Source organism: Saccharomonospora glauca K62 (assembly GCF_000243395.2).
In the GTDB taxonomy this organism is placed as follows: domain Bacteria; phylum Actinomycetota; class Actinomycetes; order Mycobacteriales; family Pseudonocardiaceae; genus Saccharomonospora; species Saccharomonospora glauca.
Window position 1 is genome coordinate 2855217 of sequence record NZ_CM001484.1, and the last position, 112737, is coordinate 2967953.

Here is a 112737-nt window from a genome sequence, read left to right on the forward strand (position 1 = left end):
TTCCTCGGCGACTGGTTCGGCGAGCACATCGTCCGCCAGGTGCACGACAAGATCATCGCCTTCTCGGACACGATCTTCAGCGACAGCGTCGTCGAGCAGATCATCGAGCCGACCGTCGACGACATCCTCACCACGGGGAAGGGCGAGATCGTCTCCGTGGGCTTCCTCATATCCCTGTGGGCGGGTTCCTCGGCCATGTCGTCGTTCGTCGACGCCATCACCGTGGCCCACGACCAGTACGGCGTCCGCAACGAGGTGTGGCAGCGGATCTTCTCGCTGTTGCTCTACATGGCCAGCCTCGTCCTGCTCGTCATCGGGCTGCCGATCATCGCGATCGGCCCCGACCTGCTGCCGGAGTTCTTCCCCGAGGACTGGCAACCCACCATCGCGTCGTGGCTGAGCATGCTCTACTACCCCACCGTGGGGGTGCTGCTCGTGCTCGCGCTCGCCACCCTGTACAAGCTCGCGTTGCCCCGGAAACTGCCCTGGCACCGCGGCCTGCCCGGCGCGGTGCTCGCGATGGCGATCTTCCTGCTGTCCAGCGTGGGGCTGCGCTTCTACATCAGCTGGATCACCACCACCGGCTACACCTACGGCGCGTTGGCGACCCCCATCGCGTTCCTGCTGTTCACGTTCTTCATCGGCCTGGCCATCGTGGGAGGCGCGTACTTCAACAGCGCGATCCAGGAACTGTGGCCCGCGAAAATGACCCGCAGGCAACGCCGCAAGTGGCGCCGGCTGGAGATGGAACGACTCAAGGAGCGCATGCGCGCCGAGGAGGAGGAACGCGGCAGCCTGTGGCAGCGCACCACCCAACCGCTGCGCAGGCCACGGCGTGGGGACACCGAGACCGGTGCCGACTCGACGGCCCCGCTCGACCGGGACGAGGACGAGGAGGAGCGGGACGCGACGTCACCGACCGCCGCGGACCCCGGCACGGCCGAGAGCCCGCGGCGAGACGGACGGGACTGACCCCGGCGTCACTCGTCACCGCCGGGAGGCAGGCTGTCGAAGATGCGCTTGCACTCCGGGCAGACCGGCGAGCCGGGCTTCGGTGACCTCGTCACCGGGAACACCTCTCCACACAACGCCACCACGTGCGTGCCCATGACCGCGCTCTCGGCGATCTTGTTCTTGCGCACGTAGTGGAACATCTTCGGAGAGTCGTCGTCGGTGGTGTCGGTGCTCTCCGGCCGGGTGTCGACTTCAGGCAGCGTCATCGTACTCACGTGTTCCATGATGCCCCACGCATCGCCGTTGGACGGATAGACGAGGATGCGTAGCCGTGATCGAGAAGCCCCACTCCCCTCTGGTGATGTCTCCCGAGGTCGCCGACGCCGTGGCACACCACGCTCCGGTCGTCGCCCTCGAAAGCACCCTGTTGTCCCACGGCCTTCCCCCCAGCCGCAATCTCGACGTGGCACGACGCCTCGAACGGACGGTGCGCGACGCGGGCGCGGTCCCCGCCACGATCGCGGTACTCGACGGCGTTCCCCGCGTGGGCCTGAGCGACGCCGAACTGGAACGGGTCTGCGCGCCCGACTCCGGGCTGGCCAAGCTGTCGCTGCGGGACCTCGGACCCACCGTGGCGCTGCGCGGCTCGGGAGCCACCACGGTGGCCAGCACCGCCGCGCTCGCGCACGCGGCCGGGATCGCGGTGTTCGCCACCGGTGGTCTCGGCGGCGTGCACCACCCCCTGCCCGGCACGAACGTGACCTGGGACGTCTCCGCCGACCTCGGCACGCTCGCGCGCACAGCGATCGTGGTGGTGTGCTCCGGCATGAAGTCGGTCCTCGACATCCCCGCCACCCTGGAGGTGCTGGAAACGCACTCGGTGCCCGTGCTCGGCTACCGCACCGACGACTTCCCCGCCTTCTACCTCCGCTCCTCCGGACACCCCGTGCCGCACCGGGTGGAGGACCCCGCCCAGGCCGCCGCCGTGTTCACCGCCCACCGCGCCTTCTCCGACTCGGGACTGCTGCTGGCCAACCCCGTGCCCGTCGAGCACGAGCTCGACCGCGCCACGCACGACCGGCTGCTGGCCGAAGGGCTGGAGCTGCTGCGGGATCGCGAGGTCAGCGGTGCGGACGTGACGCCGGTGCTGCTGGAGCACTTCCACACCGCCAGCGGCGGGGCGAGCCTGGACGCCAACGAGGCGCTGGTGCTCTCCAACGCCGACCTCGCCGCCCGCGTCGCCGTGGAGCTGGCGCGATGAGGGTCGTGGTCGTCGGGGACGTCGGACTCGACATCGTCGCGCGGCACGACGAGCCCATCGTCTACGGCGGTGACGCCCGCGCCGCGGTGAGCGTCACCGGCGGCGGCGCGGGGGCCAACACCGCGCTGTGGTTGCGTGACCGGGGAGCCGAGACCACCCTCGTGGCCCGCGTCGGCGACGACGCGGGCGGTCGAATGCTGCGCGACGAGCTGGAGGCCGCCGGGGTGCGGTGCGCGTTCGCCGTCGACGCCGACACGGCCACCTGCTGCGTCGTCGTGCTCGTCGACGCGGAAGGACAGCGCACGATGTTGCCGGACCGGGGAGCGAACAAGAGGTTCCGCCCCTCCGACGTCACCGCCGAGTCGCTGACCGGCGCCGACCACCTGCACCTGTCCGGCTACGTGCTCCTGGACCCCTCGTCCCGGCCCGGCGGCCTGGAGGCGCTGGCGCTGGCCCGGAAGGCGGGGCTTACCACGTCGGTGGACCCGCAGGCGGCGGCGCTGCTCACCGACCCGCGAGCCTTCCTCGACGACGTGCGGGGCGTCGATCTGCTGCTGCCGAACGCGGACGAGTTGCGCGCGCTCACGGGGTCGCGGGAGGCCGAGGCGGCACGGGAGTTGCTGGACACGGTCGGCGCGGTCGCGGTCACGTTCGGCCTGGAGGGCGCGGCCTGGGTGGACGGCAACGGCATCGTGACCGCTCCCGCGGAGGACGTGCCGTGCGTGGACAGCACCGGAGCGGGCGACGCGTTCGACGCGGGCGTCATCACCGCGTGGCTTCGAGGCGAGGCCCCGGCCACGATCCTCGCGGAGGGCGCGTCCCTCGGTGCCAGGGCCGTCAGCCGGGTGGGAGCGCAGCCCCCGAGTTCCTGACCTCCTCCGGCGGAAGAGGCGCCCGCGTGCCGGGGGTACGCGGGCGCCTCGGTCGCACCGGACCGAACGAGGTCAGGACTGCCGGGGTCCCGACGTGTCCTCCGACGAATCGATGACGCGATGCGTCCGACTCTCGATCGCTCGTGCTCGCCGCTGGAACTTGTTGACTCGCTCAGCCTTCCGGGGCGGGCGGTCGTTGGCGATCAGCACCGCCACCCACGGCAGCGGGACCGACAACAGGACGAGCGCCAGTGCCAGCCACCAGACGTGGTAGAAGACTCCCGCGAGGACCAGGCAGGGCACGCGCAGGCTCATCATGATGACGTACTTGCGCCTGCGCTCGGCGATCTCGTCGTCGTAGGAGGGCGCTGCCTCGGTGATCAGCACCGGAGCGGCGTGCTTGTCGTGCTCCTTCACCGCCTCACCTCCGGTGTCCATGCTCCCACCCCCCCTCCGCGCGCGATACCCCGGCCGGACGCGTTTTCGGACCACCACGTTCGGTGTCCAGTCGAGTGCCGTCGCCCGGCGGGTGGCCGGGCGACGGCGGTGGCGTGCGACGATGACACACCGTGAACGATGCTCTTCCCGAGTTCTCCCCCGAGACCTGCGCCCGGCTGCGGGACGCGTTCCGCGCCGCCCGCTACGACGCCGACGGAGTGGTCGACCTGCTGGGCGCGCAGGCCCATGCCGCGCTCGGCCGCGGTGAACCCGAACCCGCCCGGCGGGCGAGCCGGGACGCCGACGCCCTCGGCGTGTTGATCCGGCTGTTCCTGTTGGGCGACACCGAGCCCGTCGACGCGGTCCGCTCGGCCCTGTCACCGCTGCCGCTGGAGGACGCGCTGGCCACGGGCATCGTGCGCCGAGTCGAGGGCGAGGAGACGGAGGGCCTGCGCGCCGGGTTCGACATCCGCCCCCACGGCGACGAGCACGGCAGTTGGTGGGTCGTGTCGGACCTCGATCCCGAACAGGCGGGAAGGCCGGCCTCCCCGGACCACGTGCTCGGTGTCGGACACGCGTCGCTCAGCCTCGTGCGGGCCACCAGCAGGCGTCCCGCGGAGAGCGTGCTCGACCTCGGCACCGGCAACGGCGTGCAGGCTCTGCACGCGAGCCGGTACGCGCGCCGGATCACCGCCACCGACACGTCCCCGAGAGCGTTACGGCTGGCGGCGGCGACGTTCGCGCTCAACGAGCTCGACGTCGAACTGCTGCGGGGCGAGTGGTTCGCGCCCGTGGCCCGACGCCGCTTCGATCGGATCGTGTGCAACCCGCCGTTCGTGGTGGGACCGCCCCGCGTGGACTACGTGTACCGCGACTCGGGCCTGGCCGGGGACGATGCGAGCGCGCTGCTCGTGCGGCAGTTGCCCGCGTTCCTCACCGAGGGCGGCACCGGCCACCTGCTGGCCTCCTGGCTGCACCTGCGCGGCGAGGACTGGGAGGACCGGGTGCACCGGTGGCTGCCGCCGGGTACGGACGCGTGGTTCGTGCAACGGGACGTCGCCGATCCCTCACTGTACGTGGGCACGTGGCTGCGCGACACGGGCATCGACCCTCGCTCCGCCGAGGGGAGGGCGAAGGCTGCGGCCTGGCTGGACTGGTTCGCCGAGAACGACGTGGAGGGCATCGGCTTCGGGTTCGTGACCCTGCGTCGCACGGAGACCACGGCCCCCACGGTGGTGTGCGAGGATTTGCGTCACGCCTTCGACGACCCGCTCGGGGAGGAGGCCGCGGCCTGGCTCGACCGGGTCGACTGGCTGCGTGCCCACGAGTCCGACCTGCTGGACGTCGTCTATCGCGTGCCGGACAACGTCGTGCTGGAACGCATCGAGGAGCCCGGCGAGGAAGGCTGGGCCACCACCGTGCGCCGGTTGCATCGCACTGACGGCCCCGGCTGGCAGCACGAGCTCGACGAGCTCACCACGGCGCTGCTGGCGGGCTGCCGCGGCGTGCTGCCGATGTCCGACCTGCTGGAGCTGCTGGCCGCCTCCCGTGAGGAGGCCCCGGAGTCGCTGCGCACGGCGGCCCGGCCGCTGATCGCCGAACTGGTACGTCACGGAATGTTGGAGGAGAGCCGGTGAGGGCCGTAGTCGCGCGGGTTACCGAGGCGTCGGTGACGGTGGACGGCGAGATCGTCGGGGCCATCGACGAACCCGGACTGCTCGTGTTGCTCGGCGTGCACACGTCCGACACCCCCGAGCAGGCGGAGACGATGGCCCGCAAGTTGCACGAACTGCGCATCCTTCGCGACGAACAGTCATGCGCGACCACGGGGGCCCCACTGCTCGTGGTCAGTCAGTTCACGCTCTACGGCGACACGCGCAAGGGCCGGCGTCCATCCTGGACCGCCGCGGCCCGGCCCGAGCACGCCGAACCACTCGTCGACGACGTGGTGCGGAGGCTGCGGGAGCGGGGCGCGCGAGTGGCCACCGGACGCTTCGGCGCGATGATGTCGGTGCACAGCGTGAACGACGGCCCCTTCACGGTGCTCGTCGAGGTCTGACGGCGGCCTCTCCGGGTCCATAAAGGTCTGAACCAAACGGTTCGCTGGGCGAAGCACCCGATCACTCGTACACGCCGTTTCCCGGCCGGGGGATGCCTCGACGTGAGGGACTCAACAGGCCAGCACGCTCGGGAACGATTCGGAACCCCACGACGTTGACTGAGATGTCCAGCCGGGGAGCTGGTACGCGAGGCGGGTTCCACAGGCTCGCCGCGCGACGCGAGAAGCAGACGTGAGCGAACCCGACACGTCAGCCCGTTGACCGGGGAGGCAAGATGTCCGTCCAGACACTCGAACGTGAGGCTCGCGGGATTCGCCAGCGCAGCATTCCCGTACCCGCCACCGACGACGTTGTGTCCGTGCCCGCCGAGGAACAGCCCGACCTCGACGCGCAGGGGCCTGCCGCCGACCTGGTGCGCGTGTACCTCAACGGCATCGGCAAGACCGCGCTGTTGACCGCGGAGGAGGAGGTCGACCTCGCCAAGCGCATCGAGGCGGGGGTGTTCGCCCAGCACATGCTCGACACGTCCGACGACCTCTCTCCCGAGCGTCGCGAGGAGCTGACGGCCATCGTGCGCGACGGCGAGAACGCCAAGAACCACCTTCTGCAGGCGAACCTGCGCCTGGTGGTGTCGCTGGCCAAGCGGTACACCGGACGCGGAATGCCGTTGCTCGACCTCATCCAGGAGGGCAACCTGGGCCTGATCCGCGCGGTCGAGAAGTTCGACTACGCCAAGGGCTTCAAGTTCTCCACCTACGCGACGTGGTGGATCCGCCAGGCCATCACGCGTGGCATGGCCGACCAGGGCCGTACCATCCGCCTCCCCGTGCACCTCGTGGAGCAGGTGAACAAGCTCGCGCGTATCAAGCGCGACCTGCACCAGCGACTCGGCCGGGAGGCCACCAACGAGGAGCTGGCCGCGGAGTCCGGCATCGCGGAGGCGAAGGTGGCCAGCCTGCTCGACCACGCGCGCGACCCGGTAAGCCTCGACATGCCCGTCGGCACGGAGGAAGACGCCCCGCTGGGCGACTTCATCGAAGACTCCGAAGCCACCGACGCCGAAAGCACGGTCATCTCGACCCTGCTGCAGGACGACCTCCGCCGGGTGTTGGCAACCCTCGACGACCGCGAACAGCAGGTGATTCGCCTGCGTTACGGCCTCGACGACGGCCAGCCGCGCACCCTCGACCAGATCGGCAAGCACTTCAGCCTCTCCCGTGAGCGCGTGCGGCAGATCGAGCGGGAGGTCATGACCAAACTGCGCCACGGCGAGCGGGCGGATCGGCTGCGCGCGTACGCGAGCTGACTACACCACCACGGCACGTAATCACAACGAAATCCATATCACCCGGTCGTCGCGTTGACTCGCGGCCGGGGTTCACGAGACGGTCGAGGACGCGCTCGCGACAGCGAGTTCTCGACCGTCGTCGCATTCGACTCGGATGCGAGCGTGTCGTGGTGTCGTCGCGAGGTATCGTCCTCGCGGCCGGCTTCGCCGGTCGCCTGCCACGGAAGGTCGGGTCCGTCGGGGTGGGCCCGGCCTTCCGACCCTCGCGCTCGCACCACCCTTCGTGACTCCGACGGGTATTCCGTCTTTCGACGCCTCCCCGTCCGTGGGCGCAGGTGATCTGCGTCGCGCGGCGGCGTGGGCTCGCACTCCCGGCTTCGTTCGCGCGATACGGTCTAAACCTCCCGACCACGCGCAACGGAGCCCGACTGTGACTGTGACCACTTCCGGGCCGGGGTCCTCCCCCGCCCGCACCACACGCGAGTTCATCCACACCGAAGTTCTGCCGCTGGGCAAGGACACCAGCACCGAGTACCGGCTCGTGACGGCCGACGGGGTGCGTGTCGTGGAGGCGGCCGGCAGGCGCTTCCTCGAAATCGAGCCGGAGACGCTGACGCTGCTGGCGCGGACGGCGATCACCGACATCCAGCACCTGCTGCGTTCCTCGCACCTCGCGCAGCTTCGCGCGATCGTGGACGACCCCGAGGCGAGTGGCAACGACCGGTTCGTGGCCATGGACCTGCTGCGCAACGCCGCCATCTCGGCGGGCGGGGTGCTGCCGATGTGCCAGGACACGGGCACCGCCATCGTCATCGGCAAGCGCTCGGAGGGCGTGCTCACCGGGGGCGACGACGAGCGGGCGCTGTCGAAGGGCATCTTCGAGGCGTACCGGGAGCTGAACCTGCGGTACTCGCAGATGGCGCCGCTGACCTTCTGGGAGGAACGCAACACCGGCACGAACCTGCCCGCGCAGATCGAGCTGTACCACAAGGACGGCGAATCCGAGCCGTCATACGAGTTCCTGTTCATGGCCAAGGGCGGCGGCAGCGCCAACAAGACGTTCCTGTACCAGGAGACGAAGGCCGTGCTGAACCCCAAGCGGCTCGCGCGGTTCCTCGACGAGAAGCTGCGGAGCCTGGGGACGGCCGCCTGTCCGCCGTACCACCTCGCGATCGTCGTCGGGGGCATGTCCGCCGAGTACAACCTCAAGGTCGCGAAGCTGGCCTCGGCACGGTACCTCGACGAGCTGCCCCGCGAAGGTTCCGAACTCGGTCACGGGTTCCGGGACGTGGAGCTGGAGCAGCAGGTCCTGGAGATGACCCGCCAGTTCGGCATCGGCGCGCAGTTCGGCGGCAAGTACTTCTGCCACGACGTGCGTGTGATCCGGCTGCCGCGCCACGGCGCGTCGTGCCCCGTGGGGATCGCCGTGTCGTGCTCGGCCGACCGCCAGGCCAAGGCGAAGATCACTCCGGAGGGCGTGTTCATCGAGCAGCTCGAACGCGACCCGGCGCGGTTCCTCCCCGACGTGACCGACGACGAACTGTCGGACGAGGTCGTCGAGGTGGACCTGAACCGGCCGATGTCGGAGATCCGGAAGCAGTTGTCGAGCCTTCCGGTGAAGACACGTCTGAGCCTGACCGGCCCGCTCGTGGTGGCGCGTGACATCGCCCACGCCAAGATCGCGGAGCGGCTGGAGGCGGGCGAGGAGATGCCGCAGTACCTGCGCGACCACCCCGTCTACTACGCCGGTCCCGCGAAGACGCCCGAGGGCTACGCCTCGGGTTCGTTCGGTCCCACCACGGCGGGCCGGATGGACTCCTACGTGGAGCAGTTCCAGGCCGCCGGCGGATCGCTGGTCATGCTGGCCAAGGGCAACCGCTCGAAGCAGGTCACCGAGTCGTGCCGCAAGCACGGTGGCTTCTACCTGGGCTCCATCGGTGGCCCCGCGGCGCGGCTCGCCCAGGACTGCATCAAGAAGGTCGAGGTCCTGGAGTACCCGGAGCTGGGCATGGAAGCGGTGTGGCGCATCGAGGTCGAGGACTTCCCCGCGTTCATCGTCATCGACGACAAGGGCAACGACTTCTTCGCCGACACCTCGGAGCCGGTGCTCCAGATCTCGTTCCGGTCGTAGTTCCCCCATCGTGCGGGCCGACGCCACGGGACCGCGTCCTTCGGCGTCAGCCCGCACGGTGTCAGTGCGTGGCGCGCTCGTAGTCGAGGACGACCACGCGCCTTTCCAACGGCTCGTCGAGTTCCACGGTGAGTGGCGGATAACGCATGTCCATGGTGCACATGACGTTCTTATCGGCCGGTTTGGACTCGACCAGCTTCACCTCGATCCGCTCGTCGTTCTGCTCGGCCACCGTCGCGCTGACCTTCGTGCAGCCGCCCTCCTGCGCGACGACGGTCAACGTCCGACCTTCGTCGGACACGGCGACGTCGACGGGGTAGCCATCCGGAAGCGCGCTCGCGTCGATCTGTCCCATCGGGACGGGCCCGTCCCGGGGCACCTCCTCGGGGGCGCGGGACAACTCCTTCGACGCGGGAGGCGCCTTCTCGGCCTCCCCCGCTCCGCTTTCCGTTGTGGCCGCCTGCTCTCCGCACGCCGTCACGGTCAGCAACGCTGCCGCGGCGATGATCCCTCGAATCCACCTCATGTCCCCACTGACGGAAGGAAGGCGGAGCGAGGTTGCATCCGCTTTCCTTTCCGTTCTCGCGGACCGGGACGGACGAGGTCAGTCGTACTCGTGCTGCGGCCACCGCGGTTCGGCCGGCGTGGCGTCGGCCATCCCCGGCAGGCCGGAGATGTCGAGGTTCGGCGGGCTGAGTCGGTCAGCGTGCAGCGGGGGCGCCGGGGCGAGCCGGATGTGCCCGTCACTCCTGACGCTCGTGGGCGGCGGTGGCGGGAACGCCCCGGAACTCTCCGGCTTCGGGGGCGCGGACAGCCGCTCGTGGGTTCCGCGGTTCTGCTCGGGAACGGGCGAGGGCAGGTAGACGGTGGGGTTCGCGGCCTTCCCGGTGCTCGCGGCGGCGCCGTCCGCCCGTGACACCGCACGGGGTCGCGGCGTCGGTCGTGGGCGAGCGGGCGCCTCTTGTGTCGGGGGACGAGGATCGGTGGACGCCACCGTGCCCGGCTTCCACATCGCCGGGTACGAGGCGAACGGATCGGCCACCACGACCCGGCGCCGCTTTCTGGCCAGTCCCGCGAGCCCGAGCAACCCGGTGAGACCCACGAGCCCCCAGGGTGGTTCGGTGGTCTCCTCGGCATCCGGCGAGATCTGGGCCGGCGCCACGACGGGCTCGGCGGCCATCGCGGGTGCCGCGGGTGCTCCGGCGAACGACAGGAGCGCCCATGCCACCGCCGCCACCATCCCGCCACTGGTCACTGTGCGCAATGCTTCCCTCCACGTACGGTCACGACACGTGCTACCCACCCCGCCTCCCCGCCCACCTCGCTCCCACCCGACCGAGTGGCGAGAGTGACCGCATCCGGTGACGGTCCGCGGGTCAGTACGGGGCCGCGGCCTCGGCGAACTTCGGGTTCAGGGTGTCGTCGCCGCGGGGGTAGGAGATGCGGGTGGGATCGCCGTCGGAGGTGTAGAGCAGCCGGGGCTCGGACGCGAGCCTGTCCAGCCAGGCCGTCGAACCGAACTCCGCCTCCTCGCCGTCCGGGCCCTGCGAGCGAATCCGGGGCACTGCCGCCGCGTCGAACTCCACCGCGAACGGCGACGGGGCGGGGTTGGCCCCCACCAGGAGCACCGCCCGATAGTCGTAACCGTCGCCGCTTCGAGCGAGCTCCTCCGGGTCGGGGCGCGCGCCGAACGGCAGGGCGAGGCTGGTGGGCGCATAACCCGGCACCGCCTCGCGGATCAACTCGTCACCCTCGACGATGGCCCGCCCCGCCGTGCGCGGTGACACGGCCCCGAGGTTGGTGTGGCCCACGGTGTGGTTGCCCACTTCGAATCCGTTGTCCACCAACCAGCGCAACGCCCGCCGCCCGGCCTCGCCCCCGCCGAAGGGTTCCTCGTTCACGTACACGCTCGCGGTGGGGCGGAATCCCGGATTCTCCCGAGCGACGTCCAGCAGTATCCCGATCGCCGTGTCGGGAGCGACCCGCGAGCCCTCCAGGCGGATCGTGCTCGGGTCCCCGTCGTCGAACGTCAGCACGACCGGGTGGGTGCCCGCGGGCAGATCGAGCCGCCCCGTGGCCAGCTCGGTCGTCGTGACGGGCACGTAGTCCTCGTCGGCGAGCCGCTGCAGCTCCGCCCGGAAGTCCTCGGGAGTCCGGTCGTACACCGACGCGGGTTCGGACACGATCCGGTGATACATGAGCACGGGCACCACCCCGAGTTCGTTGGCGCCGATCTCCTCCGGGTCCGGCGGCGGAGGGGTGGTCTCCACGGAGCTCGTCGTCTCGGTGGGCTCGTGAGGACTCGCCTCGGGCGCGACGCCGTGGGTGCACGCCGCGGTGACCGTGGCCATCGCGGCCAGGATCAGGATGTGTCGGAAGACCATGCTCGGCAACGTAGGTCAGCCGGCACCCGACCGCGTGTCACGCTCACCCGACCGAGTCTTCCTTTCCCACCAAGTGTCCGTATCGGACACACCGTGGGTATTCCCGTGACGACCGGCCACGAAGGCGGAAGGAAGTCGACGATGTCGAGATTTCACTTGAGTCCTCAGTGGATAATCGCCATCGTGTCGGCGACAGCGGTTGCCGCGGCCGTGGCCATTCCGCTGGCTCTCCCGGACCGGCCCGACGCGATCGTCACGGGGGTGCCCGACCACCCCGTACGGCCGGACATCCTGGACCAGGTGCGGATCTCCTCGCCCCACGGGCTCGACGGCATCGTGGCCATGTTGGACGGTGAACGACTGCCGCTGCACCCGGACGGTGACGCACTACGCCCCGAGGCCGGCCTCCTCGACGAGGGCGTGCACGTGCTCGCCGTCTCCCCGCCGCCGGGAATGTTCGGCGACTCCGAACCCACCCGGATCGTCCTCCGGGTCGACGCCACCCCGCCCGAACTGGACGTCGAGCCACCCGAACCGGTGAAACCGGGCTCGGCCGGCGAGATTCGGGGCAGCGCTCCGGGGGCGGCGCTGGTGTCGGCCGCGGGCGAGTGGACCCGCCCCGCCCCGGACGGTTCCTTCGTCCTTCCCGTACGAGCCGGGACGAACACCGTCACGGTCGTCGCTCACGACGAGGCGGGCAACGCCACCTCCGAGGAAGTCCCGATCGCGCTGCGCCACCCCGGTATGAGGGCCGTGCACCTCTCGGCGAGTGCCTGGGCGAGCCCCGAGCTCCGCGAACCCGTGTTGGAGCTGGTACGCGAGGGTCGGATCGACACCGTGCAGCTCGACATCAAGGACGAGAGCGGGCAGATCGGTTACGCCTCCCAGGTCCCCCTGGCCCAGGAGATCGGCGCGAACACCGGACTCTACGACGCGAGGGAGACCCTCGACCTGCTCCACGAGGAGGGGGTCCGCGTCGTCGGCAGGCTCGTGGCGTTCCGCGATCCCGTCCTCGGCAGGGCCTCCTGGGAAGAGGGGTACTACGACCGGGTCGTCCAGACCACCGACGGCCGCGCGTGGTCCGGCGGGTACGGCGACTACTCCTTCACCAACTTCGCCGACCCGGACGTGCGGGCCTACAACATCGCGCTGGCCGAGGAAGCCGCCGAACTCGGGTTCGACGACATCCTCTACGACTACATCCGCAGGCCGGACGGTGACCTCTCGGCGATGGTGTTTCCGGGACTTGTGAGCACCCCCGAGGAGGCGATCGCGAGCTTCCTCGCCGAGTCACGGACCGTCGTGCGACGCCACGGCGCCTTCCAGGGCGCGTCGGTGTTCGGCATCGCCGCCACCCGGCCCGAGCAGATCGCCCAGGACATCCCGGCGATGGCGGAGCACGTGGACTACGTGGCTCCGATGGTGTACCCGTCGCACTGGGGCCCCGGTGAGTACGGCGTGGAGGACCCGGAGAGCCAACCGTACGACATCACGGTCCGCTCGCTGGCGGACTTCCGGGACCTGGCACGCGAGAACGGGCACACGGAAGTCATCCCGTGGCTGCAGGCGTTCAGCCTCACCGTCGAGTACGGCCCCGACGAGATTCGCGCGCAGATCGAGGCCGCCGAGGACCTCGGGATCGACTCGTTCCTGTTGTGGAACGCCGCCTGCCGGTACGACCCCCGAGCGTTGCCGCGCACCTGACCGGGGTGCCGGTCGGTGCGCTCAGCCGCGTCCCACGAACGGCATCCCGGTGGCGGTGACCGTCAGCGAGAACACGTTGGCCTCCGGGGGAAGCGCGGCCATGTACCGCACGGCGTCGGCGACGTGGGCGACGTCGAAACTGGGTTCCGGGCGGATACTGCCGTCGGCCTGCTTGGCTCCTTCGGCGAACCCCGCCGTCATCTCGGTGGCCGCGTTGCCGATGTCGATCTGCCCACAGCCGATGTCGAACCTGCGGCAGTCGAGCAGGATCGACTTGGTCAACCCGGTGACGGCGTGTTTGGTGGCGGAGTAGGCGACGCTTTCCGGACGCGGTGTCGTCGCGGCGATCGACCCGTTGTTGATGATCTTTCCGCCGCGCGGGTCCTGCTTCTTCATCACCCGCACCGCCTCCCGCGCGCACAGGAACATCCCGGTGAGGTTCACGTCGACGGTGTGGCGCCACTCCTCCACCGACACCGTGTCGATGGCGCCGGTGGGGCCGAAGGTCCCGGCGTTGTTGAACAGCACGTCCACGCGTCCCCATTCCGCGACGACGGCCTCGAACAACGCGCTCACGGCCTCAGGGTCGGTGACGTCGGTGGGGACCACGAGCGTCGTCCCCTCCGCGCCGCCGGCGGCGGTCTCCCGTAACGCCTCCTCGCGTCGGCCCGCGAGGGCGACGCGGTAGCCGTCGCTCGCCAACGCCCGTGCCACCGCCCTGCCGATACCGGAGCCCGCTCCGGTCACCACCGCGACCCGCCCGTCGTGCATACACTCGCCCCTTCCGTTCACATCGGATACTCCCGACACCATCGCGGCCGAGGACGCCCCGACGCAACCATGAGTTCCTCACGAGCGCGGTGGCGGCTCTCACCCCACCAGTCCGACGGCGAACAACCCGGCCATCCCGGCGCTCATGACGGTCCGGCACACCGACCTCGACACCGCGCCCTCGGGTGGGGAAGCAGCACCGCGGCGCGTCCGGGCGACGTGCCGCACACTCACCGCCGTGTCCACCGCGAAGTAGAGCACGCACGCGAAGGCCACGGCGGGCAGCGCGAACGTGCCCGTGACGTCCTCACCCACCATGACGGGCCACACGCTGTGCCCGGCATCGCCGTGCGGCATCGCCGCGAACATGTACACCATCGCGGCGGCGCTCACCGCGTGGTGGAAGTCGCAGCGCCGACACACGCCCCGCGTGGACCGCTCCCGTAGTCCGGCGGCGAAGAACCAGCACGCCGAGAGCACGAACAGGGCCTGCCAACCCGCCACGGGCACGGGGAAGCCGACCGGTGACACCATCGCCACCATCGCCAGGGCCATGAGCAGCCCCGCGACATCCGCCTGCCGGACCCCCGGCCCGAGTCCGGTGTAGTCGAGCCGCACCAGCCTCGACACGCACGGCTGCACCAGCAACGCGAATACGGCGGTCACCGCCCAGGCAGCAGCCGTCGGAACGCCCATCGACGCCTCCCGTGCGACAGGGGACCGGGCCCGCGCCCGGCGAACGACCACACCGTGTCACCCGGAGGCGTGATCCAAAAGCGGTCAGCCAGGTGAAAGAACGGCGAGATTCTCGTACGCACAGTGCGCGCGAGCGGTTCGCGCGGCGCTCGGGCTCGTAGTCTTGAGCTCCATGCGCCTGTCGTTTCGGGCTCGTCGCGTCGTTCAGCTCGCGCTCACGGTCAACGCCCTCCGTCCCCTGCGCGGGCCCCACTGGGGCTTCCCGGCGTTCGTCACGGGGTGGCTCACCTCGGAGTTGGCTCCGCACCTGCTGGCCCTCACCCTCACCGACACGGCCGCGCACCTGGCACGGCGCGGGATGCGCGACGCCGATCGCGCGGGGCTGGCGGCCGCCGCACTGTCCACCGTCGGTCTCGGCTCGCTGATCGCCTCGGCGAGACGGGCCGAGGGCGTGGTGGAGCGGGCGCTCGTCGACACGCTCGGCCCCGGCTACACCGACGGGCTGCGTCCTCCGCTGGCGCCCTCCGACCTGGCCACGCCGTGGGGGCAGTTGGTGTTGCCGTTCCGGCTGAGGCACCCGGACGTCCGCACCGACCGCGACATCGCCTACTTCCAGGGCGGCAAGAGGTTCCTGCTCGACGTCTACCGGCCGCGGGAACCGGGATCGGGGCGGCCGGTCCTGCTCCAGGTGCACGGTGGGGCGTGGATCTCCGGGAACAAGGAGCAGCAGGGGGTCCCGCTCATGCTGCACATGGCGGCGCGGGGCTGGGTGTGCGTGGCGATCAACTACCCGCTTTCCCCCTCCGCCCGCTGGCCGCAGCACATCGTGGCGGCCAAACGCGCGCTGGCGTGGGTGCGTACCTCCATCGCCGACTACGGCGGGGACCCGTCGTTCGTGGCCGCCACGGGCGGTTCGGCGGGCGGCCACCTCGCCGCGCTCCTGGCGCTCAGCCCGAACGACCCGGCGTTCCAACCGGGGTTCGAGGAGATCGACACGCGCGTGCAGGCGTGCGTGCCGCACTACGGGGTGTACGACTTCGCGGCCACCACCGGCTCGCCCGCGAGCCGGGCGCGACTGCGGTACCTGCTCGCGCGCTACGTCGTCGGCACGGACCCGAGGCTGTCGTCGAAGGATTATCTCGCGGCCTCACCCCTGGAGCGGATCGGGCCCTCGGCTCCTCCGTTCTTTGTGATCCACGGCGAGAACGACACGCTCGTGCCCGTCCGGGAGGCCAGGGAATTCGTGCGACGGCTGCGCGAGGTGTCGTCCCGTCCGGTGGTCTACGCGGAGATTCCCGGCGCCCAGCACGCGTTCGACCTCTTCCCGTCGATCCGCAGCGCGCACGTGGTGCGGGGCGTCCAGCGATTTCTCGACTGGGTGTACGCGCACCGGGACACCGTCACGATCTGACATCGGGCGACGCCGGCCGATGTCAGATCCCACAGTGGACGGTCAGGCCTTCAGCTTGGGAAGGACCTCCCGGCCGAAGACCTCCAGCCACTCCTTCTGGTTACGCCCGACGTTGTGCACGTAGATGCGGGTGAACCCGGCGTCGATGAAACGCTGCAGCGACGCGCGGTGCACATCGGGATCGGAGGAGATCACCATGCGGCCCTCGAAGTCCTCGCGACGCACGAGCTTGGCCATCTGCTCGAAGTCGAACGGCGAGCGGATGTCGGCCTTGGGGAACTTCATCCCACCGTTGGGCCACTGCTCCAGCGCGTTACGCCACGCCTCCTCGTCGGTGGCGGCCCACGACAGGTGCACCTGCAGCAGCTTCGGCATGCTGTCGGGGTCCTTGCCCGCCTTGCGCGCTCCCTTGGAGAAGTTGTCGAGGATGCCGGCGAGCTTCTCCAGCGACGCACCCGGCGTGATCAGCCCGTCGGCGAGTTCGCCGGTCTTGCGGGAGGTGTACGGGCCCGCCGACGCGATGTAGATCGGCGGCGGGGTGTCCGGCATCGTCCACAAGCGAGTCCGGTGCAGCTTGAAGAACTCCCCGTTGTGCTTGACGTCCTCGCCGGTGAACAGCTTCCGGATGATCTCGAGTGCTTCGAACATGCGACGCACTCGTTCGGGCGCCTCGGGCCAGTAGCCGCCGATGACGTGTTCGTTCAGCGCCTCACCGGAGCCGAGACCGAGCCAGGTACGGCCCGGATACGTCGCCTCGAGCGTGGCCGCCGCCTGGGCCACCAGCGCCGGGTGCTGCCGGAACGACGGGCACGTCACACCCGGCCCCAGGTCACCGGTGGTGTTCTCGGCCAGGGAGGCGAGCACGCTCCACACGAACGACGCCTGTCCCTGCGCGGGCACCCAGGGCTGGAAGTGATCGGCGGCCATCTGCCCCGAGAACCCGTGTTGTTCGGCCAACGCGGCCAGTTCGATGGCTTCGCGCGGCGAGAACTGCTCCAGTGCCGCCGCGATCCCGATCTGCACGTCACCCACGTGATCTCCCCTCGTCACGAACTTGAAGCCTCACCGTTTCGAACCTACCCGCCGTATCGCTGGGCCAAAGCCGCCAACTCGTCGAGCAGGGACAGCGTCTCCGACTCGGGCAGGGTCGGCAGATCGAACGTCACCCGTTCCACCCCCAGCTCGGCCCAGGCCTCGACCTGGGAGGAGTCCCGACCGGCGGCGAAGACACTCACGGGAACGTCGGGGCGTCCTCGCTCCGCCAGCCACGCGAGCCCGCGGCGGACCTCCTCGGGATCGACGTTCCCCCTCGGCATCCAGCCGTCCCCGTGGTCGGCCAACCGCGCGAGCGCGGCGGGGCTCTCACCGCCGATGTAGATCGGGGGATGCGGGTCGCTCACCGGCTTGGGCCAGGCGTAGATCGGGTCGAAGTCGATGTACTGGCCGTGGAACTCCGCCCGCTCGGCGGTCCAGATGGCCTTCAGCGCTTGGAGTTGTTCGTTGAGCAACGCTCCTCGGGTCCGAGGGTCGGTGCCGTGGTTGCGCATCTCCTCGCGGTTCCAGCCCACGCCGACACCCAACACGAACCGCCCGCCCGAGATCAAGTCGAGGCTCGCCGCCTCCTTGGCGGTGTGGATTACGTCGCGCTGGATCAACAGCGCGACCCCGGTCCCCAGCAGCAGCGTGTCGGTGACGGCCGCCGCGGCGCTCAACGCCACGAACGGGTCGAGCGTGCGGTAGTACTTGCGCGGCAGCTCCCCGCCGGAGAACGGCGTCTGGCGACTCACGGGGATGTGCGAGTGCTCCGCGAGAAACAGGGAGTCGAAGCCGCGTTCCTCTAAGGCTTTGGCGAGCGTGGTCGGCCGGATGCCTTCGTCCGTCACGAACGTCGCGATTCCGAACTTCATGTCACCGGCCAACCACGCCCGGCCCCCGTTTGTTCCCGACGCTACACGTTCCGGCGATACTGCCCGCCGACCTCGAAGAAGGCTTGGGTGATCTGCCCGAGCGAGCACACGCGCGCGGCGTCCATCAACACGGCGAAGACGTTCTCCCCGTTCGCCGCCGCCTCGCGCAACCGGGCCAACGCCCGCGGGGCTTCCTCCCGGTGCCGCTCGTGGAACTCGGCGAGCCGCCGCAGTTGCGACTGCTTCTCCTCCTCAGTGGCCCTGGCGAGCTCGACCTCCACCTCGTCGTCCTCGGGGTGGGGGTTGCGGAACATGTTGACCCCGACGATCGGCAGCGAGCCGTCGTGCTTGAGCCGCTCGTAGAGCATCGACTCGTCCTGGATCTTGCCCCGCTGGTACCCGGTCTCCATCGCGCCGAGCACGCCACCGCGTTCGGTGATGCGCTCGAACTCGGTCAGCACGGCCTCCTCGACCAGGTCGGTGAGTTCGTCGATGATGAACGAGCCCTGCAACGGGTTCTCGTTCTTCGACAGTCCCCACTCCTTGTTGATGATCATCTGGATGGCCAGCGCGCGCCGCACCGAGTTCTCCGTGGGCGTGGTGATGGCCTCGTCGTAGGCGTTGGTGTGCAACGAGTTCGCGTTGTCGTACAGCGCGCACAGCGCCTGCAACGTGGTGCGGATGTCGTTGAAGCTCATCTCCTGCGCGTGCAGCGACCGACCGGAGGTCTGCACGTGGTATTTGAGCTTCTGCGACCGTTCGTTGGCGCCGTAGCGGTCGCGCATGGCGATGGCCCAGATCCGACGGGCCACCCGGCCCAGCACCGAGTACTCCGCGTCCATGCCGTTGGAGAAGAAGAACGACAGGTTGGGCGCGAAGTCGTCGATGTGCATGCCGCGCGCCAGGTACGACTCCACGTAGGTGAAGCCGTTGGCGAGCGTGAAGGCGAGCTGCGTGATCGGGTTCGCCCCGGCCTCGGCGATGTGGTAGCCCGAGATCGACACCGAGTAGAAGTTGCGGACCCCGTTGGCGATGAACCACTCCTGGATGTCCGCCATCATCCTCAGTGAGAACTCGGTGGAGAAGATGCAGGTGTTCTGCCCCTGGTCCTCCTTGAGGATGTCGGCCTGCACGGTGCCGCGGACCTGTCGCAGCGTCCACGCCCGGATCTCGGCGGCCTCGTCCTCGGTGGGTTCGCGGCCGTGTTCGGCGCGGAAGGCGTCCATCCGCTGGTCGATGGCCGTGTTGAGGAAGAACGCCAGGATGGTGGGCGCCGGCCCGTTGATGGTCATCGACACCGAGGTGGTGGGCGCGGTGAGGTCGAAGCCGTCGTAGAGCGCCTTCATGTCGTCCAGCGTCGCGATGGATACACCGGAGGTGCCGACCTTGCCGTAGATGTCCGGACGCGTGTCGGGGTCCCACCCGTAGAGCGTCACCGAGTCGAACGCCGTGGACAGACGCTTGGCCTCGGAGTCGGCCGACAGGTACTTGAACCGGCGGTTGGTGCGGAAGGCGTCGCCCTCTCCTGCGAACATCCGCGCCGGGTCCTCACCCTCCCGTTTGAACGGGAACACCCCCGCCGTGAACGGGAAGTAGCCGGGCAGGTTCTCCCGGCGGAGGAACGACAGCAGCTCACCGGGGTCGGTGTAGCGCGGCAGGGCGACCCTGGGGATGCGGTTGCCCGACAGCGTCTCCCGCCACAGCGAGGTGCGGATCTCCTTGTCCCGCACGGTGAAGGAGAGTTCCTCGCCGCGGTAGCGCTCGGCCAGCTCGTTCCAGTTGTCCAACAGCGCGGTGGTCTCCGCGTCGACCTCCGCCTCGGCCTTGGCCAGCAGCCGGTCGAGGTCGTCGGTGGAGGCGTTCTCGGCGGCCAACGCGTCCCGTGCGGCCGCGAGCTGGGCCCGCTTCCGCACGGCCTCCACCTGGTCGCGGGTGCGCTTGTGGTACCGGCGCACCGTGTCGGCGATCTCGGCGAGGTAGCGGGTGCGGTTGCCGGGGATGACGACGCTGGTGTCGGTGGACACCTTGCCCTCGACCTTCGGCAGGATCCCGGCCGAGACCGACAGGCCGCTGTCGGCGAGGAGGTCGCGCAGGTGCTGGTACAGCGCCGTCACGCCGTCGTCGTTGAACTTCGCGGCGCTCGTCCCGAAGACCGGCATGTCCTCGGGCGGGGTTTTGAACTGCTCGCGGTTGCGCACCATCTGGCGCGCCACGTCCCGGCGGGCGTCCTCCGCGCCCCGGCGCTCGAACTTGTTGATGGCCACCACGTCGGCGAAGTCGAGCATGTCGATCTTCTCCAGCTGCGACGCGGCGCCGAACTCGGGCGTCATGACGTACAGCGTGTGGTCGACGTGGTCCACGATGCCCGCGTCGCCCTGCCCGATGCCGGGGGTCTCGACGATCACCAGGTCGTAGCCCGCGGCCTTGCACGCCGCCACCGCGTCGTCGAGCCCCGTCGGGATCTCCGAGCCCGCGCCGCGAGTGGCCAGCGAGCGGAAGTACACCCGGTCCCCGGTGAGGCTGTTCATGCGGATGCGGTCGCCCAGCAGGGCCCCTCCGCCCCGGCGCCGGGTGGGGTCGACGGCCAGGACGGCGATCCGCAGCTTGTCCTCCTGGTCGAGCCGGAAGCGCCGGATCAGCTCGTCGGTCAGCGAGGACTTCCCCGAACCACCCGTACCCGTGATGCCGAGCACCGGGACGGTCCGTGCCGAGGCCGCCTCGGCGATGGCCGTCCGCCAGCTCTCGAGCAGGACGCCGCTCTGCAATCGCGTGATGGTCCGCGCGAGCGTGGGGACGTCGCCGGACAGCAGGGCGTCCACCGAGCCGGTCTGCTCGGCGGCCAGGTCCACGTCGCACTCCCGGACCATCAGGTTGACCATGCCCGGAAGACCGAGTTCGAGGCCGTCGTCGGGTGAGAAGATCCGCGCGACCCCTCGGGAGTGCAGCAACTCGATCTCGTCGCGCACGATGACACCGCCGCCACCGCCGTAGACGCGGATGTGGCCCGCACCGCGTTCCCGCAGCAGGTCCACAAGGTAGGTGAAGTACTCGACGTGCCCGCCCTGGTAGGCACTGATGGCAACACCTTGGACGTCCTCCGAGATGGCGGCCGTCACCACCTCGTCGACCGACCGGTTGTGCCCGAGATGCACCACCTCGACACCCTGTGACTGCAGGATGCGCCGCATGATGTTGATCGACGCGTCGTGACCGTCGAACAGGCTCGCGGCGGTCACGAACCGGACTGGGTGCACGGGGCGATGAAGTTCGGAGGTCATGCCTCCAAAATACTTGGACTTCCTACTTTCTTGAACCCAAGTGAGACAGTGACGCGGACCTCACGACACCGAATCGGTTCAGGAAGCGGAGTTCGCCGCCCGCAACGCGATCCACTGCCGCATGGCGTACTCCACCAACGTGATGAGCGTTTGCTTCGTGGATTCCCGGTCGCGGGCGTCGCAACGCACGATCGGGATGCTCTGGTCGATGGACAGCGCCTCGCGGACGTCGTCCAGGTCGTGGTGCAGGATCCCGTCGAAGGTGTTCACGCCGACGATGTAGGGCAGGCCGCGGTCCTCGAAGAAGTCCACGGGCGCGAACGAGTCGGCGAGTCGCCGGGTATCCGTGAGCACCACCGCACCGATGGCGCCCCGTACGAGGTCGTCCCACATGAACCAGAACCTCTGCTGCCCCGGCGTACCGAACAGGTACAGGATGAGGTCCTCGTCCAGGGAGACCCGACCGAAGTCCATGGCGACGGTCGTGGTCGCCTTGTTCGGCGTCGCCTCCAGATCGTCGATGCCGGTGCTCGCATCGGTCATCATCGCCTCGGTGGTCAGCGGGACGATTTCGGACACCGAACCGACGAACGTCGTCTTGCCGGCGCCAAACCCACCCGCCACGACGATCTTCGCAGACGTCATCGTCTTCGGCGCGGCTTCGCGCGGTGCCTTAAAGCCGGCGGAGTCCACTCAACACCCTTTCCATCAACTTCAGGTGCGCCTCGGCGCCTTCGTCACCGGAGACGGTCCTGTGCACGGTGACCAGTCCCGCATCCGCCGCATCGCTGATCAGCACCCGAGCCACGCCCAGTGGAACCCGGAGCCGAGAAGCGATCTCCGCGACCGACTGCGGGGTACGACATTCTTCCATGATCACCTGGAGCTCGATCTGGTCGGGCACCGCGAGGAGCGCCGCGGTCCGGGTCGAGACCAATGTCTCCAGCTCCAGGTGGTAGTTCGCCTTGGTCCGGCCGCCGGTAAGGGCGTAGGGACGGACGAACCCGGTCTCCTCCGTCGTCGGCTCCAACGGGAAAGCTTCGACTGCCACAGGCTGCTCCTTGGTGCTCGTTCCGTTCTCGCCGTGTCCGTACTCCGACCACTCACACTCGGAACCTCGAAAGCCCCGGCCCGTTCCTCCGGGCGCCGTCGCGGCGTCCGGCTCGTCGCGGGGGGTCGGAGGCCCCGGGGTCATCGCGCGGTCATCCCACCGGCTCGCCGATCCGTGGTCCGCCCGATCCCTGGAGCTGGGCTCGAAGCTCCGGCGTCAGGAGCTGCCCGACTCGCTCGACCAGCAGCGTCATCTCGTACGCGACCTGGCCGATGTCACAGTTCGGAGCGGCCAGCACCGCCAGGCACGACCCTCCGCTGATCGACATGAGCACCATGGTCCCGAGTTCCATCTCGACGACGGTCTCGGTCACCGCTCCCGCCTCGAAGCACCGCGCCGCTCCCTGAGTGAGACTGACCAAGCCGGACGCCACCGCTGCGAGCTGGTCGGCGCGGTCGAGCGGCAGCCGGTTCGACGACGTCAACAGCAGACCGTCGGCCGACACCACCACAGCGTGCGCGACACCCGGCACCCGTTCGGCGAAGTCGTTCACCAACCATCCGAACTGGTTCTGCTGAGGCGCAGAGCGATCCGACACGGTCATTCACCCTCCAGTCTTTCGTCTGCGTTGTCGGCCTCACTCGCGGTGTGATGCCGACCTCTGCGGACTCCCTGTTGAAAGCTCGCCAGCCTCCCTCGCACGTCGGCAGGGTCTCTCGGCAGCCTGCGACGCGGTTCGGCCTGCCCCTCGGGGGCCGCGCTGCCGGGAAGCAGCCTCTCCCCACGCTGCCGTCGAGGCAAACCGGCCGCCGTGTAGCTCGTCGGCTCCGCACGGGAGACCTCTTCGACCGTTTTCCACCGTTCGTCGACCGCGAAAGCCCAGCTCGTGCCGCTTTTCTCGGAGGACCGCGAGTCCGCCGAATCCCCTTTCTGCCCCTTCTCGACAGTGCCGGACGAATCGGTGGAAGGTCGTGATGCGTCGGTGAACAGCCCCCCGGAGCTCCCCACGACATCGGTGGTCTCGGTGGCACCGGGCTCCTCCGGCGTGGCCCCCGGCCGGGAGTCCTTCGAGTGCTGCGCCGACTCCGAGCCGGTGCCGGAGGTCGCCTCGCCGTCCGACATCTCGCCCCTGCGGTGTCGACGACCACGCGTCACGCCCTGTTGGAAACTGCTGAGCCTGCCGAGCACGTCGGCCGGGTCGCGCGGGCGACGCGGCAGCTCGCGCGAGGATTCGGCCTCGCTGCCCGCCGGGGCGGCGCTGCCGGGCAACAGTCGTTCCCCACGCCGCCGTCGAGGCAGCCCCGCGTCGGTGTACTCGGAGGGAGCCTGCCGCTGCGAGACCTCCTGCACGGTCTTGAAGGTCTGGTCGGCGGCGAACTTCCAGTCGTGACTCTCCTCCGGCGGTGCACTACCCACCGCGTCGGTGACCTTGCGGAACCACGCCGACACCATCTCGTCGAAGATCGGCGTCGTCTCGGCGTTCTCCACGGCCGCCTTCCGCGCCCTGCGCTGCTCCTCCGTGGAGTTACCCGCGCTGTTCTCGGTGACGGCGGCACTCCACCAGTCGCTCACCGCCGTGCTGTTGGCCTCGAACAGCTTGCTGCCCGACAGCGACTCGCCCGAGTCCGCGCCTCGCCGCCGGTCGGCTTCCCTCCGGAGCTGTTCGGCCGCCTGAGCCTCGGAGGGCCACGCCGGGCCGGCCTCGGTGGATTCGGTCCCGGAGGCGGCTCCGTCCGCGGCGGAAGCCTCCTGAGAGGCACGGGAGGACTGCGAGGTCTGAGAAGACTGCGAGGGTGTCCGGCCGGAGGTGGCGCCGTCCCAGCCCGGAGGCGTGAACAACGCGGTTCCGGTCAGCTCCTTGTCGCTCCGCGTGGGCGTGGCCGCGCCGTCGCCGCCCGGCGTGGTCGTGCGCGCCGCCGCGCTGCCGCCCGGCTTCCTCCGCGGCAGCGGACCTCCCGGCGTGTCCAGCATGCCCGCCGGAGCCGGGTTTCGCGGCGCCGCGTCCGTGGCACTTTCCTCGGACTGCCGCGAGGTGGTCGGCTCGGCGAGATCCCTGGCCGCGGGCTCCGGCATCGGGTACGGGGCGTGCTCGTCCGTCACCAACTCGGCCGGAACGGTCACGGTGGCTCTGACGCCCACGATGTCCTTGCCACCGTGCAGTTCCACGCCGAAGCCGTGCCGCTTGGCGAGCCGACCCACCACGAACAGCCCCATGCGCCGCGAGGTGGTGAGGTCGATCGAGCTCGCCTCGGACAACCTCTCGTTGGCCTCGGCGATCTCGTGCTCGTTCATGCCGATGCCCTTGTCGAGGATGTCGATGGACAACGACGCGTCGTCGAGCTGCCGCACGGCCACGGTCACCTGGGTCTCGGGCGCGGAGAACGCGGTGGCGTTGTCGAGCAGCTCCGCGACGAGCCGGATCAAATCGCCCGCCGCGTAACCGACCACGCTCACCGATGGCGGCGTGCGGACCACCACGCGCTGGTACTGCTCGATCTCGGACACCGCGGCCCGCAGCACGTCGGTGGCGCTCACCGGCTGTCCCGACCGGCGTGCGGGCTCGGCACCGGAGAGCACCATGAGGTTCTCGTTGTTGCGGCGCATCCGCGTGGCCAGGTGATCGAGTTGGAACAGCGTGGCGAGCTGGTCGGCGTCCTCCTCATCCCGCTCCAGTCGTTCGATGAGCTGGAGCTGGCGTTGCACGAGGCTCTGGCTGCGGCGGGAGAGGTTGACGAACACGGACGCGTATCCGGCGCGCATACTCGCCTGTTCGGCGGCCAGGCGCAACGCCTCGCTGTGCACGACGTCGAACGCCCTGGCCACCTCACCAATCTCGTCGCGGGTGTCGATCGGGACGGGGTTGATCTCCGTGTCGTCGGTGTGGCCTTCCTGGATCGCCTGCACGGCCTCGGGCAGTTCGTGCTGGGCGACTTCGAGCGCGGTGGTCCGCAGCACCTTGAGTGAACGCAAAAGCTGCCGCGCGATGAGGAACACGACCAACGCGGCGAGCACGAACGCGACGAACAACGCCACGGCCAGCATCGCGACGCCGGTGCTCGCGTCGTCGGCCAGCGTGCCGGTGCCCCCGGTCAGCTCCTCGCCCAGCCGGTCGGCGAGCTCGCCCATCGCCGTGAACACGGCCGTGCCGGTCTCGGCCCACTCGTCGGCGTTCGTGGACGACAGCAGCTCACTGCCCGCGTCCTGGCTCGACAGCAAGGCGCTGACGACCCGGTTGTACTCGTCGAACGCCGGTCCCCGCACCGTCTCGTCGTAGAGGGCGCGCTGCGCCTCCGTGGCGGCGGCGGAGAACTCCGCGAGCCGGTCGGCTCGCCGGACGTCGGAGGTGCGGACGTCGTTGAACTCGCTGGGCGTCAGCCCGAAGGCGATGCCGTGGGTGACGAGGGCCTGGTGGACCGAGACCTCCTCGCGGGCCACGAGCAGGTTGTGCACCGCGTCGGCGGTGGCGGCGAGACCGTCCGCCCTGATGCCGCTGGCCACCGCGGTGTCGACCTCCAGCAGCGCCGCCGTGACGGCCCGGTACTCCTCGACGGCCTTGACGGCGTTCACCTGCCCGCTGGAGATCCGTTCACGGATCCCCTCCAGTGCCCCGAGTTGCTCGTCGAGCCCACCGCGGACGGCCGAGAGCCGGTCGCCCGCCGCGGCCACGGCCTCGGTCAGCGGGGCCCGCGCGCGGTCCACGGCGCCGCGGGCCCGGCTCAGCTCGTCGGAGTCGAGACCGCTGCCCTCGGTCAGCGCGGCGGCGGTGAGGGTGCGCTCCCGCTGGATCGCGTCGAGCAGGGTGCGGGTCGCGGCCCCGACGTCGGCGAGCTGCCGCTGGGCGTCGTACTGGTTCGCACGGGAGATCTGGCCGACGAGTGTGGCCGCGCCCAGCACCACCGCGATGACGATCGGGATGAGGGTGACCGCCCCGAGCTTGAGCGGGAGGTTCCAGTCACGCCAACGCAGGGCCGCACGCCAGCGGGAACGAGGGCGGTCCTCCTCGCCGAGGAGCTCGCCCACCGCGACCTGGCCATCCGACGCAACCTTCACGAAGGTGACTCCTCCTCCGGCTCGCCCACTGTCATCACGGTGTGCGCGGCCGTCCCACCTGACGCGCGCCCAGCGCTCGTCGTACGGATGGGCGCCGCTGCTTCGTCGTTCGTCGTTCCGCGCCTTGTGCCGTCCGCTCGTACCGATCCACCGGCCACGGCAGCACGTCACGTACCAACAGACGTACCCTCCGTGACGCCCGTCGGCCGCGCCGGGGCGGGAGTCGGTCGGGTGGACCGAGCCTAACACCACGCACCGGCCCCTTGATCTTGGTCGCGATCATGCCTTTGACCTGCGAAAACATCCAATAAAACGGATCATGAGGCGATTCGGGGTCACAAACGGCGCCGCGGCGGTCGCAGTCCGATTACGGGTTTCACCGGTTCGAGGCGGTAAAGCCTCACCCACACAGCCGATGCGAAATCCTCGTTGTCACTCTTTCGGCTCAGCCGAGCAGGATTCTCAGTGGAACGCGTGGTGGCAAGTTTGCACGATCTTGTGGCCCGCACCGGAACACGAAAGAACAAAACACCCGCCGAGATCCGGGCCTCCCGCGGCCTCGGCGGCGGTCCGGCCCCGCCCCGGAGCCTCCTACCCTCGGTAACCGTGAACGACACGGTCACCCGCATCCGCGCCTTCCTCGACACGCACCGACCTCCGACCCCGTGCCTCGTGGTGGACGTCGACACCGTGGTCGACCGCTACCGACGACTCCGGGAAACGTTTTCGGGGGCCCGCGTGCAGTACGCGGTGAAGGCGAACCCGCACCCCGCGGTGCTCCGAGCACTCGTGGCCGAGGGCGCCGCGTTCGACGTGGCCAGCCCCGGCGAGATCGACCTCTGCCTGGCCGTCGGGGCCGAGCCCGGCGCGCTGTCCTACGGCAACACGATCAAGAAACCGTCCGACATCGCCCACGCCCACGCGGCGGGCGTCCGGGAGTACACCTTCGACGCCGAGAGCGACGTGGACAACCTCGCCCGGCACGCGCCGGGAGCCCAGGTGTCGGCACGAGTGCTCGTGCAGGACGGCCCCGACTCGGTCACCCCGTTCGGCCACAAGTTCGGCTGCCACGCCGACGAGGCCGTCCGACTGCTGCTGCGCGCGGCGGAACGGGGCCTGGACCCCGTCGGCGTCAGCTTCCACGTGGGCTCGCAACAGCTCACCCCCGACGCCTGGGACGTGGCGGTCTCCTCGGCCGCGAAGGTGTTCACGGCCGTCGCCGAACACGGCGTGGCCCTGCGCCGCCTCAACGTCGGCGGGGGCTTCGGCATCTCGTACCGCGACCCCGCACCCGCCATGAGCGCGTACGCCGAGGCCGTCACCTCCGCCGTGCGCACCCACTTCGCGCACCCGCCCGAGCTGGTGTGCGAGCCGGGACGCGCCGTGGTCGCCGAGGCGGGCCTCATCCGCAGCGAGGTCGTCGTCGTGTCGCGCAAGCTCCCCACGGACCCGCACCGGTGGGTGTACCTCGACGTCGGCCGCTACAACGGTCTGGCCGAGACCGAGAACGAGGCGATCGCCTATCGGCTCGATGTCGTGGGCTCGCACTCACAAGAAGACGGCCCTGTGATCATCGCCGGACCGACGTGCGATGGTGACGACGTGCTCTACCGAAGGACGCCGTACCGGCTGCCGCTGTCGCTACGAGCCGGCGACGTGATCGACATCCTCGCGGCCGGCGCGTACACGGCGAGCTACTCGTCGGTGGCGTTCAACGGGATCGAGCCCTTGCGTACGTACTGCATTTCCGAAGGGAGGCTGATCAGTGCCGAGTGAGTTCGTGCCGGTTGGCGTGTTCTCCGGCAAGCACGTCCTCGCGGAGCTGGACGGGATCGACCCGCGGCTGCTCGACGACGAGGAGTTCCTGCGTACCACTTTGGAGAGCACACTGACCGACGCCGGCGCGACGGTGTGCGACGTCATCACCCACCGCTTCGAACCCCAGGGCGTGACCGTGCTGGCGATGCTGGCGGAGTCACACGCGTCCCTTCACACCTATCCGGAGATCGGGGCCATGTTCGTCGACGTCTTCACCTGCGGCGAGCGGGCCGATCCGGAACTCGCCGTGCGCCTGCTGGCGGCCGCGCTCGGCACCGAGCCCGAGTCCATGTCCACGATCAGCCGAGGTCGACGGCCCGCGAAAGTGGGGAAGTAGATGAGCACACGAATCGTCGAGCCGATGAGCGAGGGACTCACCCGCGTCTGGGAGGTCCCCGAGGTGATTCTCGACACTCACACCGCCTACCAACACGTGGTGATCGGCCGCACGGCCCAGGGCGTCTCGCTGTTCTGCGACAACGAACGCCAGAGCACCGAGGCCAGCCAGCTGGTCTATCACGAGGCGCTCATGGTGCCGCCGATGCTGCTCGCCGACTCGGTCGAGCGGGTACTGATCATCGGGTCCAGCGAGGGGGTCGCCAGCCAGCTCGCCGTCGCGTACGGCGCGCGAGAGGTCGACCACGTCGACATCGACGCCGAGACCGTCCGGGCGTGCGCCCGGCACTTGCCCTACGGCTACACCCCCGAGGAGCTGGTCGCGGCCGAGCGAGGTGACGGTCCCGTCCGCGTCCACTACCGCGACGGTTGGGACTTCTTGTCCACCGCGACGGGCGGGTACGACGTCGTGGTGATCGACCTTCCCGACGAGAACACCGATCCGCAGGCTCAGCACAACCGGCTCTACGGCAAGGACTTCCTGCGCCGCTGCGCGAACGTCCTGGCGCCGGGCGGGGTGGTCTGCTGCCAGGCGGGGTGTCCCACGCTGTGGCGCAACGACACACTGATCACCGCGTGGGAACGCTTCAACGAGATCTTCGACACGGTCGTCTACTTCGGCTCCGACGAGCACGAGTGGGCGTTCCTGTCGGGACGCCCAAACGCGCGAAGCGCCCCGGTCGAAGCGATGACCGAGGCGCTCGCGAGGTCGGCCTACCGGCCGGAGTCCATCGACGCCGACACGCTGCGGGGCTGCACCGTGCCGCCGCGTTCGGTCCGTCTCAAAGCTTCCGGCCCTCGCTGACCCTGCGGGTCACGGCCCGCTCGGCGACGAAGGAGAAGAAGGGCACGCATCCGGCGAGCAGCACGCCGATCGTGCCCTTCACCGACCAGCGGGCCTTCAACGCCAGGTCCACCGCCAGCACCAGGTACACCATGTAGATCACGCCGTGGATGGGCGAGTACACGGCCGAGGGCGTCGGGTTGTCGAATCCGTAACGGATCACCATGACCACGACCAGCCCGAGCAGACCGAGACCCGTGACGAAGGCCGCGATCCGGAATCGCCGCAGCGGCTTGCTCAGATCGGCTTTCGTGGTCGTCTCGTCCCGCGCGGTCGTCACCATGTCAGTTCCTCTCCTGCTCACGGGCATTCAGTTGCGCCAGGTAGGCGTTGTACTCCGCCAACGCCGCGTCCTCCTCGTCCATCAGCTCGTCCGGGACCGGGGGCTTCGCGGGCGTGGGGGCGACTCGTCGAGGGGTCGGCACCGACGTGGTGCGCGCCCGCTCCCGCGAGCCGACGGGGGGCTCGGTCGCCTCGTCCCTCGCCGCGGCCTGCCTGCGCAGCCTGGTCATCCGCCAGACCATGAAGGCGGGGAACAGCCCGAACAGCGGCCACTGGAGCACGTAACCGAGGTTCTGGAAACTGCCGCCCGCGGACGTGAATCGCTCCCACTGCCACCACGCCAAGCCGCAGCAGACGACGAGACTCAGCAGACACCCGCAGACGATGAGCAGCTTGCGCTGGACCGTGGAGCGACGATCGGACACGTCTTCGACGCTAGCATTCCCCCGGACACGGGCGACGGCTTGCCCGTTTTCGTCCGGATTGTCCGTCCGGGTTCGTCACCGCTCGTCGGTGCCGCCGAGTTCGGCCAACACCGGCCGAGCGAGATCGGCGTAGTGCTCGGCGAGCGCGAACACCTTGCGCCCGTACTCCACGGAGTGGTTGTACGACAACACACCGTCCCACCAGCCCTCGCCGGTGGTCAGGTCCCGGCCGTGCGAACACAGGTAGAAGGCGGCGGACAACGCGGCGTCATCGATCTGCTGCGGGTCCGCCCTGCCGTCGCCGGAGGCGTCCACCCCGACCCGCGCCCAGGTGCTCGGGATGAACTGCATGGGCCCCACGGCCCGGTCGTAGTCGGGGTCACCGTCGAGCGCGCCACCGTCGGTGTCGGCGACCACCTTCACCCCCGGTGCGCCGTCGAGCGCAATCCCGACGATCGGCGGTGACGGCCGCCCGTCCTCGCCGAGCACCGCCCCGCCGTAGCGTCCGTGGTCCGACTCCACCCGGCCGATCCCGGCCAGGGTGGTCCACGTCAACCCACACCCCGGCAACTCCTCATCGACGATCAGCTCGGCGTTGCCGTAGGCCCGCAGGGCGCGGGCGGGGACACCGACGGCGGGAGCGAGGTGAGCGGCCCACTCGTCGAGTGTCGTGATCCGGGGACCGCCGTCCTCGCGCCGCGGTCCCGTGTCGCTGTCGCGGTCCGGCGCCTCGCTTCCCGGCTCGACGTCGGCGGGCTCGATGCCCAACGCGGGAATGCCGGTGCTCGTCGGTCCCGCCGGGGGCCGCATGGTCGTGGCCACGGCCCAGACTCCGCCGACGCCGACCGCGAACACCGCCGCGAGGACGAGGAGACGGGTGAACACGGGGCGCCGGAGACCGGCGGGAGACGGCGAGGTGGGCGCATCGGGGGTCACATCGGGTTCAGCCACCGACGCACCTTTCCTCCGAGCGCGTGCGCCTCGCGCACGTGAGGGAGGGAACCGGCATGAAGCCGCACTGTATCCGGTTGCTGGCAGACAGACAACGACATGCCGGGATCACGGCACGTCGGGAAAACTCAGCCGGCGGCGTCCCGCCGCTGCCGGGAGAGCCGGGCGACGCACCACGCCGGTGCGCTGCCACGACGCAGGTGTTCGAGTACGGTCAGTGGTCCGAGTCTGCGAGAGAGGTCGGAGGGGGTCAGTCCGGCGGCGCGGTAGTCGAGGGCCCGTTGGTCGAGCGGGCTGACACCCGCGTCCCACCAGGCCTCGGCCTCTTCGACGTCGCCCACCATCTGCCACCAGCCCGCCGCGGCGGCCAGCAGGTCGAGCGGCGCGTCCGGAAGCCGCTTGCGCATGGCCTCCACGAAGCTGGGGTCCGCCAGGTCCACGGGTGCCCACCTGGTCGTACCCGATCCTCTGCGCTGCCCCGGAATGCCGGGCGTGCGCACTTCGCTCCGGGGAATCTCCGCCAACCAAGCCGAGGCGATGCGATGGACTTCCTTGTCCTCCTCGCTCTCCTCGCGTTCCGCCGCCCACTGCCGAATCACCGCGTCAACTCCGGGATCTCGCATCCCTGCCTCCTTCGCAACGCACTGCCGTGGTGCCTCAAGGACTGGTCGAACCACCGTCTGCGGATTTCGAAGCGTGATTTTGTGGGTACTGCGTGTCACGCAATGTGAGCACCGTAGGAGAGCCCACCGACAGTCGGGAAGAGGTCAGCGGTGGCGGATTTCGGTGACCTGTGACTTCAGTGCCGTAATCCACCCGTTTGCCGCAGCGAAACGGCCGGAATCCACTTGATGATCACAATCCGTGATCACGTTGGGAGCGCAGCACGACATCCGGCACCGGGCGTGTGCCGAGTGCCGGACATCGTGGCGAAATGGGGTCAGGTGAACAGGCTCTGGAAGAAGGTGATGATGGCTTCCGCACCGTCCTGCAACCAGGCCAACGCCGAACGCACGGCGTCCGCCGACTCCGTGGGGCGCGAGATCAGTAGGAACAGCACGAGCGCTACGACGCCAAAGATGAGGATTTTCTTCAGTCCCGGCGACATGAATCCCACCCGTTCCGTCTCGTCACGGTCTCACCGCGTTCCACGCGAACGCATCCTTTGGCACCGCGCCTCCGGCTTCCTCATCATGCCTGATCACCTGACGACACGAGGGTCAATCACGCGATGGAGGCACGACAAACGCTCGCACCGGACACCCGACTGTAGGAGATCACCGGCATCGACCGGGAGAACAACACGCCGCCGAGCGAAGATTCAGACAATGGCCCCGGCATCGCGCAACGATCGGATGCCGTCGCCGTCGTATCCCAGCTCCCGCAACACCTCGACGGTGTCCGAACCACGTTCGTGCGGTGGCTGCGGCACGTCCGGTGGAGTCCGGTCGAACTTCGGGCCCGGCGCCGGTTGCGTCACCCCGTCGATGTCGACGAACGTGCCTCTCGCGACGTTGTGCGGATGGTGCGGTGCCTCCCACGGCGAGAGGACGGGCGTCAGACACGCGTCCGTGCCCTCGGCCCTCGCCACGAGTTCGTCGCGAGTGTGCTTGCCGATGGCCTCGGCCAGGAGCTCCCGCAGGCGAGGCCACTGGGTGCGGTCCAGGCGGGGCGGCACCGTCTCCGGGTCGAGTTCCAAAACCTCGACCAACGCGGCGAAGAACTTCTCCTCGATCGCGCCCACCGCGACGTAACGACCGTCGGCGGTCTCGTACGTGTCGTAGAACGGCGCACCGCCGTCGAGGAGGTTCTCCCCGCGCTCCCCGTCCCACAGGCCACTGGCCCTCAGACCGAACAGGTGCGTGGTGAGCAACGCGGAACCGTCCACCATCGACGCGTCGACGACCTGGCCCTTGCCCGACGTCTGGCGTTCGAACAGCGCCGCCAGCACCCCCATCGCCAGGTACATACCACCGCCGCCGAAATCGGCGAGGAAGTTCACCGGCGGCACGGGGCGCTCCCCCCGCCTGCCGATCGGGTGCAGCGCCCCGGACAGGCCGATGTAGTTGATGTCGTGTCCGGCCGTGCGCGCCAGCGGCCCGTCCTGTCCCCACCCGGTGATCCGGCCGTAGACGACGCGGGGATTACGCGCGTGGACCTGCTCGGGGCCGAGTCCCATGCGTTCGGTCACCCCCGGTCGGAAGCCCTCCACGAACACGTCGGCGCGCTCGACGAGCCTCAGCACGATCTCCACGCCCTCGGGCGTTTTGGTGTTGACCCCGATCGTCCTGCGACCACGCAGCAGCGGGTCCCGTGGCATGGCGAGCACGTCCTCGCCGCCCACCCGCTCCACCCGCACGACCTCGGCGCCGAGGTCGGCCAGCACCGTGCAGGCGAACGGGGCCGGCGCGAGGCCGGCCAGTTCGACCACCTTCAGCCCGCTCAGTGGTCCGGACTTCTTCGCGTTCACGAATCCTGCCTTCCTGATCGCCGCTTCGACGGACTCACAGCGTCCGGGAGATGATGTCCTTCATGATCTCGTTCGTGCCGCCGAAGATGCGGGAGACACGAACGTCGGCCCACGCGCGGGCGATCGGGTACTCGGTCATGTAGCCGTAGCCGCCGAAGAGCTGCACGCAGTCGTCGACGACCTTGTTGACCCGCTCGGTGCTCCACAACTTGACCATGGCCGCGTCCCGCACGTCGAGCTCTCCTCGCAGGTGCCGTTCGATGCACTGGTCGAGGAACGCCCTGGCGACGGCCACCTCGGTGGCGGCCTCGGCGAGCGTGTACTTGGTGTTCTGGAACCCGAACAGCGGACGACCGAACGCGGTGCGTTCCTTGGTGTAGGCGAGGGTCTGCTCGACGGCGCTCTCCATGCCCGCGACCGCGGTGATCGCGATGATCAGCCGCTCCTGCGGCAGTTGTTGCATGAGCTGGACGAAGCCCTGCCCCTCCTCGCCGCCGAGCAGGTTCTCCACGGGCACCCGCACGTCGTCGAAGAACAACTCGGCGGTGTCCTGGCCGTGCATTCCCACCTTGTCGAGCACGCGACCGCGCCGGAAACCGGGCGTGGAGGTCTCCACCACGAGCAGGGACACTCCCTTGGCCCCGGCCTCGGGGTCGGTTTTGACCGCCACCACGACGAGGTCGGCGAGTCCGCCGTTGGTGATGAACGTCTTGGCGCCGTTGACGACGTAGTGGTCGCCGTCCCTCACCGCCCTGGTGGAGATGGCCTGCAGGTCCGACCCGGTGCCCGGTTCGGTCATCGCGATCGCGCCGACATACTCGCCACTGGCGAGCTTGGGCAGCCACTCGCGCTTCTTCTCCTCGGAGGCGTAGGCGAGCAGGTAGTGCGCCACGATGCCGTTGTGCACGGTGACGCCCCAGGCGCTGTCGCCGGCCCGCGCCTGTTCCTCGTACAGCACGGCCTCGTGGGCGAACGTGCCGCCGCCACCGCCGTAGGCCTCGGGTATGGACAACGCGAGCAGGCCCACCTCGCCCGCCTTCGTCCACACCTCCCTGTCGACGTGCTTCTGCCGGGCCCACCGCTGCTGGTGCGGTACGAGTTCGTTCCGACAGAAGGTCCGGGCGAGGTCGCGAACCTCGTCCAGTTCCTCGGTCATCCACGACGATCGTGGGATCTGCAGCGGCACCGGTGCACCTCCCGGTAAAAAAAACATTACGACCGTAAGGTAAGTTCCGTACGGAATGTACGGCACCACCGTCGTCCGGTAAAGGAGTCGCGCGACCATGCCGGAACGCCGCCATCGCACCCAGGCCGAACGCAGAGCCCACACCCGAGCCGCCCTGCTCAACGCCACGATCACGTGCCTGGTGGAACTCGGTTACGCCCGCACCTCCGTGCAGGAGATCTGCGCGCGGGCCGGGGTGTCGAAAGGCGCGGCCCAACACCACTTCGCCGACAAGGCCGAGTTGATGGCCGCCGCCGTGGAACACCTCACGACGCGCCTGGCCGAACGCAACACCCCCGACGCGACCGAGCTTCCGGCGGGTCCGGAACGCGTGGCCGCACTGGTGGACCTGTTGTGGCGGTCGTACTCGGGAACGCTCGCGATCGCGGCGATGGAACTGTGGATCGCCGCGCGCACCGACCCGTCACTCGCGACGGCGATGCGCCCCGTCGACAAAGCACTCGGCCGGTCTACATTGGATCGAATCGCGGAGTTGGTTCCCGACGTCCCGCGCCGACGCCTGGAGACGATCTTCTGGCTCACCGTCAACCTCGCCCGAGGCCTGGCACTCGACGCCGAGCTCGGGGGCGATCCGCGGCGACGCGAGCGGTTGCTGGCCGAGTGGAAGCGCGTCGCCACCGCGCTCTACTCCGAAACCTGAGCGCCGGACGTGGTGCACTTTTTCCCGTACCGACGGTATGCTTCCCACCACCAGGGCTACTCTCCAGTAACAGGGCGGTTCACGGAGGTGTCATGACCAGCTCGCTCACGGTGGTGGGCCAGAACCACGAGCCCGCGACGATCGGAGGGATCGTCGGCGCTCCCCCCTCGGCACGAGCGGAGGCTCTCGTCGCCCGAGCGGTGACCGGCCCCGGCGCGGAGTCGGTGACGATGGCCGCCCCGTTCACCGGGTTGCGCACCGCCGTCCTGCCCCAGGCGAGCGACGCGCTCACCCGTGCCGCCTTCGCCCGCGCCCGACGAGCGCAGCCGTCGTGGGCCGCCACGGACGTCACGCAGCGGCAACGAATCCTGCTGCGCCTGCACAAGCTCGTCCTCGACCGGCAGCGGGAGGGACTCGACCTCGTCCAGATCGAGTCCGGCAAGGCCCGGCTCGACGCCTTCGACGAGATCAGTGCCACCGCGTTGGTGGCCGACTACTACGGCAGGCACAGCGCGCGACTGCTGGCTCCCCGACGCGCGCCCGGCGCCCTCCCCCTCCTCACCCGTGCCACGCACACCCGGCACCCGCGGGGCGTGGTCGGGATCATCTCGCCTTGGAACTACCCCCTGGCACTGACCGCGATGGACGTGCTGCCCGCCCTCGCCGCGGGCAACACCGTGGTCCAAAAACCCGACAACCAGACGGCGCTGTCGGCGCTGTGGCTGCGGGAACTCGCCGACGAGGCCGGCCTTCCCACCGACGCCTGGCAGATCGTGCTCGGCAGGGGCTCGGTGATCGGCGACGCCATCGTCGAGGAGTCGGACTACGTGTGCTTCACCGGCTCGACCCCCACGGGCAAACGCCTGGCGTCCGCCATCGCCGGCCGCCTCACCGGGTACTCGCTCGAACTCGGCGGCAAGAACCCGATGATCGTGCTGCCGGACGCGGACGTGGCGAAGGCCGCGGCCGGCGCGGTGACGGCGTGCTTCTCGTCGGCGGGGCAGTTGTGCGTGTCGGTGGAACGTATCTACGTCCACGACAGCATCCGCGACCACTTCCTCGCCGAGTTCGCGCGACGCACTCGGGCCCTGCGGCTGGGGGCCTCGCTCGACTACCACGCCGACATGGGGTCGTTGACCACCGAGGAGCAGCTGCGCGCGGTGTCCGCGCACGTCGCCGACGCGCGCGACCACGGCGCCACCGTGGTCACCGGTGGCGAACCCCGCCCCGACATCGGTCCGCTGTTTTTCGAGCCGACCATTCTCACGAACGTTCCCGAGCGGGCCGCCGTGTTCGCCGAGGAGACGTTCGGCCCGGTGGTCTCCGTCTACGGATACACCGACGTCGACGAAGCGGTCGGTAAGGCCAACGAGACCGTCTTCGGACTCAACGCCAGCGTGTGGTCCCGCGACACCCGCCGCGCGCGTGAGATCGCGGCCCGGTTGAAGGCGGGCACCGTCAACGTCAACGAGGGGTACGCGGCCACCTTCGGCACCGTGGGCGTGCCGATGGGCGGCATGAAGGACTCCGGCGTCGGCAGGCGCAATGGCGCCGAGGGCTTGTTGAAGTACACCGAGTCGCAGTCCATCGCCGTCCAGAGAGGACTGCGACTGCGTCCGGCCCGCGGCGTGCCGCCCGCACTGTGGACGGCGGCGTTGACGGCGGGCCTGCGCGTGCTGCGTCGGCTTCCGGGGCGCTGAGCCCTCGGGTGGAGGCTCACTCCCCTTCGGGACGAACTCGCCCCCTCACCCCGCCGCGGAAGACGCGTGAGGGGGCGAGCACACGAGCGATCCTCAGCTCAGATCGAGTTCACCGGCTCGGGCAGCGGCCAAAAGCGCGTCCCACTGAGAGCCCGACAGCGTCAGCATGCCGCCGGAGGGGTTCTTCGAGTCGCGCACGGCGGCACCGTCGGCCGTGAGGGCAACCTCGACGCAGTCGTTGCCGCCGCCGCTGTAGCTGCTCTTGCGCCATTCGAGCCTGGCCAGATCGCTGTCGGCCACCATCCCTAACTCCTTTGTCAGCTCCGGTTGGAGTTCGTTGTCACTTGGCGAACCGTCGCGCCGCGTCGGCGATGGCCTCGACCGAATCGTCCGGCTTGAGCGCGGCGGCCCGCAAATGATCGAACATCAACGTGTACCGGCGCACGTCGGCTTCCAATTCCAGATAGAAGCCTCCGGTGGTGGTGTCCACATAAACCACGTCCGGGTCCGCTAGCTCGGGAAATCCCAGAATCAGAAAGGGGCCTTCCATGCCCGGATGGGCCCCGGCCTCGAAGGGAACAACCTGGACAGTCACGTGAGGAAGCCGCGCAAATTCACACATTTGTGTGAACTGTTCGGCCATCACTTCACGACTGTCCACCACCCGATGGAGTACCGCCTCGTCGATGACCGCCCAGTATTCGGGAGGATTCGGATCGCGCAGCAGGCGCTGCCGCTCCATCCTGGCCGCGACCCGCCGCTCGATCTCGGCCTCCTCCGCGTCGGGCCGCATCGCCCGGATGACCGCGTGCGCGTACCGCTCGGTCTGCAACAAGCCGGGCACCAACAACGCCTGGAACGCCTTGAGAGAGCTGGCGTCGGCCTCCAGGCCCACGAAAGCGCCCGTGAAGACCTCGTTGTACGCGTGCCACCAGCCGCGTTTGCGAGCCTCTCGCGCGAGTTGGACCAGCGCTTCCTGGTCCTCCCCTCGCACGCCGTACAACTCGAGCATGTCGCGGACGTCGCGCGGCGTGACCCCGACGTGCCCCGTCTCGATACGGCTGATCTTGGAAGCCGAGCACTCCAGTTTCTCGCCCACCTCGTCGATGGTGAGAGCGGCCTTCTCCCGGAGCCGGCGCAACTCGCTGGCCAGTCTCCGCCGCCGTACGGTCGGGCCGTGCCCTCGGGTCATGACTGCACCTCCGGTTGATTGATCCGGGCACATCTAACCAGCAAGCGCGATCGGTGAAACCGGCGACAGCGGACGGTGAAGTGGGAATCCCCGATCGATGGACTGCAAATTGCACGAGGGGGTTGTATGCTCGCTCGTGCTCCACGAACGACGAACGAGGTTTCCGTAGAAAACGCGAATCACCGGGAGAGCAGAGTGGTGGCCGGGCGCGATCTCATCGTCACTCCGTTACAGGAGAGCGTGCATCGTAAACTCGACGAAATCACGCACTCGGTACACACGACTTCCCCCGGAATCCGGGGCGAGCTCGACAGTCTCAGCGTCGCGCTGTTGGCGGGCGCGCTCCGCACCGTGCTGGCCGAGCACCAACCCGACGAGAGTGGACACTGCACCCTGTGTCACGGCAGACGGAGGCCGTTCGCACGCAAGCGCGGTCCGCTGCCGTGCCGAGCCTATCTCGCCGCGCAGGTCGCCCTCGTACCCGACGAGCCGGTGACGCCGAGGAGGTCCAAGGGCTCCTCGCGTCACCGGCTCCGGGGGCGCACGGTGTTCTTCCTGTCCTGATCCGCCGGCCGTGCCTCACGGCACGCGGATCAACCCTTCCTGCACGACGGTCGCGATATGAGTGCCGTCGCGGGAGAAGAGCTGCCCCGTCGCCAGCGCACGCGCATTCGACGCCGTGGGCGACATGCTGTCGTACAGGAACCACTCGTCGGCACGGAACGGCCGGTGGAACCACAGCGCGTGGTCGAGACTCGCACCGAACACCCGGTCGAGTCCCCAGTACACCCCGTGCCGCGCGAGCGTGGAGTCCAACAACGTCATGTCCGACGCGTACGTCAGCACGCACACGTGCAGCAGCCGATCGTCGGGAAGCGTGCCGTCGGCGCGCATCCACACCCGGTTCCGGGCGGGACGCTCACCGGTGTCCCGAGTCACCCACGGCGGGTCGTTGACGTAGCGGATGTCTATCGGCCGCGGCTGGGTGCGTGTTCCCAGCGCGTCCTCGTACCCGGCCGCGCGCTCCGCCAGCGTCGGCAACGACTCGGGGTCGGGGACGTCCGGCATCGGCTCCCCGTGCTCCACGCCGGGTTCCTCCACCTGGAACGACGCGGACAGCGAGAAGATCGCCTTGCCGTGTTGGATCGCGACCACACGCCGGGTGGTGAACGACCGCCCGTCGCGGATGCGGTCCACCTCGTAGATGATCGGCACCTTCGGATCGCCGGGCCGGATGAAGTAGGCGTGCAACGAGTGCACGTTGCGTTCCTCCGGAACCGTGCGTCCGGCCGCCACCAGCGCCTGCCCGGCGACCTGCCCACCGAACACCCTGGTGGACGAGTGAGGCGGACTCACCCCCCGGTAGATGTTCTCCTCGATGCGTTCGAGGTCCAACAGGCCGATGAGCCTGTCGAGCACCTGCTGCCCGCCCAGCCCACCGTCGGTGTCCAGCCCCGACGCGGCCTGCTTCGCCAGCTCAGTCATACCAGCGATTGAACACCGCGCCAGGGGCCGTGCCACCTCGTCGGTCCGTCAGGAGAGATCGTCCTCACCCAGCCGGTGCACCCGGATGAGGTTGGTGGACCCGACGGTGCCCGGAGGCGAACCGGCGACGATCACCACGACATCGCCGCGCTGGTACCGGCCGGTCTCCAGCATGGCGTGGTCCACCTGCTCGATCATGCGGTCGGTGGAGTCGACCTGCGCGACCAGGCGTGCCGTGGTGCCCCACGTCATGGAAAGCTGCCTACGCACGCTCTCCAACGGGGTGAAAGCCAGCAGCGGCAGCCGGGTGTGCAGGCGCGCGAGCCTGCGCACGGTGTCACCGGACTGCGTGAACGCGACCAGCGCCTTGGCGTTGAGCCGCTCCCCGATGTCGCGAGCGGCATACGAGATCACGCCCCGCTTGGTCCGCGGCACGTGGCTGAGCGGCGGCACGGCCGGCATGTCCGCCTCCACCGCCTCCACGATGCGGCTCATGGTCTTCACGGTCTCGATCGGGTACCGACCGACGCTGGTCTCGCCGGAGAGCATGACGGCGTCGGTGCCGTCGAGCACCGCGTTGGCCACGTCGGAGGCCTCGGCCCTCGTCGGCCGCGAGTTGCTGATCATCGAGTCCAGCATCTGGGTGGCGACGATGACCGGCTTCGCGTTCTCACGGGCGATCTGGATGGCGCGCTTCTGCACCAGCGGCACCTGCTCCAGCGGTAGCTCGACACCGAGGTCACCTCGCGCCACCATCAGGCCGTCGAAGGCGAGCACGATGGCTTCGAGGTTGTAGACCGCCTCGGGCTTCTCCAGCTTGGCGATGACGGGCACCCGGCCCTTGCCGACTCGGTCCATCACCTGATGCACGAGGTCGATGTCGGCGGGCGAGCGGACGAACGACAGCGCGACGAAGTCGACGCCGAGCTCCATGGCGAACTCGAGGTCCTCGATGTCCTTCTCCGAAAGCGCGGGCACCGAGACGTCCATCCCCGGCAGGGACACGCCCTTGTTGTTGCTGACCGTGCCGCCCTCGGTGACCTCGCAGACCACGTCGGGCCCTTCGACCCGTTGCACGACGAGGCCGACCTTGCCGTCGTCGACGAGCAGACGGTCACCCTCCTTGGCGTCCTTGGCCAGGCCCTTGTAGGTGGTGGAGACGCGGTCGTGGGTCCCCGCCACGTCCTCCACGGTGATACGCACGATGTCACCGGTGCGCCACTCCACGGGCCCGCCCGCGAAGGTGCCCAACCGGATCTTCGGCCCCTGCAGGTCGGCGAGGATACCGACCGCGCGCCCCGACTCCTCGGAGGCGGCACGGATCAGGTCGTAGACCTGCTTGTGATCGCCGTGGCTGCCGTGGCTGAAGTTCATCCTCGCCACGTCCATACCCGCGTCGACGAGCGCCCGGACCTTGTCCGCCGTCGCCGTAGCCGGGCCGAGGGTGCATACGATTTTCGCTCGTCTACTCACACCCGAACAGCGTAGCCGCTACGTCCGGGTACGTCTTTACCGATCCCGAAAACCTTCGCGCCACGGCGAGCGGGGCACCTCGTCGCCCCCGTCGCGGCCGTGATCAGTAGGTCAGTCCGAACACCCACGCGCCCAACGTGTAGGCGGCGAGGGTGACGAGGACGAGCGCGATGGCGTTGAGCCAGACACCGCCCCTCACCATCTGCCCGATGGTGACGTGGCCGGTGCCGAACACGATGGCGTTCGGCGGGGTCGCCACGGGCAGCATGAACGCGCAGGTGGCGGCCAGCGCGGCGGGAACCACCAGCACCATCGGTCCGTGCCCCAGGCCCACCGCGACGCCACCCAGGATGGGCAGGAACGTCGCCGCCGTCGCGGTGTTGCTGGTGAGCTCGGTGAGCACCAGTACGAGCAGCGCGACCACGGCGACCAACAGGATCAACGGCAGGGCTTCGAGCGCGCTGACCCGCTGGCCGATCCACTCCGACAGTCCCGTGTCGGTGAAGTGCTTCGACAGGCTCAATCCACCGCCGAACAACAGCAGGATGCCCCAGGGCAGTTCCTTGGCCGTGTCCCAGTCGAGCGTACGGACGTTCTCCCGCCGGTTCACCGGGAGCGCGAACAGCAGCACGGCCGCGGTGATGGCGATTCCCGCGTCGGAGACGTTGCCGAGCCACGGCATCGCGTTCGACACCACCTCGATCTCGGCGAGCGCGGGAACGACGATCCACGCCAGCGCGGCCAGCACGAACACGACCAGCGCGTTCCACTCGCCCCGGCTCATCGGCCCCAGGCTGTCGAGCTGCTGCCGGATGAGCTCGCGCCCTCCGGGCAGGGAGGTCAGTCTCGGCCGGAACACCCTGGTGAGCACGAACCAGGCGATCGCGAGGAACACCACCGCGACGGGCAGTCCGAACAGCATCCACTTGCCGAAGTGGATCGTGATGTCGAAGTTCTCCTCCAGGTAGCCGACGAGCAGTGTGTTCGGCGGGGTGCCGATGATCGTGGCGAGCGAGCCGATGGAGGCCGCGTAGGCGATACCGAGCATCAGGACGGTGGCGAAGTTCGGGTCGCCCTTGCCGTCGCCGAGCTGGGAGACGAGCCCGAGCACGGACAGTCCGATGGGAAGCATCATCACAGCGGTGGCGGTGTTGCTCACCCACATGCTGATGAACCCGGTGGCGATCATGAACCCGGCCACCAGCAGCACCGGCTTCGTGCCCACGGCCAGCACCGTGCGCAAGGCAATGCGCTTGTGCAGGTTCCAGCGCTGCATGGCCAACGCGATCATGAACCCACCCATGAAGAGGAAGATGATGTCGTCCGCGTACGGCGCGGCGGCGTCACCGATGTCGCTCACCCCGAAGAACGGGAACAGCACCAGCGGCAGCAGTGCCGTGACCGCCAGCGGAAGGGCCTCGGTGACCCACCAGATCGCCATGAGGACCGCGACGGCGGCGGTGATCTTGCCCGAACCGGAGAGGCTGTCGGGCAGAAGCAGGTAGACGGCGACGGCGAGCACCACACCCAGCGCCATCCCGATCCAGGATCTACGTGCCGCCGCCTCGTCGGGTGACGAGCTCCCGGACTCGCTCCTCACGGACTGTGCCATGACTCACCTCCGCCGTTGGAGTGTCCGGAATGTATCCCGATCACACGGTTCGGCCACCCGAAAGCGCGGCACCGAGAGGTGATTGTTGTGATTTTCCGTGAGCGAATGGCCCGGAGCGGGTCGTGAGGCCACCGAACGGACGATGGCCTCACGACGAACGGATCAACCGAAGAAGACCTCGGCCTCCTCGTAGCGCTCCGGCGGCACGGTCTTCAGTTCCGCGGTGGCCTCGGCCAGCTTGACCCGGGTGATGTCGGTGCCCCGCAACGCCACCATCACACCGAAGTCGCCTTCGGCCACGGCGTCCACGGCGTGCAGGCCGAACCGGGTGGCCAGCACCCGGTCGTACGCCGTCGGCGTACCACCGCGCTGGATGTGTCCGAGCACCACCGCGCGCGACTCCTTGCCGGTGCGCTCGGCGATCTCGTCGGCGAGCCACGTGCCGACACCGCCGAGCCGCACGTGCCCGAAGGCGTCCTTCTCCCCGCTCTGGAGCACCGCGGCCCCACCCTCGGGCAGCGCACCCTCGGCCACGACGATGATCGGCGCGTACTCCCGCTCGAACCGCCGCCGCACCCACTCGGCCACCTTCTCCACCGAGAACGGTCGCTCGGGGACGAGGATCACACTCGCCCCGCCCGCGAGGCCGGAGTGCAGCGCGATCCACCCCGCGTGCCTGCCCATCACCTCGACGACGAGTGCCCTGTGATGCGACTCGGCGGTGGTGTGGAGCCGGTCGATGGCCTCGGTGGCGATGTGGACGGCGGTGTCGAACCCGAACGTGTAGTCGGTGGCGCCGAGGTCGTTGTCGATGGTCTTCGGCACGCCCACGACCTTCACGCCGTCGTCGTGCAGCCGGTTGGCCACCCCGAGGGTGTCCTCACCGCCGATGGCCACCAGCGCGTCGATGCCCTTCTCCGCCAGCACCCGTTTGATGGTGTCGGCCCCACCGTCCTCCTTGTACGGGTTGGTCCGCGAGGAGCCGAGGATGGTGCCGCCACGGGTGAGGATGCCTTCGACGTCGTCGCGGGACAACCAGTCTCCCTTGCCCGTGAGGGGCCCACGCCAGCCGTCGCGGAAACCGAAGATCTCCCAGCCGTGGACCTCGATGCCCTTGAGGACGACCGCGCGGATCACCGCGTTCAGACCAGGGCAGTCTCCGCCGCCGGTCAGCACACCGACTCGCATATCTGCGCCTTTCAGTTGTTCACGTCACACCTTCGCCGTCAGAGTAGTCCGGGACACACTTGATCGGTGCAGCGACCGCTTCGGGCCGCCTGCTACAGTCTCGGCCGTGCAGCGCTTCTATTTCTGGTTTAGCGGGCCGGCCCGGAGCGGGTCGGTCGGCGAGACCGTGCGCTGACCGTCAACCTCCGAGCCGGACGACAAGCCGGCTCGGCAGCGTGGCACTCCCACCCGGCGAGGCGGCTTGCGGAAAGGAAGCCCCGATGCCGAACAACTCCATCCCGAGCGCCGTCACCTCCGACGACGGCGGTCTCGTCGATCCCACGGGCCGGTCGGCCGCGTTGGACAACTTGCGCACCTCGCGCGTCAGCCCGCTGCTCTCACCGGCCCTGTTACGGGCGGAGCATCCCATCACTCCCGCCGTCGCCAAGGCCGTCACGATCGGCAGGCGCGACACCGTCGAGATCCTCGACGGGCGCGACGACCGCCTGCTCGTGGTGGTGGGTCCGTGCTCCGTGCACGACCCCGACGCGGCCCTGCACTACGCGCGCCTGCTGTCCGAACACGCCGAGCGGATTCGCGACGAGGTGTGCGTCGTCATGCGCGTGTACTTCGAGAAACCGCGCACCACGCTGGGCTGGAAGGGCCTCATCAACGACCCGGATCTCGACGGCACGTACGCCGTCAACAAGGGGCTGCGGCTGGCCCGGCAGCTGCTGCTGGACATCTCCGAGCTCGGGCTCCCCGTCGGGAGCGAGTTCCTCGACCCGATCACCCCGCAGTACATCGCCGACACCGTGACGTGGGGGTCGATCGGAGCCCGTACGGCAGCGAGCCAGGTGCACCGCCAACTGTGCAGCGCGCTGTCCATGCCGGTGGGGATCAAGAACTCCACCGAGGGCGACGTGCAGGTGGCGGTGGACGCGGTGCGCGCCGCGGCGGCCAGTCACGTGTTCCCCGGCGTCAACGCCGACGGGCTCGCCGCGCTGGTGACGACCTCGGGCAACCCGGACTGCCACGTCATCCTCCGCGGCGGGTCGAAGGGCCCGAACTACGACGCCGAGACGGTGGCCGACACGCTCGCCCGGTTGCGCAAGGCGGGCCTGCCGGAGCGGGTGATCGTGGACGCCAGCCACGGCAACAGCCGCAAGGACCACGTGCGGCAGGCCGCCGTGGTCCGGGAGCTGGCCGAACGCATCGCGGCCGACGAGCCCGGCCTCACGGGCCTCATGATGGAGAGCTTCCTGGAGGCGGGGCGCCAGGACCTTACGCTCGGCAAAAAGGACGAGCTGGACTACGGCCGTAGTATCACCGACGCCTGTCTCGACTGGCCCACCACGGCGGAGCTACTCGACGACCTCGCCGCCGCGGTACGGGCCCGCAGGCGGCGCCGGGGGAACCGCTGACGTGACCGACTCAGGCCAACGGGAAGCCTCGTCGCCGGGCGAGATCTCCCCTGGCCTGCTCGATGATTCGCCAGCGCTCCAGGTTGTGTCGAGCGTCGGCGAGCGCGTCGTGGGCGTCGTCGGGCGGTGACGGCAGTTTCGGCCGCCCGACGTCCTCCCACCGTTGCCGCAGGTCACGGGTGAACCGCGGCAGTTGGCGGGGCAACGAGGGCATCGGCCCCCACAGCTGCGCGAGCGCCACGTGGTCGTAGGCGGCGTACCAGGCCCACAGCTCGATGCCGCCGCGCGGACGGCCGAAGAAGTCCAGCAGATCGGCGCGGATCCGTTCCCGGCTGCGCCACGCCGGGTCACCGGGCGAGGGCAGCTTCGTCAGTACGTGCTCCCGTACCCAGGGGCCCGCCTTCGAGGGATCGAACTCGGTGGACACCGCGTAGAATTCACGTCCCGACTCGTCCACGACACCTATCGAGACGAGATCGATGGTCACGCCGTCCTCGATGAATTCGGTGTCGTAGAAGAACCGCACGCCGGGCACGGTACTCGACGGCCGTGTTTCGCTCGCGCCCGGTCAGCCAACCCGTGACTCGGGCAGCCTCGCCACGTCACGGGCGTCGGCCTGCGCGGGCACGGAGGGCCGCAGTCCGGCCTTCTCCGCCGCGATGAGTTCCTTGGCCTTCGCCGCGTAGATGTCCACGTATTCCTGACCGGACAGCTCCATGAGCGCGTACATGATCTCGTCGGTGATGGACCGCTCGACGAACCGGTCGCCCGCGAGCCCTTCGTACCGGGAGAAGTCCAGCGGCTTGCCGAAGTGGATCTCCAACTTGCGCGGCCACCACATCTTCGAGCCGATGGGGTTGACCTTGTCCGTGCCGATCATGGCCACCGGGATGACGGGGACCTTGGCCTCCAGGGCGATCCTCGCGACCCCGGTCTTGCCCTTGTAGAGGCGCCCGTCGGGGGAACGGGTTCCCTCCGGGTAGATCCCGAGCAGATGGCCTTCGCGCAACAGCCGCACCGCGGTGTCGATGGCCGCCTGCGCCGCCGTGCCGCCCGACCGATCGATGGGGAACTGCCCCGCCCCGGTGAAGAACCACTTCTTGAGCCGACCCTTGAAGCCGGGCTCGGTGAAGTACTCCTGTTTGGCGGGGAAGGTGACCCGCCTCGGCACCCGGTTCGGCATGAAGAACGAGTCCGCGACGGCCAGGTGGTTGCTGGCGAGGATCGCACCGCCCTCGGCGGGCACGTTCTCGAGACCGGTCACCTTGGTCGGCCAGAACACCCGCAGGAGTGGCCCCAGCAGCACGTACTTCATGAGCCAATACAGCACTGCTTCTCGTTCCTCCTGACGACGGGTGGAATACCGACGGGACAGCGTACGAACCGCCGGTACCGGCGCACAACTGCCCCACCGTCATGAATACCGCACCGCGACGCGGCTCACACGACCATCCCCTCGGAGATCACAGGTTTCGCAACGACCGCGTTCTTCCGCGCCGACTCGTGCGAACATAGGGTGATGCGGCTTCGAGGGAGGATCACCGGGCATGCCTGTGCTCGCCGGCGCTGACCCCTTTGTCCACGACGGCAGCCGCGAGGTCGGCGTGCTGCTGTGTCACGGCTTCACGAGCACTCCCGCCACCATGCGCCCCTGGGGCGAGTACCTGGCGAAGGCCGACTACACCGTGCGCTGTCCCCGGCTGCCGGGCCACGGCACGACCTGGCGGGAATGCAACCGCACCCGCTGGCCCGACTGGTACGGCCGGCTGCGCGAGGAGTTCGCCGACCTGTCGCAGCGCTGCGCGGCGGTGTTCGTGTTCGGGTTGTCGATGGGCGGCACGCTCGCGCTACGGCTGGCCGAGGACCTCGGGGACGCGGTCGCCGGGCTCGTCCTGGCCAACCCCTCGGTGCTCAGCCGCAGACTCGACGTCAAACTCGCCACGCTGCTGGCCCCGGTGCTGCCCTCGGCGAGGGCGCTGGGGGGCGACATCGCCAAACCCGGCGTCGTGGAACTCGCCTACGACCGCACCCCGGTTCGCGCGCTGGCGAGCCTGTCGAGGTTGTGGGCCCTGGTCCGGCGGGACCTGCCGAAGGTCACTCAGCCGTTGTTGCTCGCCCGTTCGGCCGTCGATCACGTCGTGGAGCCCCTCAACGCCACCGTCGTCGCCTCCAACGTGCGTAGTGAGGACCTGCGCGAGGTAGTGCTCCACAACAGCTACCACGTCGCCACGCTCGACAACGACGCACCGTTGCTGTTCCAGCGCAGTGTGGAGTTCGTCGACTCCGTCAGACAGGTTGGTGCCCGATGAGCAGAGCTTCAGGAACGGACGGGCCCGAGGACGTGGACGCCACGTTCGCCAAGATCGTGGCGGATCTGCGGGCAGAGGGGTTCGGCGCCGACAGCGACGACATCGAGGATCTCCTCGTGGACGACGAGGAGGACGGCGGACGGGGCCGGACGCACCCACGGTCGAACCGCGAGCGGGAACTCCCCGCCTCCTCGGGCTGGCGCGAGTCGAGTACCGACTGGGACGAGACCATGTTCGGCGACGACCGGACCATGGGGCTCGACGAGGACGACGAGGAGCACTTCGTCCCACCGGAACCGCCGCCGCTGCCCCGTCCCCGCAAGGGCGCGATCGTGGTCCTGCTGTTCTTCGTGGTGGGGGTGCTGCTGCTCGTCGCACCCGGCTTGATCGGCCTCTCCAGGTCGATCGCGCTGCCGCTGGGCATGCTCTCCCTCGCCACCGGCATCGCTCTCGCGCTGCTACGGGTCAGGCAGGGGCCGCCCGACGGGGCCGACCCCGTCAACGGCGCCCAGGTGTGACGTCCCGACCTCACGCGGGACCGGACTCGTCGAGCACGTCCCACAGCTCGGCGGGGCCGAGCACCGCGCACCCGTGTTCCCCCACCCGGCGTCGCAACGCTCGATCGGCCGTGGCCACGACGACGTGGTCGCGGGGCCCGCTCGCCCGCAGCCGGGCCACCACCCGCACCACGGTGTCGTCGCCGTCGCCGGGCGCCTCCACGACCTCGACCCCCGGCACTCCCCCGACCCCTCGGGCCCGGCCCTCCGTCACCAGCACCACTCGTGGCCACCACCTCCAGTGCCGTCCGAGGTCGAGACCGAGGCGCGGCGCGACGACACCGCGAGCCGCCACCACGGCCAGCCGATCCCGCAGCCGCGCGGTGGCACCCGCCCGGTCCCGCCACCAACCGTCGGGACGGGAGCCCACCACGTTCGCGGAGTCCACGACGAGGACGGCCCGCCTGGCGAGCTGACCGCGCAGCTCGGGCCACGCCGCGGCGAGGCCGGAGGGCAACTCGGACGGCTCGACCTCGTCGGGCCGTACCCACCGCACCGAGACGTCGGGATCGGCAGGACCACGCGATTCCCCCTCCTCCCGCAGGGTCGCGAGCACGGTACGACCCCGCGTGTCGGGTTCCTCGACGGCGGCCAGCACGCGCACGGCCCGAGGCCCTACCCCGGCCTCCCACTCGACCGTCCCGATCGCCGTCGCGACCGGGGACTCACCGGAGGGCCCCGGAGCACCGAGCGGCGCCCACGGGCCGCCGTGGCCGGCTTCGGAGGCTCGGCGTCGCAGCAGCACCCCTCGTCGCGGGTCGGTCAGCAGCAGCCACCCCGCCCCGGACGGCTCCCGGCCGACGGAGTCCTCACTCGCACCTCGCGGCATCCCGCTCAGCCTAGTGGCGCGTGAGGCCTCCGCCCCGCGTCCGAGGTCACCTTGGCTCAGGCGCCGCGCTCACGAGCGAGGGCGGCGGCACCCACGATGGCGGTCGCGTCACCGAGCTGGGAGGTGCGGATGCGGGCGAGCGGCCGGTGACCGGCGCCGGTGAGCACCCTGGCGTAGTGTTCCCGCGCCTCGTCGGCGAACAGGGGCGCCGACTCCGCCACTCCGCCCGCGAGGACGATGACCTCGGGGTCGTAGACGTCGGCGATGAGGGCCAGTCCCTCACCGAGCCACCGGGCCAGCTCGGCGAACGCCTCCAGCGCCACGGGGTCGCCCTCCCTCGCCGCATGGGCGACACGGCGTCCGGTGATGCTCGCGGGGTCCACCAGGTCCCGTGCCAGCACGGTCGACCGGGAGGGGTGGCGGGCCAGCAGCTCGACCGCGGTGGCGGCGAGCGCGGTGCCGCTGCAGTACCTCTCCCAGCAGCCGCGTCGACCGCACGGGCAGGGACGGCCGTCGGGGACCACCCGCAAGTGCCCCAGTTCCGGCGCCACGCCGTGCGAGCCCCTGAAGACCTTCCCGTCCAACAGCAGTCCCGCGCCGATACCGGTGCCGATCGCGAGCAGCAGCGCGACCCCCGCGCCGCGGGCCGCGCCGAAGCGGTGTTCCCCGATCGCGGCGGCGTTGGCGTCGTGTTCGAGCGTCACGGGGACGTTCAGCCGTTTCGACATCCGTTCCACCACGGGTGCCTCACGCCAGGGCAGGTGCGGGGCGAACAGCACCGAACGCCGATCGGACCGCACGAATCCCGCCACGGCCAGCCCCACGGCGTCCACCGTGTGCCGGGCCCGCAGTTCCTCGACCACCGTGGTGATGGCGTCCTCCAGCGCGTCCTCGGCACCCGGTGTGGCCACCCCGGCGAAGTCGAGCACGCTCCCCGTGTTGTCGACGACCCCGGCTCTCACACTGGTGCCGCCGACGTCAATCCCGATCGCGAGCATCCGGCTCCCACCGGTCGCGAGGACGCACCGTGACGTGCTGGACTCGGCGGCCGCGACGCTTCTCCGGCTCGGGCTTCCTCGGGGACGGCCGAAATCCGGGCAGGTGCACCCCGTCCTCGGGCTCCCACCGGTCGGCCAGCACGGCCCGCAACAGAGCCAACAGCTGGGTCACGTGTTCGAGCACCCGAGCGGCCACGTCCACGCGCTCACCCCGGCACAGCGCCACCACGGCACACAGCGGGCACCGGTCCCGGTCGTCACACGCCGCGGGGTTCTCCTCGTCGCGAGCTCGTCCGTGGCCCGCCGCGATCACGCCGTCCAGCCAGGGCCGGGCGCGTTCCAGCACCAGGTCCACGAGCAGCCGGACCTCCTCGACAAGTCGGGTGGCGTCCGGCTGCTCGGCACCGTTCTCGGTCGTCGTCATGTGGGTTTCTCCAAGTGCACGAGCAGCCCACGCGCGTCGGACTCGGCGCCGGTGAGGGTGTACGGGCGCAGGGCTTCCGGCAGTGCGACGAGCCTGCGGAAACCGTCCACGGTGATGGCGAGATCGTCGTCGACGCGGGCGAGCTGGACGGTGGACTCCCGTGTCAGCGGCAGGACGACCCGCAGCTGGACCCCGGCCTCCACCTCGGTGGTCCGTAGCAGCGGGGTGACCTCGGGCTCCCCGAGCAGCGGGCTCTCCTGCCCGTAGAGTTCCTCCGCGATTTCGAGCAGGGCGGCCATCCCCACGGGTTCGACCGCGCGGTGTTCGACCATCCGCAGTGTGCGGCCGGTGAGGCCGCTCTCGCGGAGTTCGGCGACCACCTGTTCCTGCTGGGCGCGCCGCGTACGTAACCACGTCGCCGCGGTACCGCGCCACCACCCGGCGGCGGGCATCATGCGGTTGACGATCACCCCGTCGACGGTGATGCCGCGTAACGCGAGCGCGGTCAGGGTGCGTCGTGTCTCGGCGGCCACCACACGCTCGGGGGTGAGCACCAGCCGCACGGTGGTGGTCTCGTGGTCGGTGAGCATGGCGCGCAGCGACTCGACGTGCGCGGCGAAAGCGTCCACCGACCGGGCCACGCGGGTGGCCGACCGTCGTGCGGGCAGCCTCCGGAGGTAACCGGTGACGGCCTCGGGCAGGGCGAGCAGCCGCAGAGTCTCGGCGGTGGGCCCGCAGTCCACGACGACGTTCTCCCAGGGTCCCTCGTCGGCGAGACGTCGTACCCGTCCGAGCGACAGCAGTTCGTCCACACCGGGCAACACGGTGAGTTCCTCGGCGTCGAGCGTGTCCAGGCCCAGCCCCGACAGCATCGTCCTCAGCTCGCCACGCAGTGTGTCCCACGCATCGTCCACGAGGGCGCGGGCGTCGATCTGCGCACCGTACAGGAAACTGTCCACTTCGGAGGGCTCGTCGGTGAGCGTTCCGCCCACGGCGTCCGCGAGCGAGTGGGCCGGGTCGGTGGAGACCACCAACGTCTTGCGCCCCCGGCTCGCCAGGCACGCGCCCGTCGCGGCGGCAAGAGTGGTCTTGCCGACGCCGCCTTTTCCGGTGAACAGCAGGACACGCACGTCAGCTCCGGCTCTCCACCCGGCGTTTGAGTTCCCGCAGCGCCGTGTCCATGATCATCTTTTCGGCCTTGCGGCGCAGCAGGCCGATCATGGGCAGCGACAGCTCCACCGACAGCGAGTAGGTCACGCGCGTACGGTTGGCGTCGATCGGCTCCAGCAGGTACCGGCCCTCCTGGGCCTTCTGCATTTGCCCCTTCACCAGATGCCAGCTCACCGACAGTCCGTCGTCGGCCCAGTCGTAGGCGAGGGTGTAGACGTCCTTCACCGGTCCGGAGTCGAGAGTGAAGCGGACCTCGGCGGCCCGGCCCTTGTCGTCCGTGGCGAGTATCTCGGTCTCGCGCACGGCCTTCGCCCACTCCGGATACGCCGGCAGATCGGCGATGACGGCCATGATGGCGGCCGGGGCGGCTTCGATCTCGATGGACTGCGTGGACTGCTCCGCCATGAGGCTAGAGCGTAGCGGCCCGTGACCCGAGGCTCACCAGCGCAGCACGTACGGGGTGGCGGTGCGCTGGAAGTGACCGACGTTACGGCACTCGGTGAGGCCGACGCGCAACCGCCGCGACAGCGGTTGGTGGACGTGCCCGAACAACGCCCACCTCGGCTGCTGCGAGCGCACGAGGTCGAGCAGGGCTCGCGAGCCGGTCTCCAACCTGCGGGAGACCACGTCGTAGGTGAGTTCGGGCAGGGCCGGCGGGATGTGGCTGCACATCACGTCCACTTCGCCCAGCGCCGCCACCCGGCTGTCGAACTCCTCCCTGGACACCAGGTGGGGCCGCCAGACCCCGCTGCGCTTCGGCACCACACCGTCCGGCAGCAACGAACCGCCCACGAACCCGAACCGCAGCCCCCCGATCTCCACCACCCGGCCGTCCACCAGGTGCAGGCCGTCGCCGGTGAACTCGGACCACAACGCCGGGGCGTCGACGTTGCCCGGAATGGCGTAGGTCGGCGCCGTCATCGCGGGGAAGATCCGGGCGTACTGCTCGCGTACCGCCTCGTCGACGGCGGCGGCCGGGTCGTCGAGGCTTGCCCACAACGACTTCACGAACGCGTTCATCTCCGCGGCAGTGCCCTCCCGGCGCAGCCTCGCGAACGTGCTGACGTTCTCCACCCCGAACAGCCGACCGAAGATCCCGCCGCCGTGGTCGTGGTAGTCGATGAAGTCGAGCAGGTCCCCGAGCACGATCAGGGCGTCCGCTCCCTCGCCCGCCCGCGCCAGGGCCTCGTGGTTGCCGTGCACGTCCGAAACGACATGTACCCGCACGGACGACACCCTAGCCGGGACCGGGCGAGGCGGGTGCCACGCCGGGTTCGCGACCGTCCTCCAGTACTTCCTTCAGACCGAACGCGATGGCCTTCGCGGCTCGGGCCCTGCGGTCGGCCTCCCGGCGCAGCCGGGACGGGGTGAGTCGCGGCCCGACCGGATCGGCGCGCAGGAAGTAGTGCAGGACCGTGCCGTCGAGCACGGGTTCCAGCCACACCTCCATCGTCCCGACGAGGGCTCCGCGCACGGTCCAACGCAGCCCCTCGTCACCTCGGTCGGTGTAGACTTCCAGCACGAGATCGGGCCAGTACGACCGCCACGACCGCGGGTCCGCGAACGCTGCGGCCACCGTGCTCGGCGGTACCGCGATGAAGGTCTCGTCGACAATGTCGAGAGCGGGTGCGTTCTCGTTCACTGACACCAGTGCAGAATCGCACGACTTACGGAGACCACAGCCCCCGGGCATAGCCAAACCGCTTTCCAGGAGTTAGGTTGACCGCCGAGTAACATCTGTAGAACACGGAGGTTCACGTGCGCGAGTACAGCGCTCCCGCGATCGCTGCGGTTGCCGACGACGAGAACATGTCCGACGTCGTGTGGGTCAACGCCGAGCGGTTCGGGGAGACCGTGAGTTTCCGCCGACAGCTCGATGGATCGTGGCGGGACGTCACCGCCAGGGAGTTCGCCGCGCAGGTTCTCTCCGTCGCGAAGGGTCTCGTGAAAGCCGGCGTCAAGCAGGGCGACCGAGTGGCCCTGATGTCCAAGACCCGATACGAGTGGACGCTGATCGACTTCGCGATCTGGGCCGCCGGTGGCATCACCGTCCCGATCTACGAGACCTCCTCGGCGGAACAGGCGCACTGGATCCTCACCGACTCCGGCGCGAAGGTCGCCGTCGTCGAGACCGCCGCCCACGCCGAGACGATCGAGTCGGTACGCGGCCGGCTCTCCGATCTCGAACACGTCTACCAGATCGAGGGCGACAAGCCCGCCGTCGAGCAGCTCACCGAGCTCGGCAAGGACTTGGCCGACGACGAGATCCACGGCCGCCGTCGCGCCGTGAAGGCGAACGATACGGCCACAATCGTCTACACGTCCGGCACCACGGGCCGCCCCAAGGGCGTCGTCCTCACCCACCGCAACCTGCTGGCCGAGGTCCGCGCCGACATCAAGGCGTTCCCCAAGCTGATGGAGGCGGGCAACTCCCTGTTGCTGTTCCTCCCGCTGGCCCACATCCTCGCCCGCGCCATCGCGCTGACCGCCTTCACCTCGCGTGTCACCCTCGGTCACACCCCCGACATCAAAAATCTCGTCGGTGACCTCGGCACGTTCCGGCCCACGTTCGTGGTCGCCGTGCCGCGCGTGTTCGAGAAGGTCTACAACACCGCCAAGCTGAAGGCCCACTCGGAGGGCAAGGGCAAGATCTTCGACGCGGCCGAGGCCACCGCCGTCGCCTACAGCCGGGCCAAGGACACCGGCCGCATCGGGTTCGGGCTGCGGTTGAAGCACGCCGTGTTCGACAAGCTCGTGTACACCAAGCTGCGCGCCGCGCTCGGCGGACGCTGCATCGCGGCCGTCTCGGGCGGTGCCCCGCTGGGTGGGCGGCTCGCGCACTTCTTCCGCGGCCTCGGCGTGCCGGTCTTCGAGGGCTACGGTCTGACCGAGACGTCCGCGGCGGCCCACGTGAACACCGAGGAAGCGTTCAAGGTCGGCACCGTGGGCAGGCCGGTGGCGGGCACGTCGGTGCGTATCGCCTCCGACGGCGAGGTGCTGTTGAAGGGTGACGTCGTCTTCACCCGGTACTGGAACAACGAGCAGGCCACCGGCGAGTCGCTGGAGGACGGCTGGTTCCACACCGGCGACCTCGGCGAACTCGACGACGAGGGCTTCCTGAAGATCACCGGCCGCAAGAAGGAGATCATCGTCACCGCCGGCGGCAAGAACGTCGCGCCCGCGGGCCTGGAGGACACGCTCAAGGCCAACCCGTTGATCAGCCAGGCGATGGTGGTGGGCGACAAGCGGCCGTTCATCGGGGCCCTGATCACGATCGACGAGGAGTTCTTCCCCACCTGGAAGTCCCAGCACGGCAAGCCGGAGAACGCGACGGTGGCCGACCTCGTCGACGACGCCGATCTCCGGGCCTCGGTCCAGGAAGCGGTCGACGAGGCCAACAAGCAGGTCTCGCACGCCGAGGCGATCAAGAAGTTCGTCATCCTGCCGAACGACTTCACCGAGGCGGGCGGCGAGGTGACCCCGAGCATGAAGCTCAAGCGCAACGTGGTCAGCAAGAACTACGCGAACGCGATCGAGCAGCTCTACACGAAGTAGACCTCGGTCGGCCGCGGGCCGCTTCCCGCGCCCGCGGCCGACCGCTCACGACCGGGTCCCGCCGCGGTCGGCCACAGTGGCCTCGATCCCGGTGAGAAGGCGGTCGAGAGCCCGGTCGAACAGGGCCTCGGCGTCCAGTCTCGACAGAAGCGACTCGGTCACGAAGCGGGTGAAGTATGGGTACTCCCCGCTGTCGGCGATCTTCCTCACGTACGCGTCGAGGGCGCGTTCGGCTTCTTCCGCGTCCGGCTCGGCCCCGAACACCTCGGCCAGGTCGAGTTCCTGACGGACGTGTCCGACGGTCCAGGTGCCCACCAACAGGACCGTCTCCATCATCTCGTCGATGTCGAGCCCGAGACCGTCCACGAGCTCCAGGGACCGCTCGAAGTACCGGAGCGCGTTCGGCCCGAGGACGGGCCGCGACCCCCACACCCGTAGCAACCACGGATGCGCGCGCAGCACGTCGCGGTAGGCGTGGGCGAGCTTCCGCAGGTCTCGCCGCCATCGGCCGGTGGGTTCGGGCCATTCCTGCCGGGCGTACATGCGGTCGGCGACGAGCTCGATGAGCGACTCCTTGTTCGCCACATACCGGTAGAGACTCATCGCGCCGGTGCCCAGTTCGGTGGCGACCCTGCGCATGGTGACCGCGTCGAGCCCCTCGCTGTCGGCGATCGCGATGGCCGCGTCGGCGATCTGTTCTCTCGTGTAGGAAGGCGCCGGCCCGCGCGCGGGCCGCGGTGAGGTGGTCCACAACCGGAGCCGCGTTCGAAGGGGCGACTCCCCGTTCGTTGCCATATCCGTCCGATCGACGAACACCGTCAATTGCATTGCGTACGTTGTACTCGGTTGGCTAGTTTAGCCGCGTACAGCTCACCCAGTTCTGGGGGAAATCCATGTCGATCGCAACCGGCGACGCCGTGGTCGTCGCCGAAGGAGTGCACAAGAGATTCGGGAACACCCAGGCGCTGGCGGGACTGGACCTGACCGTTCCCCGAGGCACGGTCTACGGGTTGCTCGGCCCCAACGGCGCGGGCAAGAGCACCACGGTCCGCGTGCTCGCCACCCTCACGCGACCCGACCGGGGAAAGGTCACGGTCGCGGGTCACGACGTCGTTCGCGAGCCCGCCGCCGTCCGCGCCAAGATCGGCCTGGCGGGACAACACGCCGCGCTCGACGAACAACTCACGGGACGGGAGAACCTGCGCATCTTCGGCAGGCTGTTCCGGCTCGGCTCCGCCCGCGCCAAGGCTCGTGCCGACGAACTGCTCGAACGGTTCGACCTCGCCCACGCGGGCGACCGTCTCGTTCGCACCTACTCGGGCGGGATGCGAAGACGGCTGGACCTCATCTCCAGCCTCATCGTCTCCCCGACGGTGCTCTTCCTCGACGAACCCACCACGGGACTCGACCCGCGCAGTCGCAACGAGATCTGGGCGACCGTGCGCGAACTGGTCGACGAGGGCACCACCGTCCTGCTCACCACCCAGTACCTCGACGAGGCCGACCAACTGGCCCAGAACATCGCCGTGATCGACCACGGGAAGGTGATCGCGTCGGGAACCCCGCACCAGCTCAAGGCCCGTATCGGGGGCCGGCTCGACGTCGTCGTGGCCGACCGGGCCGAGCTGCCCCACGCGGCGCGGGCGCTCGGAGCCCTCACCGGCGCGAACGCCGAACCGGACGTCGACGCCGAACGCGCGTGGGTGTCGGTACCGGTCGGCACCGACGACGTCACCCTGCCCGACGTCGTGCGCCACCTCGACCAGGCCGGTGTCAAGGTCGTGGACGTCGGTCTTCGCAAACCCACGTTGGACGAGGTTTTCCTGACCCTGACCGGCACGTCCGGCTCCGAGAAGGAGGAGACCCGGTGACGACGTCGACCCAGCTCCCCGTCCCCTCCGGCGGGTCCCTGCGCGCCGGCCTGTCCGACGGGATGACGATCCTGACGCGCAACCTGCTCAAGCTGAAGCACCAACCCGGCCAGATCGTCGCCACTTTCGCGTTCCCGTTGGTCTCGGTGGTGTTGTTCGGATACGTCTTCGGCAGCGCCATTCCCATTCCCGGCGGCGGAAACTACCGCGAGTACCTCATGCCGGGGTTGTTCGTCATGAGCTCCGTGCTCGGCGTGATGGGCTCCCTGATGGTCATCGCCAAGGACAACGGACTCGGGGTCATGGACCGGTACCGGTCCATGCCCATGGCGCGCTCGGCGGTGCCGTTCGGACAGACGGCGGCCGATCTGGTGACCGCCGCGGGCGGGCTCGCGATCATGGCTCTCTGCGGTGTGTTGTTCGGGTGGCGGGTCCACAACGGTCTCGGTGCGACCGTCGCGGGGTTCGCTCTCATCCTGCTGTTGCAGTACGCCGTGTCCTGGATCGGCGTCTACCTCGGGTCGCTCTTCGCAAACGAGGAGACGGCCGCCCGCATCGGACCGCTCCTCATGCCACTCACCATGATCTCCAACGTGTTCGTGCCCACCGACGGGATGCCCGCCGTACTGCGCGTGATCGCCGACTGGAACCCCGTCAGCGCCGCGACGGCCGCCTGCCGGGAGTTGTTCGGCAACCCCGGGCTCCCACTGGGCGAGGACGCGGCCTGGCCGCTCCAGCATCCCGTGCTCGCGACACTGGGCTGGTGTGTGTTGTTCCTCGTGGTGTTCGTGCCGTTGGCCGTCCGCAGGTTCCGCACCGCCGGGCTGTGAGAGACACCGCGGGTGGGACCGATCCGTCAGCGCACGAGTCTCACCCGCGGGCTCTCCTGATCGGTGACCGGGATGTTGTACCGCTGCGCGAGGTAGGACGCGACCTCGGAGAACAACGCGCCCGCCGAACTTCCGCCGGGGATCGTCGTGTCGGGTGCGTCGAGCCAGATCCCGACCACGAACCTCGGTTCGTCGGCGGGCAGGATGCCCGCGAACGTGATGTTGTGCAGCCGGTTGCTGTACGCGCCGGTCTTGGGGTCGACCTGCTGTCCCGTGCCGGTCTTGCCCGAGATCCGGTAGCCCTCCAACGCGGCCTCGGGCGCGGTACCGCTGTAGGCGTACTCGCCACCCTGCGTCGTCGCGAGCAGCATGTTCTTCACCGTGTCGGCCGTCTTCGGGTCGGTGACGCGGACGGACTTCGGAGCCGGTTCGGGAATTCTGCGCCCGTCCGGGGTGATCTTCGCCTTGACGACACGCGGCTCGACCCGGACCCCGCCGTTGGCGATGGCTTGGTACATGCTCGTCATCTGCACGACCGTCATCGACAACCCCTGGCCGATGGGAAGGTTGCCGTACGTCGTCCCCGACCACTGGTCGCGCGGCGGCACGTAACCGGGGCTTTCACCGGGAAGCCCGATGTTGGTGCGTTGTCCGACGCCGAACTTCTCCAATGTCGACAGAAACCGGTCGGGGCCGATCTTGTCGGCCAACAGCAGCGTGCCAACGTTGGATGACTTCGCGAGGATGCCGGTGACCGTGAAGTTCTGGGTGCCGTGCGACCAGGCGTCGTGCACCGTGTGGTCGGCCACCGGCAGGGACCCCGGCACGGACAGCTCCGTCTCCGGCGTCACCAGTCCGGACTCGATGGCCGCGGTGGCGGTGATGACCTTCGCCACGGAACCCGGTTCGAACGGGCTCGACACGGCCGGGTTCCCCATCGCCTCGGTCGACGACGGCGGTTCGTTCGGGTTGAACGTCCGATGGTTCGCCAGCGCGTACACCTCGCCCGTGTGCGCGTCGAGGATCACGGCACTGCCGCCCTTGGCGTCCACCTTGTCCACATAGGCGGCCAGACTGCGCTGGAGCTCGTACTGCACGTCGGAGTCGATCGTCAGTTCGAGGTCGGAGCCGGGCGTGGCGGGCTGCACATCCCGCTCGGTGCCCGGAATCACGACGTCGGCACCCTGCGCGGTGTCCACGATCTGCCTGCCCGGCGTACCGACGAGGTCGTCGTCCCGGTAGAACTCCAGCCCGGACAACCCGTGCAGGTTGTGCTCGTGCACGTCCTCGCTGTCGGTGCGCCAGTTCGCGTAGCCGACGATGTTCGCGGCGACCTCCTCGCCCGGATACACCCGCTTGGCCCGCTTCTCATACCCGATCTCGGGGAATCGCTGGCTGATTCGTTCGGCCACCGAGGGCTCCACGTCGTCGACGAGGTAGGTGAAACTCGCGTCCTTGTGGAAGCTGTCGAGCAGCTCCCGCTCGGTGACGAGGTCGGGCACCTGCCGGGCGATGTGCTCGGCGATCTCGGCCGCTCGCGTGTCGAAGTTCTGGTTCGACTCCGGGTGCTCCCGCGCGTACTCGGCCCAGTCCTCCCGCATCTGCCGCAGGTTCACCCAGAGCTTGCGGGTCTCCACACTAAAGGCCAGTTCCGAACCGTTGCGATCCAGAATGGACCCACGCTCGGCCGGGATGTCGATGATCGTGGTCCGCTGCCGTTCGGCGCGTTCGGACAGCGCGGCGGCCTCGAAAGCCTGGATGTGCACCAGCTTGAGACCCGCCGCCACCAGCACGAGGGTCAGCACGATGCGTCCCACCACGAACCGGTTGCGGTTGTTGCGAACCGTGGTGGCGGAGCGGCGCCTGCGGGCCCGGACGGAATACGTCCGATGCGGACCACTGCCCGACTGGGCCCCCCGTATGCCGCGTTGCCGCGCCATCACCGCTCTCCCCTCGTCACGTCCGTGCGTCGTCCTCGCCCGTCAGTCGTCGTCCCGAGCGTCGTCCGACCGTGATTTCGGCGCCGTGGCCTTCACGGGCTCCCCCACCACCGTGATCGAACCGTCCTCCCGCACCACCAACCGCGCGGGATTTCCTCCCGGAACCATGCCCAATGCCTCGGCGCGTTCCGCCAGGGACGCCGGTGACTGCAATCGGCCCACTTCCCTGCGGAGCTGTTCGGCGCGCTCGGCGAGCTGCGCGTTGCGTTCCTTGAGCTGGTCGAGCCGATAGGAGTCGGCGATGGCCTGTGTGGACAACCACAGCGACACGGCCACGCCGCACAGCATGAGAGCCATGAGGACGATCACGAAGGTGGCCCGTGACCGGGGCCAGTTCTGCAACCCCAGCCGAGCGGCCCCCGTCCTTCCCCGCGCCTCCCACGCCGCGGTGCTCCGTCCGGCCTTACGGGCATAAGCACGTCGGGCGGCGGCACTACGCCCACCGCCCGACGTCGACGTGGTGGCTCTCTTGGAGCCGGAGGATGTCGAAGCGGACCGACTACGGGTCGACGCCGTCATTCCTCATCGGCTCCCCTCTTCTCCGCCGCGCGCAACCGGACGGACGCCGCGCGCGGGTTGCGCCGGATCTCCTCCTCGTCCGCCTTCTCGGCCCCCCGTGTCACCAACCGCAGTTCGGGTCCGTGTCCCGGCAGCTCCACGGGCAGGCCTTCGGGAGTCCGGGACGTCGCCGCCTTCGCCAGCGCCTGCTTGACGATGCGGTCCTCCAAGGAGTGGTACGACTCGACGACGATGCGCCCGCCCCCGGCCAACGCCGCGATGGCGGCCGGCACCGCCTCGCGGAGGATGTCGAGTTCGGAGTTGACCTCGATGCGCAACGCCTGGAACGTGCGCTTCGCGGGGTGACCACCGGTGCGGCGGCTCGGCGCGGGCACCGTGTCGTACAGCAGCCGCACCAATCGCTCACTGGTGTCGAAGGGACGTCGTTGCCGCTCGTTCACCACGGCTTTCGCGATTCGCCGGGCGAACTTCTCCTCGCCGTAGTCACGCAGGATCCGGGTCAACTCGTCGACCGAGTACGTGTTGAGAACGTCGGCCGCGGTGGGACCCCTCGTGGGGTCCATCCTCATGTCGAGCGGAGCGTCGCGCGCGTACGCGAACCCGCGCTCGTCCAGATCGAGCTGCATGGACGACACCCCGAGGTCCATCAGCACGCCGTCGACCTCGGACAGACCGAGGTCGACGAGGACCTCCGGGATGCGGTGGTACACGGTGTGGACGAACCGCACCCGGTCACCGTGGCGTGCGAGTCGTCGTCGCGACCGCTTTAGTGCCTCCGGATCGCGGTCGAGCCCGATCACCCGCAACCGGGGATAGGCGTCGAGCAGCGCTTCGGTGTGTCCCCCGAGTCCGAGCGTGGCATCGACCACGACGGCGTCGCGGTCGGCCACCGCGGGCTCGAACAGTTCGATCACCCGTTCCACGAGCACGGGAAGATGCGTGGCATCGGCTGAGAAGCCACTGGTTCCGGCACCGTCGGTCACGACACTCACTCTCTCGTCGGCAGCCTCCGTCCCCTGAAAAGGAGAACCGGATGCCGTCAGGTTGCGGACCTGATACCGGGGAAGTTGCATCAGGGCCGCAGCCTCACGCCATCCGGTCAGAATATTCCCGGCAGGATCTCCTCCTGCGCCTTCGCGTAACTGTCCTCGTGTTCCTCCAAGTAGCTCTCCCAGGCGCGGGCGTCCCAGATCTCCAGCCGCGTGATGGCGCCGATGACCACGCACTCCTTGGTCAGCCCGGCGTAGCGGCGAAGCTCCGGAGCGATCGCGATGCGCCCTTGCCCGTCGGGACGCTGTTCGTCAGTGCCCGCGAACAGGTATCGCTGGTAGGCCCTCACCGATTCGTTGGTGAACGGCGCCTCCGCTACCTTGCGGGCAAGCTGTTCGAACTCGGCGCGCGGGAAGACGAAGAGGCAGTGGTCCTGTCCCTTGGTGATCACCAAACCACCCGCCAGCGCGTCGCGGAACTTCGCGGGCAGCGTGAGCCGCCCTTTGTCGTCCAGCTTCGGGGTGTGGGTGCCGAGGAACACCGGCCTCCACCTCCCTATCGACCAGCGAGAGGACTCGGGGTCCGTCGAGATGGACCACGGAGTACCCCTTTCGCCCCACTGGCCACCACCGTACCCCACTTTGCACCACAGTCAACGGCAAAGCGCCCACTTCTCCGTGGTTCAGTCCGCATTTGTGCAGGCAACGGCGGGATACGTCGTGGGCGTCGCCGCACCGGGTGACGCCCGATCGGTGCGTTCGGACGTTCCTTCCTCGCTCGTCCCGGTGACACGGGACGAATGGAGCGGCCCCGTGGCGACTCGTTCGGGCGCGGCCGCGGGAGAAGGCGCGGTGGGGGTTCACTCACCCACTGCCGAGACCACCTCGCGGCACTGCGTCGAGTTCCGCCTCGTGGGCCAGATCCGCCAGCCGCGCGGCGAGTCTCGGCGGATCGGTGGGCACGAGGCTCAACCACTGTTCACCGGCCCGACCCTCCGCGACCGCGCCGAGGTAGCCGCCCTCGTCCGTGACGAACCAACTCACCCCACCCATGCGGTGCAGCTTCGTCCCGCGACGGACTCGGATCGAGAACTGTCCGGCGGCCAGCACCGGCCTCGATTGAATGGCCAGCGCCTCCCGCGCCTGCTGCTCGAACACACGCGCGCGGCGCGTGTTCGAATGCTCCGTCGCCGCGTCGGCGACCGTGGTGAGTGCCGAGGCGGGAAGGTTCACTCCCATGCCGGGGCCCGCGTCGAAGTCGGGGAGCACGCCGACCACCGCTCCGAACGCCTCACCGGCGTGGATGGCGGTCAGGGCGACCGTACGTCGAGGTTGGACGGCCAACACGCCCCGGTCGCCCACCACCGCGGCGACCGCCCGCACCGGCTCGGGGTCGGACAGGTCGGCCAACGCCTCGCACTCGACCGTGAGGGACGCTCGCGCGAGCAGATCGAGTCGCTCCCGCAACTCGGGATCGAGTTCCCCGCCGCGCACGAGGCCGCGTTCGGCGAGATTGGCGTACACCTCCTCCCGAATGCGGGCACGTTCGTGGTCCGTCCGCCCCACGCTGCGCACCACCAACGGCGCGGGGCTACCGGAACAGCCGAGATCGGACCACAGGATGTCGAAGGCGGACGCCGACACCCGGATCACACCGGGACCGACCTTCCGGTCATCGAAACGGCACCGCCTGCCCTCTCGGAGGCGCCGTGGGTCAACGACGGTGGCTCGGGGAAACGCGTGTCGGGAACCGCCTCCCCGAGCGCGGTGTCCCGCGCGTACATCACGTCGATCGCGCGTTGCCGTGCCTCCTCGGCCTCGGCTCTCCGCGCCGCCATCGCCTCGGAAAGCCCCACGAGCTGCCACACGTCACCACTGGTGACGGCCTCTCGGATCATCGTGCCCGGATCGTAGGGCACCGGCTCGGGCATCTGCGCTCTCGCTCGGGCCGCGGCCTCGGCCTGTCCCGCCACAGCGCGTCCGAGCACTTCCGAAAGCTCGGCCGCCCGCCGCGACCACGCCCCGGCCTCACGGACCACCGAGCGCAGCGCCTCCGCGGCGTCGCCCCGCCACACGCTCTCCCCGCGGCCCGACAGGTCGACGAGGACCTCCCCCGCCTCCCGCAAGTCCTTCGCCAACTCCGTCCACTCACGACTGATCTCACCCGCCGCCGCGGGATCGTTGCCCTCGCCGACCTCCCGGTACATCTGCTCGTGGCTGTAGGACTCGTAGCGGCGATCGGCTACTGGCTTCGCGGTCATGCCACCTCCGGTTCGATCAGCTCGGCCACCGTGGTAGCGCGAGTGCAAGCGCGTTCCGTGTCCCGGAAGTCGGCCGTGGTCACGTCGATGTGGATGGTGCGTACGCCGGGACTCTCGGCGGCCAGGGACACCGAGCACGTCCCGTCGTCGACGGCGCGGTCGGCGATGAGCAGCGCCGGCGTGGCCCCCACGCGCAGTTCCTCCGCCTCCGGGGTTCGGGCCCGGATGGCCGCGAGGTCCGTGTGGTCGTCCACCGTGACCGTGACCCCGAAGGAACCGGGCTCCACGTAGTCACAGGCAAGCGACCCGGCCACCGTGATGGGCTCTCCCGGCGACGTCAGGCCGACCGATGACCGATCGCGCGCGTCGAGCAGAGCGCACGGGTCGAGTTCCGCCTCGCCCGGCGAGGACCGCGTGGTGGGAACGGTGGTCGGGGCGGAGTTCACGCCTTCCGGGTCTTCGCCGCCTTTCGCGTCCGCCGCGGCCTCGAGTCCTCGCTCGGACACGCCACATCCCGCGGTGGCGACGAGCAGTCCGACCACCACCGGCGCGAGCCGACCTCCGAGCGCGCGCACGCGGACGTCAACCCCCACCCACGCAGTCCACTCCGTCGGAGGCCGCGCGGTCCTGCTCGTCGTAACGACGCAGGGCGACGTCGATGCGTTCCTTGAGGTCCTGGATCTCCCGCCCGAAGCGGGTCAGCGACTCGACGGCCGAGCCGGTGTCGTCGATGCCGTACCTCGCCATGAACTCGCCGATCTCCTTGGCGTAGCCCTCGCCGAGAGGCACCGAGCGGCCGAGCACCTTGGCCCGGCGCACCATTCGCCCCACCGCGTCCTGCACCTCGCTCAACTTGGCGAAGGTGTCGGCGGCGAGGTCGGGTGCGACGGCGAAACCGTCCGACGGCACGCGCACGTCGACTTCGCTCATTACCGCACCTCTCTCGGTAGCCGACCGACTACGCTGCAGTAGCGTAGGCGAGTTCGGACTTCCGCCAAGATCTGTGGTCGGAACTCACCTGAAAGGGGCAATACTCCCCTGTGAGAAGCTGCACACCGCAGCGGAAAACGATCAACCGGGCGGGACACCGGATGGGCCGCTGTTTGACACACTGCGTGGCAGCTCGGCTCGCGAGTTCGCCGGGGCGACGAGAAGCCCTTCCGGGGGCTCGGACTGCCGCGAAGGCATCGGGTATCAGGAGGTCGTGTGACGTCGAGAGGACAGTTCACCGCTGTGTCCGCCCCCGTTTCGCCGGGCGACGGCCACTCCGTCTCCGAGGCGCACTACCCATCCGACGGGTACTCCGGTGACCACGGCGCCCCGAGCGACGAGACCCCGGTCGGCCTCGACCAGTTGCACGACACCGTCCGGCGGATCGCCGCCAACGTCGAGCGCGTGCTGGTGGGCAAGCCCGAAGTCGTCCGGATCGCCTTGGTGACCCTGCTCGCCGAGGGGCATCTCCTCGTCGAGGACGTCCCCGGAGTCGGCAAGACCTCCCTGGCCAAGGCGCTCGCCCGCTCGATCGACTGCACGGTGAGCCGGGTGCAGTTCACCCCCGACCTGCTGCCCAGCGACGTCACCGGGGTCTCCATCTACAACCGTCAGCGGGCGGAATTCGAATTCCGTCCCGGCCCCGTGTTCGCCAACATCGTCGTGGGCGACGAGATCAACCGGGCGTCCCCGAAGACGCAGTCGGCTCTGCTGGAATGCATGGAGGAGCGGCAGGTCACCGTCGACGCCACCACGTACCGGCTCGGCAGCCCCTTCATGGTGATCGCCACGCAGAACCCGGTCGAGATGGAGGGCACCTACGCCCTGCCCGAGGCCCAGCGGGACCGCTTCACCGCTCGCCTGTCGATCGGCTACCCCGACCTCAACGCCGAGCTGGCGATGGTCGACGAGCACGCCGGTGTCGACCCCCTGGCCGAGCTGCGGCCCGTCTCCGACGGTGCCACGGTGCAGCGGCTGATCGAGAAGGTTCGTTCGCTGCACGTCTCTCCCGAGGTGAAGAAGTACGCCGTCGAGTTGTCGGCGGCGACGCGGCAACTGCCCGAGGTCCGACTCGGTGCGTCCCCGCGGGCGACCCTGCAGTTGGTGCGCGCCGCCCGCGCGCAGGCCGCGCTCTCGGGTCGGGAATTCGTCGTGCCCGACGACCTGCACGCCGTGGCCGTCCCCGTGCTCGCCCACCGCTTGGTGCTGACGACGGAGGCCCACGCCGCCCGCCGATCGGCCACGGACGTCGTCCGCGCCGTGCTGGCCCGCGTGCCGGTGCCGCACGGTGCCCGTCCCCGGTGACGCCGTGTTCCGTTCGCTGTCCGGTCTCACCACTCGTGGCCGGTGCCTGCTCGCCGCCGGGGTCGCCGCGGGTGTGTGCGCCGTGGTGCTCAACGAACGCGACCTGCTTCGGGTCGCGGTGTTCGTCTTCGCCCTCCCGCTGTGCGTGGTGCTGCTGGCCTCGGCCTCCCGCATGACCATCTCCGCGTCCCGCTCCCTGCTGACCGAGCGCATTCCCGTCGGGGGATACGGCGAGGTGCAGCTCGAGATCTGGCGCACGGGACGCATGCCCGGCGGCGAGGTGCTGCTGGAGGACGGCCTGCCGTACACCCTGGGATCGAAGCCCCGGTTCGTCGTGGAACGCCTTCCGCACCAACAGCCCGTGCCGTTGCGCTATCCCGTCCGGCCGACGCTGCGCGGGGTGCACCGGATCGGCCCGCTTCGCGCCACGATCACCGATCCTTTCGGACTGTGCGAGTTCGAGCGGGAACTCGTCGCGCACTCCCGGCTGATCGTGACTCCCCGCGTGACCACGCTGTGGGGGGTTCCTCGCGGCACGGGGTCGGCCTCGGGCGAGGACAACGGAGTGCGCCTGCACGCGGGCCAGGGAGAAACGGACGTCGTGGTGCGGCAGTACCGGCAGGGTGACGACCTGCGCAAGGTGCACTGGCGCTCGACCGCCCGCCGGGACGAGATGATGGTGCGCGTCGAGGAACGGCCGTGGCACGGCGGCACCACCGTGTTGCTCGACCACCGGGCCTCGGCTCACCGCGGCACGGGCACGCACTCCAGCCTGGAGTGGGCCGTCGAGTTCACCGCCAGCGTGTGCCTGCACCTCAACAAGGAAGGGCAGCGGGTCCGGCTCGTCAGCGAGCACGGCAAGCTGCTCGTCGACACGCCCGAGCAGGCGGGCCCCGGCCACACCGGTTCGGTGCTGGACTCTCTCGCCGCGGCGACTCCCACGCACGAACGGGACATCGTGCTCGGTTCCGATCCGGGCCAGGGACAGGAACTCATCGCGGTGCTCGGCACGGTGGGCACCGAGTCGGTCCACGAATTGACGCGACACCGTCCCCGTGGCACCCGAAGCTATGCCGTACTTCTCGACACCACCACATGGGCGGGTGGGGACGCCGCGACCGACGGCGACGTCACGGTCGCCGACACGGCCGCGCTCCTGCGCGCCGCGGGCTGGGGGGTCGTCGTGGCGCGGGCGGACCGCTCGGTGTCCGAGGTGTGGACGGAGCTGTGCCACACGACGGTGCCCGGCGCGTCGCTGATCGGGGGCAGCTCATGACGACCACGACCACACCACCTCGGCACACCCGGCAGCAGCCCGGCTCCGGACGAAGCACCCGCAGGCTGGCCATGACGGGCACGCTGCTGGCCCCGGCCGCCGCCATGTTCGCCACCGTCAGCGCGGCGACGTCCCTCACCGGCGTCGTCCGGGGCAGCGTGTGGCTGGCCTACGCCGTCGTGGCCGCGTTGCTCGTAGCGTTCACGGGTCTCGCACTGCGCGCGCTACGGACGCCGACGCTGCTGGTGGGACTCGGCCAGGTCGTCGTCCTGCTGTTCCTGGTCACCGGGTCGTTCACGCGCAACGGCCTGCTGGTGATCGTCCCCGGTCCCGCCGCCCTGGCCGAGCTGGACGACGTGCTGACGGCGGCGTTCGAGACCGTCAGGACCGGGGTCCCGCCGGTCGAGGACACCGCCCCCATCCTGTGCCTCACCACGATCGCCATCGGTCTCGTCGCGATCGTGGTGGACACGCTGGTCGTGGCCGCCGCCGCACCGGCCGCGACGGGGTTGGTCCTGCTGTGCGTCTACGCCGTGCCCTCCGCGCTGGCCGACGACCTGCTGCCCTGGTGGACGTTCGTGCTCGGCGGCACGGCGTTCGCCACCCTGCTGGCCGTCGACGGCAGTCACCGACACCGCAGGGGGCGCAACCGGCCCGCACAGGACGCACGGGCCTCGGCCGCGGCGTTGTCGGTCCCGGTCGCCGTGGTGGCCGGTGCGCTCGCGGCCGGTCTCGTCGCGGGCACGACGGTCACCGTCATCGGCACCGAGGGAAGCCTTCCGGGCAGCAAAGGCGAGCGGACCGTGCTGGGTGGCCTGGGGGTCAACGCGTTCACCTCGCTGCGCGGCATGCTCGACCAGGGCGAGGAGGTACCGCTGTTCCGGGTCACCGGGCTCGACGAACCCCGACTCCTGCGCGCGTTCACCCTCGACACCTACCGCCCGAACGAGGGCTGGGGACTTCCCGACGGCCCCATGCCCGCCGGTGTGCCCGCCGACGGCGAGCTGCCGCCCGCGCCCGGCGACGACGGGAGCGCGGCCGACCACCGCGTCAGCATCGAACCGGTGCACTGGAACGACGTGTGGCTTCCCGTCTACGGCGCTCCCCGTGCCCTGGAGGGACTGACCGAGGGCTGGTACTACGACCGCACGAGCGGCGCGGTGTTCCGCGAACGCAGGCTGAACCCCGCGCCCTACGTCGAGACCGCCGTACTGGAGGAGCCGAGCCGGGCCGAACTCCGCCGGGCCGAACCCGACCCCGGTGAGGTGCCCCCCGTCTACACCGAGTTGTCCCACATCGATCCGCGAGTCGCCGACCTCGCCGAGGAACTCACGGCGTCGGCCGACACCACTTTCGACAAGGTGCAGGCGATCTGGGAGTACTTCGGCGTCGAGAACGGCTTCGTCTACGACGTCCAGACCGCTCCCGCCTCGGACGACGACGCCCTCGCCGACTTCGTTCTCCACGGCAAGCGCGGCTACTGCGAGCAGTTCGCCTCGGCGATGGCGGTGATGTTGCGGTCACTCGACATCCCTTCCAGGGTCGCTGTGGGGTTCACCGGTGGTTACCGCGACGGCGACGTCCGCACGATCACCTCCCGTGACGCCCACGCCTGGGTGGAGGTGTACTTCGGCGAACTCGGGTGGGTGGGCTTCGACCCGACCCCCTTGGCGAACGGGCGCGGCTACGTCCCGCCCTACCTCGGCGACGAGGAGGACTCGGACGGCGCCTCGGCGGACGACGAGGAGACCTCGAGCACGCCGACCGAGGAGCGGGCCGAGGAACCGGAGCCGTCCCAGTCTCAAGAGACGTCGGCGGACGGTACGCAACAGGCACAGGCGACGTCGTCCTCCACGTCGGGGGCGTGGGTGGTCGTGCTCGTCTCGGTCGCCGCCGCGGCGGCCCTGGCGGCCGTGGTGATCGCGGTCGTGACCGCCGCCCGGAAGCGACGCGCTGCGGGCAACACAGCGGCGAACGGCTCGACGACGTGGCTGTCCTTCCTCGCCGTCGCCCTGGGAATCCTCTCCGTGGCCCTGCTGGCGTGGTGGCTGTACTGGATCGTGTCGCTGGTCCTGCTCGTGGGCTCCGCGCTGCTGCTGGCGCCGTCCGTGGTGCGGCAGGTCCAACGCCACCGCAGGCTCCGGGACGTGGAGCGGGGGGACGACACCCACGCCGCCGACGCCGCGTGGCGGGAGCTGCGTCAGGAGTGCGTCGACCGCGGTCTCGACATCGCCGACACCGACACCGTGCGACTGGCCGCTCAGAAGATCGCCCGTGGCCAGCGGTTGGACGAGCAGGGCAAGAACCACCTTCGCACAGTGGTCACCACGATGGAGCAGTCGTGGTACGGGTCCGACCGGAACCAGTACAACCGTGACGCCGCCGGATTCGTCCACGCGTTCCACGGCGTCCTCGACGCCCTCCAGCGATCGGCGCCGCTGTCGTGGCGGCGCAGGCTGCTCCCCCGGTCCCTCGTTCGCCAGCTGCGGCCCCGCGCCCGACGCTGAGATTCCACACACGAAAATCCGCTGCTCGGGTCCACGGGGAGTCGATCTCGACCCCGGAATCCGAGCAGCGGAGAAGAACCTATTCGGGTGATGCCGTCAGCGGTCCTCGAAGCGCCGGCGGAACCGCTCCTCCATGCGCTGGGTGAAGCTGCTCTTGGCCGAGGAGCCACCCTTGCCGCCCCCTCGCTGCCGCACGGAGTCGGGGGCCTCGCTCGGGGCTCCGAGCGCCGTCACGGCCATGAGCACGCCGCCGAACATCACCACGAACCCGAGCACGCTCAGCCACGGGACCTCGGCGATGCGGAGGAACGACGCCTGCCCGGCGACACCGAGCACGAGCATGGCAACGCCCACGACGAACAAGGCGGCGCCCTGTAGGCGCCGACGGCGCGTGGGCCTGCGCAACTTTGTTCCGCGCACGGCAGAAGCGAACTTGGGGTCCTCGGCATAGAGCTCGCGCTCGATCTGGTCGAGCAGCCGCTGCTCATGCTCGGAGAGTGGCATCTTTCCTCCTCCGGCACAGCGTTGTCTGGCGACCCCTGGCGGGCGCCGGAACCGCGCATGGACGTCGACCCGGACTACCCCCGATCGGGGTGTCAATACCAGGATACGAGGCCCACGCGCGCAGGACTACCCGATCTCCCCCCAACCGTCGCGCCATTTGCCACGAACGGCCCAGCGCGGCCACCGTCCGCCCGGATCCTCGCCGTGGACCACCCACAACGGCCACTCGACGCCTCCGGTGGTCGGCGATGGGGGTCACTCCGTGTCACGCTCCAGCAGCGACGCGGGACGCACGGCCGCGGCCCCGAACTTGGCCCGCGCGATGTCGGCGGCGACCTCGGCGTCCCGCCACCGGGACGCCGGCCGTGCGTCGTCCAGACTGAGCTGCTCGGCGTCGCCCTCGCCGGTGAGACCCTCGACCCTCACCCCCAGCAGCCTCACGGGCGCGGAGGGGCCGAGCTCGGCCAGCAGAGCGGCGGCCGTGTCGTAGATGGTCCTGGCCACGTCCGTGGCGCCGGAGAGGGTCCTGGCCCGCGTGACGGTGCGGAAGTCGATGAAACGAACCTTGATCGACACCGTCCTGCCCCGCAGCCGCCGGGAACGAAGCGTGGCCGCCACCTTCTCCGACAGGCTCAGCAGCTGCCGTCGTTGGTCCCGGCCGTCGACCAGGTCGGTGTCGAACGTGCGCTCCGCCCCGAGGGATTTCTCCTCGCTCTGGGGAACCACCTTGCGGTCGTCCCGCCCGTGGGCCAACGCGTGCAGGTGTTCGGCCGTGACCGCGCCCACCCAGCGACGCAGTCGTTCGACCGGGGTGGCCGCGAGGTCCCCGACGGTCGCCAGGCCGTGTCCCCGGAGGACCTCGGCGGTCTTCGGCCCCACTCCCCACAGGGCCGACACCGGCAACGGGCGCAGGAACGGCACCGTCTCCGCCACCGGCACCACCACCATGCCGTCGGGCTTGGCCATGCCGGAGGCCAGCTTCGCCACGAACTTGACCCCGGCCACGCCCACGGAGCACCGCACCCCGTGCTCGGCCTCCACCCTGGCCCGGATTCGACGGCCGATCTCCCCCGGAGTGGCCCCGAGCCTGCGCAACGCGCCCGTCACGTCGAGGAACGCCTCGTCGAGGCTCAGCGGCTCCACCAGGGGCGTGTAATCGCCGAAGATGGCCATGACACCTCGGGAGACCTCGCGGTAGAGCCCCGGTGTCGGCGGCAGGTACACGGCGTGCGGGCACAGTTTGCGCGCCGCCGCCACCGGCATGGCCGACGAGATCCCGAACCGCCGGGCCGGGTAGTTGGCCGACAGCACCACCGAACGCGGGCCGGTTCTCGCCACCACCACGGGGCGGTCGGCCAGCTCCGGCCGTGTGCGCAGCTCCACGGCCGCGAAGAACGCGTCCATGTCGACGTGCAGCACGTGACAGCCGGTGTCGTCGGGCCACGTGGTACCGGTGGCCCGGAATCGTTCGAACCCATCGGGCAGCGCCGTGTTCCGTCCCATGACGGGAGAAGCCTACGTCGCACCCCCGACAATCACGGGTCGGCCGAGGGTGTCAGGACGGTTTGCGGGCCAGCACGTGCAGACGGGTGGCGATGTCACGCAACGGCCTGGTCACCGCGGCCACGGACTCGAACTCGGCGAGCTCCTTCTCCCAGGACGTCGCCTCGACGGAGACCCCTTCCGGGGAGACGACCTCCGACACGACCCCGTCGCCCCGGACGTGCTCCACCGACAGCCCGGCCTCCTCCAGCAACGCGGTCAGGGCGTCAGCGTCGAACCTGCGCAGGACCGTTTCCGAATCGCCGCTGCGCACGCCGTCGGGCTCGCACAACAGTTCCCTGGCCTCCGCGAGCCTGCCGGCCAGGGCCCGGTGCAGGACGGCCGCGTAGCGGTTGGCCGCCAACACCGACACCGCGCCGCCGCCCGCCATGGCCTCCACGATCGCCGCCACGGTGCGGCGGGGATCGTCCACGACCTCCAGGAGGGAGTGTGCGAGCACGAGGTCGGCGGAAGCGGACCGGACGTGCTTCGCCAGCGCGTCCGAATCGTCGGCGACCACCGTGATGCGGTCGGACACGCCTTCCTCGGCCGCGCGCCGCTCCAACGTCGCGAGCGCGTTGAGGTTCGGTTCCACGACCGTGACCCGGCAGCCCTCCACGGCGAACGGCACCGCCCACACCCCGCTGCCGCCGCCGACATCCACAACCACAGGCTCCTCGGCTCCTCGGGCCCGCGCGGCGCGCAGTTCGGCTTCCAGCACCTTTCGCACCGCCGCCGACCCGTGACCGGCCGAAGTCTCCGCTCGCATGGACCCCAAGCGTAGTTGGGGCACCTCACGCGTTCTCACGGTGACCATCCCCGGCTACGCTCGCAGGCGTGCACACGGTCGCCGTACTGAGCCTCAAAGGAGGCGTCGGCAAGACGACGGTCGCGCTCGGTATCGCCTCGGCTGCGCTCCGCAGGGGAACCCGGACGCTGGTAGCGGATCTGGACCCGCAGGGAAACGCCACGGCGACGCTCGACCCGCCGCTCACCGACGCCACGCTCGCCGACGTGCTCGAAGCGCCTCGGCTCGGGGTACTGACGAAAGCGATCGCTGCCAGCGGGTGGAGCGACGACGTCGACGTCCTCGTGGGTTCGGAAGAGCTGGAGCTGCTCAACGAACCGGGGCCGACGGCCCCCCGCATGGACAGCCTGGCGCGGGCGCTCGACGAGCTGCGCCGCTACCCGCAGGGCAAGCCCTACGAACTCGCGATCCTCGACTGCCCGCCGTCGTTGGGCAGACTCACGCGTTCGGCCCTCATCGCCGCCGACAGCGCGCTGTTGGTCACCGAACCCACCATGTACGCGGTGGCGGGCGCGCAACGCGCGTTGGAGGCCATCGACAACATCCGCGCCCGGCACAACCCGCGACTGCGCCCCGCGGGGGTCGTGGTCAACCGGTTGCGCAGCCGGTCGTACGAGCACGAGTACCGCGTCCAGGAACTACGGGAGTCGTTCGGCAGCCTCGTGATGCCGACCGCGATCCCCGACCGGCTGGTGATTCAGCAGGCGCAGGGAGCCTGCACACCCATCCACGAGTGGAACTCGCCGGCCGCCGCCGAGATCGCCCTGACGTTCAACATGGTGCTGGCGAAGATCCTGCGCTCCAATCGCGCCGGTCGGCATCGGCTGAGCTCCGAGGAACCCGAACCCGCTCCCCGGCGCGGCGAGCAGCCTCCTCGGGTGCCCACCGAACGTCCGTACGCCCGGCACGAGACGGGGTGAGGCGTGCCCGAGGGTGACACCGTCTTCCGGACCGGCGAACAGCTCCGCCGGGCCCTGGTCGGTCGGACCCTCACCCGCACGGACTTCCGACACCCGAGACTCGCGACGCTCGACCTGACCGGGCTCGACGTCGTGGCCGTCCGGACGGTGGGCAAGCACCTGTTCCTACGGTTCTCCGACGCCACCAGCCTGCACAGTCACCTGAGGATGGACGGCTCGTGGCGGGTGTTCCGGCCGGGACAGCGCTGGTCGGCGCCCGGCCACCACGCGCGAGTCGTCCTTTCCCACCGCGACGGCGAGGCGGTCGGCTTCCGGGTCCACGACCTCGCCGTCGTGCCCACCGAACGGGAGGAGCGGTTCGTGGGCCATCTGGGCCCCGACCTTCTCGACCCGAACTGGTCGGAGGCCCACGCGGCCACCGCGGCCGAGGCGCTGCGCCGCCGCCCGGACGCCGAGATCGGCGAGGCGTTGCTGGACCAGCGCGTGATGGCCGGCATCGGCAACGTCTACAAGACCGAGATCTGCTTCCTGCTCGGGGTCTCCCCGTGGACCCCCGTGGCCGAGGTGGACGCGGACCACGCGGTGGAGCTGGCCCACCGGCTGCTCGCGGCCAACGCGCACCGCTTCCGGCGCAGCACCACCGGCATGGACGCGCCGGGACGCCGTAGCTGGGTGTACGAGCGCACCCGACAGGGCTGCCTGCGCTGTGGCGGGCAGGTCCGCGTCGCGTCGCAGGGGGAGGGAGTCCACGCCCGCCCGACCTGGTACTGCCCGCACTGCCAACCGGGTCCCGTACCGGCGTGACGCCGGGCACCGCAAAATACGTTGCCGCACCACTTCGCCCTCGCCTAGCGTGGCGAGTACACGGGAAAGGAGGTGGTCCAACGGTGAATATCCACAGGACTCGTGAGGTGGCTGTCCACTGACAGCACGTACGGGCCACCCAGTCGACGTATGTGCCTGTCGGTGAATACCAGGCAGTCACCGGCCCCCAGTGCTTCCGGGAACCGGTCCGTCCCGGACCCGACCGGCTGACGACGGTCGGGAGTCGCACTGGGGGTCTTCTCATTCCGGGCACCACCCGCCGACCACCCGGTTCCCGTGGCAGATACTGGACGTCGTGCTCTTCGACAGGATCGTCCGGCCCGCCCTCTACCGCCTCCACCGGAACGACGCCGAGGCCGTGCACGAACGCACCGTGCAGCTGCTCGCCGGGGTGGGCAGATTCGGTCCCCTCACCACGGCGTTACGCCGGTACTACCGGGTCGACGACCCGTGCACCGTGTTCGGTGTCCGGTTCCCGAACCGGCTCGGCCTCGCCGCGGGGATGGACAAGGACGGCCGCGCCCTGAACGCGTGGTCCGCGTTGGGCTTCGGCTTCGTCGAGGTGGGCACGGTGACCCGCCACGCGCAGCCGGGGAACCCCGGACCGCGGCTGTTCACCCTCGACGCCAGTGACGCCGTGCTCAACCGTATGGGCTTCAACAACGCCGGCGCGGAGGCCCTCGCGCGACGGCTGGCCACCGACGGCACCCCGGACGTCCCGCTCGGCATCAGCATCGGGAAGTCCAAGGTCACCCCGGTCGAGGACGCGATCTCCGACTACCGGACCTCGCTCGTCACCCTGTCCCCGTACGCCGACTACGTGGCGATCAACGTCAGCTCCCCCAACACACCGGGGTTGCGCACGCTGCAGGACCGCGGCGCGCTGACGGAACTGCTGACCGAGCTCTCCCGCACCTCCCGTGAACTCGCGGAGGCCGCCCGGCGCGAACCGGTGCCCCTGCTCGTGAAGGTGGCTCCCGACCTGTCGTTCGACGCTCTCGACGAACTCCTGGGCGTCTGCCTCGACCACGGCGTCTCGGGCGTGATCGCCACCAACACCACCCTCTCCCGAGAAGGGCTCGCCCCGGAGGACGCCCGGTTCGCCTCCGAGCAGGGCGGACTCTCGGGACGCCCCCTCGCCGCGCGCTCGGTGGAGATCGTGCGCTTCATCCACGACCGAGTGGGCGACTCACTGCCGATCATCGGGGTGGGCGGCATCGGGAGCCCGGACGACGCGCTCCGCATGCTCGACGCGGGAGCGAGCCTGTTGCAGGTCTTCAGCGCGTTCGCGCTCCACGGCCCCGCGGTGGTGAAGCGGATCAACTCCCGGCTTTCGCGGCAGCGGGCCGTACCGCGCTGAGGTGACGCAGGTAGGCGCGCCAGCACTCCCACGCGGTGAGGTCCACCCCACCCTCGGCCACGGCCGGATCGCACAGGATCGCGGGCGCGCTCGTGCCGTCCGCCAGGTCCACCGTGCCCAGGCGCATCGGCGCGGACAGCCCGGCGACGAACTCCCCGAGCGCGGCGGGGGAGAGCAACCATTCCTCCCCGAGCAACGGCCCACCCTCCGTCGGAACGTCCGTGGGCACGACTCCCGCCTCGGGCGGGTCCTGCTCGAACAGCACCAGCCGGTAGTGGCGTGAGGTGGTCGCGAAGCCCGTGAAACGCGCCCCGACCCGCTCCAGCTCGACCGCCCGTGGCTGGCCTCGCAGGAAGGACCCGAAGGCGATCAGCCGCACTCCCACGTCCGGATAGGGCGAGGGCGCCTGGGACCCGGTGAGCAGCCCCGCGAGGTCGAGCGCGATCTGGTCGTCGAACGGCTTCGTCAGCAGTCCCACCCCGCCTCCGTCGCGCACGGGAAGCAGCATGGCGGCCGTGTCCAGACGCGTCACCAGCCGCGCGAGCGAACCCGCCCCCCTGCCCTGGGGCAGCAGCAGCGCGTCGTGGTCCCGCAGTGCGAGCGCCGCACGACGGCGGCAGAGGACGTCCCCGTCGCCGAAGTCGATCTCGTCCGTCACCGCGCCCGCGACCCGCAACGTCTCCGCCGTCGTCCGGAGTCGAGCCGCCTCCGCGGGAGGCAGTCCGGCGAGGAACGCGTGGTCGGGGACCCCGACGCGGGGGTGGTCACCCGCGCTCAGGCGCACCGACTCGGGCCAGTGCCTGCTGAACGTCGCCGAATCCGACCGGGGGTCCGGCCCCGTCACCGCGGCCGCCACCTGCTGGGCCACGGCCGCGTCCCGCGCCAGCACCGTGGTGATCCCCGACTCGCTCGCGGGCAACAGGCCGCGGGTGGGCACGAACCCGACCACGCCGCGGCAGGCGGAGGGCGGCTCGGTCACCAACAGCGCGTCGAGCTTGCTGAGCGTCTCCAACCGCACCTCGGTACCGGGGGAAGGCGCCCCCGGCACCGTGTGCCCGGCGACCACCGCGCCCGCCCGCATCAGTCTGCCCACGACGACCGGCTGGTCCGGCGCGGCGACGAGGGTGCCCACCAGCGGCAGGTGCTCCCCCGCCCGAACCCGCTCGTCCACGGCCTTGGCCTCCACGAGGACGTCCTCCCGGCAACGCAGCCGCACGGACGGTGCGGGGCCGAGCCCCCGCGAGAGCGCGTCGAACACCGAGAGCACGCGCTGCACGGCTTGGCTCGTGGTGATGGGAGGAAGCGGGACCGTGTCGTCGTCGAACAGGAACAGGTTCACGCCGCTGTCCTTTCCTGACAGAGTCTGGCGCGTAGTACCTACCCGGCTCGGCAGTCGGTCAACCGGCCCCTACGAGAACACCCGTTCCTACGACGACGACAGCTCCCGCAACGCCGACGCCAACCCCGCCAGGCGATCGGTGGCGTCGGTGAGTGCTTCCCTGGCCTGCGGCACGCCTCCGCTGGAGGCCGCCACCGCCCGGCCCGCGGCGGCGACGAGGGAGCCGTACTCCTCCACCCCCTCGTCGAGTTGCCCGCGCAGCTCCGCCACCGCGGCGTCCAACGCCGCGTGTTCGCTCGCGGGCGCGGACGCCCTCGCCCGCTCGACCGACTCGATCCGCGCGGCCAGCGTCCGCAACGCGGCGGCGGCCTCCTCCGCGGTGGAGCGGGTCTGTTCCACCGACAACTGCGGCACCGGCGCCGTACCGTGTTCGGCGGACTCGGACAGTTGGGCCAGCAGCTCCGCCAGCGACGCTTCGCTTCGCGCCAGTCGCTCCATCGGCTCCCTGGCCACGGACCCCCTACGTGGCAGCTCGGGTGGGCGAGGCGTCGCCGGCACCGTGATCTTGCTCAGCCGGTACAGCCGAATCCCCGAACGGACCCCCAGTGCACCGAAGACCACCGTGCCGACCAGGCCGCTGAAGGCCCCTCGCCATCCGTCTATTCCCCCGGTGAGCCCTGCGTAGCCGACGACCGCGTACAGGACGGCCACCAGCGAAAGCACGATCCACAGCGTCAGGGCACGCGACGTGCGGCGCTTACGACGTTCGTGCTTCGCCGCGGGGTCGTTCCAGCGCGCCCACTTCTCCCGGACCTCGGCGACGACCGGCGGCACGACGGGAACCGGTCGAGACTCGGTTTCGGCTCCCTCGGACGTCCGAGCCGTCTTCGCGGCGTCGGCATACGCACGCACCATCCGCTGGGCGCGCTGGGCGTAGTCGGGCAGACGCTGTAAGTGTTTGTCGAACTTCGCGAAACGCTCGTTCCGTCCGCCCGCCACGGTTTACCCCCACGTGAAGACTGCTGCGGTCACGCCTGGTTCTTCTGACGCTCGGCCTCGACCCTGGCCTGAATCTCGCGCTGGATGTCCGAGGACGTCGACGAGCTCGACGCGGTGCTGCTCCCGGACTCGCCGCTCGTGACCTGCGCGACCGACTCGCCCCTCATGGAAGCCCTGATCTGCTCCAGGCGGTTGTGACCCGCCAGCTGGGTGGTGGAGTGCTGAACCTCCAGCATCCGACCCTGCACGGAGTTCTGCGCCAGCTCGGCCGATCCCAGGGCCGTGGTGTACCGCTTCTCGATCTTGTCGCGGATCTCGTCCAGCGACGGCGTGTTGCCCGGCGCGGCCAGCTCCGACATCTGGTTCAGCGAGGCCGACACCTGCTCCTGCATCTTCGCCTGTTCGAGCTGCGACAGCAGCTTGGTGCGCTCGGCCAGCTTCTGCTGCAGCATGGCGGCGTTACGCTCGACGGCCTGCTTGGCCTGCTCGGCGGCCTGCAACGCCTGGTCGTGCAGCGTCTTCAGATCCTCGATCGCCTGCTCCGCCGTGACGAGCTGCGCGGCGAAGCCTTCCGCGGCGGTCTCGAACTCCTGGGCCTTCTTCTCGTCACCCTTCGCCCTGGCCTCGTCTGCGAGGGTCAGCGCCTGACGAGTGGAGGCCTGCAGCTTTTCGACCTCACCGAGCTGCCGGTTGAGCTTCATCTCCAGCTGTCGCTGGTTGCCGATCACCGAGGCGGCCTGCTGGGACAGGGCCTGATGGTTTCGCTGCGCCTCCTCGATGGCCTGCTGGATCTGCACCTTGGGATCAGCGTGCTCGTCGACCTTGGACGAGAACGCCGCCATCAGGTACTTCCAGAACTTCACGAAAGGGTTGGCCATCTCCTCCGCCTGCTTTCTCGCGTACCACAGTTGCCGACCGGGTACCGCACCTGCCCGACAAACGTCAACGTCGAATACGCTGCGCGCTTCTCGAACACGTGATCCCCGTGTTTGGGTTCCATCGTGTCAGGTCGGACGTCGCCGTTCCAGGCGACCCCGCCGATTTCAGGGATCACCCTGATGCCGCGGCCTTATGCGGCCAGCACGGCCTTCGACTTCGGGGCACGAATGGTGGTCCGCAGCGTCGGAGACAGGCGGAAGTCCGTGAGATCGTCACGCTTGCGGCCAGTGACCAGACGGCCGCCCTCGAAACCACGCTTCCTCTCGTCCATCCGCCCCTCGCCCGGTGTGTCCTTGCCTTCCTCGGCGCCCACGGTCGTCAGTTCGTCGGGGCGGGGATCGACGGCCGCGTCGACCCGGTCGAGTGCCGAGACGTCCGCGGCGACGTTGCGCAGCAACTCGCTCAGCGGCAGCTCCAGCGCCTCGCAGATCGAAGCGAGCAGCTCGCTGGACGCCTCTTTCTGCCCTCGTTCGACCTCGGACAGGTACCCAAGGCTCACCTTGGCGGCGCGGGAGATGTCGCGCAGCGTCCGGCGCTTGGTGGTGCGGGCATGACGGAGCCGATCACCGATCGCCTCACGCAACAGCACGGTCATCACGCGCCTCCCTTCCTTGTCCCCACGGTACCGAGACCGAGGGACGAAGCGCAGGTGCTTAACACGAACGTCCGCCCACAGCGAACGCTTCGGTTACCGAATATGTTCCCGGAGCAACCGGAGAGCCTCTTCCACTGCGCCCGTTCGGACGTTTTCCCGGTCACCCGACAGATGCACGGTCCGCACCACGCGGGTACCGGGTCCGGCCAGCCCGAGGTGCACGACTCCGGGATCGACACCGTCCTGGGGGTCGGGACCGGCTACTCCCGTGAGACCGAGCCCCCAATCGGCACCGCAGCGGCTCCGGGCCCCCTCTGCCAGTTGCGCGGCGACCTCCGGGTACACGGCACCGTGCTCGGCCAACAGCTTCTCGTCCACGTCGGCGAGGCCGTGCTTGAGGTCGGTGGCGTAGACCACCAGACCACCCCGCAGCACCGCGCTGGCTCCGGGGATCCGCGCGATCGTCGCGCACACGAGCCCGGCCGTGAGCGACTCGGCCGCCGCCACGGTCTGACGGCGACGGGTCAGCTCGGCCACGAGCCACGCCGCCTGCTCGACGTCGTGCCCACCCGGTGCGCTCACTTCAGCTCCACGGGACCTTGGCGGGCGACCGCCCGCAGTCGCACCGCCCTGACGAGGTAGTCCACCCCCGTGCCGAGCGTGAGGAGTACGGCCAGGCCCAACAGGCCCCACACGACGGGCTCGGCCTGCGACGGGAGTGGCAACAACACCAGACCGATGGCCACGACCTGGGTCAGGGTCTTGGCCTTGCCTCCCTTGCTGGCCGGGATGACCCCGTGCCGGATGACCCAGAACCGCAGCGCCGTCACGGCGGCCTCCCGGCCGAGGATCACGACGGTGATCCACCACGGCAGCTCACCGAGCACGCTCAGCCCCAGCAACGCGGCCCCGATCAAGGCCTTGTCGGCGATCGGGTCGACGATCTTGCCGAAGTCGGTCACCAAGTCGTAGCGCCGGGCCAGCCAGCCGTCGAGGCGGTCGGTCACGGCCGCCAGGGCGAACACGGCGGTGGCGACGTAACGCCAGGGCGAGACGTCGAACCACTCGGCCCCGCCGGGAGTGTCCCCCAGGAACAACGCCACGACGAACACCGGCACCAGCACCAGGCGCACCATGGTGAGCACGTTGGCCACGTTCCACATGGGGACGGCCACGTCCTCCCGAACGACGGCGTCGGCCGGGCTCGTCCCGTCAGCCTTGCCGGTACTCACGTCGCGGAGTCCGCAGCGCCGACGGGACGCACCACCAGGTCGACGCCCGCACTGTCCACGACCTCGCAGCGAATCAGCTCACCGACCTCGTACTCGCCGTCGGTGAGCACGACACACTCGCCGTCCACCTCGGGAGCCTGGTGCGCGGCCCTGCCCACGATCTCCTCCTCGACCGACTCCACGAGCACGTCGACCGTCGAACCGATCCGGTCCTCGGCCCGCTGCGCGGTGAGTTCCTCGACCAACGCGGAGATCCGGCCGACCCGTTCGGCGATCTCGGAGTCGTCCAGTTTGCCGTCGAACGTCTCCGCCTCGGTGCCGTCCTCGTCGGAGTACCCGAACACGCCGACCGCGTCCAGTCGCGCCTCGGTGAGGAACCGTTCGAGTTCGGCGACGTCCTCCTCCGTCTCACCGGGGAAACCGACGATCACGTTGGTACGGATACCCGCCTCGGGGGCGTAGGACCTGATCTGCTCGATCAGAGCAAGGAACGACTCCGTGGAGCCGAACCGTCGCATCCGCCGCAGCACGGACTCGCTGGAGTGCTGGAAGGACAGGTCGAAGTAGTCGGCGACCCCCGGCGTGGTGGCGATGACCCGCACCAGGTCCGGCCGGGTCTCGGCCGGCTGGAGGTAGGAGACCCGCACTCGGGCTATGCCGTCGATGGCCGCCAACCTGGGCAGCAGTCGTTCGAGCGCCCGCGTGCCCCCGAGGTCTCGACCCAGGTCCTTGCCGTAGGACGTCGAGTTCTCGCTCACGAGGAACAGCTCCCGCACCCCTTGGCCGGCGAGCCACTCGGCCTCGGCCACCAGCTCGTCGGGGTGCCGCGAGACGAACGAGCCACGGAAGGAGGGGATGGCGCAGAACGAGCAGCGGCGGTCGCAGCCCGACGCGATCTTGAGCGGGGCGACCGGGGAGTCGTCGAGCCGGGAACGCAACACGCGCGGACCCCAGCCAGCGTGACCGGGAACGGTCACCTCCTCAGCGGCGGCCTGCCGCTCGACGGGGGTGATCGGCAACAGCTTCCTGCGGTCGGTCGGCGTGTGCGACTCGACCCGCTTGCCCTCGACGATGTCGGAGAGCCGCTCGGCGAGGTGCGGGTAGTGGTCGAAGCCGAGCACCGCGTCGGCCTCCGGCAGGTTCTCCGCCAGCTCCTGCCCGTAGCGCTCCGCCATGCACCCGACGGCGACGACCTTCGCGCCGGTGTCGGAGGCGGCGAGCAGCGTGTCGACCGAATCCTTCTTGGCCTGCTCGACGAACCCGCACGTGTTGACCACGACGACGTCGCTGGCGGTGGGGTCGTCACTGAGTTCCCAGCCGTCCGCGACGAGCCGACCTGCGAGTTCCTCGGAATCGACCTCGTTACGGGCGCACCCGAGCGTCACCAGAGAAACCCGACGGTGGGGCGAGGATTCAGCGCTAGACACCTGTTCAGGGTAACGGGCACCCCACCACGTTCGAGCACACCCTGGTCACGGCCGATCGCCGTAAGCGCTAGCGTCTATGCCGTGCAAGCACCCCTGATCCGGCGCGCCCGCATCGCCGACGTGCGCACCATCAAAGCGCTGGTCGACCGCGACGCGGGGCGGGTGCTACTGGAAAAAGACCTGATCACGCTCTACGAGGACGTGCAGGAGTTCTGGGTCGCCGAGCTGGACGGCCGTGTCGTGGGCTGCGGTGCGCTGCACGTCATGTGGGAGGATCTCGCCGAGATTCGCACGGTGACCGTGGACAAGGCCGTCCGTGGCCGTGGCATCGGGCACGCCCTGGTGCGGCGGCTCATCGACCTCGCGGTCGAACTCGGGCTCGCACGACTGTTCGTGCTGACCTTCGAGACCGAGTTCTTCGCACGGCACGGGTTCACCGAGATCGAGGGCACCCCCGTCCCCGCGGAGGTCTACGAGGAAATGCGACGGTCGGCCGACACCGGTGTCGCCGAGTTCCTCGACCTGCCGTTCGTGAAGCCGAACACGCTGGGCAACACCCGGATGCTGCTGCACCTCGACAAGCGGACCGATCCCTCGGACGCTCAGCGCTCCTGAAGCAACGCGCTCACCCTGGACAGCCGGGCCAGCCAGCGGGCGGCGACGACCGGGTCGGCGGGCGCGTGGGCGTCCAGCAGGGCCGGGTCGGGTTCCGGACGGGTGTCCGGGACCGAGACGAACCCATCCACCTGCCGAAGCGCCGCCGACGGCGGCACCACGTCACCGTCCAGCAGCGACAACGTGCCGAGTCCACACGCGAACGGCAGCTCGGGCAACGCCGCCGCCAACGCCACCTCGGCCGCGAGCCCGACGGTCGTCTCCAGTGCCGAGGACACGACGCACGGCAGACCGCACGCCTCCGCGACCCGCAGCGCGCGGTGCACACCACCCAGCGGCAGGCACTTCAGCACGGCCACGTCGGCCGCCTCGGCCACGGCCACCCGCAGCGGGTCCTCGGCCCTGCGGATGGACTCGTCGGCGGCGATGCGCACGTCCACCCGGCGTCGCACCTGCGCGAGTTCGGACAAAGTGCGACACGGTTGCTCGACGTATTCGAGGCCTCCCGCCGAGCGGTCGAGGACCCGGATGTGGCGCACGGCGGTCTCGACGTCCCACGCCGCGTTGGCGTCCACGCGGATCGCACCGTCCCGTCCCAGCGCCGAGCGCACGGCCTCGACCCTGGCCTGGTCCTCCCCCAACGATCCGGGCCGGTCGGCGACCTTCACCTTCGCGGTGCGACACCCCGACTTCGTGACGATCTCGTGCGCGGCGTCGGGTCCCACCGCGGGCACCGTGCAGTTGACGGGAATCCGGTCGCGCACCGGGGTGGGCCAGTGTCCCGTGCACTGCTCGACGGCCGCTTCGAGCCACGGCACGGAGCCGGAGTCGGCGTAGTCGTCGAACGGACAGAACTCCCCCCACCCGGCGGGTCCGCGCAACAACATTCCCTCGCGCACGGTGATGCCCCGGAACCGGGTCCGCATGGGGATGGCGTAGACGCGGACGGACTCGACGGCGGCCAGGGGGTCGGGGGTGGTCGTGGACATGGTTCGTCACTCCTCCGCCGAGGGGGCGTCGCCACGGATCATCGCGAGTACCCCCGGCAGGTCCTCCGGCTTCACCAACACCTCGCGTGCCTTCGAGCCCTCCGAGGGCCCCACGACGCCTCGGGTCTCCAGCAGGTCCATCAACCTACCCGCCTTCGCGAAGCCCACCCGCAGCTTGCGCTGCAGCATCGACGTCGAGCCGAACTGCGAACTCACCACCAGCTCGGCGGCCTGGAGCAGGACGTCGAGGTCGTCGCCGATGTCGGGGTCGATGTCCTTCTTCTCGCCCACCTTGGCCGTCGTGACGCCCTCGGTGTAGTCCGGCTCGGCCTGCTCCTTGGTGGCCGCCACGACGGCGGTGATCTCCTCGTCGCTGACGAACGCGCCCTGCACCCGGATGGGTTTGCCCGACCCCATCGGCAGGTACAGCGCGTCACCCATGCCGATCAGCTTCTCCGCGCCCGGCTGGTCGAGGATGACGCGGGAGTCGGTGAGCGACGACGTCGCGAACGCCAGCCGCGACGGCACGTTGGTCTTGATGAGACCCGTGACCACGTCCACGGACGGGCGCTGGGTGGCCAGCACGAGATGGATGCCGGCCGCGCGGGCCTTCTGCGTGATCCGCACGATGGCGTCCTCGACGTCCCTCGGCGCGGTCATCATCAGATCGGCCAGCTCGTCGACGATGGCCATGATGTACGGGTACGGCCGGTAGACCCGCTCGCTGCCGGGCGGCGCGGTGATCTCTCCCGACCGCACCTTGCGGTTGAAGTCGTCAATGTGCCGCACGCGGTTGGCCTGCATGTCCTGGTAGCGCTGCTCCATCTCCTCCACCAGCCAGGCGAGCGCGGCGGCGGCCTTCTTCGGCTGGGTGATGATGGGCGTGATCAGGTGCGGGACACCCTCGTACGGCGTCAGCTCGACCATCTTCGGGTCGATGAGGATCATGCGGCACTCGTCCGGCGTGGCCCTGGCCAGCAGGGAGACCAGCATCGAGTTGACGAAGCTCGACTTACCGGAGCCCGTAGAGCCCGCCACCAGCAGGTGCGGCATCTTCGTGAGGTTGGCGGTGACGAAGTTGCCCTCGATGTCCTTGCCGAGCCCGATGACCATCGGGTGGTCGTCCGACGCCGCCTCGGGCGACCGCAGGACGTCCCCGAGGTGCACCATCTCGCGGTCGGTGTTGGGCACCTCGATCCCCACGGCCGACTTGCCGGGGATCGGGGCGAGTAGGCGCACGTTCTCGGTGGCCACCGCGTAGGCGATGTTCTTGGTCAACGCGGTGATCTTCTCGACCTTCACGCCCGGTCCCAGCTCCACCTCGTACCGAGTGACCGTGGGGCCGCGGGTGAAACCCGTGACCTGCGCGTCGATCTTGAACTGCTCCAGCACACGCGTGATCGCCTCGATCATCGCGTCGTTGGCGGAGCTGTGTCCCTTGGACTCGGCTCCGAAGGTGAGCAGGTCCAGCGACGGGAGCTTGTAGTCGCCCTCGACGGTCCGGGTGACCGACAGGGCGGGTGCCCGGCGGCGGGCCGTCTTCGACGCCGCTTTCGCACGGGCGGGTTTGCGCGCGAGTTCCTCGGTCGGTGACTCGGCGGGTGCGGCGAAGTCGAGCGTCGGCTGCGCCTCGTCGGGCTCCGCCGGCTTCCGTTTCCGCGTCGACCCGCGCGGGCGGGCGGTGGTGGAGTCCGTCTCGGTGTCGGGTTCGGGCCCGGAGTCCGCGCCGTCGGCTTCGGTGGTCCGGCTCCGAGCCGTGCGGCGCCGGGGTGGTTCCTCGTCCGCGTTGGCGTCCGCCTCGGCCCCGGTCCACTCGCGTAGTCGCTGCGGGACGCGGCGGATGGGCGTTCCCGCGCACACCAGCACGCCGTAGAGCAGCACCAGCACCAGGAGCGGGACGGCCACCCAACCGGTGACCCCGCGCGCGAGCAGGTCGCCCGAGAACCATCCGATCCAGCCGCCCGCGTACATCTGGTCGGCGTGCTCCTGGGGCCTGCCACTGACGAGGTGCAGCAGGCCGAGCACGGCGAGGCCGATGAGTACGGTGCCCACCACCATGCGCGGGCGGGTCTCGGGACGCGGCTGCGAACGCATGAGCACCACGGCCGCCATCAGCAGGGCCACCGGGAGGGCCACGGCGGCGGAGCCGATGACGCTTCGCGTGCCGACGGCAATGCCCTCACCGACGGGGCCCGCGCCTTCCCAGACCACGCCGACGGCGGCGACCAGGGCCAGGGCGATGAGGCCGAGGGCCAGGCCGTCCCTGCGGTGTTCCGGATCGAGTTCGCGGGTCCGTCCGACCGCTCTGGCCAGCCCGCCGACCCCACGGGCGAGCAGGGTCCACGCGCCGCGCAGTGCCCTGCCGAGGGCGCTGCCCGAGGACCGCTTCGATCGCTTCGCCGGTGGTTTCCGCGACGCGGTCGTACGACCGCCGGACTTCGCCTTCGACGACGAGGTCCTCGCCTTCGTCGAGCGCTGCGATCCGCGCCCCGCGCCGGTCCGCGCGGTGCCTCGCCCCCTTGTCGTCGAGCCGCTGGCCATGCCCCTACGGTAGTCGCTCCGTCACGTTCGCCCCGTACGCCACACTGGTCACAGGTGATATTGATCGGCGTCACGCACACCCCGTGTCCCGCGGCGAACCCACGTGACATGCTTTCCGCTCATGGTGGCGCTTCAACACGACCGAGGGTCAGCCGAACGGAGTAAGACCCCCCTGGTGTGGCGGACGATACTCACGCTCAACCGCGGGCTCGTCAACCTGGCGGGACGCCTGCGGGTCAGCGGCGGCATCCCCCACTCGCTACGCGGGCAACCTCTCCTCATGGCGGCGAACCACATCGGCGTGTTCGACGCGTTCGTCCTGATGGCCGCGTGCCATCGGCTCGGGCTGGCGCCCCGGTTCATGCTCGCGGGTGGATTGCTGGACGCGCCGATCGTGGGTCCCGTGCTACGCGCGAGCGGGCACCTACGGGTCGACCGTGGCTCGTCGAGGGCCGCGGTGGCGCAGTTCGCCCAGGCCGCCGAGGCGCTGCGCACGAGCACGGGCCCGATCATCGTCTACCCGGAGGGGCGCATCAGCCACGATCCGGGACTGTGGCCGGAGCGCGGCAAGACGGGTGTCGCCCGGTTGGCCCTGAAGGCGGGCGTCCCCGTCGTCCCCATCAGCCAGTGGGGTGCGCACGAGGCCGTGTACTGGGGCACCGAGACGGTGACGGGGCTGGCCGACATCGTTCCCCTGGCTCGGTCGGGACTCACGTCGCCGCTGCGGCGGCCCACCTTCCGCGTGCACTTCGGGGAGCCGGTGGACCTCTCGCCGTTCCGGGAGGGGCGCCCCGGTGACGCCGTCAAGGCGCACGCGGTGATCATGCGGGCAATCACCGACGGCCTCGTGCCCCTGCGCGCCGACGAACCCGACGCACCGCGGTTCTTCGACCCCACCAGGCCGACGGACGGACACAGTCCTTGGCGCCCGGAAACGCGGGCATGAGCCCCTCCGAGACGGGCGGCTCCACGGCGACCGCCACCGCCCCGGTACGCGACCGGACACGCGGCATCGTGCTGCTGGTCCTGTCGTCACTGTGCTTCGGCAGTTCCGGTCCGCTGGGCAAACCCGCGATGACGGCGGGGCTTTCCCCGGAGCAGGTCGCCGTGGCCCGTATCGGCATCGCCGCCGTGGTGCTGCTCGTCGTCGTGGGGCTGACCCGGCCCGGACTGCTGCGGGTGCGACACGGGCAGTGGCGGGTGCTGCTCGGCTACGGCCTGCTCGGCGTGGCCGGTGTTCAGCTCTTCTACTTCCTGTCCGCCGCGCGGGTTCCCGTGGGCATCGCGATCCTGCTGGAGTTCACCTCACCCGTCCTCGTCGCGCTGTGGGTGCGCTTCGTGCGCCGGGTGCGGCTGCCGTGGCCGATGTGGCTCGGCATCGTCCTGGCGCTGGTGGGTCTGGCGTTGGTCGCGCGTGTCCACGAGGGACTCACCCTGGACGCGATAGGACTCGCGGCGGGGATCGCGACGGCCGTGTGCTCGGCCTCCTACTTCCTGCTCGGTGAGCACGGGGTGGCCAGCCATCACCCGCTCGGGATGGTCACGTGGGGCATGGTGGTGGGCGCCGTCGCCGTGTGCGTGGTCGCTCCTCCGTGGACCTTGCCCGTCTCGATCCTGCTGGAGCCCGCCGAGCTCGGCCCGTGGCGTCCGCCGGTGTGGTCACTGCTGCTGACCGTCGCCGTGGTGTCGACGGTGCTGGCGTATCTGGCGGGCATCACGGCGCTACGCCACCTTCCCGCGTCCACGGCGAGCGTGCTCGCTCTGCTGGAACCGTTGGTGGCCACGAGCATGGCGTGGGTCCTGCTGGACGAAGCACTCGGCTGGGTGCAGGTGCTGGGCGCGGTCGTGCTGCTCGGTGGCGCGCTGCTGGTGCAGCTGACCGCGCCGTCGGCACAAGGCGGTCCCGACGGCGCGGCGGAGCCTCGAACCCCTTGAGCGGCTCCCGGATTTTAGTGACGAATCCGGCACACGGGAACCGAGCTCGAACGAGCCCCTTCCAAAGGGGTGACACCCGCGCGACACTGCCGACGGCACCGTCCGCGATGTCGCGCGGTCCCGCTCGCAAGAACCGACACACCGGGGGGAATGGATGAGCCGTCCGACTCGTGCCGAACAACGCCGCGCCCGGAGGGCCCTGTTGGCTCAGAGCGTCATGGTTCTGCTGGCCCTGGTGGTGGTCAGCCTCACCAGCAGGCGACACGCCGAGCAGTCCCCCGAGCGTCGGCGGTGAGGCCGCCGGTCACACGGGGATGACCGTCGGCACGATCATCGGCCTGCGCCGGTAGGTCTCGGCGACCCAGCGGCCGACCACCCGCCGCACGGCCTGGGCGATCCGGTGGGTGTCGGTGATGCCCTCGGCCTCGGTCCGCGACAGCTCCATCTCCACGAGCCGGGTGACCTCGTCGAGGGCCTTGGGGTCGTCGGAGAAGCCACGTCCCGACAGCGTCGGGGAGCTCACGGCGCGTCCGGTGGTCGAGTCGACGGCCACGGTGATGGCGATGAACCCGCCCTCGCCCAGGATGAGCCGGTCGGACAACGTGGACTCGCCCACGTCACCCACCGACAGGCCGTCAACGTACACCATGCCGACCTCGACCCGGCCCGTGATCGACGCCTTGCCGTCGACGAGGTCCACCACCACGCCGTTCTCGGCGAGCACGACGTTGTCCTCGGCCACCCCGGTACGCACGGCCAGCGCCGCGTTCGCCCGTAGGTGCCGCCACTCGCCGTGGACGGGCATGACGTTGCTGGGGCGGATGGCGTTGTAGAGGAAGAGCAACTCCCCCGCCGACGCGTGTCCGGACACGTGCACCTTCGCGTTGCCCTGGTGCACGACGTCGGCGCCGAGGCGCACGAGGCCGTTGATCACGCCGAACACGGCGGTCTCATTGCCCGGAATCAGCGAGCTGGCGAGCACCACGGTGTCGCCCGCGCGAATCGAGATCTGCTTGTGCTCGCCCCTGGCCATCCGCGACAGCGCCGACAGCGGCTCGCCCTGCGAACCGGTGGACACGAACAGCACCTTCGTCTCGGGCAGGTTCACCGCCTCGTCGAGGTCGATGAGGAGTCCCGGCGGGATCGTCAACAACCCGAGCTCGGCCGCGATGGTCATGTTGCGCACCATCGACCGGCCGACGAACGCCACGCGCCGGCCGTGCCGGTGGGCCGCGTCGAGGACCTGCTGCACACGGTGCACGTGGCTGGCGAAGCACGCCACGATGACGCGCTGCCGCACGCGCGCGATCACGTCGTCGAGCACGGGACCGATGTCCCGCTCCGGCATGACGAAGCCCGGCACCTCGGCGTTGGTGGAGTCGATGCACAGCAGGTCGACGCCTTCGTCACCGAGCCGGGAGAATCCGGCCAGGTCGGTGAGCCTGCCGTCGAGCGGAAGCTGGTCGAGCTTGATGTCCCCGGTGTGCAGCACGATCCCGGCCGGGGTACGCAGCGCCACCGCGAGCGCGTCGGGGATCGAGTGGTTGACCGCGAAGAATTCGAGTTCGAACGGCCCGACCGTGCGGCGCTGTCCCTCGGCCACCTCGAACAGCACCGGACGCTGACGGTGTTCCTTGCACTTGGCCGACACCAGCGCGAGCGTGAACCGCGACCCGTACACGGGGAGGTCGGGTCGCATCCGCAGCAGGAACGGCACGGCGCCGATGTGGTCCTCGTGGCCGTGGGTCAGCACGAGGGCCTCGATGTCGTCGAGTCGGTCCTCGATGGCCCGGAAGTCGGGCAGGATCAGATCGACGCCGGGTTGGGCGTCCTCGGGGAACAGGACACCGCAGTCGACGACCAACAACCTGCCGTCGTACTCGAAGACGGTCATGTTGCGACCGACCTCGCCGATTCCCCCGAGGGCGACGACGCGAAGGCCGCCCTCGGGCAGCTCCGGCGGCAGGTTCGTGGGTCCCGGTCCGCTCGGTTGAACACTCACCGTTGAATGGTCCCAACGCTCGTGTGTGTGGTCGGTGTGACGTAGGCCGCCGCCGAGTCCGCGGCGGCGACGCGCGAGCTCGCCCAGTCGTCGGAGGAAGACGTCTCCAGGGGCACTCCGGCCTGGGTGAGGTCGTCGGCGATGGCACGCACCAGGTCCTCGCTGGCCGGGACGATGGGCAGCCTCGGGTCGCCCACGTCCATGCCCCGCAGCCGCAACGCGGTCTTGGCGAACACGACTCCACCGACGCGGGAGAACGCCCGGTACACCGGGATCATCCCGCGGTGGTTCGTGCGCGCGGTGGAGGTGTCGCCGTTCTCGTACGCGTCGATCATCGCGCGGATGCGGCCCGCCACGACGTGGCCGATGACGCTCACGACGCCGGTGGCACCCACGGACAGCCACGGCAGGTTCAGCCCGTCGTCGCCGGAGTAGTACGCGAGGTGGGTGTTCGCGATGACCTCGCTGCCCGCCAGCAGGTCGCCCTTGGCGTCCTTGACGGCGAGGATGCGGGGGTGTTCGGCGAGCCTGCGGAGGGTGTCGACCTCGATCGGCACGATCGATCGCGGCGGGATGTCGTACAGCATCACGGGCAGCTCGGTGGCGTCCGCCACGGTGGTGAAGTGGGCGTACAGCCCCGCCTGGGTGGGCCGTGAGTAGTACGGGGTCACGACGAGCAGGCCGTGCGCTCCGGCCTTCTCGGCCTGCTGGGCCATCTCCACGCTGTGCGCCGTGTTGTTCGTGCCCGCTCCGGCGACGACCGTGGCGCGATCGCCGACCGCCTCGACGACCGCCCGCACCAGGTCGGCCTTCTCCTCGTCCGTCGTGGTGGGGCTCTCCCCCGTCGTGCCGTTGACGACCAGGCCGTCGTTGCCCAACTCCACCAGGTGGACGGCGAGCTCCTGCGCCCGCTTCAGGTCCACCGCGCCCTCGGCGGTGAACGGCGTGACCATAGCGGTGAGCACTCGGCCGAACGGACGTCCCGGCGCGGCCGTAGGTGGGGTGGGTGGTGCGATCGACATGGAACTGACGGTACCTCTTCCCTGCGAGAACGACCGCCCCGACCAACGCGAACGGAAGCGATTCGGTCACCTTCACAGGCGAGACGACAGGATTGCCGGTGAGGCGAGGTCGGGGCGGGAAGGTTTTCCGGTTACTCGACTTCCTGGACGACCGAGTCGTTCCGCTGGCCGCCGTCCTTGTTCCCGACGAAGCAGTGGATCGACCGGACCACTCCGTCGAGGTCGTCCGGCGTCTTCTCCCACTCCTGCTGACTCGGGATCAGCGCACGGTAGACGAGCTGCTCGCGACGGTCATCGGCGATGCGGTTGGAGTGGAAGAGGAGCCCGCACGTCGTCTCGGCGTAGTGGGCGAGTTCCTCCCGACCCGGGTAGCGGGCCTGCGGTGCCCCCGGCTCGTTGGGGCTGGGCAGCAGGGTGTGCTGGCCGTACCACTCGACGTCGTGCGGTTCCTCGCAGTCGACCCAGTTGCTCTGGCTGATGGAACGGCCCTTGTCCAGCGTGGTGTTGACGCAGCTCGCACTGCTGTCGAGGTACAGCTCGGCGACGTCGCCGCCCTCCCCGTAGGTGAGGGTGGGCAGCATCTGGTCGTCCACGCTCGGCGACCACACCGGCTTGCCGAGGAAGAAACCGGCCGCCAGCAGGGCGACCCCCAGCAGCGAACCCGTCGTCCACAGGATCTTCCTGCGCGCGGGGGACACCGGCGCGGTCGAGGTCATGCCGGGAGGTCCGGCCACCATGGTCGGTGTCGGGCCGGGGTGGTGGAGGGTCGGTTGCCCTCCCGGAGGCGTCGTCGGCTGGGCGGCGAGCGTGAGCAGGTGGTGGGCCTGCTCGGCGGAGATACGTCCCTCGGGGGAGGACGTCATGAGCCCCATGATCGCCGAGGCGAGCGGACCCCGGACCCTGGTGAGGTATGGGACCTCGTTCATGATCGCGTGCAGCGTCGCGGCCGTGGAGGCTCGCTCGAACGGCACCGAGCCCTCGGCGGCGAAGAACAACGAGGCTCCCAATGACCACAGGTCCGAGGCGGGCATCGCCTCCCTGCCCGCGACGCGCTCCGGCGCCATGAACGCCGGCGAGCCGACGAGCATTCCGCTGGTGGTGATGCGCGGGTCGTCGACGGCCTGCGCGATACCGAAGTCGGTGAGCTTGGTGCGGCCGTCCGCGGCCACCATGATGTTGGCGGGTTTGACGTCCCGGTGCACGATCCCCGACCGGTGGGCCGCACGCAGCGCCGAGAGCACCTGGAGCCCGATGGAGGCGACCTGGTGCGGGGGCAGGGGACCGTTCGAGCGCACGAGATCCGACAACGTCGGTGCCTCGACGAGCTCCATGACGATGTAGGTGATGCCGTTCTCGGACACCACGTCGAACACCGTCACGACGGCGGGATCGTTGAGCCGACCGCCGGTGCGGACCTCCCGGAGCACGCGTTCCTGGAAGACGCCTTCCTCGGCGCCCTCGGGCAGACGGAGTTCCTTGATCGCCACCTGCCTGCCGATCACCGTGTCCTCGGCTCGCCAGACGACCCCCATGCCTCCGCGTCCGAGTTCGCCCGCGAGGCGATAACGGTTGGCGATCACCCTCATCGCGGGCACCGTGGGGGTGGTAGCGGTGTACTCGTCGGTCACCCTGCATCTCCTCGTCTCATGCGGGAGCGATGGTAGCGACAGCACCACCCGTTCGGGTCACAAACCACCCCCGTGCCCACACGCGACGGGAAAGTCGGGACGACCTCACCCTTCGCAGACCTCGTGGCCCGCCGCGCGCAACGCCGTCACCGCGCGGGCGAGGTCGACGTCCCGGACCAGCAGGTGATCGGTGTCGTAAGTGGACAGCGCGAACAACGACACCCCCGCCGCGGCCAGCTCGCCGGCCAGCGCGGCCATGATGCCCGTCAACGTGAACTCCAGCGGCCCCCGCACCGTGAGCAGCCGCCACCCCGGCTCAGTGACGGCGCCGTCGGGCGCCCGTCCCGCCGGGCACACGACGGACAGCTCCTCCTCGGTGCGCGTCACCGATACGAACGCGGCATCGAACAGCGCCGGCGGCACCGACGTGTTCGGGTCCAGGCGGGCGATCACGTACTCGCCCGGCCGGACGTCCACCGTCAGCTTCCGCACGGCTCGGCTCTCCCGTCAGCCCTCGGCGACCATGGGGCTGGAGGCCACCTCGGTGCCGTCGGGCAGCGTCGAGATGGTGAAGTCCGCGAAGACGTTCTCGGCCACCTTCTGCAGCTGCCGCAGGCATTCCACGGCCAGGGCGCGGATCTCCACGTCGGCCTGCTCGGTGGCACGCATGGCGATGAAGTGCCGCCACGCCCGGTAGTTGCCGGTGACGACGATGCGGGTCTCGGTGGCGTTGGGCAGGACCGAGCGGGCCGCCTGCCGGGCCTGCTTACGACGCAGGGTGGCGCTCGGCGCGTCGGCGAACTTCTTCTCCAGGCCTTCGAGCAGTTCCGTGTAGGCGTCGACGCTGGCCTGCGTGGCGGCGAGGAACTTCTCGTGCAGTTCGGGATCGTTGGCGATGACGTCGGGCTCGACGAACGCGGCATCGCGTTCCGGCACGTACCGCTGCGAAAGCTGCGAGTAGGAGAAATGCCGGTGCCGGATGAGTTCGTGGGTCAACGAGCGCGAGATCCCCGTGATGTAGAAGGACACGCTGGCGTGTTCGAGCACCGACAGGTGGCCGACGTTGATGATGTGCTCCAGATAGCCCGCGTTGGTCGCGGTCTTCGGGTTCGGCTTCGACCACGACTGGTAGCAGGCACGACCGGCGAACTCCGCCAGGGCCTGACCACCGTCCGCGTCGGTCGTCCACGGCACGTCCTCGGGCGGGAAGAACTCCGTCTTCGCGATCAACCGCACCTTGGGTGCCACCGTTTCGGCCACGTCCGACTCCCTCCATTCGTTCGACACCGGCAGCGTACTTCCGACGCTATCGGTCGCCACGAGCCGCGTCGCCAACTGTGGGATGCGTCGTGACACCACTTAGACAACATTTTCTCCTTGCATGACATCACCAGTGGTGCCACTATGATGTCATGGACCTGAATCCCTACCTCGCCACCTTGCGAGAGACCCTTGCCACCACGGCCGGCGTGGGCGACGAACAACTCCAGCGAGCCGCCGCCGTCCTGTCGGCCACACTGGAACCCGCGGCCCGGCTGGCACTCATGAACGCGTTGTCCGACCTGGCCGCCGAGATCACGGCTCAACTCCCCGACCACGTGGTGGAGGTGCGGCTCGACGGCCGCGACGTCCGCGTGGTCGTCACCGACAGCTCCGAGCCCGAACCTCCGGAGAGCCCCCAACCACCTCCACCGCCACCACCTCCACCTCCGGGTGACTCCGGCGACATCAGTCGCATGACACTGCGCCTGTTCGAACGCCTGAAGACCCAGGCCGAGCAGGCCGCGGCCGCACAGGGCGTCTCGCTGAACACGTTCGTCGCACAAGCCATCCAGGGCGCGCTGGCGGGCAACCAGCACGGCAAGCCCCCGTTCGGCCCCCGTCACCACCACGGCCCCCATCACCACGGACCTCACCACGGGCACGGCCGGGGCCGGGGTCACGGCGGCTCTCACCTGCACGGCTGGGTGAGGGGGTGACGTGATGAGCGAGCAGCCGCAGGAGAACAACGACGTGGTCCGCACCCAGACCTTCGACACCGAAGGCCCCGTCGAACTCGACGTCGACGTCACGGCGGGCGCCGTGGAGATCCACCTCACCGACGAGCCGGGGGTGTCCGTGGAGGTACGGCGCTCCCAGGCCGGCACGCCGTCGTGGGCGGAGAGCGCCGCCGGGGTGTTGAACTGGGTCGGCGAGATGTTCGGGGGCCAGGCCGGGCCATTGGCCGCGTCCACCGACGCGGTACAGGAAGTCCGGATCGAGAAGCTGGGCGACCGGGTGGTGGTCCGGGGCCCGAAGCCTCCCCCGCCGTTGCGGACACCGCTCGCGGTGACCGTGTCCGCTCCCACCGACTCCCACGTTCGGGTTCGCACCCGCTTCGCCGGAGTGACGGTGCGCGGCACCTGTGGCCGGGCGGACATCGGCACCGGCACGGGGTCGGTCGCCCTCGACCGGGCCACGGGCACCACGGCCGTGCGCACGAGCAGCGGAGAGGTCGACATCGCGACGCTGTCCGGACCCGCCACCATCCACGGTGGCAGCGCAAGCGTCCGACTCGGCGAGGTCACCGACGCCGTGCTCGTCCGCACCACCACGAGCGAGATCATCGTGAGCGAGGCCGCCTCGGGGTCCGTGGAGGCCATCTCGGGCACCGGCGACATCCGGGTAGGGGTCCGGCGCGGTGTCACAGCCGAGATCGACCTCTCCAGCGGTGGGGGTACCGTCCACAGTGACCTGGAAGTCTCGGACACTCCTCCCGACGAACCGACGGCGTTGTCCATCCGGGCCCGCAGCGGGGCGGGCCGAGTCGTGGTCACAAGCGCCTGAGTTCGGCGGCGAGGTCCCCGCGCTCGCCGACGCCAACCTCGTCGAGACCCAACCACGAGGCCATGACGCCGAGTTCGGCGAGGAGTTCCGAGGCGACCCGGTCGCGCTCCACGCCGGGCTCGGCGAAAGCCCCCTGCACGCGCAGGACCCCGGCCGCGCGGTCGGCCTTGAGGTCGACCCGCGCCACCAACGCTCCGTCGAGCAGGAACGGGAACACGTAGTAGCCGTGGACTCGCCGTGACTCCGGCACGTAGATCTCGATGCGGTACCGGAAGCCGAACAGCCGCTCCGTCCTTTTGCGCTCCCACACCAGCGGATCGAACGGGCACAACAGCGCCCGGCCCGCCACGCGGCGGGGCGTGCGCGCGGCCACGTGCCGGTACGCGGTGGCCCTCCACGTCTCCACCCGCACCGGCTCCAGCACCCCGTCGGCGACGAGGTCGGCCACGGCCCGCCGGGTGACCTCGGGCGAGAGCCGGTAGTAGTCCCGCAGGTCCGGCTCGGTGGCGATGCCGTAGGCCCGTGCGGCGCGTTCGACGAGCTGTCGCGCGGCGGTGCGAACGTCCACGGTACGGTGCAGCACCTCCGGCGGCAGCACGCGCTCGCTGAGGTCGTACAGCCGCTCGAACCCGCGCCGGGAGCCCGTGGTCAGCACACCGATGCCGAAGAGCCATTCGCAGACCTTCTTGACGTCGGAACGCTCCCACCACGTTCCCGGAGTGCGGGCGACGGGACCCGTCAGCTCCCGCTCGATGGTGCCCGCGCCCACGGGACCGAGTTCCTTGACCACGGCGAGCACGTCCTCCACGAGCCCCGGCTCGGCGTCGGCGATCCGGCCGTAGTGCCGCCACCATCCCCGAGGTTTCGCCCCGGAGTGCAACAGCGGCCAGTCCTCCACCGGGACCAGGCTCGCCTCGTGGGCCCAGCACTCCACGAGCAGGCGGGGACGGCGGGCACTGTGCGTCCACGCCGCCGCGTCGATCAGCTCCCGGTCGTACGCGCCGAGACGCGCGAACAGCGGCGCGTAGTGCGCGCGGACCACCACGTTCACCGAGTCCAGTTGGATCACTCGCAGCCGGTCCAGCACCCGGCGAAGCTGCCTGCGACCGGGCTCGGCACCGGGGCGGGGATCGGCGAAGCCCTGCGCGGCGAGGGCGATCCGGCGGGCGGCATCCGGGCTCACGGTTCTCACCAGCGCATCATGCCAGCTAACCCCGACACTCTTCCGGCCGTCACCGGGGCGCTACTGTGACGGACATGACGACCGCCGACGTCCGTCTCGCCACCACCGACGACGTCCCCGAGATCACGCGGATTCAACTCTCCACGTGGCGCACCGCCTACGGGGACGCTCTGGGCACGGCCGTGAACACGCTCGTCCCGGAAGAGGTCTCGGCGAGCTGGACGGAAGCCGTGGAACACCCGGACACCGACGTCTACGTCGCCGTCGAGGGAACCACCACCGTCGGATTCTGCGTCGCGGGTCCCGCTCCCGCCTCGGAGGTCGCCGCCGCGGACGGCAGCCTGCCCGACGACGCCGACCGGACGGGACTGATCGCCTCCCTGCTCGTGGAGCCCAGGTGGGGGCGCCGGGGGCACGGGGGCCGCCTGCTCGGGACGGCGGCGGCCGGACTGCGCCGTCGCGGGGCCGAACGCGGCATCACCTGGGTCGTACAGTCCGATTCCGCGTCCCTGGCCTTCTACCGAAGCGTCGGTTGGAACCCCGACGGCACCGTGCGCATCCTCGACACCGGCGAACGCACGATCAAGGAACTCCGCATCACCGGCACCCTCGACCTTCGCCTGGAACATCCCGAGACGTCCGATCTCGACTAGCGATCTCGTCCCGTCACGGAACCGTCCGGGAGGTGCCCACGTCGCAGGGGGACCACCCGCGGATTTCTGCGACGAAGGGCGAGGGACGATGACGTATCCACCACAGCCGGGCGGGCAGCCCGGACCGTACGGCCAGCAGGGACACCCCGGAGGCTGGCAGCCCCCGACCGGGCAGTCACCTCTTCCGCAAGGAGGACAGGGCTACGGCCCACCGCAGGGCTACGGCCAGCCGTACGGCGGCATGCCCCCGCACCATCCCGGCCAGCCGATGCCTCCCGCTCCAAAGCGCAAGACCGGACTGTGGGTCGGGATCTCCGTGGCGGTGGTCGCGCTGGCGGCGTTCGGCGTCACCGGTTTCGTGGCACCCGGCTTCCTGCTCGACGACGAGGAGTCCGATTCGGACGGCAGCACCGGGGTGGTCGAGTTCGGCGACAGCGAGGCGGCCACCGCGGCCGAGCAGTTCGCCCAGAGCTGGGCGGACAGCGACAGCGAAGCGATCAAGAAGATGATCTGCCCCGGCGAGGAGGCGGCCCTGACCGGCTACGCCGTCGACGCCGCCCATGTCACGCGGTTCCAGCCTTCCTCCGAGCTGACGGAGCAGCAGAATCCGCCGAGCGCGTCCTTCCGGGCGAAGCTCTCCCTGGAGAACCGGGGTGAGCACCTCGACGTCGAGGCGGAGTTCACCCTTGCCAAGCCCTCCGGATCGTGGTGTTGGGCCGCGATCGAAGAGGCCTGAGGCCGACCTCCTACTCCCGGCTCGGCGCGGGTAGACGGGGTAGCCGGTCGTCGGGGAGGCGCGGAGCGACGAAGGCGACGTGCGGGTAGGCGAGCCCGGCGCCGGCCGGGGCGGCGAATCGACCGGGTGGTCGACGACCTGCTCCGGTCATGCGCCGTGCTCGGCTCGGCCGCGGAATCCTCGGCTCACCCGCCGACGGCGCGGTAGAGCGACCCGATCTCCTGCTGGGTCAGCACCCGCAGCTTGCCGGACTTCGTGTTGCCGAGACGCACCTCGCCGACGGCGGTCCGCACGAGCTTGCGCACCGGATGCCCCACCTCGGCCATCAGCCTGCGCACGATGTGCTTGCGCCCCTCGTGCAGCACGATCTCGACCAACGTACGCCCCGGCCGCGTGTCCTTGATGCGGAACTCGTCGACCTTCACCGGGCCGTCCTCCAGCTGGATTCCCGCGCGCAGTCGCTTGCCCAGGCCGCGTGCCACGGTGCCCTCGACCTCGGCGAGGTAGGTCTTGGTGACGTGGAACGACGGATGCATGAGCTTGTGGGCCAGGTCGCCGTCGTTGGTGAGCAGCAGCAGCCCCTCGGTGTCGGCGTCGAGCCTGCCCACGTGGAACAGCCGCTCCCGGCGGTCCGCCACGTAGTCACCCACGCACGGCCTGCCCTGCTCGTCCCGCATCGTGGTGTGCACACCCCGCGGCTTGTTCAGCGCGAGGTACACGAGGTCGTCCCGTACCTGTACGCGCACACCGTCGACGTGGATGACGGCGGTCTCGGGGTCCACCCTGCGGCCCAGCTCGCGCACCACGGAGCCGTCCACGCTGACGCGGCCGGCCACGATGAGCTCCTCCGCGGCGCGCCGGGAGGCGATCCCGGCCTTGGCCAGCACCTTCTGAAGGCGCACACCCTGGTCAGCTGTCGTCAATCGAATCCACCTCGGGTAGCAACGGAGCGATCGGGGGCAGGTCGGAAAGCGACGAGAGCCCCAGTCGTTCCAGGAACAGTTCCGTCGTCACATACAGCGTGCCACCGGTCTCCGGGTCGGTGCCGCTTTCCTCGATGAGCCCGCGCGCGAGCAGGCTCCGTACGACACCGTCGACGTTGACGCCGCGGACGGCGGCGATCCGGGACCGGGTGACCGGCTGCCGATAGGCTATGACGGCCAGCGTCTCCAGCGCCGCCCTGGTCAGCTTCGACCGCTGTCCGCCCAGCAACAGCTTCTCCACGAAGGGCGCGTAGACGTCGCGGGTGTACAGGCGCCACCCTTCGGCGACCCGGCGCAGGTCCATGCCGCTGCCCCGGTCCGTCAGGTCCTCCGCCATCGTGCGCAGCATCTCGGTCACGCGGTCCACCGGCTGGTCGAGCGCGGCCGCGAGCGCCTCCTCGTTCACCGGGGCGTCCACCACCAGCATCAACGCCTCCAGCGCCGAGGCCAACGCGGTGTCGCTCGTCAGGTCCGGCAGCTCACGCGACGGCGTGACCGCGGCGGACCGTTCGGACTCCCCGGATGCCTCGGCCTCCCCGGCCTCCTCGGCCTCCGTGGGCTCGTCCGCGAGGTCGCTGTCCACGTCGAGTTCGCCCGGCGCGGGCGTGCGCCCGTCGAGGGCGTGATCGTCGGTTTCGCTCACCCGTACTCCTCGTCCTCCTGACTCGCGGCGCGATCGCGCTCGGCGTCGTCGGCGGCCTCCTCGACCGACCCTCCCGTCCAGCGCACGCGCAGCTCGGCCAGCGCCTCGTCCTGGTCGAACTGCACCACCGCCTCGCGGTAGAGCTCCAGCAGAGCCAGGAAGCGCGCCACCACCTCGATGGTGCGCTCGCAGTCGGCGACGAGCTCGGAAAACGTCGCCATGCCCTCGTTCGCCAGCCGCACCCGCAACACGGCGGCGTGCTCGCGCACCGACACCCGCGCCACGTGCAGATGGTCCAGTGACACGGTAGGCGGCGGCTTCGGCCGGAACACCCCCACCGCCACCTCGGCGAACTTCTCGGGGGTCACGCCGAGCATCACCTCGGGCAGCAACCCCACGTAGCGCTCCTCCAAAGCCACCGAACGCGGGTACCGACGCAACGCCCCGGCTTCCAGCTCCGCGAACAAGGCCGCCACCTGCTTGTACGCGCGGTACTGAAGTATCCGGGCGAACAGCAGGTCACGCGCCTCCAGCAGCGCGAGGTCCTCCTCGCTTTCCACCTCCGCCGACGGAAGCAGGCGCGCGGCCTTCAGATCGAGCAGGGTGGCGGCCACGACGAGGAACTCCGTGATCTCGTCGAGGTTCCACTTCTGCCCCAGCGCGCGGGTGTAGGCGAGGAAGTCGTCGGTGACCTGGTGGAGGGCCACTTCGGTCACGTCGAGCTGGTGCTGGGAGATCAGTTGCAGCAGCAGGTCGAACGGCCCCTCGAAGTTCTCCAGTTTCACCTGGAAACCACGTCGGGAGCGTTCGGTGTCGTTCCGCTCGTCGGCAGGTGGCTCGGTGGGCGCCGTCATCGGCTCGTGGTGTCCTCGCCGTGTTCGACGCCGTCACCGCGGAGCCTGCGCACCAGCACCGAGTCGTCCCCGTGCTCCTCGAAGTCGGCGAGCACGACCGCCACGGCCTCGCGCACGATCCGGCCCCGGTCCACCGCGAGGCCGTGGGATCCGCGAAGCTTCAGCCGGGCGTGCTCCATCGCGAGCAACTCGTCCCCGGACACGTACACCGTGATCTTGGCGTCGTGCTTCTGTCTGCCCGAACCCCGCCGGGGAGCGGTGATCCGCGTCAGAGGTCGGTCCGCTTGCTCGGACGTCGCCGCGCGGGGGTTCGCGGGCTCGGAGCCGTCGGTGGCCTCCTCGCCGGTCGGGCGGAGAAGCTCCGAGGCGCCGGGCGACGACGCTCGCCCGCTCACCGAGCGATCACCTCACGAGCCAACGCGCGGTAGGACATCGCCCCGGCCGACCGCGGCGCCCACCGGGTGATCGGCTCCCCGGCCACCGTGGTCTCGGGGAACCGCACGGTGCGGTTGATCACCGTGTCGAACACGGTGTCACCGAATGCCTCCACCACGCGCGCGATGACCTCCTTCGAGTGCAGAGTTCTCGGATCGAACATGGTGGCAAGGATGCCGATGATGTCGAGTTTGGGGTTCAGCCGCTCGCGCACCTTCTCGATCGTGTCGATCAACAATGCCACACCGCGCAGGCTGAAGAACTCGCACTCCAGCGGGATGATGACCCCGTCGGCCGCCGTGAGGGCGTTCACGGTGAGCAGTCCCAGCGACGGCTGACAGTCGACCAGGATGTAGTCGTAGCGGTCGAGCACCGGACGCAACACCCGCATCAACGTGTGCTCCCGTCCCACCTCCGCCACGAGCTGCACCTCGGCGGCGGACAGGTCGATGTTGCTCGGCAGCAGGTCGACGTTCTCGACGCGGGTTTTTCGGATCACGTCGTCGACGGTGACCGAGCGCTCCATGATGACGTTGTAGACGGTTTTCTCCAGCTCGTGCGGCTGGATGCCGAGGCCCACGGACAGCGCGCCCTGGGGGTCGAAGTCCACCAACAGCACCTTGCGGCCGTACTCCGCCAGCGCCGCACCGAGATTGATGGCCGACGTCGTCTTGCCGACACCGCCCTTCTGGTTGCACATCGCCACGATCTGGGCGGGCCCGTGGCTGTCGAGCGGTGGTGGATCGGGAATGTGACGCAGCGGCCTGCCCGTCGGGCCGAGTTTGGGCCCGTCGTCGGCACCGTCCGCACTCGTGTCGTTCTGGGTGGCCGTGGCCCTCGCGTCCCTGCTGCCCTTCGCGATACGCACGGCGGTCCGGTCGCGCTCCTCGGCGGCGGGCGAGTCGGACCCGTCTTCCTCGCTCGGGCGGTCCGACAGGCGCCGCGCCTGCTGTGGAAAAGTCGACATGGGGCGAAAGCTCCTTGTTCGCATGGACCGGCGTCAGCGTATGCCGCACGGAGAGCAGCGCCAAAGCGGCTCGCCGGTCACGGCCGGAAGTACTTTCGCCCACTCAGCCCAACGCACGGGGGTGAGTGGTGGCATACACCTCACGCAGGGTGTTGACCGTGACGAGCGTGTAGACCTGTGTGGTGGCCACGGAAGCGTGTCCGAGGAGCTCCTGCACCACGCGGACGTCGGCCCCGCCTTCGAGCAGGTGGGTGGCGAACGAGTGCCGCAGCGTGTGGGGCGAGACCGTCGCCGAGATGCCCGCCCGTTCGGCGGCCGACTTCAACACCTGCCACGCACCCTGCCGCGACAGCCTGCCCCCACGCGCGTTGAGGAACATCGCGCTCGTCCCTCGTCCCTTGGCCGCCAGCGCGGGACGCGCGCGTATCAGGTAGGCGTCGAGCGCCTCCAGGGCCGGGCGCCCGACCGGTACGAGGCGCTGCCGCCCGCCCTTGCCGTCGAGCACGACGGTGCGCTCCTGCCGGTCGACGTCGTCGACGTCGAGCCCGGTGGCCTCGGAGATCCGCGCGCCCGTCGAGTACAGCAGTTCCAGCAGAGCACGGTCACGCAGCGACCTCGCGTCCTCCCCGGCCGGAGTGTCGAGCAGTCGGAGTACGTCGCTCAAGGGCAACGCCTTGGGCAGGCGGCGGGCCGGTGCGGGCGGCCGCACCTCACGGGCGGGGTCGTCGTCGGTCCAGCCCTCGGCGTGGGCGAAGCGGTGCAGCCCGCGCACCGCCGAGAGGGCACGGGCCGCGGACGACGGTGCCAGTGGGGGCCGGTCACCGTCACCGCGTCGCAGGGACACGCCGAACGCGAGCACGTGGTCGTGGGCCACCTGCCGCAGCTCGGTCACCCCCGCGGCGGCCAGGTGGTCGAGATAGCGGCGCAGATCGCGGGCGTATCCCTCGACCGTGTTGCGGGCCGTGCCCCGTTCGACCGCCAGATGATCCAGGTAGGCGGCCACCACCTCGGGAAGAGGATGAGGATCGTCGGCCCGTGTCACGCGGCAAACTCTAGGGGACGCCACCGACACCGTTGTTGATCAACACGGCCTCGGGCCTCGCCACCTTGGAGCGCCTCGCCCGTCCCGGTCCGGCGGCTCGTCGACCGTCGGGCCACCACGACAGTGCTACCGGCGGTCCCTCGTTCGACTACTCGAAGTTGGCAATTGGCAACGATTCGGACACCCGGTAGGTATGATCAATTCCATGCATGGGGGGACCGACTCAGATCACCTTCGCATCAGTGCCACGGAGCGGGAAGCGACCAACCAGCTCCTCGCGGATCACTTCGCCGAGGGCCGCCTCACCAGCGCCGAGTACGAGGAACGGGTCGATCTCGTCCTCGCGGCGCGCACGCGGGGCGATATCCGGCCGCTGTTCACCGACCTGCCCGCTCCGCACCCCGCGTTCCTCGACTCCGAGCCCGGCGCCGAGGTGATGTCGCCGCAAACCGGCGGCGCGGTGGCACCGGCGGAGACCTCCGACCGCTCCGCGGTCACGGCGGGCATCCTGCAGATCGTGTTGCCCTTCGGCACCGGGCGGTTCTACACCGGCGAGAACCGCCGCGCCACTTTCCAGCTCGTCTGCACGATTCTCACCCTCGGGGTGGGCGCACTGTGGCCGATCGTCGACGGCATCATCCTGCTTCTCGAAGGGGGAACCGACGGTCAGGGCCGCCCCTTGAAGTGAGGCGGCCCCTCGTCGAGCGAGTCAGCGGGTGCGGGCGGCGAACCGGGTGGGTCGGTGCCGCCACGGCGCGTCCGCCGGACGGGGCGACTTGCCGCCGCTCAGCACCGTGTGGGCCGCAAGCAGGCCACCCACGGTGGCGCCGTTGACGATCTCACCCGACAACACCATGCCCACCGCCTGCTCCAGCGGGACGGAGTGGACCACCAGATCCGCCTCCTCCTCGCCGTGGGCCCGGCGGTCGACCTTCGTGAGGTCGCGCGCCAGGAACACACGCACGACCTCGTCGGTGAAGCCGGGCGAGGCGGCGATCTCCACGAGCGTGTCCCAACGGGCCGCTTCGAGACCCGCTTCCTCGACGAGTTCGCGTCGCGCGGCCTCCAGCGGGTCCTCCCCCGGCTGATCGAGCAGGCCCGCGGGCAGCTCCCACAAGCGATCGCCGAGGGGGTGCCGGTACTGGTGGATGAGCGTCACCGCACCGTCGTCGTCCACGGCGCACACCGCGACGGCACCGAGGTGTTCCACGACCTCTCGCGAGGCCGTGGAACCACCCGGCATGACGACCTCGTCGATCCTCAGCCCCACGACTCGTCCGATGTGGACGTCGCGCGAGGACGCGACGGTGAACTCGTGGCTTCCCGGTTCGCTCACCGCGCCGCCACCGGTGCCTCGGGAAGCTCCACGGGCAGCCGGTCGGCCGTCCGGTAGTCCAGCACCGCGCGGATGAAGGCGGCGAACAGCGGGTGCGGGCGCGTCGGACGCGACTTCAGCTCCGGGTGCGCCTGGGTGCCGACGAAGAACGGGTGCTCCTCCTTGGGCAGCTCCACGAACTCCACCAGCCGCTCGTCCGGGGACAGCCCGGAGAACACCAGCCCGGCGTCGGCGATCCGCTTGCGGTAGGCGTTGTTGACCTCGTAACGGTGCCGGTGTCGTTCGGACACCTCGGTGGTGCCATAGGCCTCGGCCACCTGCGAGCCCGGAAGCAGCTTCGCCGGGTACGCGCCGAGCCGCATGGTGCCGCCCATGTCCCGCTCACCGGCCACGACGTCCTTCTGGTCCGCCATGGTCGAGATCACCGGGTTGGGAGTGTTCTCGTCGAACTCGGCCGAGTTCGCGTTCTCGATGCCCGCCAGGTTGCGGGCCACCTCGATGACCATGCACTGCAGCCCCAGGCACAGGCCGAGCACGGGGATCTTGTGGACCCTGGCGTAGTTGATCGCGCCGATCTTGCCCTCGATCCCGCGGATGCCGAAGCCGCCGGGCACGAGGATTCCGTCCACACCGGACAACGCGGCGGCGGCGCCCTCGGGAGTGGTGGCCGCGTCGGAAGGCACCCACTCGATCTCCACCTTCGCGCGGTGGGCGAATCCGCCCGCCCGCAGCGCCTCGGTGACCGACAGGTAGGCGTCCGGCAGGTCGATGTACTTGCCCACGACCGCCACCCGCACGGTCTCGCTGGGGTTGTGCACCCGCTCCAGCAGGTCACCCCAGACCGTCCAGTCCACGTCCCGGAACGGCAGTCCGAGCCTGCGCACGACGTAGGCGTCGAGTGCCTCGCGGTGCAGCACCTTGGGGATGTCGTAGATCGACGGCGCGTCGGGACAGGCGATGACCGCCTCGGTCTCGACGTCGCACATGAGACCGATCTTGCGCTTGAGTTCGTCGGAGAGGTCCCGGTCGGCGCGGCACACGAGCGCGTCCGGCTGGATACCGATGTTGCGCAACGCCGCGACGGAGTGCTGCGTGGGCTTGGTCTTCAACTCGCCGGACGGCGCGAGGTACGGCACCAGCGACACGTGCAGGAAGAAGCAGTTGTCCCGGCCGACGTCGTGGCGCACCTGTCGGCACGCCTCCAAAAACGGCAGCGACTCGATGTCGCCCACCGTGCCGCCGACCTCGGTGATCACGACGTCCGGCGTGGTGCCGCTACCGTCGTCGGCGGCCAGGGCCATGATCCGCGACTTGATCTCGTCGGTGATGTGCGGGATGACCTGGACGGTGTCGCCCAAGTACTCACCACGCCGCTCCTTGGCGATCACCGAGGAGTAGATCTGGCCCGTCGTGACGTTCGCGGTGGCCGACAGATCACGGTCGAGGAACCGCTCGTAGTGGCCGATGTCGAGGTCGGTCTCCGCCCCGTCCTCGGTCACGAAGACCTCTCCGTGCTGGAACGGGTTCATCGTTCCGGGGTCCACGTTGAGGTACGGGTCGAGCTTTTGCATCGTGACCCGAAGCCCGCGGGCCGTGAGGAGTTGTCCGAGGCTGGAGGCGGTGAGCCCCTTGCCCAGGGAGGAGGCGACGCCCCCGGTGACAAAGACGTACTTGGTTGTCCGCGGCTGAAGTCCCACGGGCTTCCACCTTATCGCACCTGGGGCCGTGCGTGCCGGGTGGTCGCTCGACGTGGCCCACCTCGCACGTGTGGGACAGTGATGGCGTGAGCGAGGAGAAGACCTGGGCCGCGCCGACGGCCTCCGACCCGATCGACGCCGACGTTCGGGTCCCCGGCTCTAAGTCGATCACCAACCGCGCCTTCGTGCTCGCTGCCTTGTCGTCGGGCGAGACGCTCGTGCGCGAACCGCTGGACTCCCGAGACGCCCGGCTGATGCTGGGAGCGCTCGACGTCCTCGGCGCCCCGTCGACCGAGACCCCGGACGGCGTGCGGGTACGCCCCATGACCGACGGTCACGGACAGACGCGGGTGACGCTCGGCAACGCCGGCACGGTCGCCCGGTTCACGCCGCCGTTGGCGGCGCTCGGCTCGCGCACGGTCCACTTCGACGGTGACCCCGCGATCCGGCGCAGGCCCGTCGCTCCCCTGCTGCACGCGTTGCGCACACTCGGCGCCGACATCGACGACGGCGGCCGCGGCGCGGTGCCCTTCACAGTCCGGGGTCACGGCGGCCTGGAGGGCGGCTTCGTGGAACTCGACTCGTCGGCGTCCAGCCAGTTCCTCTCCGCCCTGCTGTTGTCCGCGCCCGCTTTCGCCCGCGGTGTCACGGTGCGACTGAAGGGCAAGACGCCGAGCGAGCCGCACATCGCGATGACCCTGGACATGCTGCGCCGGTTCGGTGCCGCCCCGGAACGCGACGGCTCCGAGTTCCACGTGCCGCCCGCCACACTCGCGCTGGACACCTACACCGTGGAGCCCGACCTGTCGAGTGCCGCACCCTTCGTCGTCGCGCCGCTGCTGGCGGGCGGCCGCATCCGGGTCGCGGGCTGGCCCGCCGAGACGACCCAGCCGGGAGACTGGCTGCGCAGCCTCGTGCGCGAACTCGGCGGCGAGGCGGTGCTCGACGACGAGGGCCTCACCGTCACCGGCGACGGCACCGTGCGGGGCGCGGTCCTCGACCTGCACGCCGTGGGCGAGCTGACCCCCGTGGTCGCGGCGCTGCTCTGCTTCGCCGACGGACCGTCGGAGATCCGGGGCGTGGCCCACCTGCGGGGGCACGAGACCGACCGGCTCGCCGCGCTGGCCACGGAACTGACGGCGCTCGGCGGTGACGTCACCGAGACCGAGGACGGCCTGCGTATCCGGCCGACTCCTCTGCGCGGCGGGGTGTTCCACACCTACGACGACCACCGCCTGGTGATGGCCGGTGCCGTGCTGGCACTGCGGGTGCCCGGCATCGTCGTGGAGAACCCGGCCACGGTGGGCAAGACCTACCCCGGCTTCGTCACCGACTGGGAACGCGTCCTGCACGTCGCGTGAACCGGGCGCCCTCGGCTCGTCGGTGACGAGCGGCGGGAAGCCGTCCCGTCCTCACGAGAACGTGCCCGCGACCCACCCGGTGACCGCGTCCCACCACCGCGCCACGTCGTCGGTGTACTCCGCCGTGGCTCCCGACAGCGACAGTGCCACCGCGACCACGGCCACGAGCATCGGCAGGAGCACTCCCAGCACGGACACCCGAGTGCGGTGCAACACCGCGGCGGCCTTGCCGTCGACGACCTTGGTGCCGAGCCGCAGACGCGTCAGGAAGGTGGACGGGTTCGAGCCCGACCGTCCGCTGTCGAGGAACTCCCGCAGCGTGGCCTGGAACCCCACGGTCACCACGAGGGAGGCGCCGTGCGCTTCGCAGAGCAGCAACGCGAGGTCCTCCGTGTTGGCCGTCGCGGGAAACGTCACGGCGCCGATTCCCAGGTCGTAGATGCGTTCGACGCCGGGCGCGTAGCCGTCCGGGTGGGCGGGCACGACGATCTCTGACGCGGCTTTCAGCGTTCGTGCCTCCATCGTGGTCGGATCGCCGACGACAACGTCCGGGACGAAGCCCATCCGCCGCATCGTGTCCGCCGCCTCCTCCACGCCGATCAGCACGGGATCGTGGTGTCTGACGTAACGCTTCAACGCCTTGAGGTCCTCGGCGTGATCGGCACCGGGAGCGACGACCACGACGTGCCGGTCGTCCAGCGACACCCGTAGCTCCGGCACGCCCACACCGTCGAGGACGAGGCCCCGTTCCCGCCGCAGGAACTCGATCGTGTTCGCCGAGAAGGCCTCCAACTGCGCGGACATGCCCGTGTGAGCCTCCACGAGCTGGTCGGCGACGCTCTCGGGGGTCTGCACGGTCCCCTTGGCGACCTCGTGGCGCCCCACGTACACGCTGCCCTCGTGCAACCGGACCCTGCTGCCGTCACGCACCCGACGCAGTAACTCGCCACCGGCGTGGTCGATCAGTGGGACCCCGGCCTTCAGCAACACCTCGGGTCCCAGATTCGGGTAACGACCCGAGATGGACGGGGCCGCGTTGACCACGGCGGCGACCCGCGCCCGCACCAGCGCGTCGGCGGTCGCCCGATCCAGGTCCACGTAGTCGATCACGGCGATCTCTCCGGGAGAAATCCGCCTCAGCACGTCTCGGACCCGGCGGCCGACACGCGCGGTGCCAGTGATGCCGGGCAGCGCGGGAGGCGTGGAGCGTGACAACAAGCCGGCGAGTTTCATGCCGGGGATAGTGACAACGTCCGGTCCCGGCACAGGGTCGCCACGCCGGTGGCGCGCAGGGATGACCTGGTCGCGGGATCGCGGACGCCCTCACGCGGGGTGTCAGGACGACGCCACCGACCGACGCTTTCCCCGCCGGGCCGCCGGAGCGGACGACTTCTTGAACTCCTCGGCGGCGCGCAACAGCTCCTCCGCGTGTGCGCGACCGGTGGCCGTGTCGTCGAGACCGGCGAGCATCCGGGCCAATTCGGTGACCCGCTCGTCGGCGGCGAGCGCGCGAACCCCGCTGCGGGTCACGCCGTCGGCGGTCCCCTTGTCCACCACCAGGTGCCGGTCGGCGAACGCCGCTACTTGCGGCAGGTGGGTCACCACCAATACCTGGTGGGTGCGGGCCAGCCGCGCCAGCCGACGACCGATCTCCACGGCGGCTCGACCCCCGACCCCGGCGTCGACCTCGTCGAACACCAAGGTCTGCACCGTGTCCGCGTGGGCGAGCACGACCTCGATGGCCAGCATCACGCGGGAGAGTTCCCCGCCCGAGGCCGCCTTGTGCACCGGCAGAGCGGGTGCCTTCGCGTGCGCCCGCAGCAGGAATTCCACGTCGTCCACACCGTCGGGCCCGGCGGCGAGAGTGCGGCCGTCCACGGTCAACGCCGTCTTCTCCGCCGGATCGACCTCCCTGCCGCGGACCACGACCTCGATCGTCGCCTGTCCCATGGCCAGCCCCGCCAACTCGTCGGTGATCCGTTCCGCGAGTTCGGCGGCGGCGCTCCGGCGGGCCGCCGACAGACGCGCGGCGTGCTCCGCCAGCTCACCGGCCAGAGCGTCCCGGCGCGCCGCGAGCTTGTCGAGCGCCTCCTCCGAGGTGTCCATGCTCTCCAGCCGGGCCCGCGCATCCTCGGCCCACGCCAGCACTCCGTCGATGTCGGCCGCGTACTTGCGAGTGAGCTTCTTCAGCTCGGCCTGCCGCGCGAGGATCGCCTCCAGTCGCTCCGGGTCGGCGTCGAGGGCGTCGAGGTACGCGGTGAGTTCGCGTTCCACCTCCCCGAGCAGCACCGACGCCTCGACCACGCGCGGTTCGAGGTCTCGCAGCTCGGCGTCCTCGGCCGCGCCGAGCCTGCGTCCGGCCTCGGCGAGCAACCCGAGCGCCCCCGGCAGGTCGGGGTCGCCGTCGGCGGCCCCGGCGATCGCCAGCCGCGCCGCGGCGGCCGCGTCGCGCAGCTCGTCCACGGCGGTCAGTCTCCTGACCTGTTCCGTCAGCTCGACGTCCTCACCCGGCGCCGGGTTCACGGCCTCGATCTCGGTCAGCCCGTGGCGCAGCAGATCGGCCTGCTGCGCCAGCTCCCGCGAGCGCGCCCGCCGTTCCGTCAGTTCGCGGGCCACGGCGAGCCACTCCCGCCGAACCCGCCGGTAGTCGGCCAGCGGCTCGGCGACGGCGTCCCCCGCGAACCGGTCCAACACGGACCGTTGCTCGGCGGGACGCAACAATCGCAATTGGTCGTTCTGCCCGTGGACGGCCAGGACCTGCTCGGCCAGCTCCCCGAGCACCCCCACCGGCACCGAGCGACCCCCGAGGTGGGCACGCGACCGGCCGTCCGCGCCAACCGAACGCACGGCGATCACGCTGCCGTCCTCGTCCACATCGGCCCCGGCGTCGGACAGGATCTTCACCGCCTGCTCACCCTCGACGTCGGTGAACCGCCCCTCCACGATGGCCTTCGGCGACCCCGCCCGTACCTTGGAGGCGTCCGAGCGCCCGCCGGACAACAGGTGCAAGCCGGTGACGACCATCGTTTTCCCGGCCCCGGTCTCTCCGGTGACCACCGTGAACCCCTGATGCAGTTCGAGGGCGGCCTCCTCGATCACTCCGAGGCCCTGGATACGCATCTCGGCCAGCACGCCAACCACCGTAGCGACAGCCCGCGACGAGGTAACTAACCCCGGCGGGCGTGCCGCTCCCTCCATCCCGTGACCGGCAGCGAGAACTTGTGCACCAACCGGTCGGTGAACGGACCGTCCCACAGCCGCGCCAGGCGTACCGGCACCTCGCCGGCCACGACCCGAACCCGGGAGCCCGGCTCCAGATCGACGTGCCGCAGCCCGTCACACGTCAACACCGCGGGCGAGCCGTCCGGGTCGACCTGCACGGTGATCACCGACGAGCGCGACACCACGAGCGGACGCGAGAACATCGCGTGGGCGTTGCTCGGGACGACCAGCAGTGCCTCCACCTCCGGCCACACCACGGGACCACCGGCCGAGAAGGCGTAGGCCGTCGACCCCGTCGGCGTCGAGCACAGCACGCCGTCGCACCCGAACGACGACACCGGTCTTCCGTCGACCTCGATCAACGCGTCGAGGACGCGTTCCCGCGAGCACTTCTCGACGCTCGCCTCGTTCAGCGCCCACGTCCGGGCCACCACGGCGTCGTCGAGCGTCACCGTGACGTCCACCGTCATGCGTTCCTCGATGCGGTAGCGGCGCTCCACCACGCGGTCCACCGTGTCGCCCAGGGCGTGGTAGTCGGCCTCGGTGAGGAAACCCATGCGCCCGAGGTTCACGCCCAGCACCGGGACCCCGGCGGGCCGCGCCACCTCCGCCGCCCTCAGCAGGGTTCCGTCGCCCCCGAGGACCAGTACCAGTTCCGCGCCTTGCGCCGGGTCCTCGGACGGCGCCAGCACGGCACACGGCAATTCCCGGTCGGGCGGTTCGACGAGTCGGCGGACCTCCTCGTCGAGCACCCGCAACCCGATGCCGGCGGCGGCGAGCCGGACCGCGACCTCCCCGGCGGCGTCGCGCGTCGTGTCCCGATCGGGGTGGACGACCAACAACACCTCTCGGCGCCCGGACTCGGTCACGAAGGCCCCTTCCTCACCGCGGCGCGAACCATCTCGTCACGCCGCTGTTTTCCGGCGGAGCCACTGTCCTCCTCCGGAGCCTCCTTGCGCAACCATGCGAAGTACTCGACGTTGCCGGACGGCCCCGGTAGCGGGCTCGCCACCACGCCCAGGGTCCGCAGTCCACAGTTCGTGGCCTCGGTGAGCACCTCCGACACGGCTTCCGCCCGTAGCTCGGGATCGCGCACCACCCCACCGCTGCCGAGCCGTTGCCGCCCGACCTCGAACTGGGGCTTCACCATCGGCAGCAGGTCGGCTCCCTCCGCCGCGCAGTGCGCCAGCGCGGGCAGGACGAGCCGCAGGGAGATGAACGACAGATCCGCGACCACGAGATCGACCACGCCCCCGATCGCGTCCGGGGTCAACGTGCGCACGTTGGTCTTGTCCAACACCGTGACCCGGTCGTCGGTGCGCAGCCGCCAGTCGAGCAGGCCCCGGCCGACGTCGACCGCGACGACGGAACCCGCCCCGTGACGCAGCAGCACGTCGGTGAACCCGCCGGTGGACGCGCCCGCGTCGAGACACCGGCGTCCTTCCACCGTCAGGCCTTGAGGGGTGAATTCCTCCAGCGCGCCGAGCAGTTTGTACGCTCCCCGCGACGCCCATCCGGGATCGTCGTCGGTGCGCACCACGATCGCGGCATCGGGTTCGACGCTGGTCGCCGGTTTCTTCGCGACCAGCCCGCGCACCGTCACCCTCCCCTCCGTGATGAGCGTGGAAGCGTGTTCCCTCGACCTGGCCAGGCCACGGCGCACGAGTTCGGCGTCAAGACGAGCCCTACGCGGCACGATCACACCTTGTCGATGGAGGACAGCGCCGCGGACAGCGCGGTGTGCACGGTGTCGAAGCGTTCGACGTGGTCGGCGAGGGGCAGCTCGTCGAGGTCGTCGAGCGCGGC

At 70.0% G+C, this 112737-nt stretch carries 113 protein-coding genes (2 of these 113 running past the window's edge); 37 read left to right on the top strand and 76 right to left on the bottom strand.

All coding sequences use genetic code 11. The features are described from left to right. Positions 1-972: the 3' portion of a YihY/virulence factor BrkB family protein gene (locus SACGLDRAFT_RS13310; RefSeq protein WP_040919042.1), read on the top strand. It extends 207 nt beyond the left edge of the window; the window shows 972 of its 1179 coding nt (coding positions 208-1179); the start codon falls outside the window, past its left edge; the stop codon is at positions 970-972. An 8-nt stretch (positions 973-980) separates the two neighbouring features. Here SACGLDRAFT_RS13310 and SACGLDRAFT_RS13315 read toward each other — a convergent pair whose 3' ends face one another. Next, complete coding sequence (locus SACGLDRAFT_RS13315) at positions 981-1238, bottom strand: DUF3039 domain-containing protein (protein ID WP_005465298.1); 258 nt, start codon at positions 1236-1238, stop codon at positions 981-983. Positions 1239-1315: 77 nt separating this feature from the next. Here SACGLDRAFT_RS13315 and SACGLDRAFT_RS13320 point away from each other — a divergent pair, with 77 nt between their 5' ends. Both SACGLDRAFT_RS13320 and SACGLDRAFT_RS13325 read left to right on the top strand, forming a co-directional pair. After that, positions 1316-2215, top strand: a complete 900-nt coding sequence (locus SACGLDRAFT_RS13320; protein WP_040919972.1) for a pseudouridine-5'-phosphate glycosidase — start codon at positions 1316-1318, stop codon at positions 2213-2215. After that, a complete protein-coding gene (locus tag SACGLDRAFT_RS13325) occupies positions 2212-3087 on the top strand; it encodes a carbohydrate kinase family protein (protein ID WP_005465301.1) in 876 nt (291 codons plus the stop codon). Before SACGLDRAFT_RS13320 ends, SACGLDRAFT_RS13325 begins: the two co-directional genes overlap by 4 nt. A 72-nt stretch (positions 3088-3159) precedes the next feature. Here SACGLDRAFT_RS13325 and SACGLDRAFT_RS13330 read toward each other — a convergent pair whose 3' ends face one another. Continuing rightward, positions 3160-3525 carry a DUF3099 domain-containing protein gene (locus SACGLDRAFT_RS13330; protein WP_005465303.1) on the bottom strand — a complete coding sequence of 122 codons (366 nt, stop codon included), beginning with the start codon at positions 3523-3525 and terminating at the stop codon, positions 3160-3162. Positions 3526-3656: 131 nt separating this feature from the next. Between SACGLDRAFT_RS13330 and SACGLDRAFT_RS13335 the strand changes: the two genes are divergently transcribed. The 4 genes from SACGLDRAFT_RS13335 (at position 3657) to SACGLDRAFT_RS13350 (ending at position 9004) form a co-directional block, all read left to right on the top strand. Next, complete coding sequence (locus SACGLDRAFT_RS13335) at positions 3657-5162, top strand: N5-glutamine methyltransferase family protein (RefSeq protein ID WP_005465304.1); 1506 nt, start codon at positions 3657-3659, stop codon at positions 5160-5162. Then, positions 5159-5584, top strand: a complete 426-nt coding sequence (dtd, locus tag SACGLDRAFT_RS13340) for a D-aminoacyl-tRNA deacylase (RefSeq protein ID WP_005465305.1) — start codon at positions 5159-5161, stop codon at positions 5582-5584. Before SACGLDRAFT_RS13335 ends, dtd begins: the two co-directional genes overlap by 4 nt. Positions 5585-5859: 275 nt before the next feature. After that, on the top strand, positions 5860-6891 hold the full coding sequence (locus tag SACGLDRAFT_RS13345) for a sigma-70 family RNA polymerase sigma factor (RefSeq protein WP_005465306.1): 1032 nt from the start codon (positions 5860-5862) through the stop codon (positions 6889-6891). Between the two features lie 412 nt (positions 6892-7303). Further along, positions 7304-9004 carry a fumarate hydratase gene (locus tag SACGLDRAFT_RS13350; RefSeq protein WP_005465307.1) on the top strand — a complete coding sequence of 567 codons (1701 nt, stop codon included), beginning with the start codon at positions 7304-7306 and terminating at the stop codon, positions 9002-9004. A 61-nt stretch (positions 9005-9065) separates the two neighbouring features. On the opposite strand, the gene SACGLDRAFT_RS13355 is transcribed toward SACGLDRAFT_RS13350, so the two are convergent. The 3 genes from SACGLDRAFT_RS13355 to SACGLDRAFT_RS13365 all read right to left on the bottom strand — a co-directional run bounded on the left by SACGLDRAFT_RS13355 (position 9066) and on the right by SACGLDRAFT_RS13365 (position 11388). Further along, entirely contained in the window at positions 9066-9530 is a 465-nt protein-coding gene (locus SACGLDRAFT_RS13355) for a hypothetical protein (protein WP_005465308.1), read from the bottom strand. 78 nt (positions 9531-9608) lie between these two features. Continuing rightward, positions 9609-10259: an IPTL-CTERM sorting domain-containing protein gene (locus SACGLDRAFT_RS21570; protein WP_232283961.1), complete on the bottom strand. Its 651-nt coding sequence runs from the start codon at positions 10257-10259 to the stop codon at positions 9609-9611. Between the two features lie 121 nt (positions 10260-10380). Further along, a complete protein-coding gene (locus SACGLDRAFT_RS13365) occupies positions 10381-11388 on the bottom strand; it encodes a polysaccharide deacetylase family protein (protein WP_005465311.1) in 1008 nt (335 codons plus the stop codon). A gap of 141 nt (positions 11389-11529) precedes the next feature. On the opposite strand from SACGLDRAFT_RS13365, the gene SACGLDRAFT_RS13370 reads away from it, so the two are divergent. Then, the gene (locus SACGLDRAFT_RS13370; protein ID WP_005465312.1) at positions 11530-13092 is read left to right on the top strand and encodes a putative glycoside hydrolase; all 1563 of its coding nucleotides are present in this window, start codon (positions 11530-11532) and stop codon (positions 13090-13092) included. A 21-nt stretch (positions 13093-13113) separates the two neighbouring features. On the opposite strand, the gene SACGLDRAFT_RS13375 is transcribed toward SACGLDRAFT_RS13370, so the two are convergent. Further along, positions 13114-13863 (bottom strand): SDR family oxidoreductase, encoded by a 750-nt coding sequence (locus SACGLDRAFT_RS13375; RefSeq protein ID WP_005465313.1) that lies wholly within the window; start codon positions 13861-13863, stop codon positions 13114-13116. A 99-nt stretch (positions 13864-13962) separates the two neighbouring features. Then, the gene (locus tag SACGLDRAFT_RS13380) at positions 13963-14559 is read right to left on the bottom strand and encodes a DUF5134 domain-containing protein (RefSeq protein WP_005465314.1); all 597 of its coding nucleotides are present in this window, start codon (positions 14557-14559) and stop codon (positions 13963-13965) included. A gap of 172 nt (positions 14560-14731) precedes the next feature. Between SACGLDRAFT_RS13380 and SACGLDRAFT_RS13385 the strand changes: the two genes are divergently transcribed. Further along, a complete protein-coding gene (locus SACGLDRAFT_RS13385) occupies positions 14732-15970 on the top strand; it encodes an alpha/beta hydrolase (RefSeq protein WP_005465316.1) in 1239 nt (412 codons plus the stop codon). A 42-nt stretch (positions 15971-16012) separates the two neighbouring features. Here SACGLDRAFT_RS13385 and SACGLDRAFT_RS13390 read toward each other — a convergent pair whose 3' ends face one another. The 7 genes from SACGLDRAFT_RS13390 to SACGLDRAFT_RS13420 form a co-directional block, all read right to left on the bottom strand. Beyond that, the gene (locus SACGLDRAFT_RS13390; RefSeq protein WP_005465318.1) at positions 16013-17002 is read right to left on the bottom strand and encodes a TIGR03557 family F420-dependent LLM class oxidoreductase; all 990 of its coding nucleotides are present in this window, start codon (positions 17000-17002) and stop codon (positions 16013-16015) included. 44 nt (positions 17003-17046) lie between these two features. Beyond that, positions 17047-17877 (bottom strand): LLM class F420-dependent oxidoreductase, encoded by an 831-nt coding sequence (locus SACGLDRAFT_RS13395; RefSeq protein ID WP_005465319.1) that lies wholly within the window; start codon positions 17875-17877, stop codon positions 17047-17049. Between the two features lie 41 nt (positions 17878-17918). Then, a complete protein-coding gene (gene icmF / locus SACGLDRAFT_RS13400; RefSeq protein WP_005465320.1) occupies positions 17919-21155 on the bottom strand; it encodes a fused isobutyryl-CoA mutase/GTPase IcmF in 3237 nt (1078 codons plus the stop codon). 78 nt (positions 21156-21233) lie between these two features. Continuing rightward, positions 21234-21848 carry a GTP-binding protein gene (locus tag SACGLDRAFT_RS13405; RefSeq protein WP_005465321.1) on the bottom strand — a complete coding sequence of 205 codons (615 nt, stop codon included), beginning with the start codon at positions 21846-21848 and terminating at the stop codon, positions 21234-21236. Continuing rightward, positions 21829-22206, bottom strand: coding sequence for a DUF742 domain-containing protein (locus tag SACGLDRAFT_RS13410; RefSeq protein WP_040919977.1), 378 nt, complete (start codon positions 22204-22206; stop codon positions 21829-21831). Before SACGLDRAFT_RS13410 ends, SACGLDRAFT_RS13405 begins: the two co-directional genes overlap by 20 nt. Positions 22207-22357: 151 nt before the next feature. After that, a complete protein-coding gene (locus SACGLDRAFT_RS13415; protein ID WP_005465325.1) occupies positions 22358-22810 on the bottom strand; it encodes a roadblock/LC7 domain-containing protein in 453 nt (150 codons plus the stop codon). Beyond that, complete coding sequence (locus SACGLDRAFT_RS13420; RefSeq protein ID WP_005465327.1) at positions 22807-26256, bottom strand: sensor histidine kinase; 3450 nt, start codon at positions 26254-26256, stop codon at positions 22807-22809. Before SACGLDRAFT_RS13420 ends, SACGLDRAFT_RS13415 begins: the two co-directional genes overlap by 4 nt. A 606-nt stretch (positions 26257-26862) precedes the next feature. Here SACGLDRAFT_RS13420 and SACGLDRAFT_RS13425 point away from each other — a divergent pair. The 3 genes from SACGLDRAFT_RS13425 to SACGLDRAFT_RS13435 are packed head-to-tail and all read left to right on the top strand — an operon-like array spanning position 26863 to position 29275. Then, positions 26863-28032: a type III PLP-dependent enzyme gene (locus tag SACGLDRAFT_RS13425; protein WP_040919044.1), complete on the top strand. Its 1170-nt coding sequence runs from the start codon at positions 26863-26865 to the stop codon at positions 28030-28032. Further along, complete coding sequence (gene speD / locus SACGLDRAFT_RS13430) at positions 28022-28411, top strand: adenosylmethionine decarboxylase (protein WP_005465331.1); 390 nt, start codon at positions 28022-28024, stop codon at positions 28409-28411. The genes SACGLDRAFT_RS13425 and speD overlap by 11 nt, the downstream gene beginning before the upstream one ends. Further along, the gene (locus SACGLDRAFT_RS13435; protein ID WP_005465333.1) at positions 28412-29275 is read left to right on the top strand and encodes a spermidine synthase; all 864 of its coding nucleotides are present in this window, start codon (positions 28412-28414) and stop codon (positions 29273-29275) included. On the opposite strand, the gene SACGLDRAFT_RS13440 is transcribed toward SACGLDRAFT_RS13435, so the two are convergent. From SACGLDRAFT_RS13440 to SACGLDRAFT_RS13465, 7 genes are all read right to left on the bottom strand, one after another. After that, positions 29253-29597, bottom strand: a complete 345-nt coding sequence (locus tag SACGLDRAFT_RS13440) for a DUF3817 domain-containing protein (RefSeq protein WP_005465335.1) — start codon at positions 29595-29597, stop codon at positions 29253-29255. The two genes, SACGLDRAFT_RS13435 and SACGLDRAFT_RS13440, sit on opposite strands and share 23 nt — an antisense overlap. A gap of 1 nt (position 29598) precedes the next feature. Continuing rightward, positions 29599-30021, bottom strand: a complete 423-nt coding sequence (locus tag SACGLDRAFT_RS13445; protein WP_005465336.1) for a hypothetical protein — start codon at positions 30019-30021, stop codon at positions 29599-29601. Between the two features lie 75 nt (positions 30022-30096). Next, entirely contained in the window at positions 30097-30972 is an 876-nt protein-coding gene (locus SACGLDRAFT_RS13450; protein WP_005465337.1) for a lytic transglycosylase domain-containing protein, read from the bottom strand. Positions 30973-31100: 128 nt separating this feature from the next. After that, positions 31101-31595, bottom strand: coding sequence for a hypothetical protein (locus tag SACGLDRAFT_RS13455; protein WP_005465338.1), 495 nt, complete (start codon positions 31593-31595; stop codon positions 31101-31103). A gap of 317 nt (positions 31596-31912) precedes the next feature. Further along, complete coding sequence (locus tag SACGLDRAFT_RS22520) at positions 31913-32080, bottom strand: hypothetical protein (RefSeq protein WP_005457706.1); 168 nt, start codon at positions 32078-32080, stop codon at positions 31913-31915. Between the two features lie 213 nt (positions 32081-32293). After that, the gene (locus SACGLDRAFT_RS13460; RefSeq protein WP_005465340.1) at positions 32294-33442 is read right to left on the bottom strand and encodes a CaiB/BaiF CoA transferase family protein; all 1149 of its coding nucleotides are present in this window, start codon (positions 33440-33442) and stop codon (positions 32294-32296) included. A 34-nt stretch (positions 33443-33476) separates the two neighbouring features. Next, on the bottom strand, positions 33477-34628 hold the full coding sequence (locus SACGLDRAFT_RS13465) for an acyl-CoA dehydrogenase family protein (RefSeq protein ID WP_005465341.1): 1152 nt from the start codon (positions 34626-34628) through the stop codon (positions 33477-33479). A 97-nt stretch (positions 34629-34725) separates the two neighbouring features. Here SACGLDRAFT_RS13465 and SACGLDRAFT_RS13470 point away from each other — a divergent pair, with 97 nt between their 5' ends. Further along, positions 34726-35328, top strand: a complete 603-nt coding sequence (locus SACGLDRAFT_RS13470; protein WP_005465342.1) for a TetR/AcrR family transcriptional regulator — start codon at positions 34726-34728, stop codon at positions 35326-35328. 92 nt (positions 35329-35420) lie between these two features. Then, complete coding sequence (locus tag SACGLDRAFT_RS13475) at positions 35421-37028, top strand: succinic semialdehyde dehydrogenase (protein ID WP_005465343.1); 1608 nt, start codon at positions 35421-35423, stop codon at positions 37026-37028. Between the two features lie 93 nt (positions 37029-37121). Here SACGLDRAFT_RS13475 and SACGLDRAFT_RS13480 read toward each other — a convergent pair whose 3' ends face one another. Next, positions 37122-37331 carry a DUF397 domain-containing protein gene (locus SACGLDRAFT_RS13480; protein WP_005465344.1) on the bottom strand — a complete coding sequence of 70 codons (210 nt, stop codon included), beginning with the start codon at positions 37329-37331 and terminating at the stop codon, positions 37122-37124. Positions 37332-37368: 37 nt separating this feature from the next. After that, positions 37369-38220 carry a helix-turn-helix domain-containing protein gene (locus SACGLDRAFT_RS13485; RefSeq protein WP_005465345.1) on the bottom strand — a complete coding sequence of 284 codons (852 nt, stop codon included), beginning with the start codon at positions 38218-38220 and terminating at the stop codon, positions 37369-37371. 240 nt (positions 38221-38460) lie between these two features. Here SACGLDRAFT_RS13485 and SACGLDRAFT_RS13490 point away from each other — a divergent pair, with 240 nt between their 5' ends. Next, complete coding sequence (locus tag SACGLDRAFT_RS13490; RefSeq protein WP_232283962.1) at positions 38461-38784, top strand: hypothetical protein; 324 nt, start codon at positions 38461-38463, stop codon at positions 38782-38784. Positions 38785-38799: 15 nt separating this feature from the next. Here SACGLDRAFT_RS13490 and tesB read toward each other — a convergent pair whose 3' ends face one another. The 4 genes from tesB to SACGLDRAFT_RS13510 all read right to left on the bottom strand — a co-directional run bounded on the left by tesB (position 38800) and on the right by SACGLDRAFT_RS13510 (position 43978). Next, positions 38800-39705, bottom strand: coding sequence for an acyl-CoA thioesterase II (gene tesB, locus SACGLDRAFT_RS13495; protein ID WP_005465347.1), 906 nt, complete (start codon positions 39703-39705; stop codon positions 38800-38802). A 48-nt stretch (positions 39706-39753) separates the two neighbouring features. Then, positions 39754-41178, bottom strand: a complete 1425-nt coding sequence (gene pyk / locus SACGLDRAFT_RS13500; protein ID WP_005465350.1) for a pyruvate kinase — start codon at positions 41176-41178, stop codon at positions 39754-39756. 103 nt (positions 41179-41281) lie between these two features. Continuing rightward, a complete protein-coding gene (locus SACGLDRAFT_RS13505; RefSeq protein ID WP_005465353.1) occupies positions 41282-42790 on the bottom strand; it encodes an SLC13 family permease in 1509 nt (502 codons plus the stop codon). Between the two features lie 162 nt (positions 42791-42952). Continuing rightward, entirely contained in the window at positions 42953-43978 is a 1026-nt protein-coding gene (locus SACGLDRAFT_RS13510) for a 6-phosphofructokinase (protein ID WP_005465355.1), read from the bottom strand. Between the two features lie 260 nt (positions 43979-44238). Between SACGLDRAFT_RS13510 and SACGLDRAFT_RS13515 the strand changes: the two genes are divergently transcribed. Next, positions 44239-45381 (top strand): 3-deoxy-7-phosphoheptulonate synthase, encoded by a 1143-nt coding sequence (locus SACGLDRAFT_RS13515; RefSeq protein WP_005465356.1) that lies wholly within the window; start codon positions 44239-44241, stop codon positions 45379-45381. Positions 45382-45391: 10 nt separating this feature from the next. On the opposite strand, the gene SACGLDRAFT_RS13520 is transcribed toward SACGLDRAFT_RS13515, so the two are convergent. After that, positions 45392-45907 carry a polyadenylate-specific 3'-exoribonuclease AS gene (locus tag SACGLDRAFT_RS13520; RefSeq protein WP_005465357.1) on the bottom strand — a complete coding sequence of 172 codons (516 nt, stop codon included), beginning with the start codon at positions 45905-45907 and terminating at the stop codon, positions 45392-45394. Between the two features lie 42 nt (positions 45908-45949). Next, positions 45950-46711 carry a lysophospholipid acyltransferase family protein gene (locus SACGLDRAFT_RS13525; RefSeq protein WP_040919052.1) on the bottom strand — a complete coding sequence of 254 codons (762 nt, stop codon included), beginning with the start codon at positions 46709-46711 and terminating at the stop codon, positions 45950-45952. Between the two features lie 217 nt (positions 46712-46928). Here SACGLDRAFT_RS13525 and SACGLDRAFT_RS13530 point away from each other — a divergent pair, with 217 nt between their 5' ends. Continuing rightward, positions 46929-47690 (top strand): alpha/beta hydrolase, encoded by a 762-nt coding sequence (locus tag SACGLDRAFT_RS13530; RefSeq protein WP_005465359.1) that lies wholly within the window; start codon positions 46929-46931, stop codon positions 47688-47690. After that, positions 47687-48208, top strand: coding sequence for a hypothetical protein (locus tag SACGLDRAFT_RS13535; protein ID WP_005465361.1), 522 nt, complete (start codon positions 47687-47689; stop codon positions 48206-48208). The genes SACGLDRAFT_RS13530 and SACGLDRAFT_RS13535 overlap by 4 nt, the downstream gene beginning before the upstream one ends. 10 nt (positions 48209-48218) lie before the next feature. Here the strand turns inward: SACGLDRAFT_RS13535 and SACGLDRAFT_RS13540 are convergent, their stop codons facing one another. The 7 genes from SACGLDRAFT_RS13540 to SACGLDRAFT_RS13570 are packed head-to-tail and all read right to left on the bottom strand — an operon-like array spanning position 48219 to position 53310. Next, positions 48219-49076 carry an NUDIX domain-containing protein gene (locus tag SACGLDRAFT_RS13540; RefSeq protein ID WP_005465362.1) on the bottom strand — a complete coding sequence of 286 codons (858 nt, stop codon included), beginning with the start codon at positions 49074-49076 and terminating at the stop codon, positions 48219-48221. Between the two features lie 56 nt (positions 49077-49132). After that, entirely contained in the window at positions 49133-50074 is a 942-nt protein-coding gene (locus tag SACGLDRAFT_RS13545; RefSeq protein WP_005465363.1) for an ROK family protein, read from the bottom strand. Continuing rightward, positions 50055-50498, bottom strand: a complete 444-nt coding sequence (locus tag SACGLDRAFT_RS13550; RefSeq protein WP_005465364.1) for a hypothetical protein — start codon at positions 50496-50498, stop codon at positions 50055-50057. The genes SACGLDRAFT_RS13545 and SACGLDRAFT_RS13550 overlap by 20 nt, the downstream gene beginning before the upstream one ends. Next, positions 50495-51628 carry an ArsA family ATPase gene (locus SACGLDRAFT_RS13555; protein ID WP_005465365.1) on the bottom strand — a complete coding sequence of 378 codons (1134 nt, stop codon included), beginning with the start codon at positions 51626-51628 and terminating at the stop codon, positions 50495-50497. The genes SACGLDRAFT_RS13550 and SACGLDRAFT_RS13555 overlap by 4 nt, the downstream gene beginning before the upstream one ends. 1 nt (position 51629) lies before the next feature. Continuing rightward, positions 51630-52073 (bottom strand): SRPBCC family protein, encoded by a 444-nt coding sequence (locus SACGLDRAFT_RS13560; RefSeq protein ID WP_005465366.1) that lies wholly within the window; start codon positions 52071-52073, stop codon positions 51630-51632. Between the two features lie 33 nt (positions 52074-52106). Next, on the bottom strand, positions 52107-52895 hold the full coding sequence (locus SACGLDRAFT_RS13565) for a metallophosphoesterase family protein (RefSeq protein ID WP_005465367.1): 789 nt from the start codon (positions 52893-52895) through the stop codon (positions 52107-52109). Between the two features lie 10 nt (positions 52896-52905). Beyond that, positions 52906-53310 (bottom strand): polyketide cyclase / dehydrase and lipid transport, encoded by a 405-nt coding sequence (locus SACGLDRAFT_RS13570; protein WP_198283503.1) that lies wholly within the window; start codon positions 53308-53310, stop codon positions 52906-52908. A gap of 116 nt (positions 53311-53426) precedes the next feature. Here SACGLDRAFT_RS13570 and SACGLDRAFT_RS13575 point away from each other — a divergent pair, with 116 nt between their 5' ends. Continuing rightward, entirely contained in the window at positions 53427-55223 is a 1797-nt protein-coding gene (locus SACGLDRAFT_RS13575; protein ID WP_005465369.1) for an AMP-dependent synthetase/ligase, read from the top strand. Positions 55224-55268: 45 nt separating this feature from the next. Here SACGLDRAFT_RS13575 and SACGLDRAFT_RS13580 read toward each other — a convergent pair whose 3' ends face one another. Next, positions 55269-56018 (bottom strand): TetR/AcrR family transcriptional regulator, encoded by a 750-nt coding sequence (locus SACGLDRAFT_RS13580; protein WP_040919979.1) that lies wholly within the window; start codon positions 56016-56018, stop codon positions 55269-55271. 98 nt (positions 56019-56116) lie between these two features. Between SACGLDRAFT_RS13580 and SACGLDRAFT_RS13585 the strand changes: the two genes are divergently transcribed. Then, the gene (locus SACGLDRAFT_RS13585) at positions 56117-57094 is read left to right on the top strand and encodes a daunorubicin resistance protein DrrA family ABC transporter ATP-binding protein (protein ID WP_005465371.1); all 978 of its coding nucleotides are present in this window, start codon (positions 56117-56119) and stop codon (positions 57092-57094) included. Positions 57095-57156: 62 nt separating this feature from the next. Further along, the gene (locus SACGLDRAFT_RS13590) at positions 57157-57924 is read left to right on the top strand and encodes an ABC transporter permease (protein WP_083852988.1); all 768 of its coding nucleotides are present in this window, start codon (positions 57157-57159) and stop codon (positions 57922-57924) included. Positions 57925-57950: 26 nt separating this feature from the next. Here SACGLDRAFT_RS13590 and SACGLDRAFT_RS13595 read toward each other — a convergent pair whose 3' ends face one another. The 8 genes from SACGLDRAFT_RS13595 to SACGLDRAFT_RS13630 form a co-directional block, all read right to left on the bottom strand. After that, positions 57951-59864, bottom strand: coding sequence for a peptidoglycan D,D-transpeptidase FtsI family protein (locus tag SACGLDRAFT_RS13595; protein ID WP_005465373.1), 1914 nt, complete (start codon positions 59862-59864; stop codon positions 57951-57953). 42 nt (positions 59865-59906) lie between these two features. Further along, the gene (locus SACGLDRAFT_RS22775) at positions 59907-60221 is read right to left on the bottom strand and encodes an FtsB family cell division protein (RefSeq protein WP_232283963.1); all 315 of its coding nucleotides are present in this window, start codon (positions 60219-60221) and stop codon (positions 59907-59909) included. 218 nt (positions 60222-60439) lie between these two features. Next, a complete protein-coding gene (gene rsmH / locus SACGLDRAFT_RS13605) occupies positions 60440-61426 on the bottom strand; it encodes a 16S rRNA (cytosine(1402)-N(4))-methyltransferase RsmH (protein ID WP_040919981.1) in 987 nt (328 codons plus the stop codon). A 116-nt stretch (positions 61427-61542) separates the two neighbouring features. Then, positions 61543-61974 (bottom strand): division/cell wall cluster transcriptional repressor MraZ, encoded by a 432-nt coding sequence (gene mraZ, locus SACGLDRAFT_RS13610; RefSeq protein ID WP_005465379.1) that lies wholly within the window; start codon positions 61972-61974, stop codon positions 61543-61545. A 322-nt stretch (positions 61975-62296) separates the two neighbouring features. Beyond that, positions 62297-63085: an ESX secretion-associated protein EspG gene (locus tag SACGLDRAFT_RS13615; protein WP_005465380.1), complete on the bottom strand. Its 789-nt coding sequence runs from the start codon at positions 63083-63085 to the stop codon at positions 62297-62299. Further along, positions 63082-63693, bottom strand: a complete 612-nt coding sequence (locus SACGLDRAFT_RS13620) for a hypothetical protein (RefSeq protein WP_005465381.1) — start codon at positions 63691-63693, stop codon at positions 63082-63084. The genes SACGLDRAFT_RS13615 and SACGLDRAFT_RS13620 overlap by 4 nt, the downstream gene beginning before the upstream one ends. Further along, entirely contained in the window at positions 63690-64286 is a 597-nt protein-coding gene (locus tag SACGLDRAFT_RS13625) for a DUF3558 family protein (protein ID WP_005465382.1), read from the bottom strand. Before SACGLDRAFT_RS13625 ends, SACGLDRAFT_RS13620 begins: the two co-directional genes overlap by 4 nt. Further along, positions 64276-64623, bottom strand: a complete 348-nt coding sequence (locus SACGLDRAFT_RS13630; RefSeq protein ID WP_005465383.1) for a hypothetical protein — start codon at positions 64621-64623, stop codon at positions 64276-64278. The genes SACGLDRAFT_RS13625 and SACGLDRAFT_RS13630 overlap by 11 nt, the downstream gene beginning before the upstream one ends. Before the next feature lie 276 nt (positions 64624-64899). On the opposite strand from SACGLDRAFT_RS13630, the gene SACGLDRAFT_RS13635 reads away from it, so the two are divergent. From SACGLDRAFT_RS13635 to SACGLDRAFT_RS13645, 3 genes are read left to right on the top strand one after another with little or no spacing between them, the layout of a single operon-like run. Then, positions 64900-65988, top strand: a complete 1089-nt coding sequence (locus SACGLDRAFT_RS13635; protein WP_005465384.1) for an AAA family ATPase — start codon at positions 64900-64902, stop codon at positions 65986-65988. Positions 65989-65992: 4 nt separating this feature from the next. Continuing rightward, positions 65993-67264 (top strand): DUF58 domain-containing protein, encoded by a 1272-nt coding sequence (locus tag SACGLDRAFT_RS13640; protein WP_040919985.1) that lies wholly within the window; start codon positions 65993-65995, stop codon positions 67262-67264. After that, the gene (locus SACGLDRAFT_RS13645; protein WP_040919058.1) at positions 67261-69771 is read left to right on the top strand and encodes a DUF3488 and transglutaminase-like domain-containing protein; all 2511 of its coding nucleotides are present in this window, start codon (positions 67261-67263) and stop codon (positions 69769-69771) included. Before SACGLDRAFT_RS13640 ends, SACGLDRAFT_RS13645 begins: the two co-directional genes overlap by 4 nt. A 96-nt stretch (positions 69772-69867) precedes the next feature. Here the strand turns inward: SACGLDRAFT_RS13645 and SACGLDRAFT_RS13650 are convergent, their stop codons facing one another. From SACGLDRAFT_RS13650 to SACGLDRAFT_RS13660, 3 genes are all read right to left on the bottom strand, one after another. Further along, complete coding sequence (locus SACGLDRAFT_RS13650) at positions 69868-70275, bottom strand: DUF3040 domain-containing protein (protein ID WP_005465387.1); 408 nt, start codon at positions 70273-70275, stop codon at positions 69868-69870. A 255-nt stretch (positions 70276-70530) separates the two neighbouring features. Further along, complete coding sequence (gene dinB, locus SACGLDRAFT_RS13655) at positions 70531-71778, bottom strand: DNA polymerase IV (RefSeq protein WP_005465391.1); 1248 nt, start codon at positions 71776-71778, stop codon at positions 70531-70533. Between the two features lie 52 nt (positions 71779-71830). Further along, the gene (locus SACGLDRAFT_RS13660) at positions 71831-72586 is read right to left on the bottom strand and encodes a methyltransferase domain-containing protein (RefSeq protein ID WP_198283504.1); all 756 of its coding nucleotides are present in this window, start codon (positions 72584-72586) and stop codon (positions 71831-71833) included. A gap of 68 nt (positions 72587-72654) precedes the next feature. On the opposite strand from SACGLDRAFT_RS13660, the gene SACGLDRAFT_RS13665 reads away from it, so the two are divergent. From SACGLDRAFT_RS13665 to SACGLDRAFT_RS13675, 3 genes are all read left to right on the top strand, one after another. Further along, the gene (locus tag SACGLDRAFT_RS13665) at positions 72655-73545 is read left to right on the top strand and encodes a ParA family protein (RefSeq protein WP_005465393.1); all 891 of its coding nucleotides are present in this window, start codon (positions 72655-72657) and stop codon (positions 73543-73545) included. A 3-nt stretch (positions 73546-73548) separates the two neighbouring features. Next, on the top strand, positions 73549-74349 hold the full coding sequence (locus tag SACGLDRAFT_RS13670) for a DNA-formamidopyrimidine glycosylase family protein (protein ID WP_005465395.1): 801 nt from the start codon (positions 73549-73551) through the stop codon (positions 74347-74349). Between the two features lie 316 nt (positions 74350-74665). After that, positions 74666-75730, top strand: a complete 1065-nt coding sequence (locus tag SACGLDRAFT_RS13675) for a quinone-dependent dihydroorotate dehydrogenase (protein WP_005465396.1) — start codon at positions 74666-74668, stop codon at positions 75728-75730. Here the strand turns inward: SACGLDRAFT_RS13675 and SACGLDRAFT_RS13680 are convergent. From SACGLDRAFT_RS13680 to rimO, 7 genes are all read right to left on the bottom strand, one after another. After that, the gene (locus tag SACGLDRAFT_RS13680; protein WP_005465397.1) at positions 75690-77069 is read right to left on the bottom strand and encodes an allophanate hydrolase-related protein; all 1380 of its coding nucleotides are present in this window, start codon (positions 77067-77069) and stop codon (positions 75690-75692) included. The two genes, SACGLDRAFT_RS13675 and SACGLDRAFT_RS13680, sit on opposite strands and share 41 nt — an antisense overlap. Positions 77070-77156: 87 nt before the next feature. Further along, complete coding sequence (pspM, locus tag SACGLDRAFT_RS13685; RefSeq protein WP_005465398.1) at positions 77157-78068, bottom strand: phage shock envelope stress response protein PspM; 912 nt, start codon at positions 78066-78068, stop codon at positions 77157-77159. A gap of 29 nt (positions 78069-78097) precedes the next feature. Beyond that, positions 78098-78946 carry a PspA/IM30 family protein gene (locus SACGLDRAFT_RS13690; protein WP_005465399.1) on the bottom strand — a complete coding sequence of 283 codons (849 nt, stop codon included), beginning with the start codon at positions 78944-78946 and terminating at the stop codon, positions 78098-78100. Positions 78947-79137: 191 nt separating this feature from the next. Further along, a complete protein-coding gene (locus tag SACGLDRAFT_RS13695) occupies positions 79138-79602 on the bottom strand; it encodes a helix-turn-helix domain-containing protein (RefSeq protein ID WP_005465400.1) in 465 nt (154 codons plus the stop codon). A 93-nt stretch (positions 79603-79695) separates the two neighbouring features. Continuing rightward, positions 79696-80184 (bottom strand): CinA family protein, encoded by a 489-nt coding sequence (locus SACGLDRAFT_RS13700; RefSeq protein WP_005465401.1) that lies wholly within the window; start codon positions 80182-80184, stop codon positions 79696-79698. Beyond that, positions 80181-80834 carry a CDP-diacylglycerol--glycerol-3-phosphate 3-phosphatidyltransferase gene (pgsA, locus tag SACGLDRAFT_RS13705; RefSeq protein ID WP_005465402.1) on the bottom strand — a complete coding sequence of 218 codons (654 nt, stop codon included), beginning with the start codon at positions 80832-80834 and terminating at the stop codon, positions 80181-80183. The genes SACGLDRAFT_RS13700 and pgsA overlap by 4 nt, the downstream gene beginning before the upstream one ends. Further along, entirely contained in the window at positions 80831-82261 is a 1431-nt protein-coding gene (gene rimO / locus SACGLDRAFT_RS13710; protein ID WP_005465403.1) for a 30S ribosomal protein S12 methylthiotransferase RimO, read from the bottom strand. The genes pgsA and rimO overlap by 4 nt, the downstream gene beginning before the upstream one ends. An 81-nt stretch (positions 82262-82342) precedes the next feature. On the opposite strand from rimO, the gene SACGLDRAFT_RS13715 reads away from it, so the two are divergent. After that, the gene (locus SACGLDRAFT_RS13715) at positions 82343-82876 is read left to right on the top strand and encodes an amino-acid N-acetyltransferase (RefSeq protein ID WP_005465404.1); all 534 of its coding nucleotides are present in this window, start codon (positions 82343-82345) and stop codon (positions 82874-82876) included. Here the strand turns inward: SACGLDRAFT_RS13715 and SACGLDRAFT_RS13720 are convergent. Together SACGLDRAFT_RS13720 and SACGLDRAFT_RS13725 are read right to left on the bottom strand one after the other, a co-directional pair. Beyond that, positions 82864-83865 carry an o-succinylbenzoate synthase gene (locus tag SACGLDRAFT_RS13720; RefSeq protein WP_005465405.1) on the bottom strand — a complete coding sequence of 334 codons (1002 nt, stop codon included), beginning with the start codon at positions 83863-83865 and terminating at the stop codon, positions 82864-82866. The genes SACGLDRAFT_RS13715 and SACGLDRAFT_RS13720 overlap by 13 nt on opposite strands. 6 nt (positions 83866-83871) lie before the next feature. Beyond that, the gene (locus tag SACGLDRAFT_RS13725) at positions 83872-86406 is read right to left on the bottom strand and encodes an FtsK/SpoIIIE family DNA translocase (protein WP_005465406.1); all 2535 of its coding nucleotides are present in this window, start codon (positions 86404-86406) and stop codon (positions 83872-83874) included. Positions 86407-86527: 121 nt separating this feature from the next. On the opposite strand from SACGLDRAFT_RS13725, the gene SACGLDRAFT_RS13730 reads away from it, so the two are divergent. The 3 genes from SACGLDRAFT_RS13730 to SACGLDRAFT_RS22525 all read left to right on the top strand — a co-directional run bounded on the left by SACGLDRAFT_RS13730 (position 86528) and on the right by SACGLDRAFT_RS22525 (position 88636). Beyond that, on the top strand, positions 86528-87352 hold the full coding sequence (locus SACGLDRAFT_RS13730; RefSeq protein WP_005465407.1) for a lysophospholipid acyltransferase family protein: 825 nt from the start codon (positions 86528-86530) through the stop codon (positions 87350-87352). Then, positions 87349-88341, top strand: coding sequence for an EamA family transporter (locus SACGLDRAFT_RS13735; RefSeq protein WP_005465409.1), 993 nt, complete (start codon positions 87349-87351; stop codon positions 88339-88341). Before SACGLDRAFT_RS13730 ends, SACGLDRAFT_RS13735 begins: the two co-directional genes overlap by 4 nt. 154 nt (positions 88342-88495) lie before the next feature. Continuing rightward, positions 88496-88636: a hypothetical protein gene (locus tag SACGLDRAFT_RS22525; RefSeq protein ID WP_198283505.1), complete on the top strand. Its 141-nt coding sequence runs from the start codon at positions 88496-88498 to the stop codon at positions 88634-88636. Between the two features lie 9 nt (positions 88637-88645). Here SACGLDRAFT_RS22525 and SACGLDRAFT_RS13740 read toward each other — a convergent pair whose 3' ends face one another. The 5 genes from SACGLDRAFT_RS13740 to thyX form a co-directional block, all read right to left on the bottom strand. Further along, entirely contained in the window at positions 88646-90343 is a 1698-nt protein-coding gene (locus SACGLDRAFT_RS13740; RefSeq protein ID WP_005465410.1) for a ribonuclease J, read from the bottom strand. Beyond that, positions 90340-91365 carry a 4-hydroxy-tetrahydrodipicolinate synthase gene (gene dapA / locus SACGLDRAFT_RS13745; protein ID WP_005465411.1) on the bottom strand — a complete coding sequence of 342 codons (1026 nt, stop codon included), beginning with the start codon at positions 91363-91365 and terminating at the stop codon, positions 90340-90342. The genes SACGLDRAFT_RS13740 and dapA overlap by 4 nt, the downstream gene beginning before the upstream one ends. A gap of 131 nt (positions 91366-91496) precedes the next feature. Then, positions 91497-92993, bottom strand: coding sequence for a serine/threonine-protein kinase (locus tag SACGLDRAFT_RS13750; RefSeq protein WP_005465412.1), 1497 nt, complete (start codon positions 92991-92993; stop codon positions 91497-91499). 105 nt (positions 92994-93098) lie between these two features. Continuing rightward, positions 93099-93485, bottom strand: coding sequence for an ACT domain-containing protein (locus tag SACGLDRAFT_RS13755; RefSeq protein ID WP_005465413.1), 387 nt, complete (start codon positions 93483-93485; stop codon positions 93099-93101). A 15-nt stretch (positions 93486-93500) separates the two neighbouring features. Further along, on the bottom strand, positions 93501-94253 hold the full coding sequence (thyX, locus tag SACGLDRAFT_RS13760) for an FAD-dependent thymidylate synthase (protein ID WP_005465414.1): 753 nt from the start codon (positions 94251-94253) through the stop codon (positions 93501-93503). Positions 94254-94405: 152 nt separating this feature from the next. On the opposite strand from thyX, the gene SACGLDRAFT_RS13765 reads away from it, so the two are divergent. Together SACGLDRAFT_RS13765 and SACGLDRAFT_RS13770 are read left to right on the top strand one after the other, a co-directional pair. Next, positions 94406-94972: a toxin-antitoxin system HicB family antitoxin gene (locus tag SACGLDRAFT_RS13765; RefSeq protein ID WP_005465415.1), complete on the top strand. Its 567-nt coding sequence runs from the start codon at positions 94406-94408 to the stop codon at positions 94970-94972. A 4-nt stretch (positions 94973-94976) separates the two neighbouring features. Further along, complete coding sequence (locus SACGLDRAFT_RS13770) at positions 94977-95819, top strand: DUF4097 family beta strand repeat-containing protein (protein WP_005465416.1); 843 nt, start codon at positions 94977-94979, stop codon at positions 95817-95819. On the opposite strand, the gene SACGLDRAFT_RS13775 is transcribed toward SACGLDRAFT_RS13770, so the two are convergent. After that, positions 95806-97011, bottom strand: coding sequence for a winged helix-turn-helix domain-containing protein (locus SACGLDRAFT_RS13775; protein WP_040919061.1), 1206 nt, complete (start codon positions 97009-97011; stop codon positions 95806-95808). The two genes, SACGLDRAFT_RS13770 and SACGLDRAFT_RS13775, sit on opposite strands and share 14 nt — an antisense overlap. A gap of 65 nt (positions 97012-97076) precedes the next feature. Between SACGLDRAFT_RS13775 and SACGLDRAFT_RS13780 the strand changes: the two genes are divergently transcribed. Both SACGLDRAFT_RS13780 and SACGLDRAFT_RS13785 read left to right on the top strand, forming a co-directional pair. Next, positions 97077-97655, top strand: coding sequence for a GNAT family N-acetyltransferase (locus tag SACGLDRAFT_RS13780; RefSeq protein ID WP_005465418.1), 579 nt, complete (start codon positions 97077-97079; stop codon positions 97653-97655). Between the two features lie 88 nt (positions 97656-97743). Next, positions 97744-98391, top strand: a complete 648-nt coding sequence (locus SACGLDRAFT_RS13785; protein ID WP_005465419.1) for a hypothetical protein — start codon at positions 97744-97746, stop codon at positions 98389-98391. A gap of 185 nt (positions 98392-98576) precedes the next feature. On the opposite strand, the gene SACGLDRAFT_RS13790 is transcribed toward SACGLDRAFT_RS13785, so the two are convergent. The 6 genes from SACGLDRAFT_RS13790 to xerD form a co-directional block, all read right to left on the bottom strand. Continuing rightward, on the bottom strand, positions 98577-99314 hold the full coding sequence (locus SACGLDRAFT_RS13790; RefSeq protein WP_005465420.1) for a pseudouridine synthase: 738 nt from the start codon (positions 99312-99314) through the stop codon (positions 98577-98579). Beyond that, a complete protein-coding gene (gene scpB / locus SACGLDRAFT_RS13795) occupies positions 99301-100017 on the bottom strand; it encodes an SMC-Scp complex subunit ScpB (RefSeq protein WP_005465421.1) in 717 nt (238 codons plus the stop codon). Before scpB ends, SACGLDRAFT_RS13790 begins: the two co-directional genes overlap by 14 nt. Continuing rightward, on the bottom strand, positions 100014-100871 hold the full coding sequence (locus tag SACGLDRAFT_RS13800) for a segregation and condensation protein A (RefSeq protein ID WP_005465422.1): 858 nt from the start codon (positions 100869-100871) through the stop codon (positions 100014-100016). Before SACGLDRAFT_RS13800 ends, scpB begins: the two co-directional genes overlap by 4 nt. After that, entirely contained in the window at positions 100868-101266 is a 399-nt protein-coding gene (locus SACGLDRAFT_RS13805) for a hypothetical protein (protein ID WP_005465423.1), read from the bottom strand. Before SACGLDRAFT_RS13805 ends, SACGLDRAFT_RS13800 begins: the two co-directional genes overlap by 4 nt. Further along, on the bottom strand, positions 101263-102273 hold the full coding sequence (locus SACGLDRAFT_RS13810; protein ID WP_005465425.1) for a ParA family protein: 1011 nt from the start codon (positions 102271-102273) through the stop codon (positions 101263-101265). The genes SACGLDRAFT_RS13805 and SACGLDRAFT_RS13810 overlap by 4 nt, the downstream gene beginning before the upstream one ends. 103 nt (positions 102274-102376) lie before the next feature. Continuing rightward, positions 102377-103315, bottom strand: coding sequence for a site-specific tyrosine recombinase XerD (gene xerD / locus SACGLDRAFT_RS13815; protein WP_005465427.1), 939 nt, complete (start codon positions 103313-103315; stop codon positions 102377-102379). 205 nt (positions 103316-103520) lie between these two features. On the opposite strand from xerD, the gene SACGLDRAFT_RS13820 reads away from it, so the two are divergent. Continuing rightward, complete coding sequence (locus SACGLDRAFT_RS13820) at positions 103521-104003, top strand: DUF1707 SHOCT-like domain-containing protein (RefSeq protein ID WP_040919993.1); 483 nt, start codon at positions 103521-103523, stop codon at positions 104001-104003. Positions 104004-104024: 21 nt separating this feature from the next. Here the strand turns inward: SACGLDRAFT_RS13820 and SACGLDRAFT_RS13825 are convergent, their stop codons facing one another. Together SACGLDRAFT_RS13825 and SACGLDRAFT_RS13830 are read right to left on the bottom strand one after the other, a co-directional pair. Continuing rightward, the gene (locus SACGLDRAFT_RS13825; protein ID WP_005465432.1) at positions 104025-104651 is read right to left on the bottom strand and encodes an NUDIX domain-containing protein; all 627 of its coding nucleotides are present in this window, start codon (positions 104649-104651) and stop codon (positions 104025-104027) included. Further along, positions 104648-106348, bottom strand: a complete 1701-nt coding sequence (locus SACGLDRAFT_RS13830) for a CTP synthase (RefSeq protein ID WP_005465433.1) — start codon at positions 106346-106348, stop codon at positions 104648-104650. Before SACGLDRAFT_RS13830 ends, SACGLDRAFT_RS13825 begins: the two co-directional genes overlap by 4 nt. Before the next feature lie 86 nt (positions 106349-106434). On the opposite strand from SACGLDRAFT_RS13830, the gene aroA reads away from it, so the two are divergent. Further along, positions 106435-107709 (top strand): 3-phosphoshikimate 1-carboxyvinyltransferase, encoded by a 1275-nt coding sequence (aroA, locus tag SACGLDRAFT_RS13835; RefSeq protein WP_005465434.1) that lies wholly within the window; start codon positions 106435-106437, stop codon positions 107707-107709. Positions 107710-107760: 51 nt separating this feature from the next. Here aroA and steA read toward each other — a convergent pair whose 3' ends face one another. The 5 genes from steA to SACGLDRAFT_RS13860 form a co-directional block, all read right to left on the bottom strand. Further along, complete coding sequence (gene steA, locus SACGLDRAFT_RS13840) at positions 107761-108942, bottom strand: putative cytokinetic ring protein SteA (RefSeq protein ID WP_005465435.1); 1182 nt, start codon at positions 108940-108942, stop codon at positions 107761-107763. Between the two features lie 102 nt (positions 108943-109044). Beyond that, positions 109045-110841, bottom strand: a complete 1797-nt coding sequence (recN, locus tag SACGLDRAFT_RS13845; protein WP_005465436.1) for a DNA repair protein RecN — start codon at positions 110839-110841, stop codon at positions 109045-109047. A gap of 35 nt (positions 110842-110876) precedes the next feature. After that, a complete protein-coding gene (locus SACGLDRAFT_RS13850; protein ID WP_005465437.1) occupies positions 110877-111800 on the bottom strand; it encodes an NAD kinase in 924 nt (307 codons plus the stop codon). Beyond that, entirely contained in the window at positions 111797-112627 is an 831-nt protein-coding gene (locus SACGLDRAFT_RS13855; RefSeq protein ID WP_005465438.1) for a TlyA family RNA methyltransferase, read from the bottom strand. Before SACGLDRAFT_RS13855 ends, SACGLDRAFT_RS13850 begins: the two co-directional genes overlap by 4 nt. A gap of 2 nt (positions 112628-112629) precedes the next feature. Beyond that, a protein-coding gene (locus tag SACGLDRAFT_RS13860) for a hypothetical protein (RefSeq protein WP_005465439.1) crosses the window boundary here: on the bottom strand, positions 112630-112737 show its final stretch. The gene runs 108 nt beyond the window's last position; 108 of the gene's 216 nt are visible here — the last part of the coding sequence; its start codon lies beyond the right edge, outside the window — the gene reads right to left on this strand; it ends in the stop codon at positions 112630-112632.

Bases quoted from the DNA above. Each gene is read 5' to 3' on its own strand.
- SACGLDRAFT_RS13785 (WP_005465419.1), top strand. From the start codon at position 97,744: ATGACGTATCCACCACAGCCGGGCGGGCAGCCCGGACCGTACGGCCAG.
- SACGLDRAFT_RS13530 (WP_005465359.1), top strand. From the start codon at position 46,929: ATGCCTGTGCTCGCCGGCGCTGACCCCTTTGTCCACGACGGCAGCCGC.
- SACGLDRAFT_RS13820 (WP_040919993.1), top strand. From the start codon at position 103,521: ATGCATGGGGGGACCGACTCAGATCACCTTCGCATCAGTGCCACGGAG.
- SACGLDRAFT_RS13735 (WP_005465409.1), top strand. From the start codon at position 87,349: ATGAGCCCCTCCGAGACGGGCGGCTCCACGGCGACCGCCACCGCCCCG.
- SACGLDRAFT_RS13580 (WP_040919979.1), bottom strand. From the start codon at position 56,018: ATGGCAACGAACGGGGAGTCGCCCCTTCGAACGCGGCTCCGGTTGTGG.
- SACGLDRAFT_RS13380 (WP_005465314.1), bottom strand. From the start codon at position 14,559: ATGGGCGTTCCGACGGCTGCTGCCTGGGCGGTGACCGCCGTATTCGCG.
- tesB (WP_005465347.1), bottom strand. From the start codon at position 39,705: ATGACTGAGCTGGCGAAGCAGGCCGCGTCGGGGCTGGACACCGACGGT.
- SACGLDRAFT_RS13765 (WP_005465415.1), top strand. From the start codon at position 94,406: ATGGACCTGAATCCCTACCTCGCCACCTTGCGAGAGACCCTTGCCACC.
- SACGLDRAFT_RS13475 (WP_005465343.1), top strand. From the start codon at position 35,421: ATGACCAGCTCGCTCACGGTGGTGGGCCAGAACCACGAGCCCGCGACG.
- SACGLDRAFT_RS13480 (WP_005465344.1), bottom strand. From the start codon at position 37,331: ATGGTGGCCGACAGCGATCTGGCCAGGCTCGAATGGCGCAAGAGCAGC.
- SACGLDRAFT_RS13690 (WP_005465399.1), bottom strand. From the start codon at position 78,946: ATGGCCAACCCTTTCGTGAAGTTCTGGAAGTACCTGATGGCGGCGTTC.
- dapA (WP_005465411.1), bottom strand. From the start codon at position 91,365: ATGTCGATCGCACCACCCACCCCACCTACGGCCGCGCCGGGACGTCCG.
- SACGLDRAFT_RS13695 (WP_005465400.1), bottom strand. From the start codon at position 79,602: ATGACCGTGCTGTTGCGTGAGGCGATCGGTGATCGGCTCCGTCATGCC.
- SACGLDRAFT_RS13585 (WP_005465371.1), top strand. From the start codon at position 56,117: ATGTCGATCGCAACCGGCGACGCCGTGGTCGTCGCCGAAGGAGTGCAC.
- SACGLDRAFT_RS13515 (WP_005465356.1), top strand. From the start codon at position 44,239: ATGCCGAACAACTCCATCCCGAGCGCCGTCACCTCCGACGACGGCGGT.
- SACGLDRAFT_RS13725 (WP_005465406.1), bottom strand. From the start codon at position 86,406: ATGGCCAGCGGCTCGACGACAAGGGGGCGAGGCACCGCGCGGACCGGC.
- SACGLDRAFT_RS13720 (WP_005465405.1), bottom strand. From the start codon at position 83,865: ATGTCCACGACCACCCCCGACCCCCTGGCCGCCGTCGAGTCCGTCCGC.
- SACGLDRAFT_RS13560 (WP_005465366.1), bottom strand. From the start codon at position 52,073: ATGGCGGAGCAGTCCACGCAGTCCATCGAGATCGAAGCCGCCCCGGCC.
- SACGLDRAFT_RS22520 (WP_005457706.1), bottom strand. From the start codon at position 32,080: ATGTCGCCGGGACTGAAGAAAATCCTCATCTTTGGCGTCGTAGCGCTC.
- SACGLDRAFT_RS13630 (WP_005465383.1), bottom strand. From the start codon at position 64,623: ATGAGCGAAGTCGACGTGCGCGTGCCGTCGGACGGTTTCGCCGTCGCA.
- SACGLDRAFT_RS13780 (WP_005465418.1), top strand. From the start codon at position 97,077: ATGACGACCGCCGACGTCCGTCTCGCCACCACCGACGACGTCCCCGAG.
- SACGLDRAFT_RS13365 (WP_005465311.1), bottom strand. From the start codon at position 11,388: ATGGTCTTCCGACACATCCTGATCCTGGCCGCGATGGCCACGGTCACC.
- SACGLDRAFT_RS13330 (WP_005465303.1), bottom strand. From the start codon at position 3,525: ATGGACACCGGAGGTGAGGCGGTGAAGGAGCACGACAAGCACGCCGCT.
- SACGLDRAFT_RS13455 (WP_005465338.1), bottom strand. From the start codon at position 31,595: ATGCGAGATCCCGGAGTTGACGCGGTGATTCGGCAGTGGGCGGCGGAA.
- SACGLDRAFT_RS13650 (WP_005465387.1), bottom strand. From the start codon at position 70,275: ATGCCACTCTCCGAGCATGAGCAGCGGCTGCTCGACCAGATCGAGCGC.
- SACGLDRAFT_RS13355 (WP_005465308.1), bottom strand. From the start codon at position 9,530: ATGAGGTGGATTCGAGGGATCATCGCCGCGGCAGCGTTGCTGACCGTG.
- SACGLDRAFT_RS13385 (WP_005465316.1), top strand. From the start codon at position 14,732: ATGCGCCTGTCGTTTCGGGCTCGTCGCGTCGTTCAGCTCGCGCTCACG.
- SACGLDRAFT_RS13320 (WP_040919972.1), top strand. From the start codon at position 1,316: ATGTCTCCCGAGGTCGCCGACGCCGTGGCACACCACGCTCCGGTCGTC.
- SACGLDRAFT_RS13595 (WP_005465373.1), bottom strand. From the start codon at position 59,864: ATGGCGCGGCAACGCGGCATACGGGGGGCCCAGTCGGGCAGTGGTCCG.
- steA (WP_005465435.1), bottom strand. From the start codon at position 108,942: ATGAAACTCGCCGGCTTGTTGTCACGCTCCACGCCTCCCGCGCTGCCC.
- SACGLDRAFT_RS13315 (WP_005465298.1), bottom strand. From the start codon at position 1,238: ATGGAACACGTGAGTACGATGACGCTGCCTGAAGTCGACACCCGGCCG.
- SACGLDRAFT_RS13535 (WP_005465361.1), top strand. From the start codon at position 47,687: ATGAGCAGAGCTTCAGGAACGGACGGGCCCGAGGACGTGGACGCCACG.
- SACGLDRAFT_RS13800 (WP_005465422.1), bottom strand. From the start codon at position 100,871: ATGACGGCGCCCACCGAGCCACCTGCCGACGAGCGGAACGACACCGAA.
- SACGLDRAFT_RS13435 (WP_005465333.1), top strand. From the start codon at position 28,412: ATGAGCACACGAATCGTCGAGCCGATGAGCGAGGGACTCACCCGCGTC.
- SACGLDRAFT_RS22775 (WP_232283963.1), bottom strand. From the start codon at position 60,221: ATGGCTCTCATGCTGTGCGGCGTGGCCGTGTCGCTGTGGTTGTCCACA.
- SACGLDRAFT_RS13505 (WP_005465353.1), bottom strand. From the start codon at position 42,790: ATGGCACAGTCCGTGAGGAGCGAGTCCGGGAGCTCGTCACCCGACGAG.
- SACGLDRAFT_RS13660 (WP_198283504.1), bottom strand. From the start codon at position 72,586: ATGCGAGCGGAGACTTCGGCCGGTCACGGGTCGGCGGCGGTGCGAAAG.
- SACGLDRAFT_RS13620 (WP_005465381.1), bottom strand. From the start codon at position 63,693: ATGACCGCGAAGCCAGTAGCCGATCGCCGCTACGAGTCCTACAGCCAC.
- SACGLDRAFT_RS13770 (WP_005465416.1), top strand. From the start codon at position 94,977: ATGAGCGAGCAGCCGCAGGAGAACAACGACGTGGTCCGCACCCAGACC.
- SACGLDRAFT_RS13345 (WP_005465306.1), top strand. From the start codon at position 5,860: ATGTCCGTCCAGACACTCGAACGTGAGGCTCGCGGGATTCGCCAGCGC.
- SACGLDRAFT_RS13545 (WP_005465363.1), bottom strand. From the start codon at position 50,074: ATGCTCGCGATCGGGATTGACGTCGGCGGCACCAGTGTGAGAGCCGGG.
- SACGLDRAFT_RS13645 (WP_040919058.1), top strand. From the start codon at position 67,261: ATGACGACCACGACCACACCACCTCGGCACACCCGGCAGCAGCCCGGC.
- icmF (WP_005465320.1), bottom strand. From the start codon at position 21,155: ATGACCTCCGAACTTCATCGCCCCGTGCACCCAGTCCGGTTCGTGACC.
- SACGLDRAFT_RS13470 (WP_005465342.1), top strand. From the start codon at position 34,726: ATGCCGGAACGCCGCCATCGCACCCAGGCCGAACGCAGAGCCCACACC.
- SACGLDRAFT_RS13590 (WP_083852988.1), top strand. From the start codon at position 57,157: ATGACGATCCTGACGCGCAACCTGCTCAAGCTGAAGCACCAACCCGGC.
- dinB (WP_005465391.1), bottom strand. From the start codon at position 71,778: ATGGGACGGAACACGGCGCTGCCCGATGGGTTCGAACGATTCCGGGCC.
- SACGLDRAFT_RS13510 (WP_005465355.1), bottom strand. From the start codon at position 43,978: ATGCGAGTCGGTGTGCTGACCGGCGGCGGAGACTGCCCTGGTCTGAAC.
- SACGLDRAFT_RS13415 (WP_005465325.1), bottom strand. From the start codon at position 22,810: ATGACCGTGTCGGATCGCTCTGCGCCTCAGCAGAACCAGTTCGGATGG.
- SACGLDRAFT_RS13325 (WP_005465301.1), top strand. From the start codon at position 2,212: ATGAGGGTCGTGGTCGTCGGGGACGTCGGACTCGACATCGTCGCGCGG.
- SACGLDRAFT_RS13395 (WP_005465319.1), bottom strand. From the start codon at position 17,877: ATGAAGTTCGGAATCGCGACGTTCGTGACGGACGAAGGCATCCGGCCG.
- SACGLDRAFT_RS13810 (WP_005465425.1), bottom strand. From the start codon at position 102,273: ATGTCGACTTTTCCACAGCAGGCGCGGCGCCTGTCGGACCGCCCGAGC.
- SACGLDRAFT_RS13440 (WP_005465335.1), bottom strand. From the start codon at position 29,597: ATGGTGACGACCGCGCGGGACGAGACGACCACGAAAGCCGATCTGAGC.
- SACGLDRAFT_RS13375 (WP_005465313.1), bottom strand. From the start codon at position 13,863: ATGCACGACGGGCGGGTCGCGGTGGTGACCGGAGCGGGCTCCGGTATC.
- SACGLDRAFT_RS13730 (WP_005465407.1), top strand. From the start codon at position 86,528: ATGGTGGCGCTTCAACACGACCGAGGGTCAGCCGAACGGAGTAAGACC.
- SACGLDRAFT_RS13540 (WP_005465362.1), bottom strand. From the start codon at position 49,076: ATGCCGCGAGGTGCGAGTGAGGACTCCGTCGGCCGGGAGCCGTCCGGG.
- SACGLDRAFT_RS13370 (WP_005465312.1), top strand. From the start codon at position 11,530: ATGTCGAGATTTCACTTGAGTCCTCAGTGGATAATCGCCATCGTGTCG.
- SACGLDRAFT_RS13550 (WP_005465364.1), bottom strand. From the start codon at position 50,498: ATGACGACGACCGAGAACGGTGCCGAGCAGCCGGACGCCACCCGACTT.
- SACGLDRAFT_RS22525 (WP_198283505.1), top strand. From the start codon at position 88,496: ATGAGCCGTCCGACTCGTGCCGAACAACGCCGCGCCCGGAGGGCCCTG.
- SACGLDRAFT_RS13485 (WP_005465345.1), bottom strand. From the start codon at position 38,220: ATGACCCGAGGGCACGGCCCGACCGTACGGCGGCGGAGACTGGCCAGC.